The following is a 103,196-nucleotide window of genomic DNA, read 5'->3' on the forward strand; positions in this document are numbered from 1 at the left end:
AAGACTTAAGGCAGGATGGGATAACGACTATCTAATAAAAATCTTTAATCAAATTTAAATGCGTTGACCCTGTTCATTATCCTTAATAAGCTCATGAAACTCATTTTTTTGCTTATCTCTAGAAAATTTAGCCAACCATTATCTTTAACATCACCAATGTTGCTTTATCCTTACTCTCTAACCGTCTAGTTTCTTATGCGAAGCATAACATCGGATTAACAAATAGAAGAGAGTTTCCAAACGCTCTAATTTCACAAAACATTTACTATGCAAAACAATAAAAGCCAATTGTTATTTTATGTTAAAAACACAATTAAAACTGTTTTCTTACAATTACTAAAAAAGTAAATTTATATTTGTTAATACCTTTGAAATTAAAGTTTAAAATCTTCGTTCAAATTGTTTAACACGCATGGTGATAGTATATGTTTAGAGAAATACGCAATAAGTTAATAAGATACCCCTTAATAATCATCTACTTTATAATTATATTCCTTTGTGCCCTCGAATTAAACTTTTTGGGCTTATTTGGCTACTCTCCAATTAAAAAAGACATCAAATTTCCTTCTTTAAATATCTCTTCAGAAGTTTATACTGCTGATAGTGTGTTAATTGGCAAATATTATACAGAAAACAGAACCCCTGTAGATTTTAAAGAGATTGACAGCAATTTAATTAATGCTTTGGTTGCAACAGAAGATGTGAGGTTTTATAACCATAACGGGGTCGATTTTTATTCTTTAGCATCAGGAATCATATCTACCGCAACCGGCGATAAAAGAGGTGGCAGTACCATTACTCAACAATTAGCTAAAAACTTATACCGCACCAGATTAAATAAATCTCAGGGTTTTACCAGTAAAATACCTGTAGTGCGCACTTTGGTTTCTAAAATGAAAGAGTGGCTAACAGCTTATAAACTAGAAGCTAACTATAATAAAAACGAAATCATTACCATGTACTTAAACACAGTGCCTTTTGGTAATAATTCTTACGGCATAAACACAGCCTCAAAACGCTATTTTAACAAAACGGTTTCAAATATTAACCTGCAAGAATCTGCCATGTTGGTTGGGATGTTAAAAGCAACATCAACATACAACCCCATTAAAAATCCAGAAAATGCTTTAAAAAGACGTAATGTAGTGCTTTCGCAGATGCAGAAATATGATTTCATCACAGAAGCTCAATACAAAAAAAGCTCCATTGCCCCTATTAAACTGGTTTTAGGGAAAGATGTAGGCAAAAACGACGGTGACTCTTACTTAAGAACCGCTGTAGCTAAATGGTTAGAGAAATGGTGCGAAGAAAATGATTACAACCTTTACGAAGATGGCCTAAAAATTTACACCACTATTGATTCTAAACTGCAAAAATATGCCGAAGAAGCGGCTTATGAGCAAATGAAAACATTACAAAGAAGATTTAACAATGTTTGGGGCGATGAAGATCCTTGGAGAGATTCTGAAGGAAATGTAATTGAAGATTTTGTGCAAAAAAACTTAGAACGTTTGGCTTGGTACACGCCGCTTTACAGAAAATTTGAAGACCAGCCGGATTCTTTAACAGCTTTCTTTAACAAAAAGAAAAGCATGACCGTGTTTTCTTGGGATGGCGATAAGGAAGTAGAATTTTCTACCATCGACTCTATAAAATATTACGCAAAAATTTTAAATACGGGCATGATGACCTTAGAGCCTTCAACCGGGAAAATTAAAGTTTGGGTTGGCGGGGTAGATCATACTCATTTTAAATACGATCATGTAAATCAATCTAAACGTCAGGCGGGTTCTACATTTAAACCCTTTGCTTATTTAGCAGCATTAGAAAGTGGAATGAGTCCTTGCGATAAGTTTACTGATAAACCCGTATCTATATCTTACCAAAATGGAAGTAAAACGGAGGTTTGGGAACCAAAAAATTCAAGTTGGGACTTTAGCTACCGCGAAATGTCCTTACGCTGGGCAATGGCAAAATCAGTGAACTCTATAACTGCACAAATTACAGAGAAAGTAGGTTGGGATAAAGTGGTAGAATATGCACACAAATGTGGTATCGATAGTAAGCTTTTATCCGTACCGTCTGTAAGTTTAGGCTCAAATGATGTTTCTGTATTTGAAATGGTAAAAGCTTATGGCACTTTTTTAAACAAAGGTAGCAAGGTAGAACCTATTTTAGTTGATAGAATAACAGATCATGATGATAACCTCATCGAAGAATTTAAGCTGCAACAAACCGAAGTAATTAGTAAAGAAATTGCTTGGCTAATGCTTTACATGTTTAGAGGCGGTATGGAAGAACCAGGCGGTACTTCGCAGGCTTTATGGGAATGGGATTTATGGAAAAAAAACAACCAAATTGGAGGTAAAACAGGTACCTCTTCAGATTATGTAGATGGCTGGTACATGGGCATCACCAAAGATTTAGTGACAGGTATTTGGGTAGGTGCAGATGATAGAAGTGTGCATTTTAAAACTTCTGAAACAGGCGAAGGATCAAGAACCGCATTACCGATTTTTGGAAAGTTTATGGAAAAAGTTTACAAAGATGCGAGTACGGGATACACGCAAGGACCTTTTCCAAAACCCGAAGTAGAAATAACTCGTAAATACACCTGTACATCACCACGTATAGTAGTGGATACTTTAAGAAGCGATACTACAATGGTTGATTCTTTAAATCAATTAAATAACACTTCGGATCCTATTATTTACGAAGAAAATACGGATGTAAAACCAGAAAACACCGAACCCAAAAAAGAAAAGAAAAACAATACAGAAATACCCAAAGAAAACAATCCCAAAGCGATAAAAGAAGAAGAATTATCAAAAAAAGAATTGAGAAGGCTGAAAAGGGAAAAAGAAAATAATGAAAATTAATTTTAAAAATGGCTCGTTAAATTTGCTGAAATTAAACAACATGAAAATCAAAAATAAACGCAATTATATTCAAAAATATTTACTCTTATTATCAATCATATTTTGTTTTTCAATTACTTCACAAGCGCAATATTTTGGGCAAAATAAAGTAAGGTATAAAAACTTAAAGTTTAAGGTTTATGAAACACCACACTTTAACCTTTACTATTACACTAAAAATGATAGTTTAATAAAGCAATTTGCCAAAGAAAGTGAGGCTTGGTACGCTTTACATCAACAAGTTTTTAGAGATACTTTTAAAACACCAAACCCTATCATTTTATATGGTAATTCGCCAGAATTTCAACAAACAACTGCCATAAGTGGCGATATTGGCGTGGGTACAGGTGGGGTAACCGAGGGTTTTAAAAATAGGGTGGTAATGCCATTTCAAGAGATAAACTCGCAAACAAGACATGTTTTAGGTCATGAGTTGGTGCATGCTTTTCAATACCATTCTTTAATGGTAGGAGATTCTACCCAATTAGAAAATATAGGTAACTTACCTTTATGGATGGTGGAGGGTATGGCAGAGTACCTTTCTTTAGGTAAAACCGATGCCAATACTGCAATGTGGATGCGTGATGCGGTGCTCAATAAAGATATTCCAACTTTAGATGATTTAACAACAAGCGGAAAATATTTCCCATACAGGTACGGACAAGCCTTTTGGGCCTTTATAGGCTCAACTTATGGAGATAGTGTAATATTCCCCCTTTTTAAAAGATCAGCAAAATATGGTTATCAAATGGCTATCAGAAGAACCTTTGGTTACGATGAAAGAACATTATCAACCTTATGGCGAAGCGCTTTAGAAAATTCATACAAGCCTTATTTAAAAGATACCACGCAAACTCCAATAGGAACAAAAGTAATAGACAATACAAACGGAGGCAATAGTAATTTATCTCCAGCAATTAGTCCGGATGGGAAATACATCGCATACCTATCAGAACAAGGCTTGTTTTCCATTGATTTATATTTGGCAGATGCTAAAACAGGTACAGTCGTTCGGAAATTAACCTCCAAAATAAGCAATGGCCATATTGATGAATTTAACTTTATAGAATCAGCTGGCGCATGGTCGCCAGACAGCAAAAAATTTGCATTTAGTGTTTTTAGTGAAGGAAGAAACAAACTGATTATTGTAGATATCGCCAACGGAAAAACCTTGTTAGAAGAAGGGATGGATGAGGTAGAGCAGTTTGGGAATTTAACTTGGTCTCCAGATGGAGATCATATTGCATTTTCTGGTTTAAAACATGGTCAAAGTGATATTTTTAGTTTTAGCATTAGCGATAAAAAAGTGAGTCATTTAACCAACGATAGATTTACCGATTACCAACCCTCCTATTCTAGTGATGGTTTAAAGGTTGTTTTCTCTACAGATAGGGTAAGCCAAAAAAGTGATAACATGAGAGTAACTATACCAATGGGTATGGCTGTTTTAGAGATAGCAACCAAGAAAATAAAACCTATTGATGTATTTAAAGGCGCTAACAATTTTAATCCGCTTTTTGCAGATAATGATACAAAAATTTATTTCCTATCTAACAGAGATGGTTTTAGAAACATGTACCGTTATTCATTTATAACACAACAAACAGAGCAGCTTACAGACTACTTCACAGGTATTAGCGGTATAACAGAAAATTCGCCAGCATTAAGTATATCAAAAAGTAATGATGTTGTTTATTCCTATTATCGAGCGCAAAAATATACCATTTACAATGCCAATAGCACAGAATTTAAACCAACTATTGTAAATAATAATGCCGTTGATTTATCAGCTGCTATTTTGCCCCCTCCAACTTCTGTTGGGGTTGATATTGTAAATAAAAACTTAGATAACTTTTTAGCTTACGATGATTTACCTACAGATTCTGTAAAAACAATTCCATTTAAACCTCAGTTTAAATTAGATTATATTGCTAACAGTGGCGCTGGTGTTTCTGCTGGTAGGTTTGGGACAGGTATTGCCGGTGGAGTGCAAGCAATTTTTAGCGATATTTTAGGTAGAGATCAAATATTTGGTGCAGCATCTGTAAATGGTGAAATTTACGACGCAGGCGCTCAACTAGCATATTTTAACCAGCAAAGTAGATGGAATTGGGGTGGTGCCATTTCTCACATTCCTTTTCAATTTGGTACATTTGGTTTCAACCCTAACGGTGAATCGCCACGTTTTGGTCCTGCTTTTGAACAGTTTACAGATATAGTTAGGGTTTTTCAAGAATCTGCGCAAGCATTTACCTCTTACCCTTTTTCAAGAATTACCCGGGTAGAATTTGGTACAGGAATTTCATATACATCTTACAGAATTGACAGGTACAGTTATTATTTTAATGATTTTGGTCAATTGGTTGATCAAGACAGAAGAAAAATACCAACTTCAGAATATAATGGTTTTAACTTAAGATCATTCTCAGCTATTCAATTAAATACCGCTCTTGTTGGAGATAACGCAGTTTCAGGTATTGCATCACCGTTAGATGGGTTTAAATATAGAATTGGCATTGAACAAAATTTCGGAACTTTTCAATTTACAGCACCAACTATTGATTTAAGAAAATATGTACGTACCCAGCCAGTTACGTTTGCTGGTAGGCTATATGGTTACGGCAGAATTGGAAATACCAACAATCAATTGTTTCCGTTGTTTATAGGTTATCCTTTTTTAATAAGAGGTTTTGAAGCAAACAGTTTTTTCAATTCACAAAGTAGCGGCACATCTGGTTTTACCATAGATCAATTAATTGGAAACAGAATTGCAGTTGCTAATTTTGAAGTTCGTTTACCTTTCACAGGGCCAGAAAAATTATCAGTTGTAGAGTCTAAATTTCTTTTTTCTGAATTAAATTTATTTTTTGATGCAGGTTTAGCTTGGGATAAAGGAGATAAAGTGGATTTTTCAAAATTAGAACCTAATGTAATTACCAGTGATCCAAATACAGGGAAAACAACTTTTGATGTTAGGGTGCCCGCATTTAGTGCTGGTATTTCTGCAAGGGTTAATGTGTTTGGATATTTTGTATTAGAACCCTATTTAGCTTTTCCGTTCAATAGAAAAGATGTTGCTAAACCAGTATTTGGGTTGGCTTTTGCTCCGGGTTGGTAATAAATATTGTAGCTAAAATTTTAAAATAAATTAAAACCATGAAAAAATTAAAATTCATATTATTTAGTGTATTAGCCATAAGTACATTAGCTGCTTGCGGACAAACAAAAAAATCATCATCAGAAAATGCTGGGATTTTAGAAGATAAGAAAGGAAAGTTCCCGATAGAAAAAACAGAATCGGAATGGAGAACATTACTAGGTCCAGCTGCTTTTGAGGTAATGGTAAAAGAAGGTACAGAACCAGCTTTTAAAAATGAATACTATAACAATCATAAAAAAGGAATTTATGTAAGTGCTGCCACAGGCGAACCTTTATTTAGTTCTGAAGATAAATTTGATTCTGGCACAGGATGGCCAAGCTTTACCAAGCCAATAAATGAGAAAGCCATCATCTGGACAAAAGATACTTCTTACGGAATGACAAGAAACGAAATTATAGAAGCTAAAACTGGTTTGCATTTAGGCCATGTTTTTAACGATGGCCCCGGTCCTACTGGTTTAAGATATTGCATTAACTCCGCAGCTTTAAAGTTTATTGAGGCAAAGTAAAAAAAACAAAGCATCGATTTTATCGATGCTTTGTTAGTTTAGTAAAGTACTCAAGAGGACACCCTGAACAAACATTGTAAAAACCACAATTACAATGCTTTATAAAATGTTACTTTAAAAATTAGGAAACATTTACATTATATTATTTTATTTCGATTGCTTTTTCATCAATCCAAACAAGTTCTTTGCCTTTAAGAGAATAAATATTTTGCTCTGTATTATCTACGTGGTATCTTTCAAAAACTATATTCCCATCTATTAATTTAATATCTGTTGAACCTTTTGTTTCTGCAATTTTCTTAAAATCATTTCCATTAAAAACAATCACATTAGCTTCTATCAAGTCGATAGTGTAAGCAACAATTATTTCTTTTTCCCCATTATTACCTAAATCATATTCAACTAATTCTGCTGTTATAAGTGAATCTGCTTTTAAAAACACATGTCCTTTAAATTTTATAATCGAATCACTAGTCTTGTATTTTTTAGGAATATCATGAAAAATATTAATAGTTGTGGTATCAGAAGAATTTTCGGTTTTACTATAATTACAGGCGCAAAAAATAAAAAGTCCTATGGATAATATTTGTTTAGCTTTCATTTATTTAACTATTTCCTCCGAATTAAAAACCATCAAGGAGTAAGCTAACGTCATTAATGGTTCTGATCCTGTTAAAGTATTAAGTTTTTTAAATACATCTTTCCAAATTGAATCATCAGAATATTTTTGAGGTACGCATATATAAAAATCACCACTTCCTACTTTACTATATATTAGTAATAATGCCTTTGGATTTTTATAGCCCTTTTTGAAAAACTTATAAACTCTCACAGTTCTTGATGCATCGGAAAAATTAAGTGTACTTGAAGAAACTTCCGAAATCGAATAACCAGATTTCATATCAAGCCCATTGTCTATATATCCTTTAACTCCAGATGTAAGATATTTATATTCCTCTAAAGTCGTTCCTGTACTATCAATTGATTGTGCTATTCCTAAAATAGGTAAGCAAAAAAGTAATAATGTAAAAAGTTTTTTCATAGTGTTTATTTTAATCCAATTAATTCTAAAATTTCTTTTCCTTTTTTGGCATCATTCACATTAATCATTACACTTATTGAATAGCCACTTTCCTTTTTTATTATTTTATAATCTTCGCTAGGCTCTTCAAAAAAGTTTAAATCTAATTTATAGTGCGAGAAAAAATCATGATTTAGCACTGTAGAAATTTTTATAAGCAAATCAGTATCTAAAGAACTTCGTTTAAATATTCCATTTACATTCTGTCTAGAATAATTTATTTTATCGGCAAATGCTTGGACCTTCATCCCTGAATCGTCAAACACTTTTTTTATTTCACTACCTATATGTAAACTCATCTTTACAAACTTGTAAATTTTTTTATTCCTGATTATCAATCGCTTTAAAATCATTTTAAGCGGTTTTATATAAAGAATGTACTCAAGAGGAGATTCGAACTCCCACACCCATACAGGCGCCAGCCCCTCAAGCTGGTGCGTCTACCAATTTCGCCACCTGAGTAATTATTACAAATATAATTTTTAATTTGAAGCAACATAAAACCATTTGACATAAAACCAATTTATTTTTTAAACTAAAACCAGATTTATAAATACATCTTAATAATTGTGTAATTTTGCACCATGATTATAAAATCTGCAGAATTTACAGTAAGCAACACTAAAATAAGTAAACTCCCATTACCAGAACTTCCAGAATATGCTTTTATTGGCCGTTCTAACGTAGGTAAATCTTCGCTTATAAATATGTTGGTTGATGTAAAAGGCTTAGCAAAAACATCTCAAAAACCTGGAAAAACACAACTTATCAATCACTTTTTAATTAATAAAAGCTGGTATATTGTAGATTTACCCGGTTATGGCTACGCAAAAAGTTCAAAAAGTAACCGTTCTGATTGGGCAAAATTTATACGCCACTATTTAGAAAAAAGAGAAAGCCTTCAATGTGTTTTTGTATTGATAGATAGCAGATTAGAACCTCAAAAAATTGATATAGAGTTTTGCTGTTCTTTAGGCGAAAGAGGAATTCCTTTTATTTTGGCATTTACAAAAGCGGATAAACAAGGAGCCCCAAAATCACAACAAAACATGGCACAATTTAGAAAAGAGTTATTAACTCATTTCGAAGAAGTTCCACAAATGATTTTAACATCAGCCGAAAACCAATTAGGCAGAGATGATATTCTTACGTTAATAGACGGTATCAATCAAAATTTTGAAGTACCGGAATATAGAGTGCAAGAATAAGTATTTAAAAGCATGAAAAAGTATTTTTCTTTAGTTACATTTTCGCATACTATTTTTGCTATGCCCTTTGCATTTATTGGGTTTTTCTTGGCAATAAGCACCACTAATAGTCAGTTCTCTTTCTTAAAATTGGGCTTAATGGTTTTGTGTATGATATTTGCCCGCAACGCCGCAATGGCTTTTAACAGGTATTTAGATAGGGATATTGACGCTAAAAATCCAAGAACAAAAGTAAGAGATATTCCTGCTGGTAAAATCACTGCTAAAAATGCTTTAATCTTTACAATAGTTAATTGTTTACTTTTTATAACAGCAACTTGGTTTATCAATTTATTGTGCTTTTACCTTTCTCCTATTGCATTATTGGTGGTTTTAGGTTATAGCGTAACAAAAAGATTTACAGCCTTTTGCCATTTAGTATTAGGGTTAGGCTTATCCTTAGCTCCTATTGGTGCTTATTTAGTGGTTACGGGAGAGTTTGCACTGTTGCCAATATTGTTTTCTCTGGCTGTTTTGTGCTGGGTAAGTGGTTTTGATATTATTTACGCTTTACAAGACGAAGATTTTGACAGAGCAGAAAATCTACACTCCATCCCTTCTTATTTAGGAAAAAAGAACGCTTTATTGGTAAGTAATTTATTACATGTTTTAGCAGCAGTATTTGTTATTGCACCAATATTCTTTACAATTTTAGCTTGGCCTTATTATGTTGGTTTAGCTATTTTTATCGGAATGTTAATTTATCAGCATCAATTGGTGAAACCAAACGATTTAAGCAAAGTAAATTTTGCATTTATGACCACAAATGGCATAGCTTCTGTAGCATTTGCTGTATGTTTTTTATTTGATATTTATTACCGCACACAATTATGATTTTAGAGAAAGCAAAAAGGAATTATCTTCCAGAAAATTTGAATATTGATTGGGAAACGCTTGAACCAATTTTTAAAGAACTTTTAAGCAGGAATATTACTTCTGTTACTGAGTTAGAAAAATGGTTAAAAGATAAAAGCGAAATAGAAGCTGCTTTAGAAGAAGATTTTGCTTGGCGATATATAAAAATGAGTTGTGATACAGCAAATGAAGATTTGGTTAAATCTTTTCAGTACTTCGCCACAGAAATTGAACCTAAAATTGCGCCAATTGGTAATGATTTAAACATTAAATTAATGGCATCTGACTATGTAAATAAGTTAGACCAAGAAAAATATTTTGTTTATTTACGCAGTGTTAAAAAAGCTTTAGCATTGTTTAGGGAAGAAAATATTCCTTTACAAACGGAGCTACAAGTAGAGCAACAAAAATACCAAGGCATCACTGGCGCTATGTCCGTTACCTTAAACGGCCAAGAATATACATTAGAACAAGCTTCAAACTTTTTAAAAGATTTAAACAGAGAAGTAAGACAAGAAGCTTGGGAAAGTATTACTGCAAGAAGATTAGAAGATAAAGACAAATTGGATGGTTTGTTTAACAGGTTAAAATCTTTACGTCATGATGTTTCTGTAAACGCTGGTTTTGATAATTTTAGAGATTATATGTTTCAGGCTTTAGGCCGATTTGACTATAATGCACAAGACTGTTTTGATTTTCATGATGCAATTGAAAAAGAAGTTGTGCCATTATTAGCTTCACAAGCAGAAGAAAGAAAAAGTTTGTTAGGCTTAACTTCGCTTAAACCTTGGGATACCGAAGTAGATACCTTTGGTAAAGCAGCTTTAAAACCATTTAGCAATGGCGAAGAGTTGGTAGAAAAATCTATCAAATGTTTTAATAAGCTAGACGGCTATCTAGGTTCTCGTTTAGAAATTATGAAAGCAAATGGATTATTTGATGTAGAAAGCCGTAAAGGAAAAGCTCCAGGCGGATATAACTACCCTTTGGCAGAAACTGGCGCTCCATTTATATTCATGAATTCGGCTAATTCTTTTAGAGATTTAACCACCATGGTACATGAAGGCGGACATGCAGTACATACCTTTTTAACTGCCGATTTAGAATTAAATGATTTTAAACATTGCCCTTCCGAAGTTGCAGAATTAGCATCAATGAGTATGGAGTTAATCTCTATGGATCATTGGGATGAGTTTTTTAAGGATGAAGAGGAATTAAAAAGAGCCAAACGCTATCAACTAAGAGATATTTTAAAAACCTTGCCTTGGGTTGCCGTTGTAGATTCTTTTCAACATTGGATATATACAAATCCAGAACATAGTGCCGAACAAAGAGCTAAAGCTTGGTCAGAAATTTTTAACCGCTTTGGGGCAAATTTTGTAGATTGGACAGAACATGAAGAAGCATTAGAAAACCTTTGGCAAAAACAACTACATATTTTTGAAGTCCCTTTTTACTATATAGAATATGCTATTGCGCAATTAGGTGCTATTGCAGTTTGGAAAAACTATAAAGAAAACCCGACAGAAGGATTAAAGAATTATATAGCTGCGTTAAAATTAGGTTATACCAAAAACATGAAAGAAATTTATAGTACAGCAGGGATAGAATTTAATTTTAGTGCGCCTTACATTAAGCAATTAATGGATTTTGTAAAACAAGAATTACAAAAATTAGAAGATTAATTAAAATAAAACATCAAATAATGCGCAAAGCTTATTATTTTTGGGCATAAAAATAGAAATACTAAAATATTATATAAAACACGTGATTATGAAAAAGACTATCAAAGCATCATTATTGTTAATTGCATTGGTTTTAACACAAACATTAACATTTGCGGCAGAAGTTAAAACAACAGTTTACGCTTCTCAAGCTCCTTTAAGTGATTTAAGTAGTTCAGAATTACTCAACAGCACTTGGGTATGGGCATTAATAGTTATTGTAGGTATTGTTTTAATTTTAGCGTTTTTTGCTGCACAAGAAAAAAGTGCTAAAGACCCAAAACACGCAATATAACTGCTTTTAAAAAGGTTAAACAAGAATTTAAATGTTTAACCTTTTTTAAATGTGGAAAAGTTTAAAAAACAATTTATAATAGGGCTCCAAAATATCTAATTTACTATCCTCTTAATTCGTAAAATGAAAAGGCTATTTAATCTTCTTAAAAACAAGTTCTTTGTTACTGGAATAGCATTTATTGTATGGATGTTGTTTTTTGATAGAAATGATTTAGCTTCACAATACGATTACCACAATAAGGTTCAAAAATTAGAAGAAGAAAAAGAGTTTTATAACATCGAGATTGAAAAGGCGGACAAAGAATTAAAAGATTTGACTTCTAACATCCAAAGTTTAGAGAAGTTTGCTAGAGAACGTTATTTTATGAAACGTGAAAATGAAGACGTTTATGTAGTTGTTGAAGATAAAACGGTTATAGAATAATTAAATCCACAATTCTTAATAAATCCTCGGTAAAGTCAGTTTGTATTTTACAGCTATAATTCTGATTAAAAAAACTACTGATACCGATACCACTTTAACTATTGTTGCATCAACATTTAAATAACTTAACAGTAGATAAACCAAACCACCAATTATACAAGCTGTGGCATAAATTTCTTTTCTAAAAATTAGCGGGATATTGTTTAACAAAATATCTCTGGTTATTCCACCAAAACAACCTGTAACTGTTCCTAAAGCCACACAAATACCCGGACTTAAATCATAAGCTAAACCTTTTTGCAAACCTACAACTGTAAAAAAACCTAAGCCTAAGGAATCAAACAAAAATAATGTGATTTTTAAAGACTTTATTTTTTTCCAAAAAATCATAGCTACAATTGCTGTAACTAAAATAAGCAAGGAGTAATTGGCATTCTTTAACCAAAATACAGGCACATCTCCTAATAAAATATCACGTAAAGTACCACCACCAACAGATGTTGCAAAAGCAATAATTAATACCCCAAAAACATCCAAACGTTTTTGCATTGCTGCAAACGCACCAGAAACTGCAAAAGAAAATGTACCACAAATGGTAATAATATCACCTACCGTTAACTCAAATTGCCCCATTACGTTTTCTTAAAAACCACTCAAAGCTTAACAACAAAATAATTAATCCAAAAATCCACCAAATATTTATCAAAGGTTCATATAAATTTTCGGTAAAACTAACGGTCTTAACCTTGTCATTCTTTTTTATTAAATCCTCTAAAGCCAATAAATTATCCGGATAAACCATTTCACCATCTGTACTATTTGCCAAATTAAAAAGCAATTGATGGTTAGCCGTTGATATGGTTAATTCTACATTTACTTCTTCTACCAAAAAATTGCCATTAGCACTGTAATTTTGTTTCCCTAATGAAGTTTTTGCCGTAAAACTATATTCATCTGGAGGCAAAATACCAGCATTTAATTGGTAAGAATTTCCATTTTTAGAGAATAAATAGCTGTATTTCTTACCAGTTTTACTTTTCAAATCAATGCTAACATCTGGTGTATTTACTAACTCGTAACTATCATTATACAATTCTGCATTTAAAATAATGACTTCATTTTCTGAAAACCTGTTTTTCTGAGCATTTACCCTAAACTTTCGTTTATCATTTTTAGCACTTAGATACTGAACAGATTTGCTAATTACTTCATCAAAAGCCTCAAAGTTTTCATTTTTTTCAAAATTCTCTATTCGCCAACGCCAAATTCCTTCTCCGGTTAATACTGCAATTTTAGCTTGTTGCTCGGTTCCAAAAACTAGAAGCGGTGCTGTACTTACAACAATTCCAACTTGCTGATTAAATAAAGTTTGTGCATTACTTTTTAATGTATAATTACCGTAAGGAGCATTTAAAGGCGCTAAATTCTGTAAAAAGGTTTTTGTTTCTTCGCTTAAGCTAAAAGCATAAAAATCGGTGCTTAACTTTGCACTATATGTTTGAACTTGATTTGAAGCATTGATATTCAACAAGTTTTGGCAACTATTTAAGGTTTTGGTTTGTGTGTTAGCACCAATAATAAACCATCGGTTATTCTGTTTAGTTTGATTAATAAAATTAGTTATTGGATGTTCTTTGGAAGGTAAATCATGAAAAATAATTAAATCATTATCTTTGCTAATATTAGATAAATCATTGGCAAAAGCCAATTGAACCTCATAATTTTCTTTACTTTTTATGGCTTGTTTTATTGCTGTAATATCAGGATGTGGTGCATTTGCTACTATTAAAATTTTCTCTCTCCCATCTAAAACCTCTACAAAAATAGTTTGTACATTATTATTTACAGATAACTCGCCAGCCAAGGGAACCAACTGAATGGTTATTTTTTGTATTCCTTTTTTTAATGCTGCTAAATCAATTTGAATGGTTTTACTTTCCTCATCGTTAACAAAAGAAATATTTTGTTGTTTACGCTGCTCATCGTTAGTAGTAATATTTAAAACAGTACTTAAACCTTTTGCTTTGTAAGCGTTGATAGGAATTTCTATTTGGTGATTATTGCCTAAATAAACCAGTTGATTGTAATTTGGTGCAAGTAAAACCAAATCTTTTTTAGGGATAGTATCCCCTAAAGCAATAGTATAAACAGGAAATTTTGTATCTGCAACTTGGTTGATTGGATTTGCCCCTTTATTATAAATCCCATCTGAAGAAAGTACTAAAGCACCAATATTTCTGTTAGGATATTGCTGATTTACATAGTTAAAAATTGCTGATATATCGCTTTGCTTCGCTTTTTGAGAAAAGTCAAAATCTATTTTAACTTCACTACCAAAATTTAGGGTTTTAACTTCATAATCATTGGCCAAATCTTCGGCTAACTTTTTTAAGTTTTGATGGTAAATTGTTGTGTCAAATCCGTTATTTGGAAAAGTAAAAATAGATTGTGAAGCATCTTGAGCGATGATAACTAATGGTTTTTCTAAACGTTTGCTAATGGTTTTAAATAACGGCGATAACAGTAGGAGAACCAATATGCCTACACATATAAAACGGAAAGTAAATAAAATTTTCTTTAATAGCGGATTTTCTATTGAGGTTTTACTGTATAAAACAAACGCATACATTAAGCCAATTGCAAAGCAAACAATAAGCCACCATGCGCTTAAAGCATTAAAAACTAAAGAGAAAAGTAGCGGCATATTTAATGCAAAAATGCAATTTAGAATTGACTTACCCAACCCTAATTAGTTTATGTTTAACCAATGGGAAACTTGTAATTATTCGATTTCAAAATTAGCATTTACAACTGCTGTAATTTCTTTACGGATAGAACTTACATCGTTAATGCCATAATCTGATGTCATGTTTGAGTTTTCTGGTGTAATTTGTAAAACGCCCATTCTAGCATTGGTTAATGTGCCTAAACTTCGATTGGTAGCTTCTGCAACTTTTTCGCCTCTAATCATGGCATCTTTTGCTGCTTCTGCTTGTATATTTACTTTAACATCGCTTAATTTTGTGTAATAATACTCGGGTGGATTTACATTAAAATTTAATCCCTGCTCAAATAAAGAAGCAATTTGTATAGAGATATCTTTAATTTTATTCACATCTTTTGAGGTCACTTCTAAAGACTGATTGATGTTATAAGCCCTCACGCCCATTTGTTGTCCGCTGGCACTGTAATTATACTGTGGGTAAACATTAATGGTTTTCAAATCAATATCAGCATCTTTAAAACCTTTAGATTTTAAATAACTCACAACCAAAGGTCTTTGACGAGAAAGTTCTTTATAGGCTTCTTGTGCGCTAAACGCTTCAATATTAAAATTACCTTTTAAAATTCCTAAATCAGAAACGATCAATTGCTTGGCAGAACCAGTAACATTAATAGTTTGGTCAGATTTCATACTTTTTAGCCCTTTTGCTAATACGAATGCAAAAACAATTGCACAAATACCTAAAATTACAGCAGGCAAAATTAATCGGTTGTTTTTCATAATTTTTATGTTTGAATAAAGATATACATATAACAAAAAAGAGCAAAGAATATTCTCTCTGCTCTCCTATATTTTTTTATTAAGTAAATAAAGCTTTTAGCATACAGCTTTAAGCTTTAGGCATAATTAAAGCATTCCGCCACAAACACTTAATACTTGGCCAGTTACGTAGGCGCTCATATCGGAAGCTAAAAACACGCAAACGTTAGCAATGTCTTCAGTTTCTCCAGCCCTTTTTAACGGAATATCTTTTTCCCATCCTTCCACAACTTTAGGGTCTAAAACTTCTGTCATTTCTGTTTTAATAAAACCTGGTGCAACAACATTTGCTCTAATATTTCTTGAACCTAACTCTTTAGCTACAGATTTTGTAAAACCAATTATACCAGCTTTAGAAGCTGCGTAATTAGCCTGCCCCGCGTTTCCTTGTACACCAACAATAGAACTCATGTTAATAAAAACACCTTTACGGTTTTTCATCATTATTTTTGTTGCTGCTTTGGTAGTGTTAAACACAGATTTTAAGTTTACCTCAATAACGACATCAAAGTTTTCTTCGCTCATACGCATTAATAAGCCATCTTTTGTAATACCAGCATTATTAATTACAATATCTAAAGTTCCAAAATCTGTGACTATATCATTTATCAATTGTTCTGCTTCAGCAAATTTAGAAGCATCAGAACGGTAACCTTTTATTTGTGTTCCAAAAGATTTTAACTCTTCTTCTAAAGCTTGCCCTTTTTCTACTGATGATAAATAAGTAAAAGCTACATTGGCTCCATGTTCAGCAAATTTCTCTGCAATTTTTCGTCCTATTCCTTTAGAAGCTCCGGTAATTAGAGCAGTTTTTCCTTCTAATAATTTCATGCTTGTGTTTTAAAAATATGCCCTAAAATTAACAATTTCCATAAATATTTATTGAATTAAAATTACAGGCTTTTAGGTAGTGTTGTTTTTATTTATTTTGATGAATGAAAATATTAAAACATTAAATATTTAATAGAAACTAACATTTAAAACCGATTCAATAATCGAATAAAAGCTATAAACTACACTAAATCATGCTCATAAGCATATTTAATTAAACCAACTGTAGAGCTGCTGTTGGTTTTCCTAATCATATTTTTACGGTGAGTTTCTACTGTACGTTCAGATATAAAAAGTTCAGCTGCAATTTCTTTACTGCTTTTTTCTTGCATAATGAGTTTTAAAACCTCTACTTCTCTATCCGTTAAAATAAGTTCTTCGGCTTTTAAGCCTAAACCTCTTACCAATATATTACTTACTTCGTTACTCCAAAATTTACCACCATTACCAACAACAGACAATGCGGTAAGCAGCTCTTGTTGCGCATATTTTTTTAATATATAACCATCAATACCTAAAGCCATCATTTCTTGCACTTTGTGAGGCTCATCATGCATGGTTAAAACTATTATTTTTAAATCTGGTCTTATGCTTTTAGCTTCTTTTATCAATAAAAGTCCATCCATGTCCGGCATAGAATAATCTGCAACCATTAAATCAATTGCATCAGTTTTTAAATGGCAAATGGCATAATGTCCATTGGTACAACAAGCAACCACCTCATAATCTGGTACTTCTTGAAGTAAATTTTTTAGCCCATCTAATAAAATAGAATGATCATCAACCAAAATTATTTGCATGCTTTAAAAATACGTATTAATAGGTATAACCAAAAAGAAAATTTATTATAGATTGCTTTAAATTTTATTTATGAAATATTTACACACAATAATTTTATTGCTTTTTATAGTTTCTAATGTTTCTGCACAAACAATTTATATTAAAAAACCATCAAAAGAATTAGAAAAACTAACTGATAAAGTTAAAAACACAACTGCAGATTCTTTAATTTACTTTTTTAATAAAGGAGTTTTACTATCAAAAAAAGAGAAAAATATTGAAGCAGAAACCCAACTTAATACTTTATTAATACAAAGATTATATGTTGGTGGAGAACATGATAAAACTGTTAAATATTTTTTAACAGCAGTTAAACAATTTGAAAATCTTAAACCTTATGATGAAAGGATACTACTTTACTTTGAAGGTTCTGGTGTGTATTCTAAAAATAAAGAATTTGAAACAGCCCTAAAATTTATAAAAAAAGGATTAGAGGATGCTGAGAAATTAAATTTATCTGTTTTTATCGCTGATGGATATAATAGAAAAGGAGTTGTTTTAGAAAGACAAGGACATTTGGATGAGGCAATGACTTTGTTTCAAAACAGTTTAAAAATTAACGAAGCTATAAAAGATGAAAATGCTATTTCATATTCATTAGATAATATTTCTGGAATATATGGTGCTAAAAACCAGCCTTTAAAAGGGTTACCTTTCCAAAAAAGAAGTTTAGCCATCAGAAAAAAGTTGAATAATGAGTTTGCAATTTCTATTGCATTAATTAATATTTCAGAATCATATAATTTATTAAATCAATTAGATAGTGCAATTATCTATGCTAAACAATCTTTAGCAATATCTCATAAAATTCACTTTGTAGATTTAGAGCAATATACATTAAATCATTTATCAGAGATTTACAAAAAACAAGGCAAATACAACTTAGCTTTAAATTTCAAAGAACAAGGTATTACACTTAAGGACAGTATTTTCAATGAAAAGAAATCTCAACAAATAAAAGAATTAACTACCCAATACGAAACCGAGAAAAAGGAACAACAAATCAAAGACCTTAGTTTAAAAACGAAAATTAAAGATTTAGAAATTGAAAAAAAGAATACGCTTTTAATACTTGGCGTTGCATTATTGTTTTTAATATTAATGAGTGTTTGGTTTTACTTAAATCAACGAAAAATTAAAAACAAAATAGCTTTACAAAAAGCCATAATTAATCAGCAAGATATTGCTACCAAGGCAGTTTTAGATGCCGAGGAAAGAGAAAGAAGACGTATTGCTACCGATTTGCATGACGGCGTTGGGCAAATGCTATCCGCAACATTAATGAATTTAAACGGTTTTGCAGCAAACATAAATGACATCCCGGTTGATGATAGAAATAACTTAGAAAAAAGCTTGGCTTTACTAAACGAAAGCTATGATGAAATGAGGAGCATATCTCACCAAATGATGCCTAATGCTTTATTAAAAGCAGGCTTAACAACAGCAGTAAGAGAGTTTTTAAGTAAAATTGACGAAAGTCAAATTAAAATAAATTTAGATATTACTGGGTTTAAAAATAAGTTAAATGATAATTTGGAAACTGTACTTTACCGGGTAATTCAAGAATCTGTTAATAATGTAATTAAACATGCAAAAGCCACCAAATTAAGTTTACAACTTAATAAAGATGAAGAAGGTATTTCAATTACTATTGAAGATAATGGCGTTGGCTTTGATCCCAATAAAAATAAAGACGGAATTGGTTTAAGTAATATTAAATCGAGAATTAACTTTATTAATGGAACTGTGGAGTATGACAGCGCACCTGGAAAAGGCACTTTTGTAAATATTTTTATACCAGCTTAAACTATCAATTTCTAATGTGTTTTAATTAATCATAATTGAGCTACAAAAATAGCAGTTTATTAAAGAAAGCAACGTACATTTTCTTTTGAATGACATTTTTTTAACATTCTATCACACAAAACATCTTACATTTGTTGTTACAAGGTTATGGCAAAAGTTTCAATAAACCTGGCAACAGGTTCTTTACAAAAAGAAGATATAATAGTAGGGATAGATTTAGGTACAACTAATTCATTAGTGGCATTTATAGACCCTAAAGGACAACCAAAGGTAATTAACGATACGGGTAAAGGAGTTTTAGTACCATCTATCGTTCATTTTAACCAAAACCAAGAGGTTATTGTTGGTAATGAGGCCAAAGATTTCTTAATCTCTGATCCTCATAACACTATTTTTTCTGTAAAAAGATTACTAGGTCGTTCTTACAATGACGTTGCAAATCATCAAAATTATTTTTCATATAAAATTATAGACGATGCTAATGACGAAAGTTTAGTGAAAATTAAAGTCGGCGATTCGTTTTACACCCCAATAGATTTATCGGCACTTATTTTAAAAGAGTTAAAATCCAGAGCAGAACATGCCCTTAAAACCAATATTAACAGAGCTGTAATTACTGTACCAGCTTATTTTAACGATTCGCAACGACAAGCCACAAGAGATGCGGGCAAATTAGCAGGTTTAGATATTTTACGAATAGTAAACGAACCCACCGCGGCAGCTTTAGCTTATGGCATAGGTTTAAACCCAGAAGAAGAAAAAACAATTGCAGTTTACGATTTAGGCGGGGGAACTTTTGACGTTTCTATTTTAAAGATAGAAAACGGAATTTTTGAAGTTTTGGCTACCAACGGAAATACATTTTTAGGTGGCGATGATTTTGACAAAGCCATTGTTGATTATTGGATATCACAAAATAAGCTTGAAGGTGATATACCGATGCAAGAACTGCGTTTAAAGGCCGAAGAAGCTAAAAAAGCGCTATCTCATCAGAATTTGTTTAACGAGAAAATTGGCGATATTTTTTGTAGTATAGACAAACAAACTTTTGAGAGTTTAATAAATGATAAACTACAAGAAACCATTACTGCTTGCCAAAATGCTTTAAAAGATGCCCAATTAAATGTATCAGATATAGACGAAGTAATAATGGTTGGTGGTTCTACACGTACTGCATTGGTAAAACAAAAAGTAAGTGAGTTTTTTGAAAAGACTGTAAATGATACTATTAATCCTGATGAAGTAGTTGCTTTAGGTGCTGCCTTACAAGCAGATGTTTTGTCCGGAAACAGACAAGATATTTTATTGTTAGACGTAACCCCTCTTTCTTTAGGGATTGAAACAATGGGTGGTTTAATGGATACCATTATCCCACGAAACTCAAAAGTACCAACCAAAGCTGGTAGGCAATACACTACCTCTGTAGATGGGCAAGTAAATATGAAAATTGCAGTTTACCAAGGCGAGAGAGATTTGGTAAAAGAAAACAGGAAACTTGCCGAATTTGAACTTAAAGGAATACCATCAATGCCAGCAGGTTTACCTAAAATAGATATTAATTTTTTGCTAAATGCTGATGGTATTTTAAGAATACAGGCTGTAGAATTACGTTCGGGAGTTAAGCAAGAGGTTGATGTAAAACCAACTTACGGCTTAATGGATGAAGAAGTTGAACAAATGTTATTAGATGCTGTAACTTACGCAAAAGACGATGTTGCACAACGTATGATAGTGGAGGCAAAAACCGAAGGCGAACAAATGGTTTATACTGTTGAACGTTTTATTAATAAAAATGGCAATTATTTAAACGTTACCGAAACTGAAGAAACATTATTATTGCTGGCCAATTTAAAAGCCGCAATTACAAATAATGTAAAAGACGAAATTTTAGATGGTATTGATAAATTGAACGAATATACTCGTCCGTTTGCGGAGCGATTAATGGACGTTGCGGTAGCGCAAGCAATGAAAGGGAAAAATATTTAACTTAAATTACAGGATATATTTAAAAATTGTATATTGTAGCTACAAACTTTGAGTAGGATTTTGAATTGTTGATTTGGTTTGTTTAATTATTTGGGAATTAAAATATCAACATGAAGAAACCGGAAGAACAAAAGACGATAACTATTACACAACCAGAATTTGCATTTCAAAATCACGAAAGGCAAAAGCAATCGCTTGAATTAGCTATTGCCGACCAACAAATTCAATATCAAAAAAGAGAGAAAAAGAAAACCCAGTTAGAGTTGCTTATTGCCAACCAAGAGCTTTCATTCCAAAATGAAGAAAAAGAAAAAAGAGCTGCCGAATTAGTTATTGCAAATAAAGAATTAGCTTTTCAAAATAAAGAAAAGGAAAAAAGAGCAGCAGAATTAGTTATTGCTAATGAAGAGCTGGCTTTTCAAAATCAACAAAAAGAAAAAAAGGCTATAGAATTGTTAATTGCCAATGAGGAACTCGCTTTTCAAAATCAAGAAAAAGAAAAAAGAGCAATAGAATTAATTATCGCTAATAAAGAGCTTGCTTACCAAAATCAAGAAAAAGAAAAAAGAGCAGCAGAATTAATTATTGCAAATAAGGAATTAGCATTTCAAAACGAAGAAAAAGAGCAAAGAGCGGCAGAATTAGTTATAGCTAATAAAGAATTAGCATTTCAAAACGAAGAAAAAGAAAAAAGAGCGGCAGAATTAGTGTTGGCTAATAAAGAACTTGAAAAAGTTGAGAATTATTTAAGAGACCACATTAAGGATTTAGAAGAAGTTACTTTTATAACCTCTCATAAAGTGAGGCAACCTGTAGCTAATATTATAGGTTTAGCAATGATATTAGAAACACCTCAAACTAGTGAAGAAATCATTAAAATTGTTGGTTACATTACTAAATCAGTGACAGACTTAGATGCATTTACCAAAGAGCTCAGTAAATCTATAAGTGAATTAGAAAAAAAATGGAAAGAAAAATAATTTCTTTCCATTAAATCAATTATTTTAAATTATCTATTGCTTCTTGCTCTCTTAAGCCAGCAATATCATTTTTGCCTTCAAAAGTATTTTTTACTTCTTCAAAGTTTTCAAAAACGGTAGCAATAGAATCTAAAATTTCAGCAGCATTTTGATGCATAATGCCCAATTTATCCTCTAATTTTTTATTATTCAGCTCCATATTATCAACTTCAATTTTGCCTATTTTCTGGATTACAGCAGTTTGGCTATGTTTTAAATCCTCCAATTCTCTACCTATTTTCTCCATTAATTCAAACTTTTTTAGCTTATCCATTTTTTATTTTTTTTAGTTTATAGAATCATATATCCAGTAATAGTGCCAAAAAACAATTTGGTTTAAAATGTTTTTTTAGATGTTGAAATTTTAATTCTTGATAGTATTTGAATCTTAAGCATGAATATTTTTAAAGTTGGACTTACAATTACTTTATGCGTAATCTGTCTGCAAAACATACACAGTTAGTAATACATGGATAAGTTTAAAATTTTACTTAAAATAGTAATAAACAAAAATTATGAATAGATACTGAAACCGATCTATAGAAAGAGCAAAACTAAATCTCATTTTGTTAAACCCAACCCAACAAAATACGCTTAAAACTTAATTCCTAAAACAAACTCATGCGAGCCTGTGTTAATTGTTTTTATACTCGAAATACTACTATCATATGCATATCCAACATCAAACATTTTATTAACGGTAAAGCCAACTAAAAATGCTACTGCATCTTTTTTCCTGTAAGAACTTCCTATCCAAAAATTATTTCTAAAGGCAACTTTTAAATTCACATCTAATGCTTTTGGTAGCGGATCTACATACTTTAACATTAAAGATGGTATTACAGAAACATCTTCCCCAATAAAAAAACGATAACCCCCAGTTACAAAATAATGAGGCACACCAGCTCCTTGATCTGTTAAATCGTTAAAATTTAGCTTTGTTTTTAAAACCTGTTGCATAGAAGCGCCCACAAAAAACTGAGAACCATAAAGATAAATCCCTAAGTTAATATCAGGTGTCCAATTAATAATTTGTCCGGTGGTTACAACAGGGTCATTTGGGTCTTCAAACATTAAAACATCGGTATTTAGTCCTATTCTACTTACACCTGCTCCTAAACCAAAAGAAAGGTTTGCTAAATCGCCAAGCATTAAATGGTAAGCATAAGTTAAATTTAAGGTGGTTCTATTGATGGGGCCGGTTTCATCATTAAGTGCAGTAAAACCTATTCCATGATGATTATCCGAAGACATATAACTGTCTTTATCTGACCTAGTGTAAGGTTCTTCAATACCATAATCTGCAGAACCTGCTGTTAAAATACTCCCATCTAAATTTAAAGGTGTATGTACTGTAAGGTAACCAGTTTTTGGCGCATCTTTAACACCAAGCCATTGGTTTCTAAACCCCATTTTTACGTTTACGGCCCTATACATTCCGGTAACTGCTGGGTTTATAATGTCGTAATTTTGAAAATATTGAGAATAATGCGGCCTTTGTTGTGCAAAAACAAATGTGCTAAGTAGCATAAAAGCTATAAATAAAAATCTCTTCATACTACCTTAGCAAGGTTACAGAACCTGTGTACCTATTACGGCCGTTATTTGGTTCAATAATATAATAGTAAACACCTACTGGCACATCATTACTTTTAAATTTACCATCCCAAGGAGTGTTATACTGTTGTGCAAAAAATACTTGCTGCCCATACCTATTAAATATTTTGATGGTAGCATTTACAAATGTTTCCAAGTATTTAATAGACCACATATCGTTAATACCGTCGTTATTTGGCGAAAACACATTTGGAATAAAAGGATCCACATGAACTATAACATTTACCTCGTCTGCTACCATACAACCTTCTTTTGAAGTTAATGTTAAGGTATATTTAGTAGTTTCTTTAGGTGATGCAATTGGATTTGGGATGCTATCATTACTTAAACCAATTGAGGGCGTCCATTTATATTTCAATTGAGAACCAACAATTATTGGGTTTAATTGCTTCTCTCCAACCAGCAAAATATTCAAATCTTCTCCAATCTCAAGTTTAGGAATATCAACCACCGTTATGGTGCTTTTTATACTGTCTTGGCAGCCTTTATTAGATATAAATGTAAATGTGATTAAGTGACTACCTACACCAGCAATTTCTGGGTCAAAATAATTTCCACTTACTCCTTTTCCTTCAAATTTTGTTGTACCAGCAATACCATTTATTTCTTTTGCGGCTGTTAATAAAAATTTTGGTGCATTTAAACAAACATTTGGCACTTTAGTAAATTGCAATTGCGGGCTTCCATTTACTGTAATGGTAACCGGTGGAGATTCTTGAAAACAAAGTTGCCCAGAATAAGCCCTAAATACCATTTGATAATTTTTATCGACTGCTGAGGCTGGGTATTTATGGGAATAGATTTTACCAAACGTTGGCGCATTATCTGTAAACACAATTGGGCTTGTGCCTGTACTGTTTTCATAGATAATTTCTAATTTCACAATTTCTCCAAAAACAATAGTTGATGTGTTTCTGAAACTTACCTCAGTATTGCTACATAAATTATTTTTATCTAAAACATCAAAACTAACTTTTGGGTTTGAACCACTTATTTTTATGGTTTTAGTTAATGTGGTAACACATCCTTCTGTTGATGTAGCTTGTAGCTTCACATTATAAGTCCCTGTACTTAAATATCTATGTTGTGGGTTTTGCTTTACTTTTTCAATTATATCATTACTTCCATCTCCAAAATCCCAAAGCCAAGAACTTACAGTGCCTGATATTACCTCGGCGTTAAATTTCACCAAATCATTAATACAAGAACCAGGGTCAGCAAAGTTAATTTGCGCTGGGTCGTAAATTTTTATTGCTTTAGAAATTAAATCTGTACAACCAATATTTGAAGTAAGTAATAAACTCACATTATAAGTTCCACTTTTAGTAAATAAATGTGCTGGGTTTTGAAGTGTTGAAGTTGTGCCATCACCAAAATCCCATAACCATGATTTTGTACCATCTGTAGATGTAGATTTATCAACAAATGCAATATTAGTATTAGCACATAAAGAACTTAGTATTTCATAATTTGGAACAAAAGGCTTAATTACTTCAACTGATTTTTCGAATGCAAAAGAATTACAACCCAATTCACTTTGAAGCAAAAGTTTAACTTTATAAATACCTATAGCAGCGTAGGTATGAGAAGGATCTTTTAAAGTAGAAGTTTTGCCATCACCAAAGTCCCAAAGCCACGATTTAACAGTTGCACCTATGTTTTTTTCAACGTAATTAAACTGAATTGGCTTTGTAATACAAACCTTATCTACAGCTGTAAAATTTGCGTCAGGTAAATCAATCACTTCAAAACTGTAGTTGATAATTTCTTCATCAACAGTAGAACATACGCCAGAATTTACTGGTAACGAAACTGTAATTTTAATAGGTTTAACACCGCTGGTGGCAAATTGTAAATTTGCTAATAATTTAAACTCGTATAAAACTTTGTTATTAACTACTACTTCAGTATATGTTGGACTATTCTGTACAATATCTGGTTTGGCAGCATCTATTTTCCAAACCAATTTAGTTGGGATATATGGCAAAAGCAGCTTAAAATCAAACTTGCCATCAATACAAGCTGTAGAAATTGCATCACTTGTGCCTGTTTTTAAAGCGGTAACAATAGTAGTAGAGGCAAGACTTGTTCCCGCAGAATAAGCGTAAGATTCTACCTGACCAAAGCCGTAAGCAATTGCATTAAAACCTGTATCGGCGGCTAAACTAAAATTAGAACCCCCTAAATTATTTAACTGAATTTGTGCGTAAGAATAAGTAGGAGAATTTGGTATTGGATTAAAAGAACTGGCAAAACTATTATTGTTTATTGTAAAACTTGAAGCTTTAGAGGTAGGAATAGTTATATTTAAATACTGCTCTGTAATGTCTAATTTAGATGACGAATAAAGCGTTATTTTATCAATACTATACTCTAAGGGGTTAAGAATTACCATATCTGGGTCTCCTACAATGGGTTGTCCGTTAGGGATTAAGTTTCTACTATCAGAACAAACCTGCGACAAAGCGTATTGAGCAACAGATATTGGTTTATCTGATTTGATGATAGAAACAGCAGTAATAGGTGCTGTAGTATAAAACTGGCCAGAGTTTAAAACTACATTTACACCACCTACATTAACAGTAGTATTATTTTCTGATGCAATAATTCTAAAAATACTCCCAGTATTTCTGTTAAAAAATGGTACTAAAGAAAAAACATTACCCCAACTGTCAATTGGGTAAAGTTGTTGTAAAAGCGGGTCTAAAGTAATCTGTCCGGATGTTAAAACATCACAAGTTGGAGTGCCTAAAACTAATGCAGTACTTCCTGAAAAAGCTGCAATACGTTTACAACCAGAAGTTAATGAATCCACTTCTATCAATGAACCAGTTACGTCTTGTGGGTTTTGGTATTGATAAACATCGCCCTTTTTGGCCAGTGTTACAGAAAACTTTGCTTGCAAAGTTCCATTAATAACTGGAGTAATATTGATTTTCGTATTATCTTCAACAGCAATAACATTAAACTGCGAAAATGCGCCATTGCCACTAGGTTGTTGATCATAAGAAAAAGCAAAATGCTTTCTTCCTAAAGCTTCATAAGGCAAAACTAATGTAGCAGCCGATCTAAAACCTGCAAAAACATGGGCATAAACTACAACTTTAGGTTTTCCATCATCTACCTTCACTTTTATTCCTTTATTAATGGATGTTTTAGTGCCAGTGCCTAAAAATGAAAAATTACGAGGAACAAAAATTTCTTTTACAGTATTGGCTTGTACAGTAAAACTTTCTGAATAAGTACCACATGAAACAACACCGCTGGAATTACTTTTGGAAGTAATAAACAAAGACATAGTGGCTAAATTTCCATTTGACGGAACATGGTCTGGAAAACACACCCAAAATTCGGAACCCTCATTAGTTACATTTTGGGCATAAGTGAATTGAAAGGAAGTAAGGAGGCCTATAAAAAAGAGCAATAATTTAAAAGGCTTCATCTAAAAAGGTTTTTTCATTTTCTATATTATAATGCAAAGTAAACATATAGAAAATTTGAACCTAAATAAAAGATCAATTTTTAAGAAAAAAAATATTTTTTTATTAAGCTCTCAGCTAAATAATTAAGACAGATGCTAATAATTTAACAAAATAAAAATTATAATTAAGACGCAAAGCTTAAAACATGTTGTGATAAACGTACGTTTGGTATGATATGTTCATGCTTTAAAGCCATTGTTAAATCTGTCCAATCAGTATTAACTGCTCTTACAACCTTTTCTTTTTGGCGACGTGTAAAACTGTTAATTAAATTAAAACGGATAGATGCACTTGCTTCATCTTTTAATTCTTCAAAATAAACTAAACGAGTAAGCTGATTGCTATTATCAAAACAAAGGCTTGGCATTTTTTTATAAAAATCCATGGTTTTCAAAATATCCGCACTTAAGCCTACATGCAAGTTATTTCTGTTTCTATCTGTAACTATAAATATGTACTTTTTCATCTTTTGCTTTTCTTTTATTTGTTAATAACCTGCTCTTTTTCGCAACAATAAAAAATGATTTAAAAATCATTTCATTTAATTAAAAATATTTTACTAATTTTATGAGCATAAAAATACTAATAATTTTAGTAAAAACAAATAATTTTTTTGAAATGGGAAAAATATCCGAAAACATTAAATACTTAAGAAAGAAAAAAGGCTATACACAACAGCAATTTGCTGACGTAATGGAAATTAAAAGATCTTTAGTTGGCGCTTATGAAGAAGAGCGAGCGGACCCTAAGTATGAGCTTTTAAAGAAATTTGCCGATTTTTTTGAATTGAGTATAGATGATTTAATAAACGAAAAAATTGACGCCAACTGGAAACCTAAGCCAAAGGGCGATGCTTCTAACGTAAGAGTTTTAAGTATAACTGTTGATAAAGACGACAACGAGAATATAGAATTAGTACCGGTAAAAGCAAGTGCGGGTTATTTAAATGGTTATAGCGACCCAGAATTTGTAGCCGCTTTACCTAAATTTTCTTTACCTATGTTTAACCAAGGTACTTACAGGGCTTTTGAAATAAAAGGCGACTCTATGTTACCACTGCCTTCTGGTGCTATTATTATATCTGAGTATGTAGAAAATTGGAACGATTTAAAAGTTGGCGAAACAGCAATTGTAATTAGTAATAATGATGGCGTTGTATATAAAAGGATAGGTTCTAAAATTAAGCAGGATAAAGGACTAAAACTAGTTTCAGATAATCAAGTTTATGATCCTTATTATGTAAATGCTGATGAAATTTTGGAAATATGGAAAGCAAAAGCTTTTATTTCTACAGAATTACCACAACCAACACCAGAACCAACCATGGAAAGCTTAACTTCTATGATGGCGCAAATGCAAAGATCAATTAGCCAATTACAACACGATAAAAATTAATGTTTTTTTCATTAAACCTTTTAAATATTAATTAATCATAACGATATAAACTAAAAAATAAGATGAAAAAATATCTTTTATCAATTGCGCTATTAGTAGCTGTAAGTGCAACAAGTTTTGCGCAACAAAAATCAGCAGAAGACAGAGCTAAAAAAACTACAGAAACAATGGATACCAATCTTACGTTAACTGCTGAGCAAAAAACTAAAATTTATGACGCCAACGTAGAGAAAATTAAAGCTACAGATGCTTTAAAATTAGTTGCAGGTGAAGGAAACAAACCTGATGCTGAAAAAATGAAAGCTGTAAACAAAAAATTTAACGATGTTGTTAAAGCAACATTAACAGAAGAACAAAAAGCTAAAATGGCAGAGATGAAGGCTCAAAATGCTAAACCAAAAGAAAACTAATATTTCTTAAGGAATAAAAAATTGGGGTTGATTTTAAAAAATCAACCCCAATTTTTTTATGGATATTTAAATTTCTCTATTAATATCCCAAGCTTCTAAATAATCAGCTACTCTTTTAACAAAAGTACCACCTAAAGCACCGTCAACAACTCTATGGTCATAAGATAAAGAAAGGAACATCATGTGTCTAATCGCAATTACATCTCCAAGTTCTGTTTCTAATACTGCTACTTTCTTTTTTATAGCACCAACAGCCAAAACAGCAACCTGCGGTTGATTAATAATTGGTGTGCCCATTATATTGCCAAAAGTACCAACATTAGTTAAAGTAAAAGTACCACCTTGTATTTCATCTGGTTGTAACTTATTTATTCTGGCCCTGTTAGCTAAATCATTTACACTTTTTGTTAAACCAACTAAATTTAACTGGTCAGCACTTTTTATTACTGGTACAATTAAATTACCACTTGGTAAAGCTGCTGCCATACCAATATTTATATTTTTCTTTTTGATAATTTGTGTTCCGCTAACAGAAACATTAATCATTGGCATATCCTTAATTGCTTTAGCTACAGCCTCTACGAAAATTGGAGTAAAGGTGATTTTTTCTCCTTCTCTTTTTTCGAAAGCGTTTTTAACTTTATTACGCCATAAAACCATATTGGTAACATCGGCTTCAACAAAAGAAGTTACATGTGCTGCTGTATGCTTGCTATGAACCATGTGCTCGGCTATTAGCTTACGCATTCTGTCCATTTCAATAATCTCATCGGCACCGCTTGTGGTAATAGCTGGTTTTTTTATTGGTTCTGCCGCTATAATTGGTGCTGCTGGTGCTGATACTGTTTTTTCGGAATTTGGAGTTTGCTCAGTTGCTTTTGCTGAAGAATTTATTCCAGTTTTTGACGCTATGTAACCGAATAAATCATCTTTAGTTACTCGGCCTTCGCTCCCACTTCCAGTAATATTATCAAGTTCTGTTACACTTATACCTTCTTGTTGTGCAATGCTTTTAACCAAAGGCGAGTAAAATTTTTCGGAAGTACTAAAATCAGTTGATTTATTTTCAACTTTTTCAGTTTTTTCTTCTGGCACAAAAGGCACTTCATCTACTGCAATTTCTGGTTCGGTAACATCAGATGCAACTTCTTTAGCTTGTTCTTCGGCACCTTCAATTTCTATAATCGCTATTACATCGCCAACTTGCGCTACATCATTTTCTTGAAAAAGTTGTTTAACTAACTTACCTGTTACCGGAGAAGGAACTTCAGAATCTACCTTATCAGTAGCTATTTCTAAAATGGTATCATCAATATTAATGGTGTCTCCAATATTTTTTTCCCATCTTATAATTGTTGCTTCTGCAACACTTTCCCCCATTTTAGGTAATAATAGTTCGTATTGAGCCATAAATTTTTTTATGTGATTTAAACAAATTTAACAATATAATGCAGTTTACCTTAATAAACTGCTAACTGATGTTTGTAAAAATAATGATTAAAATTAGAGATTGTTTTACTAAAACATAAAGAAATTGATAAAGTAAAAAAAATAAATAGGTAAAAAAACCACCTAATTATGAAGCAGCTTCTGTATTTTCTTTCAATAATCTAAACAGCATGGTAAAAGCTGCCATTACAGATCTTTCTATGTTTTGAGTACGTTTATTACCAAAAGTAAATTTCTTAGCAACGGTTTTTTCTTTATTTGCAACTGCTATCCAAACTGTACCAACAGGTTTTTCTAAAGTGCCGCCACTTGGCCCAGCAATACCACTTACCGCAATACTATAATCTGTCTCAAAATTCTTAATTGCTCCCCTAGCCATTTCTTCAATCGTTGGTTCACTAACGGCACCAAAGTTTTCTAAAGTTTCAGGCTTTACGTCCAGTAGCTTTATTTTTAATCCATTAGAATAAACTACACCACCACCCATAAAAACTGATGAACTGCCCGTATGTTGCGTTAACATTTTAGCTACTGCACCACCAGTGCAACTCTCTGCAACAGATAGCGTTAAACCCTTACTTTCCATTAAATTTAAAATCACCTTTTCTATGGGTAAATCTTCTTTTGCCACCCAATGATTTGGAATGGTATCAATTATTTTTTGAGTATAAGCTTTAACTTCTTCAATAATTTGTGGTGATGCGTGTTCTAAAGTGCTTAATCTTAAACGCACTGAGCCTAATTTTGGTAAGTAAGCCAACTTTATATAAGCCGGTAAACTATCCTCTATAGCCTCTAATTTTTCAGCTAAAAAAGATTCGCCGACACCTGCTGTTAAAATAGTTTGATGATAAACAGCTGGTAAATTATATTTTTCTTGTATCAAAGGAATAACAGAACTCGACATGATATTCTTCATCTCATAAGGTACGCCTGGCATAGAAATAAAAATTTTATCGGCTTTTTTAAAAAGCATTGCTGGCGCAGTACCTTGCGGGTTTAGTATTACTTTGCAACAAGTAGGCACCATTGCTTGCTGTATATTCACAGCTAATAAAGGTGCATTGTACTTTGCAAAAATACCTTCTACAATTGCCAAAGTAGGTTTATGCATTACAAACTCATCGCAATTAAAATATTTAGCTAAAGTTTTTTTTGTAATATCATCTTTTGTTGGTCCTAAACCACCGGTAATTAAAATGATATCAGCTCTCTTTTCAGCTTCTTGCAAAGCTTCAACTATGTGGCTTACATCATCAGAAACAGAACTTATCTGTTTTATTTTTATGCCTATTTTATTGAGTTCGGCGGCCATCCAGGCCGAGTTGGTATCAACAATTTGACCTATTAAAATCTCATCGCCAATGGTAATTAATTCTGCTAACATGTTAAAACTGATTATAGAAATTTCTTCTTTTGCTTAATTTTAAATCTTGTAAAATAGAAGACTTCACTCTTAAATCTACACTGTAACTTTGAAATGGTCCAAAAGGTATCCAACTCACAGACATATCCCAGCAATGTAAATCTCTGTAAATAGAAAATGATGTTAAACTAATAGCTTTGTTGTTAAAATCATAACCTGTGTTAAACTGTACTTTCCATTTTGGTGTTAAATTAAAATCTCCGTTAGCACTTAACGTTTGAATGAGTGCTTTTGTTAGGCCAGAGTTAGAATAATTAAAATTATAGAAAAAACTTAAATTCCACGGAATACTAAAATCCACAAATGCGTTTGCATTTCTATTAATTTGTTGTAACTGTGCTGCCTGTTGGCTGTTTACTCTGTTAAACAAATCACTGTTATCATTCCCGGGTGGGTTGTTACTTTTATTGTTTTTACCTAAAGAGTTAGAATTTAAGCTATAATCAAAAGAAAAGTTGAAATTTGTTAGCGTTGGTAACTTACCATCCTGCCAGGTATATCTATCAATATTTCTTCCAATAACTCGTCCGCTTTCTATTTCAGTTAAAAAAACATAAGGATTTAATGACCCAGAAAAGCTAACTCCTAACTTTTCTGTAAAAAATGTTCGTCCTCCAAAACTTAGCTGAGACAGTTTTAAACTATCAGCAACAAAATTATAGGAACCATTTATAGATAAACCTTGAAGAATAGGAATTTTTTTAACACCGTTGTTTGTGGTGTCTTTAGAATCTCTAACCTTAATTTCTATGTTATTTTCTAAACCAAAATTAATGGCTGCACTTTTACCATTACCTGGCCCTCCGTACAAACTGTTTTCAAAAATAGAATAAGCCGTTCTTGCACCAAATTGATTGCTTTGCAAGCTGTCATAATACCCATATTTAGCCTGCCCAAAATCTGGACGATAAGAAAAACCAACATTTGGTGTTAGCACATGCCTTATAGCCATTAAGTTACCTTTCTTAAAATTAACAATACCGTAAATTTTGGTATTTAAGCTACCACCTACACTATATTCGGATGCTCTTCTAAAACCTGGAATGGTATCAATAGCGATAGAATCTATAGTACCAGTTGGTGTTGGCCTTGCTAAATAGCTTTTTCTAATGGTTTGAAAATACCATTTTTCGCTGTAGTTTATATTTTGGCTAAACTGAAAGTATTTCAAAACTTTTGACGACATAGAAATGGGAATATTATGTTGAACTCCACTTCTTACTTTGCTTAAACTTTCACTTCTAAAAAGCAAAGAATCTATTGTATTTAATTGATTATCTGCTTGCAAAGCATAACCTACTGCAATTCTTTGAAACCACTTTTGCTCTCCAATTCTATCTTTAGAGTCAAATGGGTTTAAAGTTGTCATGCTAAAATTTAAACTTGGTAAGTTTAATGATACTAAACCAGATGTTAAATCTTGACTATGGGTTAAAGCTGTACTTAAACTAAATGGAGAGTTTGCCCAGTTTTTACTGTAAGATATACTAGAGCTTAATTGATTTTGCACAATTTGCTGATAGCTAGAACCGGGTAAATTTCTAAAAGCTCCTCTTGTACTTGCATTTACAGAAGCACCAAAATTAGTACCTGGGCGGGCATTTGCATTTTGAGTATGTGACCATCTTATCTGGAAATCTTTTGTTGGATTTTCAAATTCTTCTGTGCCTTCTACCCCAAACTTACGTGATGAATAAGAAAAGAAAATATTTCCATTATACTTATACCTTTTAGTGTACCTACTGGCAACATTTGCTTCATAAGATCCTTTTGAAAAAACACCGCCCTTTAATGTTAAATCCCAAAAGTCGTTTAAACCGATGTAATAGCCGAAATCTCTTAAGAAAAACCCTAATGTTGGGTCTTCACCAACTTGTGGTAACAAAATACCCGATGCTCTTTTATTTGGTTTAGGGAAAAAGCCAAATGGAATTATAAATGGCAAAGGAACATCTTCAATAACCATATAAGCTGGCCCAGTTACTATCTGGTTTTCTGTTGCAATACCTTTTGTAATAATGATACCAAAATGTTGATGTGGAGATGGCAAATTACAAGTAGAATAAGTTACATCTTTTAAGTGAACCTCATTATTTACTTGCTTTTTTATTTTTCCACCGGTAATATAGCCACCGTCTTGTTCAGAGTACACTTGAAATATTTTACCTTTCGAGGTTTTAAAATTATAGAAAACAGAATCGGCGGTAAGTGCACCTTGTGATGGATCTTTAAAAATAGGTAAGCCAGAAAAACGACCTAAAGAATCTGTTATTCCTTTTGCAAATATGGTATTGTCTTTATAATTTATCTTTATATAACCTGCATCAATTTCTTTGTCTCCGTATGTAATTCTACCATTACCATACAAATACATCATATTGTTTTTTACATCGTAAAAAGAGGAATCAGAAGCTACTGCTTTAATTACGTCTGTTATTTCACCTTTCTTAGAATTTTTCTTTAAAGTATCCGTTTTAGGAGTAATTGTACTATCTGCAACTGCTATATTTTTTATTGTATCTTGCTGGTATAATACATTTGCTTTTGAAACAATGTTTACAAATAGTAAAGCACAAGTAAAAAATATATAGGTAAATTTCAAAATCAAAAAAGAATAATATTTTTGCAAGCAAGTTTATCAAAAACGTCCAAAATTAATGAAAATTACAACATCCAAAAGGTTTATTAAATGTTTAATACTAACAAGTTTTACTTTTTTTGTATTTAGCTCTTTAAAATCAGACATTAATGAGAATTATTTATCAACATCTACTAAAATAAAAACAATTGTTATAGATGCTGGACATGGAGGGGAAGATGGATCTACCCATGGTGCAATGTCTAAAGAAAAAAATGTTGCACTTGAAGTTGCTTTAAGATTAGGAAAAACAATTGAAGAAAGACTACCTGACGTAAGAGTTGTTTACACCAGAAAAACAGATGTTTTTGTTAAATTATATGAAAGGATTAATTTAGCAAACAAAGAAAAGGCAGATATTTTTATTTCTATACATTGTAATTCAATGCCTTTAATAAGACAGCGTTACGTTGTTAATGGTAAAGCTTATTATAGGAGCATACCTAACCCCGTTACAAGAGGAACTGAAACTTTTGTTGCTGGTTTTAACAGATTAGCTGAGCAAGATGCTGCGGTAAGAGAAAATGCGTCTGTTCTTTTAGAAAAGGATTATAAAAGTAATTATGACGGTTTTGACCCTAATGACCCAGAAAGTTATATTATTTTTTCTTTAATGAAAAATGCTTTCAGAGATCAAAGCATTAGATTGGCATCATTAGTGCAGGAAGAATACAAAAAATCTGGTAGAGTTGATAGAGGCGTTAAAGAACAAGGATTGGCCGTTTTACAAAGAGCTGGAATGCCTGCAATATTAACGGAAATTGGCTTTATCAGTAACCCAGAGGAAGAAAAATACATGAATTCTGAAGAGGGACAAAATGAAATTGTAGGTAACATTGTGAATGCAATTGTGAACTACAAAAAAATGGTTGAGAACTAAAAAAAATTAATTATTAAAATTTAAAGATTTGAAAATTTCTAACGAAACCAAAGTTGGCATATTAGCTTCAATTGCTATTGCTATTTTCATAATTGGTTATAACTTTTTAAAAGGAAACGATGTTTTCTCTAGTGAGAACGAGTTTTACGCCAAGTATGATAAAGTTGATGGTTTAGCCATCTCAAAACCTGTGTTGGTAAATGGTTACCAAATTGGCCGAGTGTCTTCATTAATATTACAAGCAAATGGTCAAATTTTAGTGCAATTTAAAGTTGACCCTAAGTATCAAATTCCAAGTAATACCATAGCAAGGCTTGAAAGTACTGATTTACTAGGAAGTAAGGCTGTAGTTTTTGATTTAGGTAATAGCTTAAAATATGCGATTGATGGTGACACATTAAATGCTAATGTACAAGCCAATATTATGGAACAAGTTGAACCTGTACAAAAAAAGGCTCAAATGATTGTTTCAAGATTAGATTCTGTTTTAACATCTGTAAATTTAATTTTAAACCCAGATTTTCAGAAAAATATAAATAGAAGCTTTACCAGCATTGCCCGTACTTTAGAAACTTTAGAATCTACATCTAAAACCGTAGATGGTGCTGTAGGTATTCAAGCAAGAAGAATTGATGTTATTTTAGCTAATGCAGAGTCAATTTCTAATAATTTAAAAAACAACAATGAAAAGATTACCTCAATGTTAAAAAACATGGATTCTTTTTCTACTCAGTTAGCTAACACAGATATTAAAACTACCATTGATAACGCCAATAAAGCAGTAATGGAATTACAAACTAGTGTTAACAAAATAAACAGCGGAACAGGTTCTATTGCTTTATTATTAAACGATCAGAAGCTTTATGACAACCTTAATAACTCTGCAAAGAATTTAGATAATTTAATGATTGACGTAAAATCAAACCCTCAACGTTATGTAAGTTTCTCTATTTTTGGTGGAAGAAAAGATTAATTAAAAATATTAACATAAATTTTAAACGGAAAAAGCAACCCTTTTTCCGTTTTTTTATTCTTAAGAAAATGAAATCTGAAAAAGAAAAAATGCTTGCTGGCGAGATGTATTTAGCAGCAGACGAGGAACTTTTAAAAGAAAGAAGACATGCAAAAAGATTGCTTAGACAAATTAATGTTACAGAATATTTAGTAACTAAAACTGCTAAAACTATTTTAAAAGAATTAATACCAAATACTGGTAAAAACTTTTACGTAGAGCCGCCTTTCCATTGTGATTATGGTTATAATATCAATTGTGGCGATAATGTATATTTTAATGTAAACTGCGTGGTTTTAGATACCATGAAAATAAATATTGGTTCGCATGTTTTATTTGGCCCAGGTGTTCAAATTTATGCTGCTTCGCACCCATTAGATGCTGAAACTCGTAAAACTTTAGAATTTTCTAAACCTGTAACTATTGGAGATAATTGTTGGATTGGGGGAAATTCAATTATTTTACCAGGTGTAAACATTGGAAACAATTGCGTTATTGGTGCCGGAAGTGTGGTTACCAAAGATGTTCCTGATAATAGTATGGCAGTTGGAAACCCAGCTAAAGTGATAAGAGAACTAAAATAAGTTAATATTAAAACATTAATTACCATATTACTAGCTTAATAACTTAAATAAAATTTAAAGTAAAAAAAGACTGCAATTTTAAAATAGAAATTGCAGTCTTTTAGTTTTAATTAGTTTTATTTAAACAGTTATAGAATAATCTGTTTCAAAAACATGCCCATGTTTTAACATTTGAATACCTTCTTTTTCTGAAATATCTTTTGCAGGTCCTTCTGTATCAGAACAACCCAACCAAGGTTCAATGCAAATAAAAGGTGCATCTCCCTTGGTCCAAATACCTAAAAATGTTAAATGCGGATAACTCACTTTCACTTGTTTACTATGCTTAGTACTTTTTAATATAACCTCACGAGATTTAATATTTTTAAATACCAATGCATCATCTTTAAACAAATCTCTGGTTAAAAAAAGTTTCTGGTTCGGTGTAGCAATTGCTAGAGTTTCTCCACTTAATAAGCCGTTTGTGGAAGATTTATGTGTTATCAATTTTTCCTCTTTATTAAATTCTAAATAATAATCTTCAAAATTATCATTTTCAGCTAAGGGAATATTAAATGCTGGGTGGGCACCAACAGAGAAGTAAATCGAGCCTTCATCCATATTAATTACTTTATAAGAAACTCTTAAGGTTCTTCCCTCTAAATGGTAAATGACCTGAAAATCAAATTTATATGGGTAAATTTTTAGAGTTTCCTCGTCATATCGTAATTCAAAAATGGCTTGGTGTGGTGCAGACTCAATTCTTCTAAAATTACTGGTGCGAGCGAAACCATGACGACCTAATGTATATTGTTTTTGATTAACATTTAAAGTATTGTCTTTTAAACCACCAACAACGGGAAATAAATTTGGTGCATGAAAAGGCCAAACAGCTGGGTTTGCTTGCCACATATATTCTGTGCCATCCAATTTTTCGTTGATAGAATGAATCTGTGCACCAAGACTACTTATAGCAACTTTTAAATGTTCATTTTCAAGAATTACCATCTTATATTTTTTTAAATTTATTAGCTAACATTTGCAGCATATCTCCATCAGCAGGTGATGTATCTTCTTCCTTTTTGGTATGAGTTTGTTGCTGAGGTTTTGGATTTGCAGCTTTCACAACTTCTTTTGGTTTTTGTGCCTGTTGTTTTACCTCATTTTTTTGCTCTTTAAAAGCTTTCCAATATTTTTCTAACCTGTTTTTAGTATAGAGGGGAAAATCACCATTCATCATCCAAGCATAATAGCTAGGCTCTTGCTCAAAAACATCAAAAACAGGTTTACCTTTGTGTTTTCCAAAATTAAAACAGGCTACATCATCATCATTAAAAACCATTCTTCCCGCAAAATCAACAGGTTTATTTAGGTTTGTAAAATTGTGTAGGCCTTCAACATCATTAACCACTGGCTGGCTAACATTGCCTTTTTTATCTTCAAAGTTTTTACCTTCATATTTTTGTATTTGAGCTAATAAAACTTCGTAAGTTGCTTTAATATCTGCTTCGGCAGAGTGTGCATTAATAATATCTTTTCCACAATAAAATTTGTACGCTGCTTTTAATGTACGTTGTTCCATTTGGTGGAAAATATTTTGTACATCAACAAATTTTCTATCGTCAATTTCAAAATTAACTCCAACACGTAAAAATTCTTCCATTAACATCGGGATATCAAACTTATTTGAATTGTATCCGGCCAAGTCTGCATCGGCTAAAAACTCAACTATATCTTGTGCTACTTCTTTAAATTTTGGAGCATCTTTAATATCCTCATCATAAATACCATGAATTAAAGATGTTTCTAAAGGAATTGGAATTGTTGGATTAATTTTAAGGGTTTTAACTTCCTCATCGCCATTAGGCATCGCTTTTAAAATAGAGATTTCGACAATTCTATCCGAAGCTACGTTAATACCCGTGGCTTCTAAATCGAAAAATGCTAATGGACGTTTTAAATTGAGTTTCATTTTTATGGGTTAAATAAATTGGATTTTGATTTTAAAACTAGCTAAATATGATAATGCCTAATATAATACCAACAATCATTATTACATATAACATAATTTCATTACCTGCAAACTGTTTATACTTACTCCAAAACGAATATTCGTTTTTGTTTTTAGACATTATTTTACTCTTTTAACTAAAAAAATGAAGGTCGTTATTTTTTATAGAGTATAAAAGAAGAAGTTTTTATTTTTTTGATTAGAAATTTTTGGGGCAAGTAACTTGGTAACGGTTGTTTAATGTTAAACCAATAACTATTTCATGCGAACCGTTTGATACTGTATTTAATGCTGATGTTGTAAAATCATAAGCGTAGCCCACATTTAAAAGCGAACCTAAATTAAAGCCTAACATCCCAGAAAAAGAATCGTTTTTGCGGTAGGCCCCTCCTATCCAAACTTTATTTCTGAATGCAATTTTTGTATTTAAATCTATTGATAAAGGCGTTGGATTCACATATTTTAACATTACAGAAGGGATAACTGTAATATCATCATTAAGCCAAAACCTGTAACCAGTGGTGACAAAATAATGAGGTACCGTTTTACCCGCATTAGCGTTAGCATTATAAATAAAAGATATGGTTTGAGGTAAAATTTGCTGAACAGATGTACCAAAAAAGAATTCTGCAGAATAAAGCCATATTCCTAAATTAACATCAGGTTTAAGTTTGTTGATTGTACCATTATTTATAATAGCCGCGTCGTTTGGGTCATCTAAGGTTATATCGGCAGTATTTAAACTGGTTCTGTTAATTCCTACACCAACTCCTACCGATAAATTTATTCTGGGTGCTAAACCCAAATGATAAGCGTAGGTTATATTTGCTGTTGTAGTACTAATTGGCCCTGTTTTATCTATAACCGCCATAATACCAATACCATGGTGAGGGTCAGAAGCTTTGTAATCTGTTTTATAGCTTATTCCCAAAGGGTTTTCTCCTACCATACCAGATGAAGTTGCACCACCCCATTCATTTGTATTTCCTAAAGGCATGTGAGCTGTAAAATAACTGGTTTCTGGGGCGTTTTGCAAACCAGTCCATTGTTGGCGAGTTGCTGCTTTTACGTCGATATAACTTTCAATACCCGTTAAAGCAGGATTTACAATGTAATTATTAAGAATATACTGCGTGTATTGGGGTTTTTGCTGCGCATCTAAACCAATAGTAAACGTAAAATAAATAGTTAAAAAAACAGCAATTATCTTCATTAAATTATATTCCTTTTTTATCCAATTTAACAGTTCAATTTATTTTACTATTGTTACAGAACCGCTATATTTTAATTCGCCATCTTTTGCTGTAATTACATAATAATATACGCCCTGTGGTAAAAACTCATTGTTTAATCTACCATCCCAAGGTGTTGTATAATCATTTGCCCTGAAAACTTCTTTACCATACCTATTAAAAATTTTAATAGATGCATTTGGATAACTACTTAAATATTTAATGTTCCAAGTATCATTTACACCATCCCCATTTGGAGTAAAAGTATTTGGGATTTCAGGGAATTTTAAAACTTGTACAAAAACTTCGTCAATAATGGTACAACCCTCATCACTTTTAAGTGTTAATGTGTAAGTAATATCTTCTACTGGGGATGCTATAGGGTTTAATACATCGTCTCTATTTAAACCAGTTGACGGTGTCCATTTATAACTCACATTTTTTCCAACGGCAATTGCATCTAAAAGAATTTCTCCACCTAACAAAATTACTTTGTCTGTTCCGGCATCAAGTTTTGGTGTTTCATAAACTTCAATGTCTTGCGTTTTTGCAGTTTGACAATTATTTTCTCCTGTAAAAGTATAAGTAATGGGATGTATCCCCACTCCTGCCATTGCCGGAGAAAACAAGCCATCGGCAGCAATGCCTTTACCGCTGTAAACTCCGTTACCAAGCATTCCGCTTGTTTCTGATGCTTGTGTAATTTTATAAGGTAAAACCTCGGCACATACATTAGTTAAAGTATTGAAAACAACATTTGGTACCGCTTTTAAAGTAATTGATTTAATAACTTCACTTACACAATTATCGCCAGAAGTGGTTCTCATTTTTACATTAATAATTCTTTCAAGCGGAGTGTTAAAAACAGGGTATTTAAAAATATAGGTTTTTTGAATTTCACTTCTTACAGGTGGATTATTATCTATGAGGTTATAAGCAGCATTATTAGGTTGATTATCGTTATCAAAAAACCACTCTACTTTATTTAATTGCCCAAAACTGATGTTGGTATTATCAACAAAAGTAACCTCAGTATCACTACACAAGCCATTGCTATTTAATACTGTAAAGTTTGTATTAGCAATGGCACCTTTAACAGTAAATGGCTTTATTATCGTTTCACTACAACCATTGGCAGCGGTAACGGTTAAGGTTACTTGATAAGTTCCTGCTGCCCTGTATTGATGAGTTGGATTTTCAATTTTTGATGTTTGATTGCTTCCTTCACCAAAATCCCATAAATAAGTTAAGCCCAGTTTAGCACCAACAAAGGTTGATAAATTAGTAAATAATGCTTCTCCATTTGGTAAGCAACCATCAGGTAAAGTAAAATCTGCTTTTGGAATTGCTTTTAAAATGATTGATTTAGGTTGAGTATTTAAACATTCAATACCAGAATATGCTGTCATGGTAACATTAACAGTTTTTTGCGCCGGACTGTAAAATGTTGGATAAGTATGTGTATATATTTTTTTTGCAGCTGAACTTCTTAAATTAGGATTGTTATCTATTTCTTTAACCGCAGGATTTGAGTTGTCATAAACCCATTCAATTTTAGTGATTTCTCCAAAATCTACCGTAGAGTTATCTGTAAAATTTACAGTTTGGTTGCTACATAAAGCACTTTCATTCTGAACTATAAAATCAGCCTTTGGTGTACTGCCATTAACTGTGAATTTTTTAGTTATTGTTGTTATACAGCCTTTGGCACTTGTTACGGTTAATGTAACATCATAATCTTTAGCCACTGAGTATTTATGTGTTGGGTTTGGTGAAGCTGAGGTGTTGTTAGCTCCAGAAGCTGGATCACCAAAATTCCAAAAATAAGTTAAAGCAGAGTTATCACTTATTGTGGTTTTATTGGTAAACAATGCAGAAGCATCACTTAAACAAATATCTGGGGTTTCAAAATCTACAATTGAAAGAGGGTTAATTGTTATTTGTTTGATTATGGTGTCTGCACAGCCTAAATCAGTGGTAACAATAAGTTTAATGTTATAAGTTCCAACAGCAACAAAAGTATGTGATGGATTTTCTAACAAAGAAATATTATCCGTTGAAGTTGGGTCGCCAAAATCCCAATCGTATTTCATAATACCATCTACTGTGGTAGATTGATTGGTGAAATTAATTTGATTATTTACGCAGGTTATCGCATTGTTAGAAAAGTTGGCAACCGGTAAAGGAACTATTTCAATATTCTTCACCACCAAATCAGACCAGCAACCTTCGGCAGATTTTACTGAAAGCTTTATGCTTTTAAGTCCAGATGTATTAAAAGCATATTGAGCATTTTTGTTAGTTGATGGTCGTCCTTCGCCATTAAAATCCCATAAATAATCTGTAATGGTTTGGGTTGGGATATCAATTGTAGAAAAATTAATTAAATTATTTAAACAAGCTTTGGCTGCTAAATTAAAATCTGCAACAGGCAAAGGGTTTATAATAAAATCAAATACAAATTCGTCTCCAGTTCCACACGCATCAGCGGTTGGTTTAGTTGTTCTAATTTTATAACTATAGGTATAATCTTTTGTAAAAGTTATGGAGGAAATTAGCGAGTAATTGTAAATTGTTACACCATCTTTAACTTCATTAGGTAAAATTGGTTGCAGAGTAATGTATTTCAAACCACTACCATCACCATTGTCAAATTGAATATCTGAGGCTTCATATGGAAGTTTCAAATTTAAACTATACTCAACACCCACACAACCAGTTTGAACACTTGAAGAAGTGTTGCCCTTTAAAACCGGGTCTATACCAAAAGCAGTTAAATTAGCCCCAGCGGCGTATCCATAAGAGTCGGCATTTCCGAAACCATAGGCGGTAGCATTAAAACCCTCATCAGATAAAAGGTTATGAGTACCTTCTGTAACAGATAATTGTGCATAAGAATAACTAGGATTATTTGGTACTAATAAAAATTGATTTGCAACATTAACTCCATCTAATTTGAAACTTGCAACACCAGTACTTTTTATCACCACATTTATAAAATGTTTAGTAATAGAAAAACGCGGGGTTGAGTACATTGTAATTTGAGTTAATGTTTGCTCCAACGGATTTAAGAAAATCATTTCTGGATCGCCAACATCGCCAGCATTATTTGTACATGTTATGCTTCTATTTTGAGTTACAGCATATTGAACCAATTGAATAGGTTTATCTGAACTAATTTCATCCACGCTTTGACTTGCAAACTGATAATAAAAACTATTAACAAAACTTGAATTTGGTATTATACTCCCATTTAAAGTAACCACAGCAGTAGGGTCGCTTTTAATTACTCTATAAATTACAAAATTTCTATCCTTATGTGGTACAGTAATAAAGCTTTTACCCCATGTTGAAGTTGGGTAAGCTTGCTGAAATAAATTGTCTGCTGAACCTGGATTTGCACCAGTAAAATTATAATTTAAACAATTAATAGAAATCTTACTGCTTCCAGAAAAAACAGCTATTTTTTTACAAGTACCATTACTACTAGATATTGATTTTATTCTAGACCCAGTTAAATCTCCACCACTAGAAGTACCACCAAAATTTGTAAATGTTCCCAAAACATTATAAATCTCTCCCTTCTTTAAAGAAATAATATTTTGGGAGTTTGCTGCCCAACCACCTTGTGTTGCAGCTGTGGGAGTAATTTCTACTTGAGTATCATCTTCTACAGCAACTACAAAAAACCAAGAAACAGAATTTGTTGAGTTAGATTCTTGTTTGTAATTGATAGAGTAATAATCTTTACCTAATGTATTTACAGGCAACACTAAAGTAGCGCCAGAAACAGAATTTTGATAAATATGTGCGTAAACAATTACTGGCTTAAGAGAGGTGACATGAATGGCATTTTGTGATCGACCATCATTATTTAAGTGAGCAGAAGTTGGAATATCTACAAATTGAACTTGGTTAGCAGTAATTGTTACTGTTTGGGTAAAACCTAAACCTGGAATAGTTACAGTTGCTGTAGTATTAACATCAGAAGTTATATATAGAACCATTTGACCAACACTGACATGCTTTCCATAGCCCAACCAAAATTCGGTGCCTTTATTTGAAGCGCCTTGCCCAAACGAATTCAAACTAGCTATTAAGCACAGCAATATTACTATGCATTTTACAAAATTTTTAAACATGGTGTGTTAACAGTCAGTTTTGACTATGAAAAATAGGTTTGGTTTATTTTGTAATTAAACAAATTCCCATAAATTAAAGATAGTATTTAAATTGAAATATCAAATAATTTAACAACAAAATAACTGATCAAATGGTATTTAAAAAACTCGGTAATTATTTATTCTATACCAAGCATAAACTTATAGTGATGTTTTTATAAAATATTGATATTTGTAACTCTGTTTTGGAGAAATTATTAGCGCTCAAAAGCATTCTATAAAATCAAAATAATGATAAATAAAGATATTTACGGTACCGTTTTAAAAGATTGTTTTAATGGTAAAAAGGATATAGCACTTTTATTGCATAACCATTATGGCGAAGCAGAAGACTATCCCATTGAAATGTTTTTTAGGGATGAATGTACCATGCCAGAAGCAGAAACCATTGCACTAAATTTATGCAAAGGCAGAGTTCTAGATTTAGGCGCAGGTACAGGAAATCATACATTAGCTTTACAAAATAAGGGTTTTGATGTTACCGCAATTGATGTTTCTGAAGGTGCTTGTGAAATTATGCGAATCAGAGGTGTTAAAAATGTAGTTGGTGCGGATGTTTTTAATTACAGAGAAGAAAAATTTGACACTTTACTTTTAATGATGAACGGAATTGGTTTTGTTGGATATATTGATGACTTAAAAATATTTTTAAATTTTGCTAAAACCATACTCCATCCTAATGGGCAAATACTTTTTGATTCGTCTGATGTTTCCTACCTATATGAAGATTTAGATAGATCTGCAGACCCTTATTATGGAGAAACTGATTACCAATATGAATATAATGGAGAAAAAGGCGAATGGTTTGCTTGGCTTTATATCGATGAGTTTGAAATGAGGAAAGTTGCTTTAGAATGCGGTTGGGAATTGCAAGTTGTTTATCAAAACCTAAATGATAATTATTTAGGCAGACTAACGCTAAAGTCATAAAAAAGGGCAACTGTTTCTTACAGCCGCCCAGTATAAATTTTATTGATTTAAAACTCTAATTTTCCTTCAACACTGTCATCCATACTTTTCCCAATTACCAAAGAGGTAACCATTTTTGCAAAAGCAATCGTATCACCATGTTTATTGTCCCAATAATAAACATTTGTTGGTACTACTTTTAATAAAAGTATTGTTGGGTCTTCTTTACCTTCAGTAAACCAAACTTTTAATAAAGGATTCCAAAGTTCATCTACTTTTTTTTGGTCCTCTACAAATTCTGTAATTCCGTAAATATTTAAAAATCCAGAATTTTTATTTTCTTGAAAGAAAAGATGCGTAAATGGGTCTGCTTCTATTTCTTCTTTTTTGTAAGTGTCTTTACCAGTCATAAACCATAAGTTACCTTCATCATCAACTTGTAAAATGGACATTGGCCTAACGGACATTGGTATTCCGGTTTTAATGCTGGTACAAAAGAAACAGTTTTCTGCACTGGTTGCAATATCTTTTAATTTATCGATTGCTTCTTTACCAAATAAATTCTTTTGATTTTCTTTTTTATTAGTTTCCATGATTTTTGTTTTTAACTAAAAAAGCAAAGACCAGACCAAAGCTAAATATGATTTTTTTTAAACCTTGTATAATTCAGAAAAATAAAACGCCAGCTGATGAAAATCAGTTGGCGTTTGTAAATAGACTATAGTCAATTATCTATTTCACCAATTCAAACCCCCAATTTTTTCCTTTTTCTGTTGCAGGTACTCCTTTAATCATCCAAACTGGCGCAGGTGCATCTTTTAGGTAGTGGTCAAAAAATTGTTGCTCCCTAATTGATATGTCTTTTCGGTTTTCTCGTTTTATTAAGTTATGCTCCTCGCCGTTATAATTAAGCATCCAAACTGGCTTACCTAATCTACGCAATGCCGTAAACATTTCAATCCCTTGGTACCAAGGCACAGCTCCGTCTCCATCATTTGCCATAATTACAACTGGTGTTTGCACATTTGGCATTTTAAACAAAGGCGAGTTTTCTACATACAACTCTGGCTTTTCCCAAATAGTTGCTCCAATCCTACTCTGTGTTTTTTCATACTGAAACTGCCTATTCATTCCGCTTTGCCAACGTATGCCACCATAAGCAGAAAACATATTTACCACTGGTGCACCAGACCATGCAGCAGCATATTTATTATTTACTGTAATTAAATGTGCAACTTGATAACCACCCCAACTTTGTCCTTGGATACCAATTTTAGCAGCATTAACCCATGTGTTTTTTGCTAAAAAATCAACTCCAGAATTAATAAACTCTTCTGCAGATTTTCCCGGATAACCAATTTCGTAACTAATATCTGGCGTAAACACCAAATAACCATTACTTACAAAATAGCTTATATTTAAACGAGAAGGTGTTGGTGCTGGTGCTTGATAGTTAAATAAATTATCAGAAACTTTCTCATAAAAATACACCAACATTGGGTACTTTTTATTTGGGTCAAAATCTTCTGGTTTATATAAAACTCCGGTTGCTTTGTATCCTTTTGGAGTTGTCCAGTTTACCAATTCTGCTGTTCCCCAATTGTAATTACTTTGTTGAAGATTGATGTCACTTAATTTCTCTTCAGACTTAAAATCTGATGAAAAATATACGTTTGCTGATTCTTTGTAGTTGTCTTTTTCGTAAATATATTGGTTAATATCTTTCGCTTTAATTGGGGTAGAAAAACTGTAATCATCCATTACAATTTTAATGGGATTACCAATTTTTGATAAAGAATGACTGTAAAAACCGTTTTGTTTGTTCACGTTATTAAAAGCAGTTAATAAAATATCTCCTTTTAATTTAATGGCCTTCTTTTCCTTATCTAAATGTATGTATCTAAAAGTTATTTGATTGGTACGTCCGTAGCCGTTCGTTAAATTTTTACCTAAACCTGTTTCTGGGTTGTATGCCCAAATATCATATCTATCGTAAATTAAAATTTGTTTTTCATCTTCGGTAAAACCGGCGTAGCTATAATCACTAGCATCATCAGGTACATCATTTTCTTCGTCTCCAAAACTAATCCCTTTTGCTTGTAAAAGTTTTACTTTTTTACTTGTTAAATTACTGTAAGTGTACCAATTTTGTTCTTTTCTATCAAACCAAGCAACATAATTACCTTTAGGCGAAAATCTATAATTTGCCCTAGCATCTTTATTAATTAATGTTTTATTTCCTGTTGCAAGATTATAAATATATGCACTTCTTAAAGTTGAACCTTCCCACTGCATAGATACTCTGTTCCCATAATCAGAAGAAATTAAAGCAAAATCTCCGTTAGCATCTTCTGGTAAATCAACGTTATTTAGTTCTTCGGTTGCTATTTGAGTAAATTTACCACTCTTTAAATCAACCATCGCTAAATAGCTCTCTTTCAGCTTTCTGCTTAAGTTTGCCAACTGCATAGGCTGCAAATAATCATCCTGATAATTCCATATATCCACTTTAGCAACTTCAAAATCTACTATGGTAGTATCTTTTGCAACAGGTATTGGTGCTGTACCAAAAAACAACCTATTCCCGTTTTTGCTAAAAAACACTTTGCCATTTTCACTTACAGTATTTTCTAATGGCATGCCAGCAGTGTTTTTTGTAACTACAACGTTAGCACTATCCGTTTTAAAGTTGTATAAATATAAATCAAATGGCTTTACTAAAGCTTTTTCTGCACTTTTATTACCTACAAAAGCCAATTGATTTGCTTCTTCATCAAAAACAAAATTTTTATAAATTCCTTTACCAGACGTAAGATTTGTTGTTTTTTTAGTAGCAATTTCAAATATAAAAACACCAGCTTTAGTAGCGGAATCTTTTTTTACTGCTGTGGCATTATATAATAGGTATGCTCCATTTTTGCTTAACAAATAATCTGTAACACCTTTAAAAGTTACATCGTTGTTACTTTTTAAATACTTTAAAACTAAAACAGTTCCCTCTTTTGAAGCCGCTGGTTTAGCTTCTTCATCAGCAAAGAAATAATCACTGTCAGTTTTTTTATTTGGCTTTTTTGCTTTTGTAGTATCTGCTAGTTCTTTATCCAGTAAATAAACTAAAACATTACTATTATTTTCTGGCAATGCAAAAGATTTTACATTAGCTATTTTCTGTAAATTTTTACTGCCAAAATTTAAAATCCCTAAAGAATCTTTGGGCATTTCATCAGGCTTTTTCTTTTTAATTTTTGCTTTTCTTACATCGGCATAACTTGGCTTAATTAAAAAAGCTAAAAACTCTTCGTCTTTTGTAAAAGAAAAATTTTCTACCCTTGGGTAGTTAAAAGCAATTGCAGTTGTTTTCGGGTTTTTTACAAATAAATTGGCATCACCAGCCTGTGGTGTAACACTATAACCAACCCACTTAGCTTGGATACTAATTTGTTTGTTAGCTACATTTTGCCATTCATCGTAAACAGAATGATTTAAGGGCGCTTTTTGCCCAAAAGTTAAAAGTGCGCAAAATGTGAATGAAGATAAAAGTATTATTTTTCGCATATCAGAAATTAAATATTTCTTAAATATGCTTAAAGTTCAATTTATAAGTAGATTAAGCACTAAAATATTACAATTGCACTATGATAGTTTTATAATGTACGTTCTTTTATTTTTAAGAGTTGTTTTTCTAAAAACTCATAAGGTAATTTTTTCTTTTTAGCCATGTCTATCGCTATTTGTTGATTATATTCTGATTCTTTATAGTAACCGGATAAATAAAGTAAATGTGCATACGTATCATAAAAACCATAAACATCCTGCAATTCTAAAGCTCTTTTACTCCAAGCTAAAGCTTTAGAAATATAAAATGGATTTTTTGTACCCGTTTGAATTACATAAGCTGCGGCATTATTAAGTTCGTAAGCAACAGGTTGAGGAAGGTTACTGTACGAAAAAAACATTTTTCCTTTAATACCAGAAGTATTTATTTTTTTTGAATCTTCAATCTTTCTTCTATCTGCAGAATCTTTACTTATATTCAAATAATATCTATCGTAAAAATAAGAGGCAGTTCTTAAAAAATTAGCAGTATCCTTAACTGCTTTATAATAAGAAATTAATTTGCTTGTAGCATTTAAATCTGCTTGGACATAGTTTTTACCCCAGCTTAGCCTAGTATAATTTGATGCTGCATTAGCCCAAGCAAAAGATTTATTTTTTACTGCTACATTCATAGTATTTGTAATAATTGTTTCGTCTATTTCTTTCAATACATTAATAGGTTCTGTTTTATAAATGCTATCAATTATTTTGCTGTTTACAGAAATTAAACGATGTGCTTTCCCTTGAGCTAAAGGCCCCGCTTTTAAAATAAACAGTACTTCATTATAATCACTTAACTCCGGAACTTCAAGAAAATCAATATATTTATCAATTAAAAAATAATTAGAAGTAATTCCTAAACTCATTCTTTTTTTAATATAATTTTTCAAGAAATACCTATCAAATTTCCCTGCTTTATATTCATCATCATAATCAATTATAGATTTTTCTTTATTTAAGACATTAACTTTTTTTATAGTTTCTAAAAATTCATTGGTTTGATTGTAAATCCCAAAATCAATAAAAATCAATCCTCCCTTAACATCAAAATAAAGTAAACATGGAAAAAAACTTATGTTAAAATTTCTAAGATACCTTGATAGCTCTATTTCTGAAGAGTTACCTCTGTAATTTATAAAATCTTTATTTAAAATTTTGATGATATCAGGATTAGAAATTTCTTTTTTTAAATTTTCATTAGAAAATTCACTATCAATTCTAATAAGTAAAATTTTACTTAAACTCTTTGATTTTTCTTGTGCTAATATTAAAGATTCCTCATAATTGATAGTTTGTGCGTTACAATAATTTGTTTCAATTACAAGGAATAGCAAAATTGCAGATAGTATATTTTTCATATTGGGTTAGGTAAAATAACTTATAAAGTTAAACACTAAAAGTAGTTTAAATTATTGATTAATATTTTAATATTTTTTACTTTGTTGCACCCTGTAAAGCGTCATTTCTTTTATGAACTTTAAAGGTAAGGGTTCATTTAAAGGAAATTGTTTAGCGCCTTTTGCACATTTATATCCACTAATTTCATCTTTAAAATAAACCAAAGCCTCAATCCAATATGATATTTATAGGCTGCAAAGTGAACCAAATTGCCATTCAATTTAAAAGTGGGAATACCATAACTGATGGTTTCCTTTGCCTCAGGTAAAACCTCTTTAATTGTCTGCCTAATTGTTTGTAAACATTGTTGAGTTTCTGTTGGGAAACCGGCAATATATTGGTCTATATTAATTATTTTATCACTTATCATTTTCAAATGGCATCAAATTATCAATTTTATAATTTAACTATTTGTAAATCAAATCCTGATTTTAGAGCATAATTAAAATAAAACTCTTAATTATATATCCCACAATAGTTAAATATTTAACAAATTAATAATAATTCTTTTTCTTTGACAATTTGTAGGTATTTAAATTATATTTGAAAATCACAACAAAACAAGCCTTTTGGTAAACTTTTAATTACAAAATGAATCTTATTTTAAACAATTTTGAACAGTACGAAGCTGTAATTGGTCTAGAAGTGCATGTTCAATTATCTACAGCATCTAAAGCATTTTGTTCAGATTCAGCAACCTTTGGTAATTTACCAAATCAAAATATAAGCGCAGTTTCTTTGGGCCTACCTGGCGCATTACCCATTGGTAATGAGAAAGCTATTAAATATGCTACCAAATTAGGTTTAGCAATTGATAGTAAAATAAATCAATACAATTTCTTTGATAGGAAGAATTATTTCTATGCAGATTTGCCTAAAGGTTACCAAATTACGCAAGATAATGAACCTATTTGTTTAGGTGGAAAATTAAAAATTAGGTTGGAGAATGGAACTGAAAAAGACATTATTCTTAACAGAATTCACATGGAAGAAGATGCTGGAAAAAGCATTCACGATGTTGACCTAAAATACTCTTACATTGATTTAAACAGAGCTGGTGTAGCACTTTTAGAGGTCGTTACTGAGCCCATGATTAGTTCTGGCGATGAGGCTGCTGCTTATTTAACAGAACTTAGAAAGTTAGTACGCTATTTAGAAATTTGCGATGGGAATATGGAAGAAGGTTCTATGCGTTGCGATGCAAACGTTTCTGTAAGATTAAAAGGAGAAACCAAGTTAGGCAACCGTTGTGAAGTTAAAAATCTTAATTCCATTAAAAACGTTCAAAGAGCAATTGAACATGAAATAGAGCGTCAAATTAATTTGATTAATAAAGGAGAATCTATTGCACAAAACACATTAAATTTTGATGCTGTAACTGGTAAAACTACTCCGCTAAGATCAAAAGAAATGGCAAATGATTATCGCTATTTCCCTGAACCAGATCTATTACCAATTGTAATTTCTGATGAATATTTAGCTCAAATAAAAGCTGATTTACCTGCATTACCAGAAGAACTTTATCAAAAGTTTACGCAAGAAATGAGTTTGCCAAGTTATGATGCTTTGGTGTTAACATCAGAAAAATATGTTGCAAATTATTTTCTAGAGGTTTGTAATTTTACAAAAAATTATAAAATGGCTTCTAATTGGGTAATGGGAGCTATAAAATCTTATGTGAATGAGAAACAAATTACCTTCAAACAATTAGACATTCCTGCCAAAGAAATTGCATCAATAATTAATTTAGTAGAAAGCGGTACCATTACAAATAACCAAGCAAAAGACAAGCTTTTTGTTGAGTTATGTAAAAATCCTGATGCTATAGTTTCCGATTTAGTTAAACAATTAAATTTAGGAGTTAGCCAAAATACCAACGAATTAGATGGTTTCATTTTACAAGCAATTGAGAAATTTCCAGATAAAGTAAAAGAATACCATAATGGTAAAAAAGGAGTTATAGGTTTGTTTATGGGCGAGGTAATGAAATTATCTCATGGAAAAGTTGATCCTAAAAAAACGAATCAACTTATTATTGATAAAATTGAGAGTTTAAAATGAGAAAACAGTTTTTTTTAGCATTATTTGGTCTAGTACTTATTTTTAATAATTGCACCAATAAAAAAGAATTTATAATTAACGGCAAACTATCAAATATTGGCGATGCTAAAAAAGTTTACCTTTTAGTTTTAGATAACTTGGGTCAAATGAAACCCGTTGACTCTACTTTTTTAGATGAAAACCATGAATTTACTTTAAAAGCTAAAAGTGAAAACCCCGAGTTTTACCAGGTAGCTATTGGGCAAAGAGGTTATTTTGTAATAGGAGAAATTGGTGATGAAATAGAGCTTATAGCTGATTTATCAAGTGCGGCATCAGTTTATCAATTAGAAGGTTCTGAAGAGGCTGAAAAAATAACAGAGTATAACAAAATAACTTCTTATTATTCTCAAAAAAATGGTGAATTAGCAGAAAAATACAGCAAATTGATCGCATCTGCACCAGGTAAAAAAGATGCTTTAATTGCAGCATACACAGAAAAATCAGAAGAAATTGCAGAACCCTTTTTAAAAAAATCTTTTGAATTTATTGATAAAAACTCAAAAAGTTTAACTGCTTTTTTTGCGGCAAATATTATAACAGGCGTTAAACACGATGCTTATGAAAACAAACTAATTGCATATAGTAAGCAAGCAAAAGAAAATTTCCCTAATAACCAATCTATACAAACATTTGCTAAACAAATGGAAATGGCAGAAAAGGTTGCTGTTGGACAAATTGCACCAGAAATTACCGCTCAAGGCACTGATGGCAAAATAATTAAGCTTTCCGATTTTAAAGGTAAATATGTATTAATTGATTTTTGGGCTTCTTGGTGTGCACCATGTAGGCAAGAGAATCCTAATTTAGTGGCATCATTCAATAAATTCAAATCTAAAAACTTCACAGTTTTAGGTTTTTCTTTAGATGAAGATAAAGCAGCATGGGAAAAAGCCATCAAATCTGATAAATTAGATTGGGCTCAGGTATCAGAATTAAAGCAATGGGACTCACCAACTGCCCTACTTTACAATGTTAGTGCAATTCCGTCATCTTTTTTGATAGATCCAAGCGGTAATATTATTGCAAAAAATTTAAGAGGAGAAAAATTGAATGATTTCCTAAACAAAACATTATAACAAATAAAAAATTGATATATAGAAGATTAACAAGCTAGTTTTATTAAATTATTAATCTTAACAATTCTAAATTGTAATAAATTGTTAAAGAATTGCAAACCTTAACAATTTATTAATATTATGTTAACCTTTTTAAACATAAAACGCTCTAAATTCGTAACAAATAAAATTTATGAATACAAGCAAGCCCAAAATACTTATAGTTGATGATGAACCAGATATTCTGGAGCTGATTGAATATAATTTAAAAAAAGAAGGTTACCAGGTTTTTACCGCAAGTAATGGTCAAGAAGCGGTACAAGAAGCTCGCAAATCTATACCGGATCTAATCATTTTAGACATAATGATGCCTAAAATGGATGGTATTGAAGCTTGTCGGATTTTGAGAGCAATGCCTGAATTCAAAAACACTTTCATGGTTTTCTTAACTGCAAGAAGTGAAGAGTATTCTGAAATTGCTGGTTTTAATGTTGGGGCAGATGATTATATCGCAAAACCTATAAAACCTAGAGCGTTAATAAGTAGAATTAACGCAATTTTAAGGCGCAACACTCAAAGCGAAGAAATTATTGAAAATAAAATTGAAATAGGCGATTTAGTTATTGATAGAGAAGCATTTTTGGTCTTTCAAAAAGGAGAAAAAGTTGTATTAGCTAAAAAAGAATTCGAATTGCTTTATTTATTAGCATCAAAACCTGGTAAAGTTTACACTCGTGAAGTTATCCTTAAAAATATTTGGGAAGATTCTGTTGTGGTAACTAATAGAACAATTGATGTGCACATCAGAAAATTAAGAGAAAAATTAGGCGATGATTATGTAACAACCGTTAAAGGTGTAGGTTACAAATTTGAACTAGCATAACATCTAATGTCCCTAATTAAAAATGTTAGGGACATTTTTTTTACAAAAAAACACCACTTTAATCCTTTCAACAGCATCATCCACACATTTTTTTCTTTAAATTTTTAATTGGTTTTAAAATACTATTCTAACCTATTATAATTTTAAAATCAAATTAATAAAATACACTGTATCAAATATTTTATTTTACCGAAAAACTGTATTTTTACAGCATGATTGAACTTCCTGTTATTTCAGCAAATCAAATACAACGCAAACCAGATTGGTTAAGGGTGAAACTGCCAGTTGGTAAAGAATATGCACATGTAAGAGGTTTGGTTGATGAACATAAATTGCATACGATTTGTGAAAGCGGAAATTGCCCAAATATGGGTGAGTGTTGGGGTGCCGGTACAGCCACTTTTATGATATTAGGTAATATTTGTACCCGTTCTTGCTCATTTTGTGCTGTTGCAACAGGTCGCCCTTTAGCTGTAGATTTAGACGAGCCTAATAGAGTTGCAAATTCTATTAAATTAATGAATGTAAAACATGCTGTTATAACTTCTGTTGATAGAGACGATTTAAAAGATGGAGGTTCAATTATTTGGGCAGAAACCATTAAAGCAATCCGCAGTGAAAGTCCTCAAACTACTATGGAAACCTTAATTCCAGATTTTAAGGGTGTTTGGGAGAATTTATATAGACTTTGCGAACAAAAACCCGAAGTGGTTTCTCATAATATTGAAACAGTAAGAAGATTAACCAAAGAAGTGAGGGTACAAGCTAAATACGATAGAAGTATGGAGTGTTTACAACGTATTTCTGAATTTGGTTTAAGAACTAAATCAGGCATAATGCTTGGTCTTGGAGAAACCGAAGCTGACGTTTTAGAAACCATGCAAGATTTGAAACAGGCTGGAGTGCATGTACTTACAATAGGACAATATTTGCAACCAACAAAAAACCATCATCCTGTTGTGGATTGGATTCATCCTGACCAGTTTGCATTTTACAAAGAAAAGGGAAGAGAAATTGGCTTTAAATATGTAGAAAGCGGTCCTTTGGTACGGTCTTCGTACCATGCAGAAAAACACTTATTTGATTTTCAATAAATCCTCTTTATCTTACACCAATTGTGATAAAAACGAAAAAAATATTTTTAGAAGAGCCCGAACTTGTAATTGCTTTACAGCAACAAAAAAAGATTGGTGCTGACGCCCTTTACGAAATGTATTCCTCATCTTTATTGGGTATTATTCAACGAGTAATTGTTGATAAAGAAATTGCCGAAGATGTTTTACAAGAAGCATTAGTAAAAATTTGGAACTCTATACATCAGTACGATGCATCTAAAGGCCGATTATTTACTTGGATGGTAAACGTTGCCCGTAATTTATCTATTGATAAAGTAAGGTCTAAAGATTATAGAAACCATTCTAAAAACCAAGACTTAGAAAACCACGTAAATTCAATCGACAGTCAGAGAAGCACTGAATTTAAGCCCGAATTAATGGGTGTTAAAGATCTTTTACAAAAGTTAAAACCTGATCAAAAAATTATAGTTGAATTAATTTACTTTCAGGGATTTACTCATGTAGAAGCCGCAGAAGAACTTTCTTTACCGCTTGGAACTGTTAAAACAAGATTGAGAATGGGAATTATTGAGTTGAGAAAATATTTTAAATAAAGTGGAAAATATTAAAACATATATCGAATCGGGCATTTTAGAACTTTATGTTTTAGGGGACCTAAACGCTGAAGAAAATTTGGCAGTTGAGGAAATGTCTAAGCTCCATCCTGAGGTAAAAGCCGAATTGGAGGAGATTGAAAAGGTGATGCAAAACGTAGCTACGGATTTAGCCATTGAGCCATCAGCTTCTGTAAAAGCAAATTTCTTTAATCAGATTTCTTTTTCTGATGAAGAAGAGTTTGTTAAACCAGAGCAAGTAATCGCTCCAATTGCAGAAGCAAAAGTTGTTAGTTTAAATAGCGGAAGATTAAATTTTTATAAATATTCTTTTGCAGCTTGTTTAGCATTATTGGTGGTAAGTATTGTTGCAATTATAAATTTATCAAGTAGCTTAAAAGACAGCAGACAGCAAATTGCTCAATTACAAAGTAGTAATCAAACTTTTGCAAATCAGGTAAATTATTTAGATAAAAAAGTAAATAGTAGTAACGAGTCTATTAGGGTTTTAACAAATCCCGACTTTAAAATGGTGGTATTAAAAGGAACAGATAATTCACCAAATTCAAATGTTACCATAGCGTTTAATGCAAAAGAAGAAAAAGTATTGATTGACTTTACCAGCATGAAAATGCCAATAAACGACCAAGAACACCAATACCAACTTTGGGCTTTAGTTGATGGTAAACCAGTTGATTTAGGTGTATTTGATGCACAAGACGGAATTATTGGATTAAAAGATATGAAGTCTATTGGAACGCTACAAACTTTTGCTGTAACCTTAGAACCACGTGGCGGTAGTGTTAACCCAACATTAGAAAAATTAATTGTAATTGGAAACATCTAATAAATATTGTAAATAATATAAAACCCAAAATCTGATTAAGATTTTGGGTTTTTTGTTTCAAAATAACTTGATTATCCCCATTAGCTTGTTATATTTGCGACATAAATAATATCTCTCCGTAGAAATATTAAAAAAGACATGAAAATAATTTTGACAAACATACATCATTTACATCATCGCTAAGGCGATGTTATATATTGTATGTTTTGTACGTCAAAACTTTTCCATTCTCCATTTGTTGGTCTTTTATTAATACTGTAAAATCTTGAAAACTTTAAAAATTGCTATCCAGAAATCTGGCAGATTAAATGACAAATCTGTTGAATTGTTAAAAAATTGTGGACTTTCTTTCGAAAACTATAAAAGCTCCTTAATTACCCAAGTATCTAATTTTCCTCTAGAAATTCTTTTCTTAAGAGACGATGATATTCCAGAATATGTACAAGATGGCATTGCCGATATTGGTATTGTTGGCGAAAACGGCATTGCAGAAACCGATGTTGATGTTAGCTATTTACAACGCTTAGGATTTGGGAAATGTAAATTAAAATTGGCTGTACCAAATGATAGTGAAATTCAAACAGTTGCAGATTTACATGGCAAATCTATAGCAACCTCCTACCCTGTTATTTTAGAAAAATTCTTAACCAAACAAGGTGTAAAATCAGAAATTAAAATGATTTCTGGTTCAGTAGAAATTTCTCCAGGTTTAGGTTTAGCCGATGCTATTTTCGATATCGTATCAACTGGTGGTACTTTACGTAGTAACGGATTAAAACCTTTTGCAGATGTAATGTCTTCAGAAGCAGTTTTAATAGGTCGCAAAGGAATTGAAACTGATGCTTTGGTAGCCGAACTGTTGCAACGCATACAATCTGTAATGCGAGCTAAAGAAACTAAATATGTGGTTTTGAATGTTGAAAAAGTAAATCTTAACAAAATTTTAGATTTATTACCTGGTGTAAAAAGTCCTTCGGTTTTACCTTTGGCAGAAGAAGGTTGGGTTGCAGTACACACGGTAATTCCAGAAATTGATTTTTGGAGCCATATTAACGAACTAAAAGCCGCTGGCGCACAAGGAATTGTAGTAATGCCAATTGAAAAGATTATAGTTTAGATTAGAGTATTGAGATGTGAGAATTGGGTATTGAGATACCTATATTTTGTATAAAATTTTAGTATCAAGTGCCTACAAAACATTTTAAACTTTATAAGAACCGAAGAAATGCAAAACTTTAATAACGAAAATACAAATCAAAAGTCCCTCTCCTTTGGAGAAGGATTTAGGATGAGGCAATATAACTTTTCAGATTTAAGCATATCTGATATTCAAAAACTGATTTCGCGTAATGCGGATTTGGGCAATGAGATTAGAGAAAAAGTGGAGCAAATTATTAGCGAAGTAAAAGTTAATGGCGATGCTGCTTTAAAAAACTATGCTTTACAATTCGATAAAATTGAATTGCCTTCTTTATTTATCGAAAAAGAAGAAATTAATCAATTAGCAAACACCATTTCAGAAGAAGTTAAACAAGCCATTAATGTGGCTTATACCAATATCAAAAAATTTCACGAGACTCAAATTTCTAATGAAAGCAAAATTGAAACCACTACTGGTGTAACTTGCTGGCGAGAAGTAAGAGCTATTGAAAGAGTTGGTTTATACATTCCAGGTGGAACGGCTGTTTTACCAAGTACTTTTTTAATGTTGGGTATTCCAGCAAAAATTGCGGGTTGCAAAGAAATTATAGTTTGCTCTCCTCCTCAAAAAACTGGAAGTATTAACGGCTACATTGCTTATGTTGCTCAACTTTTAGGTATTGATAAAGTTTATTTAGTTGGTGGTGCGCAAGCAGTTGCCGCTATGGCTTATGGCACAGAGAGTATCCCGAAAGTGGATAAAATTTTCGGCCCTGGAAATCAGTTTGTGACTATGGCAAAAACCTTAGTACAATCTACCACAAATACAGCTATTGATATGCCAGCTGGTCCTTCAGAGGTTTTAGTAATTGCAGACGAAACCGCAAATCCAGTTTTTGTAGCTGCCGATTTATTGGCACAAGCAGAACATGGAGTTGATAGTCAAGCGGTTTTAGTGAGTTCTTCTGCATCAATTATTGAGGAAACTTTAGTTGAATTAGAAAAGCAAATAAACGTTTTGCCAAGAAAAGAAATCGCTGCTAAAGCTATTGAAAATTCTTTTTCGGTATTGGTTACTGATTTGGGACAAGCTATGACTTTTAGTAATGAATACGCTCCTGAACATTTAATTTTAGCTACAGATTATTGGCAAAGTATCACTCCACTTATTGTAAATGCAGGTTCTGTTTTTGCGGGTAATTTAACGCCAGAAAGTGCTGGAGATTATGCTAGCGGAACAAACCATACTTTGCCTACAAGTGCTTATGCTCGTTCTTATTCTGGTGTTTCTTTAGATTCTTTTGTTAAGAAAATTACATTCCAACATATTAATGAAAGTGGCATTACAAATTTAGGACCGAGCATTGAAGTTTTAGCAGAAATTGAAGGTTTGCAAGCGCATAAAAATGCGGTAACTGTGAGACTTTTGGAGAGTAAAGGATAAAAGATTAAAGAGCAAAGACTTGTTTATCGAGTTAGACTAATGAACTATTTCAACAAATGAACTAATGAATAATTTTGATTTAGATAAAATCATCAGACCAAATATAAAAACCTTAAAACCTTACTCTTCGGCAAGAGACGAGTTTAAAGGTGAAGCTTCTGTTTATTTAGATGCTAATGAAAACGCATTTGGCTCTCCGCTTCCACAAGCTTATCATCGCTATCCAGACCCCATGCAATACGCTGTAAAAATGCGTTTAAGTGCAATAAAAGGAGTTCCGGCTAGAAACATTTTTTTAGGAAACGGTAGCGATGAAGCTATCGATATTTTATTCAGAAGTTTCTGTAATCCGGGTGTAGATAATGTGATTATCGTCCCTCCTACTTATGGCATGTACGAGGTTTCGGCAAACATCAATGATGTTGAAATTAAAAGGGTAAATCTGACCGAAGATTTCCAACTGAATTTAGAAGGAATTGCGGAAGCAATTGATAAAAATACTAAACTTATTTTTATTTGCTCGCCAAATAACCCAACTGGAAATTCTATCAATAGAGAAGATATTGAAACACTTTTAGCAAATTTCAACGGGATTGTGGTAGTTGATGAAGCTTATATCAATTTCTCTAGGCAAAAAACTTTTATTCAAGAATTAACGGAATATTCCAATTTGGTAGTTTTACAAACACTATCAAAAGCTTGGGGATTGGCTGCTTTAAGAGTTGGAATGGCTTTCGCTAGTGAAGAAATTATTGAGGTTTTTAACCGAGTTAAGCCTCCTTATAACATCAATGAAGCATCTCAGCAATTGGCTTTAGAAGCGCTGCAAAATGTAGATCAGGTAAATAGTTGGATCAAAGAAATTTTGAAAGAACGTGATGCTTTAGTCATTTCCCTAAAAAACTTTGATTTTGTTATCGTTATTTATCCATCAGATGCTAACTTTATTTTAGTTAAAACCGCTGATGCTGATGGCATTTATAACTATTTAACCGAACAAGGCATCATCGTAAGAAACCGAAATAAAGTAGAACTTTGTGAAGGTTGTTTAAGAATTACGATTGGTACAAATGAAGAAAATCAGGCAATTATCAATACTCTAAAAAATTTCAAGACTATATGAACATTGACTTTCTAAATATAGAGGAGGAAACAGCGGAAGAATTTAAAGCAATAGCAATAAAGCTATTAAATAACTATGCTATCCAAACTCATGATTCTTTATTTAGATTAACAGAAATAGAATTTTATTGGACTTCGCCTAAACATAAAGATGATAGTACTTATTTAAGAAAATATGTTGATCCTAAACATGGAGAATGGTTTTTTCATTATTCTGGAGTTGATATTGCGTTAGAAAATGAGAAACTTGGTGGCTTTGGAGGGATTCTAATTCGTAGTATCTACAATATTACTGAAAATAAGCTTTACAAGGGGCCAATGGTTTGCGCAATGAAACTATTTAGTGGAACAAGCGCTTTTTTCAATTCTATAAAGACAAAGATTATATCTTATGATTTTAATCAAAAAGAAATTTCTGAATCTAGTAGAATTGGCTTAGGTAATAATGCTATTAATAGTGGAACTGACAGGTTAAATTATAGATTTACTATTAAAATATGATAAGCGATTTCCAAACTAATACAGTCTATTTTTCTGATTTAATAAATACGCTACCTTCTTTTAAAGAGTCTTCTAAGCAGATTATTTCTACATTAAATTCATTTGAAGTTAAATTCAAATTCTTACCTGAAACAAAAGACATATGGGCTAGAGATTATATGCCTATCCAAATAAATTCTTCAGAATATATCGAATACAGGTATGACCCAGACTATTTACAGGGAAACTCCAAAGGCTACAGAGACTTAAAAAGTTATCCAGAAATTATTTGTGATTCAATCGGATTAAAAACAATAAAATCCAGTTTAATTATGGATGGTGGGAATTTTATAAAATCATCAAATTGTATAATATTTACTGATAAATTAATTAAGGAAAATTGTCATTCATATTCTAGAATAGAACTAATTAAAGAACTTCAAAAAACATTTAAAGTTGATAGAATTATATTTATTCCATGGGATAAAAATGAAGAATATGGTCATGCAGATGGAATGGTTCGCTTTGTTGATGATGAAACTGTTTTATTAAACTATTTATATAAGAATGATTCCGACATTATAAATCCATTGAAAAAAGCTGGTTTAAAATTAGAATATTTGGAATTTAGTAAAAAGACAAATAATAAATTTAATTGGGCTTACATAAACTTCCTTCAAACTGAGGACTTAATTATTATTCCGAAATTTGGAATAGACGAGGATTATCAGGCTTATGAACAAATAAATTCTTATTATCCCAATTATAAGGGGCGAATTAGCCAAGTTGACGTTACAGAATTTGTAAAAAAAGGAGGAGCACTAAACTGTATCTCTTGGACTACAAAAGAGTAACAATTGACTTCTTATTGATAAATAACATTATTATTAATTACTAAAAGACTAAAGGCGAACAATTAAAAGATGATTAAAATACTATTTATAGACCGCGACGGCACCCTAATTTTAGAGCCAGCCGATGAGCAAATAGATTCTTTTGAAAAACTGGTTTTCTATCCAAATACGATTAGTAATTTAGCGAAAATAGCGAAAGAAACTGATTTTGAATTGGTAATGGTTACCAATCAAGATGGTTTAGGCACAACTTCTCATCCTGAAGAGAATTTCTGGCCTGTTCAAAATTTCATCATCCAAACTTTAAAAAACGAAGGCATCAGCTTTAGCAAAATTATTATTGACCGTACTTTTGCTAAAGACAATGCGCCAACTCGTAAACCAGGAACAGCTTTATTAACTCATTTTTTTGATACAGAGAAATACGATTTAGCCAACTCATTTGTAATTGGAGACCGTTTAAACGATGTTGTTCTTGCAAAAAACCTAGGCGCAAAAGCCATTTGGTTAAATAATAATCCAGATTTGGGCGCATCAGAGGCTCAAAATAAAATTGATAATCTTGATGAAGTTTTAGCTATTGAAACTTCCGATTGGGATGAGATTTATCGCTTTTTAAAAATTGGAGATCGAAAAATTGAACACGTCCGTAAAACCAATGAAACTGACATTCTCATTAAAATTAATTTAGATGGAAAGGGAAATGCAGATATAAAAACAGGTTTGAATTTCTTCGATCACATGTTAGATCAAATTGCCCGTCACGGAGGAATTGATTTAACGGTACATACTAAAGGTGATTTGCATATAGACGAGCATCATACTATAGAAGATACTGGAATTGCCTTAGGTGAAGCTTTTGCCTTGGCTTTAGCCGATAAAAAAGGGATTGAAAGATATGGTTTTTGCTTACCAATGGACGATTGTTTAGCACAAGTAGCTATTGATTTTGGTGGAAGAAATTGGATAGTTTGGGATGCGGAATTTAAACGCGAAAAAGTTGGTGATATGCCAACAGAAATGTTTTACCACTTTTTTAAATCTTTCTCTGACGCTTCAAAATCTAACTTAAATATAAAGGTAGAAGGCGATAACGAACATCACAAAATTGAAGCTATTTTCAAAGCTTTCGCGAAGGCAATAAAAATGTCGGTAAAACGTGATATTAATAACATGAGGTTACCAAGTACAAAAGGACTTTTATAGTATCAAGATTTGAGTATCAAGTAGCAAGACCTCTATTAAGTCTGCAAACCATCTTGATACTTTATACTAGATACTTGATACTCAGAAAACAATGATAGGAATAGTTAATTACGGTGCTGGTAATATTTTCTCACTAACCGCTGCTTTAGAAAGGTTAGATTTGAAATATGGAATGATCAATTCGGAATCAGAATTTGATTTATACGATAGAATCATTATTCCAGGAGTTGGTCATGCTGGTACAGCGATGAAAAAACTGGTTGATAGTGGCTTAGTTCCAAAAATTAAAAGCTTAACCAAACCTGTTTTAGGCATTTGTGTGGGTATGCAGTTAATTACTGATTTCTCTGAAGAAGGAAATTCTGAGATGCTAAGTATCATTCCGGTAAATACTTTAAGGTTTAAAGAAGCGATATCTAAAAAAGTTCCGCACATGGGCTGGAACCAAATTTACAGTGAAAATAGCAGTTTACTTTTTAACGGAATAGACAACGAAACATATTTTTATTTTGTTCACTCCTATTTTATAGAATTTAATCCTAAATTTACCACTGCTTTCTGCAATTACGGAATAAAATTTTCCGCTAGTATTCAGAAAGATAACTTTTATGGAGTTCAGTTTCACCCAGAAAAATCTGGTGAAGCTGGCGAAAAGCTCCTTAAAAATTTTGCAAACTTATAAAAATCGTAAAATGTATATTATTCCAGCTGTTGATGTGTTAGACCAGAAAATTGTTCGCTTAGTAGAAGGTGACTACAATCAGGTAACACGTTATGAAGTTTCATTAGAAGAACAAATAGAAACTTACCAATCTAACGGAACTGAATTTGTTCATATTATAGATTTAAATGGAGCTAAAGGAGATTTTAGCAACCAAAAATATCTTTTTGATATTATCAGAAAAACCGACATGAAGGTACAATATGGTGGTGGCGTAAGAAGTATTGAAAAAGTAAAAGAATTATTAGACTCAGGAATTCATAGAGTTATAGTTGGAACACAAGCTATCACCAATCCAACTTTTTTAGAAGAATTAAGTAAAGAAGTTTGTGATAAAACTAATTCATCAGATCAAATAGTTGTAGCAATTGATGTTTTAGATGAAGTTATAAAATACTCTGGTTGGATGGAAAGTTCGCCAATTAAATTAATGGATTACGTTGATAAATGTTTACAATTGGGTTTCTTTAGATTTTTATGTACAGACATTAATAAAGACGGAAAACTAGGTGGCGCAGGTATTGATTTATATGAAAAATTGTTAAGTCATTCTCCATTTATTAAGTTAATAGCTTCTGGTGGAGTAAGTTCAATGACTGATATTGAAGCACTTAATAAGCTTAAAATTGAATCTTGCGTGGTTGGAAAAGCCATTTACGAAAACAGAATTTCAATAGAAGAAATTAAAGCTTGGAACTTGCAGATGTTGAGTACGATTTAACACCCCTAACCCCTCAAGGGGAATTAGCTGTGGCTACTTATTAAATCTAATAGTCAAATGAAAAAGCAAAATATGTTTTATGGTGCGGATAAAATCATTTTTCATAATGCTAGAGTATTAAGAGGTAGAGAAACGGAGGTAGAAAAATTTTTATGGCAACACTTAAATGGGAAGCAATTAGGTTGTAGATTTAGAAGACAACATCCAGTTTCTAATTATATAGCAGATTTTTATTGTCATCAACTTCAAATAATTATAGAATTGGATGGAAATATTCATTACCTGCCAGAGATATTACAAAATGATAATATAAGACAAACAGAATTGGAAAATTTGGGTATTAAAGTACTTAGATTTACAAATCAAGAAGTCTTTCACAATATAGAAAAAGTGGTAAACACCATAAAAGTAAACATGGAAGTCCCTCTTGGGGGATTTAGGGGTAATGGTCTTTCTAAACGCATCATCCCTTGTCTCGACGTTAAAGACGGACGAACGGTAAAAGGCATTAATTTTGTTGATCTACGCGATGCGGGCGATCCTGTAGAATTGGCTTGGCAATATTCGAATCAAGGTGCCGATGAATTGGTGTTTTTAGACATTACTGCCACCCACGAAAAGCGTAAAACTACCATAGAAATGGTAAAATCTGTTGCTCGCCAAATTAATATTCCATTTACCATTGGAGGCGGAATTAGTGAGTTAAAAGATGCCGAGGCTTTATTAAATGCTGGAGCAGATAAAATTTCTATTAATTCAGCAGCAGTAAGAAACCCAAAGTTAATAGATGAATTGGCAGCTGCTTTTGGAGTTCAATTTGTGGTTTTAGCTGTTGATACCAAACACTTACCTACTGGCGATTTTGTACACCTTAACGGAGGAAGAATTGCTACTGAACTACAAACACAACTTTGGATAAAAGAAGCTGAAGAACGTGGTGCAGGAGAAATTCTGTTGACGTCAATGGATAAAGACGGCACAAAATCTGGGTTCGATAATATTTTGTTAAAACAAATTAATGATATGGTTTCTATTCCTGTTATCGCATCTGGCGGAGCAGGATCTAGTCAAGATTTTATAGATGTTTTCCAACAAAGTAATGTTGATGCAGCTTTAGCAGCCTCTGTATTTCATTATGGCGAAATATTGATTCCAGAATTAAAACAACTATTGAAAAACAATCAAATAGAAATAAGGCTTTAATTTATTATCTTTAGGTATGGAATCATTAACTATTGAAATTATTAACCCAAAAGCCAAAAAGCTATTGCAAGATTTAGCGGATATGAATTTGATTAATATTTTTGAAAATCTTAGCACAGAAGAAGTTCATGAAGAACAATGGGATTCTCTAACTAAAGAACAACAAGATGGGATTCTTGAAGCTGTAGAGTCAATAAACGCTGGAAATGGGATACCTCATGAAGAAGTTATTACAAAAATGAGGAAGAAGTTATTAAATGACTAACGAAGTTATTTGGTCTCCTGAATCAGAGATAGACTTGTCCATTATTTTAGACTACTTAATTTCTGATTGGAATTTAGAAATTGCTACAAAATTTCTTAAAGAAATTGAATATCATATTAATACTATTTCTAAAAATCCCAAATTATATCCCATCATATATAAACCATTAAAATTTAGGCAATGTGTTATTACCAAACATAATAGCCTAATTTATTTTTATAAAGAAGAAAAACTTTATGTAGTTAGAGTTTTTGATACAAGACAAAATCCAAACAAATTAAAATTTAATAGGAAGTGAAAATAGATTTTACCAAAAGCGACGGATTAGTGCCTGTGATTATTCAGGATGAAAAAACTTTAGAAGTTTTGATGTTAGGTTACATGAATGAAGAAGCCTTCCAAAAAACAGAAAAAGAACAAAAAGTAACCTTTTTCTCTCGTACCAAAAACCGCTTATGGACTAAGGGCGAAGAAAGTGGCAACTTTTTGCATGTAAAATCTATCTCTATAGATTGTGATAACGATACGCTTTTGATTAAAGCAAAACCGGTTGGCCCAACTTGCCATACAGGCTCAAGAAGTTGTTTCAAAACAGATTATAACCAAAACTTCATTTTTGAGTTAGAAAACATCATTACCGATAGATACGAGAACCCAACTAAAAAGTCTTACGTTAACAGTTTAAGAGAAAAAGGATTAAATAAAATTGCACAAAAGGTTGGCGAAGAAGGTGTTGAAACCGTTATAGCCGCTTTAGCAGAAACCGAATCTGATTTAATCAACGAATCTTCTGATCTGGTTTTTCACCTTTTGGTATTGTTAAAAGAAAAAGGCTTGTCTTTAGCCGATATAGCTAAAAATTTAGAATCTCGTCATCAATAAAATATAAATTTGGGCGTCCGGGCGGGCTTTGCGTTACCATATTTATCAGCCCAAAAGCTGATAAAGGATTTACACTGCAATCTCTGACGCAAAATCACAGACAATGAGAGCCACTACTTTAACCGGACATAGCAATCCCATTTATAGCGTTATCAGTCATCCTAACGAAAACCTGTTTTATACAGCAGGCAATGACAAGGGAATTGTGGAATGGGATATTAACCTTAAAGTACCACAACGCATTTTTAAAGGGATTAAACACACGGTTTATGCCTTAGAAATTATCCCCAATGAAAACCTATTAATTGCGGGATGTAACGATGGTAGTATTTGCTTTTTCTCTTTGATAAATAGTAGCCTATTAAACACCATCAAAAGTAACTCAGCTGTATTCCATTTAAAATACAATGCACTTAAAAACGAATTAATAGCAAGTACTGATAAAGGTGAAATTTTAGTAATTGATCCTACAAACAAAAAGTTACTTCATCAATTTCAATCAGGTTATCAGAAGGTAAGAGCGTTCGACTTTCATCAAAATACTAACATTCTTGCAACTGTTTCTAACGATGAGATGATTCGTTTCTACCATCTAGACGATTACACAGCAATTAGTTCTATTAAAAGTCACGAGAATGGAGTTGGCTCAATTGCCTTCACTAGTGATGGAAATACTTTAATAACAGGAGGAAGAGATGCTCAGTTAAAAATTTGGGACACCTATACATGGAAACTTAGAAACAGCTTTCCAGCTCATTTATTTCAGATATATAAAATTGCAATTCATCCTTACCTTCCATATTTTGCAACAGCAAGCAGAGATAAATCGATAAAAATTTGGCGAACGGGAGATTATTCGCTTTTTAAAAATTTAAGTGTTGAAAAATCTAAAGAAGGACACATCTTATCTGTAAATGATATTTGCTGGACAAATGCTGGAAAAAATATCATTTCTGTTGGTGATGATAAATTGGTGAAAGTTTGGGATTTTGAGGTTTAAAAAATCAATTATCTTTTCAGAAAATCAGCATACCATTTTCCAGAATCCTTAACAGTTCTTTTTAGGGTATCGAAGTCAACGTGGATCAAGCCAAATCTTGGGTGATAACCTTCTGCCCATTCAAAATTATCGGTCAAAGTCCAAACAAAATAGCCATTCACTTCATAACCATCGTCTTTAGCTCTTAAAATTTGTTTTAAATTGTCTTGTATATACTTTTTGCGTTCCACATCATATACTTCACCGTTAACTAATTCATCAGGAAAAGCAGCACCATTTTCAGTAATCAGTAGTTTTTTTATTTGAGGATATACACTAAATTTTTTAATCATTTCATACATCGCTTCGGGGTAAACTTCCCAACCCATTGTAGTTAATGGTACCTTTCTTTTCTCTGCTTTAACTAAAGATGCACTCACATAAGGCATCAGCCAAGAGTTTTTAACAACCTCACGGGTGTAATTTTGAATCCCAATAAAATCGAAATCAAAAATCAAATTTTTATCATCTTCTGGCTGCATCATTTTTTTGATGCCTTTTAAAACTGGTAAATCCTTTTCCGGGAAACCTAAACCTAACAAAGGTTCTATGTATAACCGATTCAGCAATGCATCTATTCGTTTTACAGCCATAAAATCTCTTTCTATATTTCGGTATGGTTCAACATGCGAACAGGAGAAAGTTGTCCCAATATTCGCATCCTTAACATATTGTCTTAATACTCTTCCTCCGGCCGCAATTGCCAAAGTTGTGTGAAGTACAGCTGGCAAAAAATTCTTCATTCCACGCCTGCCTGGGGCATGTAATCCTAAAAAATACCCTGCCCCTGTAAAAACTACAGGTTCATTCATCACTATCCAGTTTTTTACCCTGTTTCCAAAATTTTTGGCACAAATACTTACGAATTCTTCAAACCACTTTATAATTTCACGGTTGGTCCAACCCCCTTTTAACTCCAAGGCATAAGGTAAATCCCAATGATATAAAGTTAACCAGGGTGTAATACCAGCAGCTAAACAACAATCAATTACACGGTTGTAATAATCAATTCCGGCTTGGTTTATTTCTCCGATTCCTTGAGGTAAAATCCGCGACCAAGCAATAGAAAATCTGAAATTAGGAATATTTAATTCTTTGATGAGTGATATATCGTTTTGATACTGATTGTAAAAATCACAGGCTATGTTACCATGGTGCCCATCTTTTGTTTTACCCTTTTGCTGCGTAAAAACATCCCAAATAGAGAAACCTTTACCGTCTGCATCATGGCCACCTTCAATTTGATAAGCAGCCACAGTAACTCCCCATTTAAAATGGGGACCAAAATCTTCTTTATTTAAAGTAAATGGAGAGGAGTGGATATTTATCATGTAAAAGCAAACTTATTGCGAATGCATGCAAAATACGCTGTATAAGGTGAAAATCAAAAAAATATAGTATTAATGTATAAACAACGACTTCATTCTACTTAAAAAATAAAGGTCTTTTACTTTTCTTATTAAACGAACTATAAACGATGAAATAATCATAATCTTAAATTTTAACTAAAGATACCTGCATTGTATAAAGCTAAGGTTTAGCGAATAATAATTTTTTGTTAAATATTAGAAGCTAGTTCTTTCATGATTAGTACAAAACCTGTTGAAAAAACACGACAAATTTTTAATTTAATTGGTTTAAAAAACTTTATAAATTGTTTTAGAAGTAAAAATATCTCCAGCTTTTAAAACTGTTGATGGAAAATTAGGTTGATTTGGAGAATCTGGATGATGTTGCGTTTCAAAACAAAAGCCAGTTCTTTCTGAATAAATATTTCCGCTTTTGCCAACATCTGTGCTTAAGTAATTACCTGTATAAAACTGCATACCCGGTTGGTTTGTGTAAACTTCTAAAGTCAAACCTGTTATATCTCCTTTTGCTGTAGCTGCTAAATTGAAAGCTTCTTTTTGGTTTAGTACAAAAGAATGGTCAAAACCATTTCCAATTTTAACTTGTGGATGATCAAAATCTAATTTTTTGGAAATAGCAGTAAATTCTCGAAAATCAAAAGGTGTAGCTTCAACAGTTGAAAAATTCCCTAAAGGTGTACAATTGTCATTAATAGGAACAAATTGTTGGGCCTCAATTTTAACATCATGGTCTAAAATAGTACCACTACCCTCTCCATTAAGGTTAAAATAAGCGTGATTAGTTAAATTAACTACTGTATCTTTATCAGTTGTTGCAGTATAGTTGATAGCTAATTCTCCATCATCGTTCAAATTAAACAGAATATCGCAAATTAGTTCTCCAGGAAATCCACCGTCACCATCTTGACTAATAATTTGCATTTTTATTTCAGTTTCAGAATGATAAAGCACTTCCCAAACACTATTATGAAAAGCTTTGGTTCCGCTATGTAAGCTATTAATTCCGTTATTTACTTCTAAATTATAGGTTTTATTGTTTAATATAAACTTGGCATCTTTTATTCTATTTGCAAACCTACCAACGGTTACACCATAATAAAATTCGCTATTATTAATGTATTCATCAATGCTGTTAAAACCTAAAACAATATCTATTTGATTTCCTTTTTGGGGAATTATAAAATGAGTTATTCTTGCACCGTAGTTGCATATATTTACTGTTATGCCTTTATTATTTTTTAGTGTGTAAAGTTTAACTGGTAATTTATCAATGGTTGTTTCGAAAGCTTTATAGTTTGTGTTTTTCATTATATAAATGGCTTATTTTAATGCTTTAAAATTACAATTCTTTAGGAAAAGAAACGCTATCAATGTTTTATTATATACTGAAAAGATGATATTTCAATTAAATTATTATCAATGTAAAACAAATTGCAAAAGTTGCCAAAACAAAAAAAGCCATCTAAAAAGATAGCTTTAATCTCAAAAACCTAATATTTCTAATTCACTTTTTGTACATCACTTGCACCGCTAGATGATATCCTTTTAACCGATGGATTTCCTTTGTAATTTACATCACTTGCTCCGCTTGCTGCAATCTTTAATACGTTTTTTGCATATACATTGCTATCTGAACCGCCACTAGTTTTTAAATCTATTTCATCAGCAATTAAACCAAAAGCATCCACATCACTCCCACCACTAGCCGCAATTCCTAAGTATTTAACAGTGCCTTTTAATACAACATCTGAACCGCCACTACTTGCAATTTTTAAAGCATTAGCATTCAAATTTAATTTTATGTCGCTACCCCCAGATGTTTTAACAGTTACATCACCCAAATTTAACATTCCCTCGCAATAAACATCTGAGCCACCGCTTACTGTTAAGCTTTCTAATTGTTTAATAGTAACATATACTTTTACATCGTCATCACTTCCCCAAATCCAATTTCCCCAACCAGATTTATCAATTTCTAAAACCAACGTACCGTCATTATTTTTAGTAACACTTATTTTATCTATCAAATCTTTTGAACCTTTAAAAAGAACTTTATCTTCATTTCCTTGGCTTAAGTATAAATTAATACCAGAAGAAACAATGATTTTATTGAAGTTTTTAAAATTTTTAGTGGTAGAAACTTCTTGTGCCAATAAAAAATTAGCGCAAAATACAACTGTAAAAACAGTAAAAAATGCTTTGATAATGTTTGGGTTTTTCATGTTTTTATTTAATGGAATGTGAATATTTTTATAAGCTATTTAATTTAAGACGCTTAAGATGTTAAAAGGTTACATTTTAGTTTAAAATTTATTCAATCTTTTTAAGCAAAAATTTATGGCTTCACTTTTAATAGTTATTTTAGAGGCATAATTTTAAAACATGAGCTCAAAAAAAATTTTAATCTTAGACCCTCATCAAATACAGCAAAAAATAAATAGAATTGCTTATCAAATTTTAGAAGATAATTTTGACGAAGATGAAATTATTTTGGCTGGTGTAATTGCAAGAGGTTATAGGTTAGCGCTGAGATTAGAAAAAGTACTTTGTCAAATTTCTAACTTAAAAGTTAGAATTGTAAAATTAGAACTTAATAAAGATAGTTCTAAGTTAGAATCTGCCATAGATATTCCTTTAAGCGATTGCGAAAATAAAGTAATAATTTTAGTTGACGATGTGCTAAACAGTGGTAGAACTATAGCTTATGGATTAGGTGTTTTCTTAAATATTAGGCTTAAAAAGCTACGCTCTGTTGTATTGATTGATAGAAGCCATAAAAATTTTCCGGTAGCTACAGATTTTGTTGGCTTAGAACTTTCTACAGTTTTAAAAGAACATGTAGATGTTGTGCTTGATGAAGATGGTAAAGAAGATGGCGTTTATTTGAGTTAGCGTTTAGGGCAATAATTGAATAGTGAATAGTGAATAGTGAATAGTGAAATTTATGATTTAAGGATATTTCATTTTAAAATCTATAGCAAAAAAAATCCCCGAAATTAATTTCGGGGATTTTTTTATTGAGTAAACTTTTAGTCTTTTTTACCAAAAAACGGTATATAAAGCAACTAAAATCCCTATAATTAAAACCGCACCAACTGTAAAGCCAGCGTTAGGTTTAAACATGCTTGCATCAACCTCTAAACCTTTTGGGTTTGGAGAATCTTTATATTCTAACTTGCTAATAAAGAACATTCCGATAATAGAGAATAAGAAAACAAAGCCCATTCTATCTAAGAAAGGAATTTCATAAACACCATTAACTGGTACTGCAAAACCTGTAGAATACAAGAAAGACAAATCCATAAATTCTGGCAAGAATTTTAAGATTACTGATAAAATAAAACCGCCAATTGTTGCAAATAAAGCGGCAGAAGAGGTGGTGCGTTTCCAGAAGAAACCTAAAATAAACATGGCAAATATACCTGGAGAAACAAAACCTGTATACTCTTGAATAAATTTGAAACCACCTTTTTCTATACCTAAAAACGGAGCAATTAAAACTGCAAGTAGCATAGAAACTACAACTGTTATTTTTCCGGTAACTACCAATTGTTTTTCAGAAGCATCTCTTTTAAATACCTTTTGATAAACATCTAAAGTGAAAATAGTTGCAATACTGTTTGCTTTACCAGCTAAAGAAGCAACTACTGCTGCTGTTAAAGCTGCAAAAGAAAGTCCTTTTAAACCACTTGGTAATAAGTTCAATAAAACTGGATAAGCTCTATCAGGCTGTAATTGCCCATCTACCATCATTTCTGTAGAAAAAACTTCTTGCTTGTATAATAGATAAGCAGCAATACCAGGTACAACTACAATTAAAGGCATTAATAATTTTAAAAATGCTGCAAATAAAAGACCACCACGAGCTGTTTTTAAATCAGCACCTAAAGCTCTTTGTGTAATGTATTGATTACAACCCCAATAGTTTAAGTTTACAATCCACATACCACCTAAAAGCACTGTTAAACCCGGAAGCTCAATGTAGTTTTCGTTGGTTTTATCAAAAATCATGTGAAAATGTGACGGAACTTGTGATGTAATATGTCCTAATCCTGCTATTGCGCCAGTATCTCCATAATGTTCTGACACTAAATTTAATGCTAAATAAGTAGTAGCTAAACCTCCCAATATCAAAAAGAAAACCTGAATAACATCTGTATATCCAATTACTTTCATTCCACCTAAAGTGATAATGATTGCAAATACAGCCATTGCTATAATACAAATTGTAAAGTTAATACCCGAAATACTACTTACTGCAATTGCTCCTAAAAACAAGATAGATGTTAGGTTAACCACTACATATAATAACAACCAGAATACAGCCATAATCATTGCAACAGTTTCATTGTAACGCTGACTTAAAAACTGAGGCATAGTAAATATCTTATTTTTAAGATATACAGGAATAAAAAAGACTGCAACAATAATTAAAGTTATAGCTGCCATCCACTCATAAGTTGCAATAGCCAACCCTAACTGGAAGCCAGAACCACTCATACCGATAAATTGCTCAGCAGAAATGTTTGAAGCAATTAAAGATGCGCCAATAGCCCACCATGTTAAAGAGCCCTCTGCTAAAAAATAGTCTTTTGAATCGTTTTTTGCGCTTTTTTTCTTTTGGTAAATCCAAATTCCGTAGCCTGCAACGATAATGAAATAGGTCAGAAATACAATAATATCTGCCAATGAAAGAGATTCTGTTTTCATTAATTTTTAAATTGGTTTAGGTTTTATAAAATTTCGTTAATCTGAAGTCGAAAATTCTATATAAAGTAAAATTTCCTGACTAATTTATGATGCTAATATGCAAATTAAATTTTATTCAAAGTGTATTTTATACAATAAGTATTAAGATTTGAACAAATGTTATAGCTTCTCCTTCAAAAGAGACTAAAATTTTCAATCAATATTTAGATTATTTTATTTCATAAATGGATTATTTTACTAAAAACAAAAAAGCTCACCTGATATTAATCAGCTGAGCTTTCAAGAACTAAAAAGAAATATTTAGTTTATAGATTTTAAGATGCCTAACTCTAACCCTCTAAGTTCTGCTAACCCTCTTAATCTACCAATACCAGAATAACCAGGATTGGTTTTTTTATTTAAATCATCTAACATTTGATGCCCATGATCTGGACGCATAGCAATGCTCAACTTACGTGATTTCATTACTGATATAATTTCTTTAACCACACCATACATATCTACATCACCTTCTAAATGGTTATCCTCATAAAAATCTCCAAATTCATTTCTTTTGGTACTTCTTAAATGGATAAAATTAATTCTATCGCCAAACTGTTTTACCATTTTAGGCAAATCGTTATCGGCTCTTACACCAAAAGAACCTGTGCAAAAACACAAGCCATTGCTTAAAGACGGTACTTCATTAATCAAGAAATTAATATCATCTGCAGTACTTACAACACGTGGTACACCCAAAATAGTATAAGGCGGATCATCTGGATGAATCACCATTTTAATTCCATTAGCTTCGGCTGTTGGTATAACCGCCTTTAAAAAAGAAACTAAATTTTGGCGTAATTGGTTTGCATCAATATTTGCATAAGGGTCTAAAGCTGCTTGAAACTTCTCTATTGTAAAACTTTCTTCACTTCCAGGCAATCCAGCAATGATATTTTTTTGTAGAACAGATTTTTCATTAGCAGACATTGCTTCAAAACGAGCTTTAGCTCTTCTTACTTCATCAGCGGTGTAATCTTTTTCAGCATTTTTTCTTTTCAGAATAAATAAATCAAAAGCTACAAAAGCTGCTTTTTCAAATTTTAAAGCCTTTGAACCATCTTCAACCGTAAATTCTAAATCAGTACGTGTCCAATCTAAAACAGGCATAAAATTATAAGTAACCGTATAGATACCACAAGCGGCAAGGTTAATTAAACTTTGTTTGTAATTCTTTAAGTGTAATTCAAAATCCCCAGTTCTGGTTTTAATAGCTTCTGATACAGGTACACTTTCTACAACATTCCAAATTAAGCCTGCTTCTTTTATAATTTGTTGCCTTTCTTTGATATCCTCAACCGTCCACACCTGCCCGTTAGGCACATGATGTAAAGCTGAAACCACACCTACACAACCTGCTTGTAATAAATCACTTAACTTAACTGGGTCTTTTGGTCCGTACCAACGCATGGTTGGTATCATTTGATAATCGCTCATCTAAGTAAATTAAACTCCACCAAAACTAGCAAAACCACCATCAACATTTATAATGCTACCAGTTACAAATTTTGAGGCATCGCTTAATAACCAAATTAAAGCCCCTTCTAATTCATCGGCAGTGCCAAAACGATTAAATGGTGTTTGTTTAATTACCAAGTTGCCACGCTCTTTATAAGAACCATCAGGGTTTGTTAATAAATTTCTGTTTTGTTCTGTTAAAAAGAACCCTGGTGCAATGGCATTCATACGTATTTTATCGCCATATCTATTTGCAAGCTCTACCGAAAACCATTTTGTATAACCATCAATAGCACTTTTTGCAATGCTATAGCCTAAAACTTTTGTAATTACCCTTTGCGATGCCATTGAAGAAATATTTACAATACTTCCACTGCCCGTTTTTGCAATCTCTGCTCCAAATATTTGAGTAGGCTTTATGGTTCCAAATAAGTTTAGATTCATCACTTTGGTTAAGCTATCCATATCTAATTCAAAAACAGAAGCTCCAGGCTCAATAACAGCGCCTGGCATATTACCACCTGCTCCGTTTACCAAACCATCTATTTTACCAAAAGCTTTTAAAATTTGTTCTTTGGCTGCTATTAAAGATGCTTCATCTAACACATCGGCTATTACAGCAAGTGCTTTGCCCTCATTATTATTAATTTCGGCAGCTCTTTCATTAGCTACATCTATATTTCTACCTAAGATTGCTACACTTGCACCAGCAGCTGAAATTGCTTTAACAAATGAAGAACCTAAAACACCCGTTCCTCCGGTTACAACAATAACTTTACCGGTTAAATCAAATAGATTTTTATTATCCATATTTTATATTTTGAAAATTTATATTGGCTATATTAAAGTCAAATTGCTTAAAATAATTGAATTTGATGTTAAACTATTTCGATAAACTACGCAAAGGTTACCAAAACGGTTAAAATTAATTATTCCATAAAAAAAGCTTGCACCTTTTTGTAGATGCAAGCTCATGAAAAAACGATTTAATATCTTAATTATTCGCACTCAAACTTTTCGACATACTTTCTGCCATTTTTAGAGCTTCAAAAGTATTAACTATCCCACCGCTTACACTTAAATCAGAAAACATCATTTTAACAGACTTATTATTAACCATTAATTTTATTTTCTGATTAACTTTTATGCTCGAATCCAAAATAATTTGTTTCACTTGTAATGCCGTAAATTTTGGATAGTAACTACGTATTAACGTTGCTAAACCACTTACTACAGGCGCTGCCATACTTGTGCCGCTTTCTTCTTTGTAATTTGAATTTGGAGTTGTTGAATTAATAGCAACACCTGGTGCAAAAACATCCACTGTAGTTTTACCGTAATTAGAAAAATCTGCTTTTAATGTTTCATCTTTAATAGCACCAGATGCACCAATTTCTATCCAAGCGTCGGCAAAACCAGTACTATCAGCGTAAAATTTATTTGGGTAATTTTTACTTACATCTAAGTTTGCGTTTTCATTACCTGCCGCATGAATTAATAAAACATCTTTAGATAGGGCATATTTAACAGCATCATCAACAATTTTTTTATTATCAGAATAGCCTTTACCAAAACTCATATTTATTATTTTAGCACCATTATCTACCGCGTAAATAATAGAATAAGCAACGTCAGTATCTCTTTCATCGCCGTTAGGCACTGTTCGTACTGTTAAAATTTTAACGTTATTGGCAACACCCTTTATACCTAAATTGTTATCTCTATTAGCAGCAATTATTCCAGCTACATGGCTACCATGTGAAGCATCCGGACCTGTAACATCAGTATTTCCGTAAAATTTATTTTCATCGTTTAAGCCAATAGCTAACCTCGGGTTATAATTAAGATTTAAATGATAATTTACTTTTTCATTATAATACTTATAAGCATCATCTATTTGTTCTTTCTTAAAACTAGCGTAATCAATAGTGTTATCTTTTAAAACATTTAGTAATACCTTTTTAATTTGTGCTTCGCCTTGTTCTGTTGGTTTAAAAGCTTCAAAACCTTCATAGTTCAAATTATCAATTCCAATTTTGCTTTCCATTTTATCTAAAACATATTTAAAACCACCAATACCGGCTAAATTACTATTTGCTTCTTTTAGTTTTTTATTCAAATCGGTTTCCATGGTTATTAGCAAATTGTAATCTTCCTTATCTTTTCCATAAAGACTATCCACATTGGTATTAATAAATTTTCTGTTCAATTTATTAATTTGCCTTACCAATTCTAAAGTTTCAAACTCGATATTTTTATTACCAGAACCTAAAAAATTCCATCCATATAAATCGTCCGCATAACCATTTTTATCATCGTCTTTACCGTTTAGTTTTTCTTTAGGATTCTTGTAAATAACACTTTTCAAATCTTCATGTTGTATATCAACTCCACCATCTATAACGGCTACAATAACTGTGGTAGATTTTTTGTTTTTTAAAAGCTCTTGGTATGCTTTTTCTGTACTGATACCAAAAACAGAATCGTTTGCTAAATCTAAATTTTGCCAGTTGGGTTTATAATCTACTTTTTGAGCAATTCCATATATAGGCGTAAGTATTAAGAAAGCAATTAAATAAATAAACTTTATTTTATAATTAATTATTCGCATTTTTTCTTGTAAAAATTGAGGTGAATTTAGAGGTTTTAATAATTTTTGATTTATATAAATTTGGAACGAAATTTTTGTGTTATAAGTTTCATCACAAATATAAACCACAAAATATTTACATTAAAACTATTTAGAAATAACCATAAACTCGATGTGAAACTATATTGTCTTACTTTAAACAAAAAACTCTCGAATAAATTTTGAAAGTTTTTTCTTACTGTTTGATTCTAATATTTATTTGAATCTATCTTTAATTGCTAAAATATACCTTGCCATTTCTTCTTTTACTTTTGGAGATAACAGCACCAAACCTATCATATTAGGAAAAACCATAGCTAAAATCATAGCATCTGAGAACTTAACAACAGAATCTAAAGTTGCTGCAGCACCAATGATGATAAATAATAAAAATATAATTTTATAAGCTGTATCCATCATTTTTGATTTACCAAAAAGATATTTCCAAGCTTGTAAACCATAGTAAGACCAAGACAGCATTGTACTAAAAGCGAATAACACAATTGCAACTGTTAAAACGTAAGAAAAATGAGGAATAACAGCATCAAAAGCTAAAGTTGTTAAATCAACCCCTCCTACTGATTGTCCGGTAGCTTTTAAAACCACATTACCTGCGGCATCTGTCATACCATAATCAAATAAGCCATCTCGGTTGTAAAATATAATCACTAATGCAGTCATTGTACAAATTACAACTGTATCAATAAAAGGTTCTAATAATGAAACCACACCTTCACTTGCTGGGTAACGTGTTTTTACAGCAGAGTGTGCAATAGATGCAGAACCTACTCCAGCTTCGTTAGAAAAAGCAGCTCTTCTAAAACCAGTAATTAACACACCTAAAAAGCCTCCTAAGCCAGCGGTGGGCGTAAAAGCTTCAGAAAATATTAAATAAAAAGCCTGGCCAATGTAGCTAAAGTGAGCACCAATTATAATTAAACAGGCAAGCATATACAGACCAGCCATAAATGGTACAATGCGTTCTGTCCAAACTGCAATTCTTTTAATACCTCCTAAAATTACTATGGCTACTATTGCAGCTATTATTAACCCTAATATTGTTTTGATAAAACTACCTTCTAAACCAAAAGTAGAAGTTAATTGTGCCACAGCTTGGTTAGCTTGAAAAGCATTTCCGCCTCCAAAAGATGCTCCAACACATAAAACTGCGAATGTTACGGCTAAAATTTTACCTAAAAAACTCATTTTAAGCTCTTTCAATCCTTTTGATAAATAATACATTGGCCCGCCATGTATGGTTCCGTCTTTATCAACATCTCGGTACTTAACACCTAAAGTGCACTCCACAAATTTTGAAGACATACCAAGCAAGCCTGCTACAATTAACCAAAAAGTTGCCCCGGGACCACCAACAGCTATAGCGACTGCTACACCTGCGATATTCCCTAAACCTACTGTGCCAGAAACTGCTGCAGTTAAAGCTTGAAAATGACTTACCTCACCATCCCTTTTTTCTTCTTCTACGGGTGTTGCGGTATTGCTAGATTTTAAATTATCATTTCCTTCAACAAAATCATATTTGCCTTGTACTACTTTAATAGCCATCGGAAACCTGCGGATATTAACAAAAGAGAAATACAAAGTGAAAAACATTGCACCACCAATTAATACTATTAATACGATGGGAACAGTTTGCGTACTTGTTATGGATACAGATGTAAAAACAAACGCTTCCCAAGAGTTGGCTATAGGTGCAAAAGATTTATTAATTTTTTCGTCAATGCCTTCGGTAGCATGGCTACTAAACGAAGCGGTTAGAAGCCCTAAAAAAGTAAATAACTGTAGTAATTTTAATTTCATACAATGTTTTAAATGTTTAAAGAGGCTTAAGGTATTGATAAAATCATTTATTCACAAGTATTGATCTCACATAAAATGTTTTCTTAACTCCTGTTTTTAACAGTAACAATATTATTTCATTGCAAAATAAATATTGTTGAAATGTCACATTTAACATTACTTTAGATTTTTATTTCAAACTAATTAAAAACAAAAAATATTTTATGAACTATAAAAAACCCTTAGACGTATTATTAAGGGAGGCTGCCGAAACAGGCGAAGGTAGCCTTAAAAGAACATTATCAAGCTTTAACTTGGTAGCATTAGGAATTGGAGCCATTATTGGTGCTGGCTTATTTTCGTTAACCGGAATTGCAGCTGCCGAAAACGCAGGACCTGCGGTTACACTATCTTTTGTTTTGGCAGCTGTTGCCTGTGCTTTTGCAGGTTTATGTTATGCCGAGTTTGCAAGCATGATTCCTGTTGCGGGATCGGCTTATACCTATTCTTACGCTACCATGGGCGAGTTTATGGCTTGGATTATTGGATGGGATTTAGTACTCGAATATGCCTTAGGTGCTGCTACTGTTTCAGTTTCGTGGTCGAGGTATTTACTTGAATTTTTACACAAATACAATCTCGACTTACCCCATCAACTCATAGTTTCGCCATTTGAAACCTTAAAGTTAGGTGACGGAACTGTTATTGAAGGCGGATTTATCAACCTACCCGCTATATTTATTGTTTGTATGTTATCATTGGTTTTAATGAGAGGAACCAAAGAATCTGCTACCATGAACAACGTTTTGGTAATTGTTAAAGTGGCTGTGGTTTTAATGTTTATTACCTTAGGTTGGTCGCACATTAATCCTGATAATTATACGCCGTACATTCCAGAAAACACAGGTATATACGAACAATTTGGTTTTACAGGTATAGCAACCGGAGCTGCTGTTGTATTTTTCGCTTTTATAGGTTTTGACGCAGTTTCTACTGCGGCACAAGAGGCAAAAAACCCTCAAAAAGGTATGCCTATTGGTATTTTAGGATCTTTGGTTGTATGTACTGTACTATACGTTCTATTTGCACATGTGATGACAGGGTTAGTAAATTATAAGGATTTTGCTGGTGATGCTAAACCAGCAGCAACTGCATTTGCTGTAACTGGTTATACTTTTTTACAAGATGCTTTAATTATAGCGATTTTAGCGGGTTACACATCTGTTATATTAGTGATGTTGATGGGACAATCAAGAGTGTTTTACACCATGTCTAAAGATGGATTATTACCTAAATTCTTTAGTTCAATCCATAAAAAATTTAATACCCCTTGGAAAACAAACCTATTCTTTATGGGATTTGTGAGCATATTTGCTGGATTTGTTCCAGTATCAGATTTAGGTCACATGGTATCAATCGGGACTTTATTTGCCTTTGTGCTTGTTTGTATTGGTGTAATGGTGATGAGAAAATTATCTCCAGATTTACCCCGTCCTTTCAAAACTCCATTTGTTCCGTTTGTTCCAATTGCGGGCATATTAGTATGTGTTTACTTAATGTATTCCCTTCCGGGCGAAAGCTGGATTAGACTTGCTATTTGGATGATTTTAGGTGTTATTATTTATTACGCTTATGGCAAAAAACATTCTGTAGTGAGGAAAAACCACGCTGATTCTTTAAAGAAATAGTTTTTTAAAAAAAAGCTTAAGGCTTAAGGTGAAATGCTGAAAGCTTGATTGTGAAATTTAAAGCCTCTAGATAAACTCTGGAGGCTTTTTTTGTGATGTTTGAAATCTATTTAAAAAATAAATCACCAAATAAACTTCCTTATTTTGATAGCTTATTTTCAATAAAAACGCTCTAATTCAAAAAATTATTGCTTCCTGTTTTTCTCAATAATAATTCTACAATTAAATATAAAGAAAGTACCTCGGGAACGATTGCACATTTTTTTATAGCAAAATCGCTAAAGCTAAATGATATAATGCATATTTTAGAAGTACCAAACTAAATTAAAATGCATCGTAGAACATTTATTCACCACACAGGCGCTGCTGTGGCCGCTTCTTTAATACCTGAAAGCTTATTAGGTGCTGCTTTATCAACACCAAAAAAGAAAATAGCTATGGTGGGTACTGGCCATAGAGGCACTGGAATGTGGGGTGTAGAAGTATTAAAAGAATATGCAGATAGTGTTGAGTTTGTAGGACTGTGCGATAAAAATTTAGGTAGAGTAAAAACAGCACAAAAAATGCTCAAACTTAGCTGCCCAACCTATACAAACATTGATCAAATGTTGAAAGCGGTTAAACCCGATATTCTGATTGTAACTACAATGGACAGTAATCATCATGAAATGATTGTTAAAGGTTTATATTACGGTGCAGACATCATCACAGAAAAACCGATGACTACGGATGAAAAAAAATGTCAACAAATTATAGATGCGGAGGCTAAATATGGTAAAAAAGTTTATGTTACTTTTAATTATAGATATTCTCCACATCGTCAGAAAATATATTCATTACTACATGATGGTGAAATTGGTAAGGTAACCTCTGTTGATTTTCATTGGTATTTAGATACTTCACATGGGGCAGACTATTTTAGAAGATGGCATAGAAAAAGAGAAAATAGTGGTTCTCTTTTGGTTCATAAATCTACTCACCATTTTGATTTATTAAATTGGTGGCTTAATTCTGACCCTCAAGAGGTTTTTGCTTACGGATCTTTAGAAGTGTACGGAAAAAACGGACCATTTAGATCAACAAATTGCCGTCCATGTCCGCATAAAGGAGAATGTAAATTTTATTTTGACATGACCAAAGATGCTAGATTAATGAAACTATATGCAGATAATGAAGCTTATGATGGTTACCAAAGAGATGGTTGTGTGTTTAAAGAAGATATAGATATTTTTGATAAAATGGCCGTTCAAATAAAGTATGCAAATAATGTACAGGTGAGTTATTCTTTAACTGCATATTCGCCTTATGAAGGTTATAGAATTTCTTTTAATGGCACTAAAGGAAAGTTAGATGCTTGGATACACGAAAAACAACCGTGGGAAATGGAAAAATTTGATGAAATACAATTGACAAAAAACTTTGGTAAAACAGAATATATTAGAATTGATAACACAGAGGCTGGCCATGGTGGAGGAGATTTAAGATTAAGAAAACAGCTTTTTAACCCAGGAGAAGATCCCTATAAACAAGGTGCTGGTAGTAGAGATGGTGTAATGTCTTGCTTAATAGGAATAGCTGCTAGAATCAGTATTGATATCGGAATGCCTGTGAAAATAAAAGATTTAACTTCAATTACACCTCACCCAACCAGAGGGAGTATTTGATATATTTATTAATATTAAAAAAAAAATTAAACAGCTTGATATTTTATTTTACGCCTAGTTAAAACCTTTTTTAAATGTTCCTAATACATTAATCTGACTACTGGACAAATTAAATTAATTCTGAGCAGCTATTAAATTTTAACCATGATTTAATTAGAAATCTAAAACTCAAAAATTATTCCTCCATGAGTTCTTTTAATAACATCAACTGGTATAATTAGCGGATTGTGGTGTAAATCAACAAATTTTAAGTTTTTTAAACCCTTAAATTGAACAGGAACTTCTTTAAATTTATTATCTCCTAAATAGATCCTCTCTAAGTTATTCAACTTTTTCACATTCTCTGGTAAACTAAAAAAACCGTTGTTTTCTAAGTGTAGAATACGTAAACTTTTCATCCTACTCAAAATTTCAAAATCTTCTTTTAGTTTCAGATTTTTGTCTTTATCTAAATAAAGCTCCTTTAAATTATTTAGGCTGTTAAAGTTTTTAGGAAGTAATGAAATGTCATTATCACCCAAATCTAACACCTCTAAATTTTTTAATGTTGTGATTTCAAACGGTACATCCTTTAAGTTGGTATGCCTTAAACTTAGATATTTTAAGTTCTTAAATTTCGATAATGACGCATAAGAGTTTTCTATGTTTTGATCATTCAAATTTAAGCGAGTAACTAATTCTGGATTTTTTAAAGCTTCTTCTAAAGATGTATATTCTTTTTCTACGGATTGTGCGTTTAAATTGTTAAACGACAACACCCAAAATACAATAAAAGTAAATTTGATAATTCTTAATATGTTCTTCATAATCTATATTTTTATAACTGCTAATACTGTTCTATAAAACTAATCAAAAAACTAATAAAATAAAAAAAAACAATGCATTTTATGTTAAACATAAACTAATTTTATACTTTAGAAGAGTTTAATTTCAACAAAATAAAACTCTTTTTGTTTTAGAAAAATGTTAATTGTTTTAGAAAATACTAATTCATATTTCTACCTTCTGAGTGTTAAATTAGCTTCTTATCATTTTTACTACACCTTACCCATAGCTTCTTAATAACGCTATAAAATGATAAGCTAAAATCAATCTTTAGGATTTTCAAGACATTTATTTCGCAATGATTCTTGTATATATTTTAAATTCATATATTTGGTTAACCAAACTGGTCAACCAATTAGTTATTTAATCGTTAAAATTGATTTAAAAAACACACTTAATTAGTTAGTGAAATTATTTTGTGGTTAAAACAAATACAAGCAATTCAAATTAAAAACTCATGAAAAAACACACCGTTCTGTTGTCCTTAACGCTTTTACTACTTTCTTTCCAATCCAAATCACAGTTTAATATACAAAAGGTTACTAACTCATTTGAATTACAGAATGCTATTTCTAAGGTTAAGGCTGGTGATGTAATTATTATGGCCAATGGTATTTGGAAAGATGTAAACATTAAATTTATTGGAAAAGGAACAAAAGAAAATCCGATTACATTAACGGGCGAAACAGCGGGTAAAGTTACCATTGAAGGTGCTTCTGACTTAAAATTAAGTGGCGAATATTTAATAATAAAAGATTTACATTTTAAAAATGGGTACACACCATCATCCACTGTAATACAATTTGGTATTGACAGTAAAACATTTGCTAACCACAGTAGGGTTACAAATTGTGTTATTGAGAACTTTACACAACCTAACAGAGAAGTAAGTGACCATTGGGTTGAGTTATGGGGCAGATACAACCAGCTAGACCACTGTAATTTAATAGGTAAATCTAATTTTGGGCCAACAGTGAGAGTGTTTTTAAAAGGTAATGAACATATTAACAACTACCATAAAATTGTTTATAATCATTTTGGGCCACGCCCACGTAAAGGCGGTCCGCATGGTGAAACGATTCAGATTGGTGATAGTGGAACTTCTATGGCCCCATCTTACACCAGTGTAGCCAATAACTTTTTTGATCGTTGTAATGGTGAAGTAGAAATTATATCAAATAAATCTAATTATAACGAATTCAGAAACAATATTTTCTTTGAAAGTGAAGGTTCATTGGTTTTACGCCACGGTAATTATTGTACCATTGATGGTAATATTTTTATCGGTAATGAAAAATCGGAATTTATGGGCGGTATTAGAGTTATCAATACTGGTCATTGGATTACTAATAACTATTTCTATAACATTAAAGGAAAAGGATTTAGAAGTGCTTTGGCTGTAATGAATGGCATTCCAAAATCTCCATTAAACCGCTATATGCAAGTTACCGATGTGGTGGTTGCTAACAATACTTTTATAGATTGTATTTCTCCATTTCAGTTTAGTGTAGGTGTAAATATTGATAAAAAAGATGTGCTCCCTCCTTCTGAAATTAGATCTGAAAGACCTGAGCGCATGATTATGGCTAACAATTTAATTTATAATCAAACACCAGATAATTACCCAATAGTGGCTTACGATAAAGTGGATGGTGTGTTGTTTAAAAACAATTTTACTAATGCTATTAACAAAACTGATATTGCAAACACTGGTTTAGTTACTACAGATTTCCAGATAAATAAAGCAGCTGATTATTTATATATTCCTACTAAAAACCAAGACGATGTTTATAAAGGTTTTGATTTTGATAAAATAGCTACAGATCTTTTTGGCACATCAAGAAAAACACAAAATAGTGTAGGTGCTATCAATTTACCAGTAAAACCAAACACAACATTAATTAATAAAACACTTTATGGCACCATTTGGTTTGTTAAAGAAGCACCGGTTTATGTTACAAAAACACATCATGTTACAAATAATAATGAACTAATTAAAAAGTTAAAAATTGCTCATTCTGGAGATATATTAATTTTAAAGGCTGGTGTTTATAAACTAGATGCCTCTTTAGTTATCAATAAAAACATCACTATTATTTCTAAAGATAAAAAGCGTAAAGCTGAGCTTCAGTTTGAAGGGGATAAAGCTGCTTTTGATATGCACCCAAAAGGTGTTTTATATTTGGAAAATATTGTACTAAAAGGAAATAAATCTCAGTGCGCATTTGCAAGTTTAGAGAAAAACATGTCTCAAGCATTCAATTTATTTGTAAAAAACACTGAAATATCTGATTTTAAAACAGTTTTAATGGTTTATAAAGCTTCTTTTGCTGATACTATTTCATTTGATAATTCAAATATTAAAAACTGCTCATCTGGAATTGTATTAAACACGGAAACTGATGCAGGTGGAGATTATAATGCAGAGTTTGTGTACATCACAAATTCAAAATTTGACAATATTGAATCAACAGTTTTAGATTATTATAGGGGTGGCTATGATGAATCTACCATTGGAGGAAATTTAATACTTAAAAACAACACTTTTACTAATTGCGGTAAAGCAGAAAAAAGTAAAATATTAATACAAAACCAAGGTATTGTAAACGTGGATTTTTCTAACAATACTTTTAAAAATAACCCTATTGATACAATTGCCATTTTATGGGGAGAAAAAGGTCAGAAACCTGTTAATAATACTGTGATTAATTCAGGCGAGATAAAGATTGAACAAAATTTAAAGCAAAAATTAATGTATTAATCATTCTTTATAAGTTACTTTAATTCGTTTTTAGCAACAATATTTTGTTGCCGTTATTAGTTTTTTCTCAAAACATCTGCTCAAAACAAGTTCTAGATATTTATAAAATTGCTAGTTATCTTAAATCAGAAATTTAAAGCATCACTTAGGGAAAATGCCACCACCACGAAAGCTATTTTGGCAAAATATATCAGTGATAAATTTGCAGAACGCTATTTTTATGATTGGCATAATTTTGAAGTTCGTTTTAAAAACTACAACCTATTTATAAAGACGTAAAAAAACACACACTGAAAACGCCCTAAATTATCTAACCAAACTTTCTGAAAATGCCATTACGGCAAATGATAGTTTAAAGGATAGTGTTTAAATAATTATGAATAGCAAGTTAAAGTTAACACCACTAAAACATTAACTAAAAATAATGAGACATTGTTCTTTTATGTGATAAGTTTAGCGTTAAATGATAAAAAGGTTGATTTTTCTGCTATCGCGGATGTTTTATCATTATAGAAGATAAAGCAATAATTATATAGTCAATTATTGATAAACAAACTCAAATATCTTTTAATATTAAAAAAATTAATACGCTAAATCTTAGAGAAAGCCTTAAGTGTTTGTTAAAATAATTTTTATTGAGATTCCAAAAGTCATGACTAAAAAACATTTTTTTATTAAATTTTAAACAAAATACGAAAAAAAAGAAGCCCAAAACCACACAAAATTTTGGGCTACACTAATTAAAAAGAAACACAAAAATCAGCCAATCTATAAAATAGTTTAACTCACATTTAAAGAAATTGATCTAGAAAACCTTCCAGTTGGTAAAATTAATTCTCCAAGCATTTCCGTACCTTGAAGAATAATTAATGAAGCTCTTTTTTCAAACAAAACACCATCAATTATTAATTCGTAATTTCCTGGCGAAAGAGAAAACTGCCTGCACCCTGGTTTATTTTGTAAATAAAAGGCGCTATAAAAAGGAGAAATTATAATACTTCCAAATCCGGCACCTTTAAAATCAAAACATACACTAACTTTTCCATTCATATCATCGAAATTAATTTTCAACTAACTATCTTTTCCTTTTAAAAATTAATTAGCTTTTTATTTCATTATCAACTTTGGGATTTAACAATAAACTCCGTTAAAAAATACTACTTCATTTTGTTTTACAGATAGGCATATATGTAGGGTCAACGAGTTTTGAGTTAGCGTAAATTTTGAACTAAGCTTTGCAACGTATTTGTTAAAAAAAAGACTCTTTAGGATTAGAATTTATAAAATGAGCGATTTTAAAATCGGCTAAGTACTTTATATGGTTTGTAGCAAAAAAGAAAACCTTATTGTGAAATTTGCTCATATTCTAATTTTTAATTTTTTATAAAAGTAGAAAAGAGCTAAGGTGAAAAGTAGGGTAAAACGGACTTAATTATAGGGCAAAAATACCCTACTACTATGTTTATAATTTAATCCATATTAGTAAAACTGTAAAAGAACTTTTTAATAATTATTTAACCAATAAAACATTTTTGTCTTTAATAATTTTATTCTGGTTTTAACTAAAAAAATATTAGCTTTTGCATTAGCGATTAATATTTCACATTTTCGAAAAAAAACTATAAACACATGAAGTTTGAAAAAAATATTTTATTCTTAATAATTATTATAATAGGATTAAATGCTTGCCAGCAAAACGGTAACAAAGAGGATAATTTGCTAACTACCGCAGATGATACACTTAGTTACGAATTAGCAAAGAGGTATGTGAAAAACTATGAAAAGAACGCCGGATATGTAGAAACTATTTCTAAAGATTCTACAGGAACAATTATATCTAAAGCGCCAGATACTCGCTCTGTATGGTTTGATATTGAAAGACTGGAAAGCATAGTTAAGCAGATTAAAGCAGAAGGTGGAGATGGAATAAGATTTTATTTAGGAACTTATGACCAAAATTATCCAGAACAGTTTAAAATGGGTCATATACCACCAACAGATTATTGGGGATACAATACTTTAATTATGGTATCTACAAAAGATAGTTTGAAAAAATACCATAGAGATTATTATTCTGAAACTACAAAAGCTGGAAAAAAAAGAAAAGGAGTGATTATGAGTGTAGGATCAGCACCAGAAAATAGAGGCGAAATATGCCCACCACCCAGTGATTGTTACGATATTGGAGCTACATTAATTGAAGAAAATTAATAATGTATTTTACTATTAATACCATTACAGAATTAAGCTGCCTGTTAATTGCTGTGTTTTGCCTATTTAGAGATAAAGACTCAACCTGGCGAATGTTAATTATATACCTATTTTTAACTGTTTTAACAGAGATGCTGGGTATTCATTATGCTAAGGTTCTTCATCAATCTAACGTTTGGATTTATAATATTTTTATTAGCATAGAATGCTTTACAATAAGTTATTTCTTTTATCAATTATTTAAGCCTTACGGCCTTCAATTAAAATGGTTAATTAATTGGTTAGTAGTGTTTTTTATGATTTTATCTTATGAATTATTGACTAAAAATTTTACTCGCTTTGCTTCAAATACCGCTACCATAATTTCTATTGTATTTGTTTTTGCGGCTTTAATTTACTTTTATAAAAAACTAACCGACGAGAAATTTGAGCAGTTAACTGTTTACGCACCTTTTTGGTGGGTAAGCGGCACTTTGTTTTTTTATTTTGGCAGCACATGCTGTAATTTATTGTTTGACTATTTGACTGTTCAAACAAGTAGAGTTTATGGGATATCTGTAAATTATCTAATTTTCAATATCTTAAATATCATTCTATATTTACTTTGGTCTTACGCTTTTATATGTCGCTATCTACGCCGGAAATCTTTATATACATCATCCTCACCTCGTTAATATTTCTAATTGCACCTGTTTTTGTAATTTTATTCATCTTATCGTATAATAAAAGAAAAAAGAGGCACCTACAAGAAAAATTGAACTTGCAAAAGGAATTTGAAACGGAGCTTTTAAAAACTCAAATTGAAGTGCAAGAGCAAACGCTTAAAACTGTTGCGCAAGATTTGCATGATAATATTGGCCAGTTATTAAGCTTAACAGCAGTAACTTTAAGCACTCTAAATTTAAGTGGTGATGACAAAGCAATGGAGAAGGTGAGTTATTTAGAAGAAATTAATGTAAGGTCTCTAAACGAAGTTAAAGCATTATCTAAACTTTTGCATAGCGAAGATATTTTAAGCAAGGGAATATCAGAAGCCATTTATTTTGAAATTGAATGGTTAAAGAAATCAGAAAAATTTGAGTTAGAATATGTTTCGGAAAATTCTGGAGATACAAATGATAATACTAAAAATCAGCTTATTTTATTTCGCCTTTTTCAAGAGTCTATCAATAATATTTTACAACATTCATTTGCTACTAAAATAAAAGTTGTACTTATCCAAACCGATGAATTTTTAACGTTAATAATAGAAGACAATGGCGTTGGGTTTAAAATGGATAATCAAAAAGAGCTAAAAGGAATAGGCTTAAACAATATGAAAAGGCGGGTCGAATTAATTAAAGGTACTCTTTCTATCCAATCTGAAATAGAAAAAGGTACAAAAATAAACATCACAATCCCAAATCATTCATAATGGAAGCCCAAATAATAAATATTGCTATTGTTGATGATCATACCCTTTTTAGGCAAGGTATGGTTAAACTGCTTAAAGAATCTGAAACATTAAATATATTATTTGAAGCTGAGAATGGTTTGGATATGATTAACGAAATTACTAAAAATGGTGCTCCAGATGTAATTTTAATGGATATTACAATGCCAAAGATGGATGGTTACGAAAGTTCTAAATGGATTAAAGCAAACTATCCTGAAGTAAAAATAATAGCATTAAGTATGTTTGACGATGAAAAAGCAATTCTTGGCATGTTGAGAAGTGGTGCCGGAGGTTATTTAATTAAACATACAAAAGCCACAGAACTTTTTCATGCAATTAATGAAATTAACGTAAACCATTTTTACTTTAACGAGCTTGTTTCTATAAAACTTTTACAAAGCTTACAAAACCAACCTACTACACCTAAAAATGAAAAATTGAATGCCAATGAACTTCAGTTTTTAAATCTTTGTGCCAGCGATTTAACTTACAAAGAAATTGCCAGTCAAATGAATTTAAGCCCGTTTACTATTAATAATTATCGCGAGGCCTTATTTGATAAATTTCAGGTGAAATCTAGAACAGCTTTGGTTATATATGGTCTTAAAAAAGGATATATTCACTTATAAATTTTAAACTGCAAAACGTAAATCCATTGTTTTCGCTAAAGTTTTATTACACTTGCACCTCTTTATTAATAACATAAGCAACCATTGTCTTTCTTATTTTAAATCCAAGTTTTTGGTATAATTTGATAGCTCCTACGTTGTTAACCACAACATGTAAAAAAGGGGTTTGTGCTTTTGCTAAAATCCGTTTTATTTGCTCTCTAATTAAAGCGTAAGCATATCCTCTACCTAAATAATCAGGATGTGTACAAACTGCAGAAATTTCAATATAATGATCTGGATTAAAACGATGCCCAGCCATGGCTACTAATTTGCCATTTTCAAAAACACCTGTATAATTGCTTAAATCAATGGTTCTTTCAAAAAACGGCCCTGGCTCTGTTAATTTAACTAAAGCAATCATTTCCTCAATGTTCGAGTCATCTAGATCATGATAAGTAAAATCCTCATTACCTTCTGGAACAAAATTATGCTCATAAACAAATTGAAAAAGCGCAATCTGTTTAATTAAATTCCATTTTTTAGGAATAATTAATTGTTGAGGATTAAATAGGATAAACAAATCATCATCCTTACTTAAATTGTAAAGTGTTTCAAAACTTTCTAAATCATAATTAACCATTCCAGCAAAACTTGCAATATCTCGGTTATAAAACCTCACCTTTTCATTTCCATCAGAAAAATTAATATGGTTGTTTGCTAAAGCTTGATATATGGGATTATCTAAAATATGATTCATGAAATTGGGTTTGAAGCTATAAATTTATAAAATCATTTTCCAGGAAAAATGATAAAAGTTTCAATATGACATTTGCAAAACTTCGAATCTTTTATTTTAAAAATAGTTTTATAAAAGTTTGATTTCCCAACTATAGTGAATCAAAAGCAGCCACATAGAGCGTAACTTATAAGGGAAATATCTGCTAATTCACTATAAAAATAAAAAGCCTAAAGAATAAATTCCTCGGGCTTTCTATTAATGTATAAATAATGACTTAGTGTTGGTGTCCACCTTCACCATGCACATGCCCATGGTCTAACTCTTCTTGAGTTGCAGGTCTTACTTCTTGAATAGTTCCATTAAAATGTAACTCATGACCAGCCATTGGGTGGTTTAAGTCAACTAAAACAGCATCTTCTGCAATAGATACAACTCTACCTTGAAACTGTCCGCCGTTATTGTCTTGTAAAGGCAATACAGAACCGATTTCTGGTAAAGGTTGGTCGCCAAACATATCTTTTGGAAGCGGAGCTACTGCTTTTTCGTCATATTCTCCATAACCATCTGCTGCTGATAAAGAGAAAGAATAATTATCTCCAACAGTTAAACCAGTTAAATGTTCTTCAAATTTTGGCAACATCATTCCTACTCCGTAAAGAAATACTAATGGTTGTTCTGTTGTTGCGCTTTCAACATGTTTTTTTTCACCTTCTTCGGTGACATACAAATCGTAAGTTAAACTTACTACGTGGTTAATATCAATTTTCATGCGTTGGTAATTACGAAACGATTTTCGTTTCTATTCAAAAATTTGTTTAATTGCTTCACTTACATCGCCCACCGGCAGCCTACAGCTTTTATCTTTACAAACAAAAATTCTGGTATCGCCAACAAACTTATCTGCCAGCAAAGGTAAATTTCCTTTCTTACCTCCCAAAATAATCTTGTTAGGAATATAAAGTTTTTCTAAATCTTTACGTTTTTCTGTAAAATCATCACCAGTAATGGCAATTTCAAAGCTTCCGCATACTTCTTGCAACAATAAAGATGCCCAGTTAGAATAACCAGAACCATAACTTTTGATTTGTGGCGCTATTGATTTTAATAAATGAAGGTATATTTTATGATATCTTTCTTGATCGTAAAACAAAGCCAACTTTTTAAGGTTTGATGCCATTACCGAGTTGGAAGCTGGAATTACATTATCCATAATTTCATGTTTACGGGCTATTAAAGCTTCGTCTTGATTAGATGTGTAGAAAAACAAACCTGTTTCATCATCTCTAAAATGATCTAATACATAATCTGTTAATTCTCTGGCATTCAACAAGTATTTTTCATCAAATGTTACCTGATAAACAGCTATTAAAGCTTCAATAAATAAGGCATAATCATCTAAAAATCCGTTGATATTAGCAGTACCATTTTTATAATTTCTGAATAAACTACCGTCTTGCTGCAATAAATTTTTCTGAATAAAATGAGTGTTTTGTAATGCTAAATCTAGAAATTGCTCATCACCAAAAGCTTGATAAGCATCACATAAACCGCTTATCATTAAAGCATTCCAAGATGTTAGTATTTTATCATCCAAACCAGGACGAATTCGTTTGTTTCTTACCAGCAACAATTTTTCTTTAGCCGCCTTTAGTTTTAAATCCAACTCATCCACAGAAATATCAAAACCTTCGGCAACATCTTCTTTTTCTTTCCTCACCCATAAATTATTAATATGCTCTTCTTCCCAATTGCCATCTTCGGTAACTTCATAAAAAGTATTAAATAGCAAAGCTTCATCACCTAAAATGATATCAATTTCCTTTTTATCCCAAGTATAAAATTTACCTTCCACGCCTTCACTATCAGCATCTAAAGCAGCGTAAAAACCTCCTTCTGGCGATGTCATTTCTGCTTTTAACCAACCCAATGTTTCATAAACAACTTCTTTATAACGGTCTTCTTTGCACCATTTATAAGCATTGGCATATAAACTCATTAACTGCCCATTATCATAAAGCATTTTTTCAAAATGCGGAATATGCCATTTACCATCAACAGAATAGCGGGCAAAACCACCTCTTAAATGATCATAAATACCACCAGCAGCCATTTTATCAAATGTTAAACGAGCAATTACATGTGCGGCTTCATCTTTTAATAAATGAGCAGCTTCCATTAAAAAATTCCAATTGTTAGGCATCGGGAATTTTGGGGCTCTATTATGTCCGCCTTCCGTAAAATCAAAAAGCATTTTCCAAGGCTCTAAAATTTCTGTTAAATCTTCGTAAGTAAAATCTTTATGCTCACCAACAAAAGTAATTTTTTCAGGCTGCTGAATACCTTCCGTAAGTTTTACTGCGTAAACTTCTGCTTCCTCAGGCTTAGTTTCATAAAAATGTGCCAAGTTGGTTAACAAATTCATCCAATCTTGTTTTGGGAAATATGTTCCTCCATAAATTGGTCTTTGGTCTGGCAAACAAAAACAATTTAAAGGCCAACCTCCCCTGCCGGTCATCAATTGTACGGCGGTCATGTATATTTGGTCAATGTCTGGGCGCTCTTCTCTATCAATTTTAACACACACAAAAAACTGGTTCATTAGTTTTGCAACTTCTTCATTTTCAAAACTTTCATGCTCCATTACATGGCACCAATGGCAGGCAGAATAACCAATACTTACCAATATCAATTTATTTTCTTTTTTAGCTTTATCTAATGCTTCTTTACCCCACGGGTACCAATTAACCGGATTATTGGCGTGTTGCAACAAATATGGAGAGGTGGCATTAATGAGTTGATTTGGCATAATTTTGATTTTTTACAAAGGTGTTATTTCTATCTTTTAATTTGCTCATTAAATAGTAATTTTAAAAAATGATAATTACCCATACAGAAATTTATAGGTTTAGCATCCCAATGGAGCCGTTTACTATAGCAACAGGCACTATGCACTTTGCACAAAATATTTTTATCAGGATTTATACCGATGCTGGTATTTATGGAGTTGGCGAAGGTTCTGCTTTTCCGATGATTGTTGGCGAAACACAAGAAACCATGATTAAAATTGCTCAAGATTTTGCTAAAATTTGGAAAGGAAAAAATCCTTTAGCAATTGATGAGCGCATGGCGGAATTAACTGCATATTCAGGTTCATTTAATGCCACATGCAAAAGTGCATTTGATATGGCTTTATATGATATTGCTGCTAAAGATGCGGGCTTACCTTTATATCAATTTTTAGGTGGCGAAAAAAGAGAAGTAATTACAGACATGACTTTAGGAATTGATACGCCAGAAGCAATGGCCGCAAAAGCTTTAGAGCATGTAAAAAACGGTTGTACTATTATAAAAATAAAATTAGGCAAAGGTGTTGATGCAGATATTGAACGCGTTAAACAAATTAGAGCAGCCGTTAGAAATACCATTAAAATTAGATTAGATGCCAACCAAGGCTGGAGTTTTGAAGAAGCTGTTTATGCTTTAACAGCATTAGAAAAATTTGACATAGAATTTTGCGAGCAACCCATGCGTACTTGGTATGATGATTTTTTACCCGAATTGCTTAAGCTATCGCCTATAAAAATAACTGCCGATGAAAGCTGTTTTAACCATCACGATGCAAGAAAACTGATTAAAAACAATGCTTGTGATTATATCAACATTAAATTTGCGAAATCTGGTGGGATAAATGAAGGTTTAAAAATTTACAATGAGGCAATTATGCACAATATCCCTTGCATGATTGGTAGCATGTTAGAAAGCCGAATTGCATTAAGCGCAAACTTACACTTTGCTTTAGCTTGTGATAAAATTAAATTCTTTGATTTAGACACTTGTTTATTAGGCCATTTGGTTGACCCCGTTATTGGAGGCTTAACTTATAAAGGTTTTGAACTTTTTGTGAGTGACGAAATAGGCATTGGTGCAGATGCCAATGATTCTTTTTTGAAGGACTGTGAAAAAATAGTTATTTAATTTAAAGCAAGGTTTTTATAAAAGTACTTCCAATTTTTTTGAGCTCTTCATCAGAAACAGACTCAACATCCGTTTGGTGTTTTTCTAAAACAGTTTCATTTATTTTGATAATTCCGTTAGTAAGTTTAACAATAATAATTTGGTCATTATAATAGAAATGCTCTATATAACCACCTAAATCTTTATGAAGTGTTTTTACTTTTTTAATTAATTCAGTCAAATCGTTTTTATAAATTGAGTTCTCTAAATCTGGTATTCGCATTTTACAAAAATAAGCCTAGCTATCAAATCTGCTTATTATCATATTCTTAAAACTAGGTTTCAAAGTGGCTTAATTTAACATTAAATTAACATCGAAACAAATTAAAGATTGTATAGCGTAAAAAGTATTATTTTATTATATTTAAATTAAGTTGAGAAAATATGACCAATATTATTAGTTAAATAAATTCTAGAACAACAACGGTTTCAATAACAATTTAGTTTCTGCATTAAATGAATATGACAAATTTAGGTGATACCATTTTTGATCAAAGTAGAGACCTTTTTTGGGTAGTTGATATTAACTACTTATTAGTTTATGCTAATAAGAGCTATCAAACCCTAATGTTACAAAGTACAGGAGCATATAAAAAGCTAAATGAAATTGTTTTTGTTGAGGGATTTGGTGAAGGATACAGTCAAAAATGGAAATCTTTTTATGATAGAGCCTTCAAAGGAGAATATTTTGAAATAGAAGAACATTTTTATCATCCGCAAAATAATGAAATTCAATACGGTCAAAACACATTTGAACCTTTATTTGATAATGATAATAAAGTATATGCTGTTTCTTGCCAATGGAAAAACATCACTAAAATAGTGAAACAAAGATCAGAGGCCAACCAAATGATGGATGCTTCTTTAGATGTTTTTTGTACGATAAGTGAGCAAGGTAAATTTGTTTTTGTAAGTGGATCTGCCAAGGTGCATTGGGGTTATACACCCGAAGAATTAGTGGGTGAAGCTTACCAAAATTTAATATTTGAACAAGATATAGCTAAAACCATTGTAGTAGCTGAGGCAATATTGAGCGGCCAAAATTTCACTAATTTTGAAAACAGATATAAGAAAAAGGATGGTGGAGTAGCTTATAATATATGGTCGGCCAGATGGGATGATAAGGCTAAATTAATGTATTGTGTTGCCCGAGATGGTAAAGAAAAGTTAGAAAAAGAAGCCCATATTCGTTTAAGCGAGCAACGCTTTAAAGCATTGGTTCAAGAAGGTTCTGATATGATTAGCATTATCAACGCCGAAGGAAAATATATTTATACTAGCCCAACAACCACAGCTATTCTTGGAATTACGCCTGAAGAATTTCAAGGAAAAAACATATTTGATTTCATACACCCAGAAGATGCAGAACGCTGTTTAGCTTGTTTAGAAAATATTGAAACTGAAAAAAAAATCATCGTTCCTCCTTTTCGCCTATTAAACAATAAAAATGAATGGCGCTGGATAGAGTCTGTATTAACTAACATGCTTAACAATCCTGTAATTAACGGGTTAGTAGCAAATTCAAGAGATATTACAGACACTATAAATGCTCAAAAACAAATTGAAATAAGCGAACTTTTTAATAGAACTGTATTAGAAAGTAGTCCCGATTGTTTTAAAGTAATAGATATTGATGGTAAAATTCAATACATCAACAATAATGGCCTTTGCCAAATGGAAATTGATGATTTTAATACTGTTAAACATCAAAACTGGTGGTCACTTTGGGGAAAGGAAAACGAAGAATTAATAAGAAAGAGTATTGAGAAGGCTATAAAAGGCGAAATAGTTGAATTTACAGCTTATTGCCCCACAGCAAAGGGTACTCCTAAATGGTGGGACGTTTTGGTATCTCCAGTTGGAAAACTTGGAGAAAAAATTGAACAAATAATTTCAGTATCAAGAGATATTACAAAACGTAAGAAAGAAGAACAAAATTTAAAATTATTAGAGAGTGTTGTAACACATACAAATGATGCTGTTTTAATTACAGAAGCAGAACCATTTGACGAATCGGGACCTAAAATAATTTATGTTAACGAAGTATTTACCAAAATGACCGGTTATACAGCTGATGAAGTTATTGGTAAAACTCCTAAAATTTTACAAGGACCTAACTCTGATAAAGATGAGTTAGCGAAGCTAGGAAAGGCCATCAGAAATTGGCAACCTTATGAAATAACCACCATTAACTACAAAAAAAACGGAGAAGAATTTTGGGTGAATTTTACAGTTACCCCTGTAGCAAACGATAAAGGTTGGTTTACCCATTGGATAGCTATAGAACGAGATGTTACCGTTCAAAAAAATAAAGAAATCGAAAAAGAATTGCTTTCACAAATAAGTACAAAATTTAATCTTGAAAACGATTATTTGAACGCCGTAAAAGAGCTTTGTAAAACAATTGCCTTATTTGGGAATTTTGACATGGTAGAACTCTGGGTTACTAATATAGAGAAGAATGCGATGACATTGCTTTCCTATCATCTGCAAAACCCTGATGATGAATTGTTTTACGAATTAAGCAAAGGACTTAACAAGTTTAATTATGCAGAAGGACTGGCAGGAAATGTTTGGGCAAAAAATAAGCAACTACTTTGGAATGATATTGACATATCTGAAAATTTTGCAAGGAAAGAAGCCGCTTTAAAAATTGGCTTAAAATCTATTTTAGGCATTCCTTTAACATTTAACAGCCAAATAATAGCAGTGTTACAAATTGGTACTAAACAAGAAGTTAGCTACATTAAAAAATACACCGAAATATTCACTCATTTACAAGGTTTTATCGGTTCTGAATTAAATAGAAAAAAACTGGAGAATGAGCTCAACATAATATTTGATGCCATACCCGACATTATTTGCACATCCGATTTTCAAGGTAGGTTTTTAAAGATAAATAAAGCTGGGTGTGAAATACTTGGTTATGAAGAGCATGAGCTACTTTACCATTCTTATGAAGAGTTTATTCACCCTGATGATAAAAATGTTGCTGCAAACGAGCATAGTAGCGTAATAAGTGGAAACAATATTTTAGAATTTGAGACAAGATATATTACTAAAAACAATGAAATAGTTTGGATAAGTTGGTTTACGCAACCATCAATAGTAGAGGGTGTTATATACTCTACAGGAAAAAATATCACAGAAGAAAAAAAGCTTAGAGAATTAAATCGTGAGGTTGGTGCATTAGCAAAAATTGGCAGTTGGGAAGTTGATGTAATCGCTGGAACACTTTATTGGTCAGATGAGGTACACAAATTACATGAAACTGACCCTAAAACTTTTGTGCCTCAAATTGAGGATTCCATTAATTTTTACAGAGAAGATTTTCGATCATTAATAAAGGAAAAATTAGATGATTGTATTAGCAATGGAAATCAATATGATATTGAAGCCATAATAATTAGCCAAAACAAACGAGAAATTTGGGTTAAGATTATTGGTAATTCTGAAATTAGAGATGGCATTTGCCACCGAATTTATGGAAGTTTTCAGGATATTAATGCCTTAAAAACTGCTGAAATTGACCGAAACAGGTCTCTACATACCTTAGAAAATAGTATAAATGAAATTTACACATTTGATAAAAAAACACTCCTTTTTAATCATGTAAATAAAAGTGCTTTAAATAATTTAGGATACTCCAAAGAAGAAATATTAAAATTAACCCCCCTTGATTTAAAACCTGATTATACAATAGAATCTTTCAATAATTTAATTGATCCTTTGTTGAGTGGTAAAAAAGAAAGAATTGTATTTTTCACTAATCATAAACGCAAAGACGGCACAATTTATCCTGTAGAAGTTCATTTGCAATTGGTTGTACAATATAATAATTCAAAATATGTAGCAACTATACTTGATATAACAGAGCGTAAAAAAGCAGAAGAAGATATTCGGGATAGTGAAGAAAAACAAAGACTAATTATGAGTGGTGCTTTGGATGCTATTATCTGCATAGACACCCAAGAGAATATTACATTCTGGAACCCTCAGGCAGAAGTTATTTTTGGATGGAAACAAGAGGAAGTAATTGGAGCGTTACTTTCAGAACTTATTATACCTCTACCCTTTCGTAAATACCATGTTGAAGGCATTAAACATTACCTTAAAACCGGTGAAGGTAAAGCACTTAATGTATTGTTAGAATTAAAAGCAATTAAGCGAAATGGAGAGGAGTTCCCGATAAAATTAACCGTAATTCCTATAAAACAAGCAGGAGAAGAAGTTTTCTTCTGTGCTTTTATAAGAGATATAACTGACCGTAAAAAAGCCGAGTCACAATTGCTCACTGCGTTTAAAGAAAAAATCAGCATTCTTGAACGTATTACTGAAGCTTTTGTATCGATTGACTCAAATTGGTGTTATACCTACATGAATAAAAAAGCCGGAGAAATTTTCAATCGAGACCCAGAAAAAATGATTGGCAAGCATATTTGGACAGAATTTCCCGAGGGTTTAAACCAACCGTTTCACCTTGCTTATGAAAAGGCTATGGAAACTCAGCAATATATTCATGTAGAAGAACATTATAAACCTTATGATTTATGGTTCGAAAATCATATATATCCATCTGTAGATGGACTGTCTATTTTCTTTAGAGATGTAACTGAAAGAAAAAGAGCAGAAGAAAATTTACGAAAATCAAACGAACGTTTTGAAAAAGCAACAGAAGCAACCAACGATTTAATTTGGGATTGGGACATTATTAATGACACTTATTATAGATCTCAAGCCATTGAACGTTTTTTTGGTTCAAATGCAAAAAAAATATTATCAATAAAGGATTTTTGGACAGATAGCTTTCATCCTGATGATATTATAAGAATTAAGGAAAGTATTCAATCAGCTATATCTAATCAAAAATGCTTTCATTGGGAGCAAGAATATAGAATATTACATTTAGACAATCCAATAATTTACGTAATAGACAGGGGCATTATAATACGCAATAATGAGGGTAAAGCTATAAGAATGGTTGGCGCCATGACAAACATTACCGAACAAAAAGAATTAAACATTCAATTAAGTGAACTTAACAGTTCCTTACAAAAACACGCGATAGAATTAGAAAAATCTAACGAAGAATTAGAACAATTTGCATTTGTTGCTTCGCATGATTTGCAAGAACCACTGCGAATGATAACAAGTTTTATGGACTTATTAAAGCGAAAATACGGTAATACAATTGATGATAAAGGACATGTATATATTGACTTTGCAATTGATGGAGCAAAAAAAATGAAACAAATAATTCTTGATTTATTAGATTATTCTAGATCAAATAAATCAATTGATTCTAAAGAAAACATAAATTTAAATGAAATAATTAATGATTATAAATTATTAAGAAGAAAGCTGATTTCAGAAAAAAAAGCAACTATATTAACTCATAATTTACCAACGATACTAAGTTATCATACTGCAATTACACAAATATTTCATTGTTTAATAGATAATGCTATAAAATACTCGGTAATAGAAAAACCACCTGTTATTGAAATAAAAGTATTAGAAAAAGATAAAGAGTGGGAATTTTCTGTAGAAGATAACGGAATTGGAATTGACCCCCAGTTTTTTTCTAAAATTTTTATCATTTTCCAAAGATTGCACAACAAAGATGTTTATCCAGGAACTGGTGTTGGGCTCTCTATTGCAAAAAGACATATTGAATTTTTAGGGGGTAAAATTTGGTTAGAATCTGTTGTAAACAAAGGATCTACCTTTTATTTCTCTTTACTGAAACAGTAAAAAAAGAAGTTTCCAAGAGTAGTTTATACTTTTTAAAGTAATAACATAAGAATTTATAGCGCACAATTGGAAAATGTTTTTTAATTTTCAGAACAATTCATATAAATAAACAAAAGAACTACATTGGTTTATCCGAACAAAAAAAATAAATTTACAAAAACAAAATTTGGATAGCATGTAAATTAAACAATAGAACATCAATATATTTATCAATACTTAACAGGTTAAACTAAAAAACTCAATCATGAAGCTTGCTCACATTTTGCTAGTTGAAGACAATGAAGGTGATATTATATTAACATTAGAAGCATTTGAAGAATGTAAAGTGAAAACAAAAATTAGTGTTGCTAGAAATGGAAAAGAAGCGTTAGATTTTCTGTACAAACGAGATGTTTATGCAAATGCTGCTTACCCCGATCTAATCCTTTTAGATATAAACTTACCTATATTTAACGGCCATGAAGTATTACAAAAAATTAAAACAGACCCGGAACTTAAAAAGATCCCTGTAATTATGCTCACTACCTCTTCCAATCAAAAGGATATTGATATAGCATATGAAAATCATAGTAACAGCTATGTTAAAAAACCAATTAATTTAGATGAGTTTTTAAAAGCGATATTGAAAATTGAAGAATTTTGGTTGCAATTATCTACACTAGCTAGCAAAGTATGACCAAAACAATAAAAAAAGATTCATTATCCATTATTGTTCTTGAAGATAATGAGGGCGATTATATTTTGATAGAAGATAATTTAATTGAAATATTTACAAATGTAAAAATTCAACGTTATAAATCTTACGAGTCATTTTCTAAGGATATATTTTGGAAGGATTTTAAATGGGACGCCATATTACTTGATTTAAACCTAATGGATATTAAAGGCATCGAGTTAGTTGAAAACATGGTTATTCAAAGCTCCATCCCAATAATCATTCTAACAGGATATGTTGATTTGCCACTTGCTAATAAAAGCTTAGAGTTAGGAGTTTATGATTTTCTTATAAAAGATGAAGTTAATCCAGCATTATTAAGTAAAAGTATTGAATTTGCAATAAGCAGAAGTAGTTATGTTAACCAGATTGAAAGTCAAAATGAAAAACTTAAAAATATAGCTTGGAAACAATCGCATAGTGTAAGAGCACCTTTAGCAAGAATATTGGGGATAATTAATATGATTGAAATTTCTGATGGTGAAAATAAAGACTTACTTTTTTGGATAGAGCAATTAAAAATATCTTCTAATGAAATGGACAGTATTATCCATCAAATTGTTAATGAAACCGAGGATTTTAACAAATAAAAGCATTAGAATATAATTTTCAAATTAGTTTCTTTTATCAGCTCATATCTGTCCGAACAATTTCCGATTTCGTAAAACGGAATTATTAACTAATTGATTTACAGTTAT

Annotated in this window: 85 protein-coding genes, 1 tRNA gene and 1 pseudogene; 49 read left to right on the forward strand and 38 right to left on the reverse strand. The window is 31.7% G+C overall.

What is annotated here, in order from left to right; genetic code table 11:
* Positions 1-425: 425 nt before the first annotated feature.
* The 3 genes from ACFSSE_RS11005 to msrB are packed head-to-tail and all read left to right on the forward strand — an operon-like array spanning position 426 to position 6,587.
* A complete protein-coding gene (locus ACFSSE_RS11005; RefSeq protein ID WP_379047846.1) occupies positions 426-2,879 on the forward strand; it encodes a penicillin-binding protein 1A in 2,454 nt (817 codons plus the stop codon).
* A 40-nt stretch (positions 2,880-2,919) separates the two neighbouring features.
* Positions 2,920-6,036 (forward strand): basic secretory protein-like protein, encoded by a 3,117-nt coding sequence (locus tag ACFSSE_RS11010; protein WP_379047844.1) that lies wholly within the window; start codon positions 2,920-2,922, stop codon positions 6,034-6,036.
* A 38-nt stretch (positions 6,037-6,074) separates the two neighbouring features.
* Positions 6,075-6,587, forward strand: a complete 513-nt coding sequence (gene msrB / locus ACFSSE_RS11015; RefSeq protein ID WP_379047841.1) for a peptide-methionine (R)-S-oxide reductase MsrB — start codon at positions 6,075-6,077, stop codon at positions 6,585-6,587.
* A 142-nt stretch (positions 6,588-6,729) separates the two neighbouring features.
* Here msrB and ACFSSE_RS11020 read toward each other — a convergent pair whose 3' ends face one another.
* The 4 genes from ACFSSE_RS11020 to ACFSSE_RS11035 all read right to left on the reverse strand — a co-directional run bounded on the left by ACFSSE_RS11020 (position 6,730) and on the right by ACFSSE_RS11035 (position 8,130).
* Positions 6,730-7,188 carry a hypothetical protein gene (locus ACFSSE_RS11020; protein ID WP_379047836.1) on the reverse strand — a complete coding sequence of 153 codons (459 nt, stop codon included), beginning with the start codon at positions 7,186-7,188 and terminating at the stop codon, positions 6,730-6,732.
* Positions 7,189-7,629 carry a hypothetical protein gene (locus ACFSSE_RS11025; RefSeq protein ID WP_379047833.1) on the reverse strand — a complete coding sequence of 147 codons (441 nt, stop codon included), beginning with the start codon at positions 7,627-7,629 and terminating at the stop codon, positions 7,189-7,191.
* A 5-nt stretch (positions 7,630-7,634) separates the two neighbouring features.
* On the reverse strand, positions 7,635-7,967 hold the full coding sequence (locus tag ACFSSE_RS11030; protein WP_379047830.1) for a hypothetical protein: 333 nt from the start codon (positions 7,965-7,967) through the stop codon (positions 7,635-7,637).
* 79 nt (positions 7,968-8,046) lie between these two features.
* Positions 8,047-8,130: transfer RNA gene (locus ACFSSE_RS11035), tRNA-Leu, on the reverse strand.
* Positions 8,131-8,252: 122 nt separating this feature from the next.
* Here ACFSSE_RS11035 and yihA point away from each other — a divergent pair.
* The 5 genes from yihA to ACFSSE_RS11060 all read left to right on the forward strand — a co-directional run bounded on the left by yihA (position 8,253) and on the right by ACFSSE_RS11060 (position 12,215).
* Entirely contained in the window at positions 8,253-8,876 is a 624-nt protein-coding gene (gene yihA, locus ACFSSE_RS11040) for a ribosome biogenesis GTP-binding protein YihA/YsxC (protein ID WP_379047827.1), read from the forward strand.
* A 12-nt stretch (positions 8,877-8,888) separates the two neighbouring features.
* A complete protein-coding gene (locus ACFSSE_RS11045; RefSeq protein ID WP_379047824.1) occupies positions 8,889-9,749 on the forward strand; it encodes a UbiA-like polyprenyltransferase in 861 nt (286 codons plus the stop codon).
* Positions 9,746-11,455: a M3 family oligoendopeptidase gene (locus ACFSSE_RS11050; protein ID WP_379047821.1), complete on the forward strand. Its 1,710-nt coding sequence runs from the start codon at positions 9,746-9,748 to the stop codon at positions 11,453-11,455. The genes ACFSSE_RS11045 and ACFSSE_RS11050 overlap by 4 nt, the downstream gene beginning before the upstream one ends.
* A gap of 88 nt (positions 11,456-11,543) precedes the next feature.
* Positions 11,544-11,789, forward strand: coding sequence for a hypothetical protein (locus tag ACFSSE_RS11055; protein WP_379047818.1), 246 nt, complete (start codon positions 11,544-11,546; stop codon positions 11,787-11,789).
* 123 nt (positions 11,790-11,912) lie between these two features.
* Entirely contained in the window at positions 11,913-12,215 is a 303-nt protein-coding gene (locus tag ACFSSE_RS11060; protein WP_379047815.1) for an FtsB family cell division protein, read from the forward strand.
* Positions 12,216-12,230: 15 nt separating this feature from the next.
* Here the strand turns inward: ACFSSE_RS11060 and ACFSSE_RS11065 are convergent, their stop codons facing one another.
* The 5 genes from ACFSSE_RS11065 to ACFSSE_RS11085 form a co-directional block, all read right to left on the reverse strand.
* Entirely contained in the window at positions 12,231-12,848 is a 618-nt protein-coding gene (locus tag ACFSSE_RS11065; protein ID WP_379047812.1) for a trimeric intracellular cation channel family protein, read from the reverse strand.
* Complete coding sequence (locus ACFSSE_RS11070) at positions 12,835-14,919, reverse strand: hypothetical protein (protein WP_379047810.1); 2,085 nt, start codon at positions 14,917-14,919, stop codon at positions 12,835-12,837. Before ACFSSE_RS11070 ends, ACFSSE_RS11065 begins: the two co-directional genes overlap by 14 nt.
* A 78-nt stretch (positions 14,920-14,997) precedes the next feature.
* Complete coding sequence (locus tag ACFSSE_RS11075; RefSeq protein ID WP_379047807.1) at positions 14,998-15,720, reverse strand: SIMPL domain-containing protein; 723 nt, start codon at positions 15,718-15,720, stop codon at positions 14,998-15,000.
* A gap of 126 nt (positions 15,721-15,846) precedes the next feature.
* Positions 15,847-16,590 (reverse strand): 3-oxoacyl-[acyl-carrier-protein] reductase, encoded by a 744-nt coding sequence (gene fabG / locus ACFSSE_RS11080; protein ID WP_379047804.1) that lies wholly within the window; start codon positions 16,588-16,590, stop codon positions 15,847-15,849.
* Positions 16,591-16,772: 182 nt separating this feature from the next.
* Positions 16,773-17,390 (reverse strand): response regulator, encoded by a 618-nt coding sequence (locus ACFSSE_RS11085; RefSeq protein ID WP_379047801.1) that lies wholly within the window; start codon positions 17,388-17,390, stop codon positions 16,773-16,775.
* Positions 17,391-17,460: 70 nt separating this feature from the next.
* Here ACFSSE_RS11085 and ACFSSE_RS11090 point away from each other — a divergent pair, with 70 nt between their 5' ends.
* The 3 genes from ACFSSE_RS11090 (at position 17,461) to ACFSSE_RS11100 (ending at position 22,202) form a co-directional block, all read left to right on the forward strand.
* A complete protein-coding gene (locus ACFSSE_RS11090) occupies positions 17,461-19,236 on the forward strand; it encodes a tetratricopeptide repeat-containing sensor histidine kinase (RefSeq protein ID WP_379047798.1) in 1,776 nt (591 codons plus the stop codon).
* A 147-nt stretch (positions 19,237-19,383) separates the two neighbouring features.
* Positions 19,384-21,222 carry a Fe-S protein assembly chaperone HscA gene (gene hscA / locus ACFSSE_RS11095; RefSeq protein WP_379047795.1) on the forward strand — a complete coding sequence of 613 codons (1,839 nt, stop codon included), beginning with the start codon at positions 19,384-19,386 and terminating at the stop codon, positions 21,220-21,222.
* 263 nt (positions 21,223-21,485) lie between these two features.
* Positions 21,486-22,202, forward strand: a complete 717-nt coding sequence (locus ACFSSE_RS11100) for a diguanylate cyclase (protein ID WP_379047792.1) — start codon at positions 21,486-21,488, stop codon at positions 22,200-22,202.
* A 19-nt stretch (positions 22,203-22,221) separates the two neighbouring features.
* Here the strand turns inward: ACFSSE_RS11100 and ACFSSE_RS11105 are convergent, their stop codons facing one another.
* The 4 genes from ACFSSE_RS11105 to ACFSSE_RS11120 form a co-directional block, all read right to left on the reverse strand.
* Positions 22,222-22,515 (reverse strand): hypothetical protein, encoded by a 294-nt coding sequence (locus tag ACFSSE_RS11105; RefSeq protein ID WP_379047789.1) that lies wholly within the window; start codon positions 22,513-22,515, stop codon positions 22,222-22,224.
* A gap of 320 nt (positions 22,516-22,835) precedes the next feature.
* Positions 22,836-23,798, reverse strand: a complete 963-nt coding sequence (locus tag ACFSSE_RS11110; RefSeq protein ID WP_379047786.1) for a PorP/SprF family type IX secretion system membrane protein — start codon at positions 23,796-23,798, stop codon at positions 22,836-22,838.
* A 1-nt stretch (position 23,799) separates the two neighbouring features.
* Positions 23,800-27,300, reverse strand: coding sequence for a PKD domain-containing protein (locus ACFSSE_RS11115; RefSeq protein ID WP_379047783.1), 3,501 nt, complete (start codon positions 27,298-27,300; stop codon positions 23,800-23,802).
* Positions 27,301-27,464: 164 nt separating this feature from the next.
* Positions 27,465-27,806: a GIY-YIG nuclease family protein gene (locus ACFSSE_RS11120; RefSeq protein WP_379047780.1), complete on the reverse strand. Its 342-nt coding sequence runs from the start codon at positions 27,804-27,806 to the stop codon at positions 27,465-27,467.
* A 152-nt stretch (positions 27,807-27,958) separates the two neighbouring features.
* Here ACFSSE_RS11120 and ACFSSE_RS11125 point away from each other — a divergent pair, with 152 nt between their 5' ends.
* Both ACFSSE_RS11125 and ACFSSE_RS11130 read left to right on the forward strand, forming a co-directional pair.
* Positions 27,959-28,735 (forward strand): helix-turn-helix domain-containing protein, encoded by a 777-nt coding sequence (locus tag ACFSSE_RS11125; RefSeq protein ID WP_379047777.1) that lies wholly within the window; start codon positions 27,959-27,961, stop codon positions 28,733-28,735.
* A gap of 62 nt (positions 28,736-28,797) precedes the next feature.
* The gene (locus ACFSSE_RS11130; protein ID WP_379047774.1) at positions 28,798-29,145 is read left to right on the forward strand and encodes a hypothetical protein; all 348 of its coding nucleotides are present in this window, start codon (positions 28,798-28,800) and stop codon (positions 29,143-29,145) included.
* Between the two features lie 66 nt (positions 29,146-29,211).
* On the opposite strand, the gene ACFSSE_RS11135 is transcribed toward ACFSSE_RS11130, so the two are convergent.
* From ACFSSE_RS11135 to ACFSSE_RS11145, 3 genes are all read right to left on the reverse strand, one after another.
* Complete coding sequence (locus ACFSSE_RS11135; RefSeq protein ID WP_379047771.1) at positions 29,212-30,555, reverse strand: dihydrolipoamide acetyltransferase family protein; 1,344 nt, start codon at positions 30,553-30,555, stop codon at positions 29,212-29,214.
* 166 nt (positions 30,556-30,721) lie between these two features.
* Positions 30,722-31,981: a competence/damage-inducible protein A gene (locus ACFSSE_RS11140; protein WP_379047768.1), complete on the reverse strand. Its 1,260-nt coding sequence runs from the start codon at positions 31,979-31,981 to the stop codon at positions 30,722-30,724.
* 1 nt (position 31,982) lies between these two features.
* Positions 31,983-34,622, reverse strand: a complete 2,640-nt coding sequence (locus tag ACFSSE_RS11145; protein ID WP_379047765.1) for a putative LPS assembly protein LptD — start codon at positions 34,620-34,622, stop codon at positions 31,983-31,985.
* Positions 34,623-34,677: 55 nt separating this feature from the next.
* Between ACFSSE_RS11145 and ACFSSE_RS11150 the strand changes: the two genes are divergently transcribed.
* From ACFSSE_RS11150 to ACFSSE_RS11160, 3 genes are all read left to right on the forward strand, one after another.
* Positions 34,678-35,538, forward strand: a complete 861-nt coding sequence (locus ACFSSE_RS11150; RefSeq protein ID WP_379047762.1) for an N-acetylmuramoyl-L-alanine amidase family protein — start codon at positions 34,678-34,680, stop codon at positions 35,536-35,538.
* Between the two features lie 28 nt (positions 35,539-35,566).
* Positions 35,567-36,511: an MlaD family protein gene (locus ACFSSE_RS11155; protein WP_379047759.1), complete on the forward strand. Its 945-nt coding sequence runs from the start codon at positions 35,567-35,569 to the stop codon at positions 36,509-36,511.
* Positions 36,512-36,579: 68 nt separating this feature from the next.
* Complete coding sequence (locus tag ACFSSE_RS11160) at positions 36,580-37,134, forward strand: sugar O-acetyltransferase (RefSeq protein WP_379047756.1); 555 nt, start codon at positions 36,580-36,582, stop codon at positions 37,132-37,134.
* 120 nt (positions 37,135-37,254) lie between these two features.
* Here the strand turns inward: ACFSSE_RS11160 and ACFSSE_RS11165 are convergent, their stop codons facing one another.
* From ACFSSE_RS11165 to ACFSSE_RS11180, 4 genes are all read right to left on the reverse strand, one after another.
* Positions 37,255-38,121 carry an aldose 1-epimerase family protein gene (locus tag ACFSSE_RS11165; protein ID WP_379047753.1) on the reverse strand — a complete coding sequence of 289 codons (867 nt, stop codon included), beginning with the start codon at positions 38,119-38,121 and terminating at the stop codon, positions 37,255-37,257.
* Between the two features lies 1 nt (position 38,122).
* A complete protein-coding gene (locus tag ACFSSE_RS11170) occupies positions 38,123-39,085 on the reverse strand; it encodes an exonuclease domain-containing protein (protein ID WP_379047750.1) in 963 nt (320 codons plus the stop codon).
* A gap of 238 nt (positions 39,086-39,323) precedes the next feature.
* Complete coding sequence (locus ACFSSE_RS11175; protein ID WP_379047747.1) at positions 39,324-40,337, reverse strand: PorP/SprF family type IX secretion system membrane protein; 1,014 nt, start codon at positions 40,335-40,337, stop codon at positions 39,324-39,326.
* A 39-nt stretch (positions 40,338-40,376) separates the two neighbouring features.
* Entirely contained in the window at positions 40,377-44,498 is a 4,122-nt protein-coding gene (locus ACFSSE_RS11180) for a PKD domain-containing protein (RefSeq protein ID WP_379100909.1), read from the reverse strand.
* Positions 44,499-44,768: 270 nt separating this feature from the next.
* Here ACFSSE_RS11180 and ACFSSE_RS11185 point away from each other — a divergent pair, with 270 nt between their 5' ends.
* On the forward strand, positions 44,769-45,467 hold the full coding sequence (locus ACFSSE_RS11185) for a class I SAM-dependent methyltransferase (protein WP_379047743.1): 699 nt from the start codon (positions 44,769-44,771) through the stop codon (positions 45,465-45,467).
* 47 nt (positions 45,468-45,514) lie between these two features.
* Here the strand turns inward: ACFSSE_RS11185 and ACFSSE_RS11190 are convergent, their stop codons facing one another.
* From ACFSSE_RS11190 to ACFSSE_RS11205, 4 genes are all read right to left on the reverse strand, one after another.
* The gene (locus ACFSSE_RS11190; protein ID WP_379047740.1) at positions 45,515-46,039 is read right to left on the reverse strand and encodes a pyridoxamine 5'-phosphate oxidase family protein; all 525 of its coding nucleotides are present in this window, start codon (positions 46,037-46,039) and stop codon (positions 45,515-45,517) included.
* A gap of 139 nt (positions 46,040-46,178) precedes the next feature.
* Positions 46,179-49,001: a S9 family peptidase gene (locus tag ACFSSE_RS11195; protein ID WP_379047737.1), complete on the reverse strand. Its 2,823-nt coding sequence runs from the start codon at positions 48,999-49,001 to the stop codon at positions 46,179-46,181.
* An 89-nt stretch (positions 49,002-49,090) separates the two neighbouring features.
* The gene (locus tag ACFSSE_RS11200; protein WP_379047734.1) at positions 49,091-50,401 is read right to left on the reverse strand and encodes a hypothetical protein; all 1,311 of its coding nucleotides are present in this window, start codon (positions 50,399-50,401) and stop codon (positions 49,091-49,093) included.
* A gap of 137 nt (positions 50,402-50,538) precedes the next feature.
* The gene (locus ACFSSE_RS11205) at positions 50,539-50,811 is read right to left on the reverse strand and encodes an iron chaperone (RefSeq protein WP_379047731.1); all 273 of its coding nucleotides are present in this window, start codon (positions 50,809-50,811) and stop codon (positions 50,539-50,541) included.
* A gap of 221 nt (positions 50,812-51,032) precedes the next feature.
* Here ACFSSE_RS11205 and gatB point away from each other — a divergent pair, with 221 nt between their 5' ends.
* From gatB to ACFSSE_RS11305, 20 genes and pseudogenes are all read left to right on the forward strand, one after another.
* A complete protein-coding gene (gene gatB / locus ACFSSE_RS11210) occupies positions 51,033-52,502 on the forward strand; it encodes an Asp-tRNA(Asn)/Glu-tRNA(Gln) amidotransferase subunit GatB (RefSeq protein WP_379047728.1) in 1,470 nt (489 codons plus the stop codon).
* Complete coding sequence (locus tag ACFSSE_RS11215) at positions 52,499-53,620, forward strand: redoxin domain-containing protein (RefSeq protein WP_379047725.1); 1,122 nt, start codon at positions 52,499-52,501, stop codon at positions 53,618-53,620. The genes gatB and ACFSSE_RS11215 overlap by 4 nt, the downstream gene beginning before the upstream one ends.
* 172 nt (positions 53,621-53,792) lie before the next feature.
* Complete coding sequence (locus ACFSSE_RS11220) at positions 53,793-54,482, forward strand: response regulator transcription factor (RefSeq protein WP_379047722.1); 690 nt, start codon at positions 53,793-53,795, stop codon at positions 54,480-54,482.
* A 212-nt stretch (positions 54,483-54,694) separates the two neighbouring features.
* A complete protein-coding gene (gene lipA / locus ACFSSE_RS11225) occupies positions 54,695-55,576 on the forward strand; it encodes a lipoyl synthase (RefSeq protein ID WP_379047719.1) in 882 nt (293 codons plus the stop codon).
* Positions 55,577-55,599: 23 nt separating this feature from the next.
* Entirely contained in the window at positions 55,600-56,151 is a 552-nt protein-coding gene (locus ACFSSE_RS11230; RefSeq protein ID WP_379047716.1) for an RNA polymerase sigma factor, read from the forward strand.
* A 1-nt stretch (position 56,152) separates the two neighbouring features.
* Positions 56,153-56,998 (forward strand): anti-sigma factor, encoded by an 846-nt coding sequence (locus ACFSSE_RS11235; protein WP_379047713.1) that lies wholly within the window; start codon positions 56,153-56,155, stop codon positions 56,996-56,998.
* 265 nt (positions 56,999-57,263) lie between these two features.
* Positions 57,264-58,115, forward strand: coding sequence for an ATP phosphoribosyltransferase (hisG, locus tag ACFSSE_RS11240; RefSeq protein ID WP_379047710.1), 852 nt, complete (start codon positions 57,264-57,266; stop codon positions 58,113-58,115).
* A gap of 171 nt (positions 58,116-58,286) precedes the next feature.
* Positions 58,287-59,582 carry a histidinol dehydrogenase gene (gene hisD / locus ACFSSE_RS11245; RefSeq protein ID WP_379047851.1) on the forward strand — a complete coding sequence of 432 codons (1,296 nt, stop codon included), beginning with the start codon at positions 58,287-58,289 and terminating at the stop codon, positions 59,580-59,582.
* 64 nt (positions 59,583-59,646) lie between these two features.
* The gene (hisC, locus tag ACFSSE_RS11250) at positions 59,647-60,705 is read left to right on the forward strand and encodes a histidinol-phosphate transaminase (RefSeq protein WP_379047707.1); all 1,059 of its coding nucleotides are present in this window, start codon (positions 59,647-59,649) and stop codon (positions 60,703-60,705) included.
* On the forward strand, positions 60,702-61,205 hold the full coding sequence (locus ACFSSE_RS11255) for a hypothetical protein (protein WP_379047704.1): 504 nt from the start codon (positions 60,702-60,704) through the stop codon (positions 61,203-61,205). The genes hisC and ACFSSE_RS11255 overlap by 4 nt, the downstream gene beginning before the upstream one ends.
* A complete protein-coding gene (locus tag ACFSSE_RS11260) occupies positions 61,202-62,038 on the forward strand; it encodes an agmatine deiminase family protein (RefSeq protein ID WP_379047701.1) in 837 nt (278 codons plus the stop codon). The genes ACFSSE_RS11255 and ACFSSE_RS11260 overlap by 4 nt, the downstream gene beginning before the upstream one ends.
* A 69-nt stretch (positions 62,039-62,107) precedes the next feature.
* Positions 62,108-63,244 carry a bifunctional histidinol-phosphatase/imidazoleglycerol-phosphate dehydratase HisB gene (hisB, locus tag ACFSSE_RS11265; protein ID WP_379047698.1) on the forward strand — a complete coding sequence of 379 codons (1,137 nt, stop codon included), beginning with the start codon at positions 62,108-62,110 and terminating at the stop codon, positions 63,242-63,244.
* Positions 63,245-63,335: 91 nt separating this feature from the next.
* Positions 63,336-63,926 (forward strand): imidazole glycerol phosphate synthase subunit HisH, encoded by a 591-nt coding sequence (hisH, locus tag ACFSSE_RS11270; RefSeq protein WP_379047695.1) that lies wholly within the window; start codon positions 63,336-63,338, stop codon positions 63,924-63,926.
* 10 nt (positions 63,927-63,936) lie between these two features.
* Positions 63,937-64,686, forward strand: coding sequence for a 1-(5-phosphoribosyl)-5-[(5-phosphoribosylamino)methylideneamino]imidazole-4-carboxamide isomerase (locus tag ACFSSE_RS11275; RefSeq protein WP_379047692.1), 750 nt, complete (start codon positions 63,937-63,939; stop codon positions 64,684-64,686).
* A 72-nt stretch (positions 64,687-64,758) separates the two neighbouring features.
* A pseudogene (locus tag ACFSSE_RS11280) lies at positions 64,759-65,043 on the forward strand (endonuclease domain-containing protein); the annotation flags it as partial.
* Between the two features lie 57 nt (positions 65,044-65,100).
* Entirely contained in the window at positions 65,101-65,889 is a 789-nt protein-coding gene (gene hisF / locus ACFSSE_RS11285; RefSeq protein ID WP_379047848.1) for an imidazole glycerol phosphate synthase subunit HisF, read from the forward strand.
* A gap of 16 nt (positions 65,890-65,905) precedes the next feature.
* On the forward strand, positions 65,906-66,154 hold the full coding sequence (locus ACFSSE_RS11290) for a hypothetical protein (protein ID WP_379047689.1): 249 nt from the start codon (positions 65,906-65,908) through the stop codon (positions 66,152-66,154).
* Positions 66,147-66,452 carry a type II toxin-antitoxin system RelE/ParE family toxin gene (locus ACFSSE_RS11295; RefSeq protein ID WP_379047686.1) on the forward strand — a complete coding sequence of 102 codons (306 nt, stop codon included), beginning with the start codon at positions 66,147-66,149 and terminating at the stop codon, positions 66,450-66,452. The genes ACFSSE_RS11290 and ACFSSE_RS11295 overlap by 8 nt, the downstream gene beginning before the upstream one ends.
* Positions 66,449-67,036, forward strand: a complete 588-nt coding sequence (hisIE, locus tag ACFSSE_RS11300; RefSeq protein WP_379047683.1) for a bifunctional phosphoribosyl-AMP cyclohydrolase/phosphoribosyl-ATP diphosphatase HisIE — start codon at positions 66,449-66,451, stop codon at positions 67,034-67,036. Before ACFSSE_RS11295 ends, hisIE begins: the two co-directional genes overlap by 4 nt.
* Positions 67,037-67,139: 103 nt before the next feature.
* On the forward strand, positions 67,140-68,036 hold the full coding sequence (locus ACFSSE_RS11305) for a WD40 repeat domain-containing protein (protein ID WP_379047680.1): 897 nt from the start codon (positions 67,140-67,142) through the stop codon (positions 68,034-68,036).
* A gap of 8 nt (positions 68,037-68,044) precedes the next feature.
* On the opposite strand, the gene ACFSSE_RS11310 is transcribed toward ACFSSE_RS11305, so the two are convergent.
* The 3 genes from ACFSSE_RS11310 to ACFSSE_RS11320 form a co-directional block, all read right to left on the reverse strand.
* Complete coding sequence (locus ACFSSE_RS11310; protein ID WP_379047677.1) at positions 68,045-69,406, reverse strand: GH1 family beta-glucosidase; 1,362 nt, start codon at positions 69,404-69,406, stop codon at positions 68,045-68,047.
* Positions 69,407-69,712: 306 nt separating this feature from the next.
* Complete coding sequence (locus ACFSSE_RS11315) at positions 69,713-70,753, reverse strand: aldose epimerase family protein (protein ID WP_379047674.1); 1,041 nt, start codon at positions 70,751-70,753, stop codon at positions 69,713-69,715.
* Positions 70,754-70,944: 191 nt separating this feature from the next.
* A complete protein-coding gene (locus tag ACFSSE_RS11320; RefSeq protein ID WP_379047671.1) occupies positions 70,945-71,667 on the reverse strand; it encodes a head GIN domain-containing protein in 723 nt (240 codons plus the stop codon).
* A 160-nt stretch (positions 71,668-71,827) separates the two neighbouring features.
* Here ACFSSE_RS11320 and ACFSSE_RS11325 point away from each other — a divergent pair, with 160 nt between their 5' ends.
* Positions 71,828-72,337 carry a phosphoribosyltransferase family protein gene (locus ACFSSE_RS11325; protein ID WP_379047668.1) on the forward strand — a complete coding sequence of 170 codons (510 nt, stop codon included), beginning with the start codon at positions 71,828-71,830 and terminating at the stop codon, positions 72,335-72,337.
* Between the two features lie 147 nt (positions 72,338-72,484).
* On the opposite strand, the gene ACFSSE_RS11330 is transcribed toward ACFSSE_RS11325, so the two are convergent.
* From ACFSSE_RS11330 to ACFSSE_RS11350, 5 genes are all read right to left on the reverse strand, one after another.
* Entirely contained in the window at positions 72,485-74,155 is a 1,671-nt protein-coding gene (locus ACFSSE_RS11330) for a sodium/sugar symporter (RefSeq protein WP_379047665.1), read from the reverse strand.
* Between the two features lie 300 nt (positions 74,156-74,455).
* Positions 74,456-75,631, reverse strand: coding sequence for a mannonate dehydratase (gene uxuA, locus ACFSSE_RS11335; protein ID WP_379047662.1), 1,176 nt, complete (start codon positions 75,629-75,631; stop codon positions 74,456-74,458).
* 9 nt (positions 75,632-75,640) lie between these two features.
* A complete protein-coding gene (locus ACFSSE_RS11340; RefSeq protein WP_379047659.1) occupies positions 75,641-76,462 on the reverse strand; it encodes an SDR family oxidoreductase in 822 nt (273 codons plus the stop codon).
* A gap of 184 nt (positions 76,463-76,646) precedes the next feature.
* Positions 76,647-78,263, reverse strand: a complete 1,617-nt coding sequence (locus ACFSSE_RS11345) for a S8 family serine peptidase (RefSeq protein WP_379047655.1) — start codon at positions 78,261-78,263, stop codon at positions 76,647-76,649.
* A gap of 234 nt (positions 78,264-78,497) precedes the next feature.
* Positions 78,498-80,102 (reverse strand): alanine/glycine:cation symporter family protein, encoded by a 1,605-nt coding sequence (locus ACFSSE_RS11350; protein WP_379047652.1) that lies wholly within the window; start codon positions 80,100-80,102, stop codon positions 78,498-78,500.
* Positions 80,103-80,305: 203 nt separating this feature from the next.
* Between ACFSSE_RS11350 and ACFSSE_RS11355 the strand changes: the two genes are divergently transcribed.
* Positions 80,306-81,769 (forward strand): amino acid permease, encoded by a 1,464-nt coding sequence (locus tag ACFSSE_RS11355; protein ID WP_379047649.1) that lies wholly within the window; start codon positions 80,306-80,308, stop codon positions 81,767-81,769.
* A 329-nt stretch (positions 81,770-82,098) separates the two neighbouring features.
* On the forward strand, positions 82,099-83,433 hold the full coding sequence (locus ACFSSE_RS11360; RefSeq protein WP_379047646.1) for a Gfo/Idh/MocA family protein: 1,335 nt from the start codon (positions 82,099-82,101) through the stop codon (positions 83,431-83,433).
* Positions 83,434-83,594: 161 nt separating this feature from the next.
* Here the strand turns inward: ACFSSE_RS11360 and ACFSSE_RS11365 are convergent, their stop codons facing one another.
* Positions 83,595-84,239: a leucine-rich repeat domain-containing protein gene (locus ACFSSE_RS11365; RefSeq protein ID WP_379047643.1), complete on the reverse strand. Its 645-nt coding sequence runs from the start codon at positions 84,237-84,239 to the stop codon at positions 83,595-83,597.
* A gap of 476 nt (positions 84,240-84,715) precedes the next feature.
* Between ACFSSE_RS11365 and ACFSSE_RS11370 the strand changes: the two genes are divergently transcribed.
* A complete protein-coding gene (locus ACFSSE_RS11370; RefSeq protein WP_379047640.1) occupies positions 84,716-87,019 on the forward strand; it encodes a chondroitinase-B domain-containing protein in 2,304 nt (767 codons plus the stop codon).
* Between the two features lie 780 nt (positions 87,020-87,799).
* Here the strand turns inward: ACFSSE_RS11370 and ACFSSE_RS11375 are convergent.
* Entirely contained in the window at positions 87,800-88,069 is a 270-nt protein-coding gene (locus tag ACFSSE_RS11375) for a hypothetical protein (protein ID WP_379100912.1), read from the reverse strand.
* 579 nt (positions 88,070-88,648) lie between these two features.
* Between ACFSSE_RS11375 and ACFSSE_RS11380 the strand changes: the two genes are divergently transcribed.
* From ACFSSE_RS11380 to ACFSSE_RS11395, 4 genes are all read left to right on the forward strand, one after another.
* Positions 88,649-89,230, forward strand: coding sequence for a hypothetical protein (locus ACFSSE_RS11380; protein WP_379047635.1), 582 nt, complete (start codon positions 88,649-88,651; stop codon positions 89,228-89,230).
* Between the two features lie 2 nt (positions 89,231-89,232).
* Positions 89,233-89,904, forward strand: a complete 672-nt coding sequence (locus tag ACFSSE_RS11385; RefSeq protein WP_379047632.1) for a hypothetical protein — start codon at positions 89,233-89,235, stop codon at positions 89,902-89,904.
* A gap of 86 nt (positions 89,905-89,990) precedes the next feature.
* Positions 89,991-90,644, forward strand: coding sequence for a sensor histidine kinase (locus tag ACFSSE_RS11390; RefSeq protein ID WP_379047629.1), 654 nt, complete (start codon positions 89,991-89,993; stop codon positions 90,642-90,644).
* Positions 90,644-91,294 carry a response regulator transcription factor gene (locus ACFSSE_RS11395; RefSeq protein ID WP_379047626.1) on the forward strand — a complete coding sequence of 217 codons (651 nt, stop codon included), beginning with the start codon at positions 90,644-90,646 and terminating at the stop codon, positions 91,292-91,294. Before ACFSSE_RS11390 ends, ACFSSE_RS11395 begins: the two co-directional genes overlap by 1 nt.
* A gap of 46 nt (positions 91,295-91,340) precedes the next feature.
* On the opposite strand, the gene ACFSSE_RS11400 is transcribed toward ACFSSE_RS11395, so the two are convergent.
* From ACFSSE_RS11400 to ACFSSE_RS11410, 3 genes are all read right to left on the reverse strand, one after another.
* The gene (locus tag ACFSSE_RS11400; protein WP_379047623.1) at positions 91,341-92,033 is read right to left on the reverse strand and encodes a GNAT family N-acetyltransferase; all 693 of its coding nucleotides are present in this window, start codon (positions 92,031-92,033) and stop codon (positions 91,341-91,343) included.
* Positions 92,034-92,289: 256 nt separating this feature from the next.
* Positions 92,290-92,784: an FKBP-type peptidyl-prolyl cis-trans isomerase gene (locus tag ACFSSE_RS11405; protein ID WP_379047620.1), complete on the reverse strand. Its 495-nt coding sequence runs from the start codon at positions 92,782-92,784 to the stop codon at positions 92,290-92,292.
* A 30-nt stretch (positions 92,785-92,814) separates the two neighbouring features.
* A complete protein-coding gene (locus ACFSSE_RS11410; RefSeq protein WP_379047618.1) occupies positions 92,815-94,821 on the reverse strand; it encodes a thioredoxin domain-containing protein in 2,007 nt (668 codons plus the stop codon).
* A 68-nt stretch (positions 94,822-94,889) separates the two neighbouring features.
* Between ACFSSE_RS11410 and ACFSSE_RS11415 the strand changes: the two genes are divergently transcribed.
* Positions 94,890-95,990: a mandelate racemase/muconate lactonizing enzyme family protein gene (locus ACFSSE_RS11415; RefSeq protein WP_379047615.1), complete on the forward strand. Its 1,101-nt coding sequence runs from the start codon at positions 94,890-94,892 to the stop codon at positions 95,988-95,990.
* 1 nt (position 95,991) lies between these two features.
* Here the strand turns inward: ACFSSE_RS11415 and ACFSSE_RS11420 are convergent, their stop codons facing one another.
* Positions 95,992-96,252, reverse strand: coding sequence for a hypothetical protein (locus ACFSSE_RS11420; RefSeq protein WP_379047612.1), 261 nt, complete (start codon positions 96,250-96,252; stop codon positions 95,992-95,994).
* Positions 96,253-96,491: 239 nt separating this feature from the next.
* Here ACFSSE_RS11420 and ACFSSE_RS11425 point away from each other — a divergent pair, with 239 nt between their 5' ends.
* The 3 genes from ACFSSE_RS11425 to ACFSSE_RS11435 all read left to right on the forward strand — a co-directional run bounded on the left by ACFSSE_RS11425 (position 96,492) and on the right by ACFSSE_RS11435 (position 103,088).
* Positions 96,492-101,783, forward strand: coding sequence for a PAS domain S-box protein (locus ACFSSE_RS11425; RefSeq protein WP_379047609.1), 5,292 nt, complete (start codon positions 96,492-96,494; stop codon positions 101,781-101,783).
* Between the two features lie 244 nt (positions 101,784-102,027).
* Positions 102,028-102,459 (forward strand): response regulator, encoded by a 432-nt coding sequence (locus tag ACFSSE_RS11430; RefSeq protein WP_379047606.1) that lies wholly within the window; start codon positions 102,028-102,030, stop codon positions 102,457-102,459.
* Entirely contained in the window at positions 102,456-103,088 is a 633-nt protein-coding gene (locus ACFSSE_RS11435) for a response regulator (protein WP_379047603.1), read from the forward strand. Before ACFSSE_RS11430 ends, ACFSSE_RS11435 begins: the two co-directional genes overlap by 4 nt.
* Positions 103,089-103,196 lie beyond the last annotated feature (108 nt).

Origin of the sequence: Pedobacter alpinus (genome assembly GCF_042684645.1) — a bacterium.
GTDB lineage: Bacteria > Bacteroidota > Bacteroidia > Sphingobacteriales > Sphingobacteriaceae > Pseudopedobacter > Pseudopedobacter alpinus.

Excerpts from the sequence above, each read along its gene's own strand:
- ACFSSE_RS11430 (WP_379047606.1), top strand. The coding sequence starts at position 102,028 with ATGAAGCTTGCTCACATTTTGCTAGTTGAAGACAATGAAGGTGATATT.
- ACFSSE_RS11435 (WP_379047603.1), top strand. The coding sequence starts at position 102,456 with ATGACCAAAACAATAAAAAAAGATTCATTATCCATTATTGTTCTTGAA.
- ACFSSE_RS11165 (WP_379047753.1), bottom strand. The coding sequence starts at position 38,121 with ATGGTAATTCTTGAAAATGAACATTTAAAAGTTGCTATAAGTAGTCTT.
- ACFSSE_RS11120 (WP_379047780.1), bottom strand. The coding sequence starts at position 27,806 with ATGAAAAAGTACATATTTATAGTTACAGATAGAAACAGAAATAACTTG.
- gatB (WP_379047728.1), top strand. The coding sequence starts at position 51,033 with ATGAATCTTATTTTAAACAATTTTGAACAGTACGAAGCTGTAATTGGT.
- ACFSSE_RS11355 (WP_379047649.1), top strand. The coding sequence starts at position 80,306 with ATGAACTATAAAAAACCCTTAGACGTATTATTAAGGGAGGCTGCCGAA.
- ACFSSE_RS11010 (WP_379047844.1), top strand. The coding sequence starts at position 2,920 with ATGAAAATCAAAAATAAACGCAATTATATTCAAAAATATTTACTCTTA.
- hscA (WP_379047795.1), top strand. The coding sequence starts at position 19,384 with ATGGCAAAAGTTTCAATAAACCTGGCAACAGGTTCTTTACAAAAAGAA.
- ACFSSE_RS11395 (WP_379047626.1), top strand. The coding sequence starts at position 90,644 with ATGGAAGCCCAAATAATAAATATTGCTATTGTTGATGATCATACCCTT.
- ACFSSE_RS11205 (WP_379047731.1), bottom strand. The coding sequence starts at position 50,811 with ATGATAAGTGATAAAATAATTAATATAGACCAATATATTGCCGGTTTC.
- msrB (WP_379047841.1), top strand. The coding sequence starts at position 6,075 with ATGAAAAAATTAAAATTCATATTATTTAGTGTATTAGCCATAAGTACA.
- ACFSSE_RS11005 (WP_379047846.1), top strand. The coding sequence starts at position 426 with ATGTTTAGAGAAATACGCAATAAGTTAATAAGATACCCCTTAATAATC.
- ACFSSE_RS11290 (WP_379047689.1), top strand. The coding sequence starts at position 65,906 with ATGGAATCATTAACTATTGAAATTATTAACCCAAAAGCCAAAAAGCTA.
- lipA (WP_379047719.1), top strand. The coding sequence starts at position 54,695 with ATGATTGAACTTCCTGTTATTTCAGCAAATCAAATACAACGCAAACCA.
- ACFSSE_RS11425 (WP_379047609.1), top strand. The coding sequence starts at position 96,492 with ATGACAAATTTAGGTGATACCATTTTTGATCAAAGTAGAGACCTTTTT.
- yihA (WP_379047827.1), top strand. The coding sequence starts at position 8,253 with ATGATTATAAAATCTGCAGAATTTACAGTAAGCAACACTAAAATAAGT.
- ACFSSE_RS11110 (WP_379047786.1), bottom strand. The coding sequence starts at position 23,798 with ATGAAGAGATTTTTATTTATAGCTTTTATGCTACTTAGCACATTTGTT.
- ACFSSE_RS11360 (WP_379047646.1), top strand. The coding sequence starts at position 82,099 with ATGCATCGTAGAACATTTATTCACCACACAGGCGCTGCTGTGGCCGCT.
- ACFSSE_RS11090 (WP_379047798.1), top strand. The coding sequence starts at position 17,461 with ATGAAATATTTACACACAATAATTTTATTGCTTTTTATAGTTTCTAAT.
- ACFSSE_RS11385 (WP_379047632.1), top strand. The coding sequence starts at position 89,233 with ATGTATTTTACTATTAATACCATTACAGAATTAAGCTGCCTGTTAATT.
- ACFSSE_RS11175 (WP_379047747.1), bottom strand. The coding sequence starts at position 40,337 with ATGAAGATAATTGCTGTTTTTTTAACTATTTATTTTACGTTTACTATT.
- uxuA (WP_379047662.1), bottom strand. The coding sequence starts at position 75,631 with ATGAGCGATTATCAAATGATACCAACCATGCGTTGGTACGGACCAAAA.
- ACFSSE_RS11055 (WP_379047818.1), top strand. The coding sequence starts at position 11,544 with ATGAAAAAGACTATCAAAGCATCATTATTGTTAATTGCATTGGTTTTA.
- ACFSSE_RS11350 (WP_379047652.1), bottom strand. The coding sequence starts at position 80,102 with ATGAAATTAAAATTACTACAGTTATTTACTTTTTTAGGGCTTCTAACC.
- ACFSSE_RS11180 (WP_379100909.1), bottom strand. The coding sequence starts at position 44,498 with ATGTTTAAAAATTTTGTAAAATGCATAGTAATATTGCTGTGCTTAATA.
- ACFSSE_RS11305 (WP_379047680.1), top strand. The coding sequence starts at position 67,140 with ATGAGAGCCACTACTTTAACCGGACATAGCAATCCCATTTATAGCGTT.
- hisC (WP_379047707.1), top strand. The coding sequence starts at position 59,647 with ATGAATAATTTTGATTTAGATAAAATCATCAGACCAAATATAAAAACC.
- ACFSSE_RS11170 (WP_379047750.1), bottom strand. The coding sequence starts at position 39,085 with ATGAAACTCAATTTAAAACGTCCATTAGCATTTTTCGATTTAGAAGCC.
- ACFSSE_RS11345 (WP_379047655.1), bottom strand. The coding sequence starts at position 78,263 with ATGCGAATAATTAATTATAAAATAAAGTTTATTTATTTAATTGCTTTC.
- ACFSSE_RS11030 (WP_379047830.1), bottom strand. The coding sequence starts at position 7,967 with ATGAGTTTACATATAGGTAGTGAAATAAAAAAAGTGTTTGACGATTCA.
- ACFSSE_RS11140 (WP_379047768.1), bottom strand. The coding sequence starts at position 31,981 with ATGTTAGCAGAATTAATTACCATTGGCGATGAGATTTTAATAGGTCAA.
- ACFSSE_RS11190 (WP_379047740.1), bottom strand. The coding sequence starts at position 46,039 with ATGGAAACTAATAAAAAAGAAAATCAAAAGAATTTATTTGGTAAAGAA.
- ACFSSE_RS11380 (WP_379047635.1), top strand. The coding sequence starts at position 88,649 with ATGAAGTTTGAAAAAAATATTTTATTCTTAATAATTATTATAATAGGA.
- hisD (WP_379047851.1), top strand. The coding sequence starts at position 58,287 with ATGAGGCAATATAACTTTTCAGATTTAAGCATATCTGATATTCAAAAA.
- hisF (WP_379047848.1), top strand. The coding sequence starts at position 65,101 with ATGGAAGTCCCTCTTGGGGGATTTAGGGGTAATGGTCTTTCTAAACGC.
- ACFSSE_RS11150 (WP_379047762.1), top strand. The coding sequence starts at position 34,678 with ATGAAAATTACAACATCCAAAAGGTTTATTAAATGTTTAATACTAACA.
- ACFSSE_RS11020 (WP_379047836.1), bottom strand. The coding sequence starts at position 7,188 with ATGAAAGCTAAACAAATATTATCCATAGGACTTTTTATTTTTTGCGCC.
- ACFSSE_RS11405 (WP_379047620.1), bottom strand. The coding sequence starts at position 92,784 with ATGAAAATTGATATTAACCACGTAGTAAGTTTAACTTACGATTTGTAT.
- ACFSSE_RS11370 (WP_379047640.1), top strand. The coding sequence starts at position 84,716 with ATGAAAAAACACACCGTTCTGTTGTCCTTAACGCTTTTACTACTTTCT.
- ACFSSE_RS11185 (WP_379047743.1), top strand. The coding sequence starts at position 44,769 with ATGATAAATAAAGATATTTACGGTACCGTTTTAAAAGATTGTTTTAAT.
- ACFSSE_RS11215 (WP_379047725.1), top strand. The coding sequence starts at position 52,499 with ATGAGAAAACAGTTTTTTTTAGCATTATTTGGTCTAGTACTTATTTTT.
- ACFSSE_RS11325 (WP_379047668.1), top strand. The coding sequence starts at position 71,828 with ATGAGCTCAAAAAAAATTTTAATCTTAGACCCTCATCAAATACAGCAA.
- ACFSSE_RS11115 (WP_379047783.1), bottom strand. The coding sequence starts at position 27,300 with ATGAAGCCTTTTAAATTATTGCTCTTTTTTATAGGCCTCCTTACTTCC.
- ACFSSE_RS11075 (WP_379047807.1), bottom strand. The coding sequence starts at position 15,720 with ATGAAAAACAACCGATTAATTTTGCCTGCTGTAATTTTAGGTATTTGT.
- ACFSSE_RS11415 (WP_379047615.1), top strand. The coding sequence starts at position 94,890 with ATGATAATTACCCATACAGAAATTTATAGGTTTAGCATCCCAATGGAG.
- ACFSSE_RS11050 (WP_379047821.1), top strand. The coding sequence starts at position 9,746 with ATGATTTTAGAGAAAGCAAAAAGGAATTATCTTCCAGAAAATTTGAAT.
- ACFSSE_RS11365 (WP_379047643.1), bottom strand. The coding sequence starts at position 84,239 with ATGAAGAACATATTAAGAATTATCAAATTTACTTTTATTGTATTTTGG.
- ACFSSE_RS11045 (WP_379047824.1), top strand. The coding sequence starts at position 8,889 with ATGAAAAAGTATTTTTCTTTAGTTACATTTTCGCATACTATTTTTGCT.
- ACFSSE_RS11375 (WP_379100912.1), bottom strand. The coding sequence starts at position 88,069 with ATGAATGGAAAAGTTAGTGTATGTTTTGATTTTAAAGGTGCCGGATTT.
- ACFSSE_RS11340 (WP_379047659.1), bottom strand. The coding sequence starts at position 76,462 with ATGGATAATAAAAATCTATTTGATTTAACCGGTAAAGTTATTGTTGTA.
- ACFSSE_RS11160 (WP_379047756.1), top strand. The coding sequence starts at position 36,580 with ATGAAATCTGAAAAAGAAAAAATGCTTGCTGGCGAGATGTATTTAGCA.
- ACFSSE_RS11295 (WP_379047686.1), top strand. The coding sequence starts at position 66,147 with ATGACTAACGAAGTTATTTGGTCTCCTGAATCAGAGATAGACTTGTCC.
- ACFSSE_RS11060 (WP_379047815.1), top strand. The coding sequence starts at position 11,913 with ATGAAAAGGCTATTTAATCTTCTTAAAAACAAGTTCTTTGTTACTGGA.
- ACFSSE_RS11330 (WP_379047665.1), bottom strand. The coding sequence starts at position 74,155 with ATGAAAACAGAATCTCTTTCATTGGCAGATATTATTGTATTTCTGACC.
- hisB (WP_379047698.1), top strand. The coding sequence starts at position 62,108 with ATGATTAAAATACTATTTATAGACCGCGACGGCACCCTAATTTTAGAG.
- ACFSSE_RS11200 (WP_379047734.1), bottom strand. The coding sequence starts at position 50,401 with ATGAAAAATATACTATCTGCAATTTTGCTATTCCTTGTAATTGAAACA.
- ACFSSE_RS11220 (WP_379047722.1), top strand. The coding sequence starts at position 53,793 with ATGAATACAAGCAAGCCCAAAATACTTATAGTTGATGATGAACCAGAT.
- ACFSSE_RS11260 (WP_379047701.1), top strand. The coding sequence starts at position 61,202 with ATGATAAGCGATTTCCAAACTAATACAGTCTATTTTTCTGATTTAATA.
- hisH (WP_379047695.1), top strand. The coding sequence starts at position 63,336 with ATGATAGGAATAGTTAATTACGGTGCTGGTAATATTTTCTCACTAACC.
- ACFSSE_RS11070 (WP_379047810.1), bottom strand. The coding sequence starts at position 14,919 with ATGCCGCTACTTTTCTCTTTAGTTTTTAATGCTTTAAGCGCATGGTGG.
- ACFSSE_RS11255 (WP_379047704.1), top strand. The coding sequence starts at position 60,702 with ATGAACATTGACTTTCTAAATATAGAGGAGGAAACAGCGGAAGAATTT.
- ACFSSE_RS11275 (WP_379047692.1), top strand. The coding sequence starts at position 63,937 with ATGTATATTATTCCAGCTGTTGATGTGTTAGACCAGAAAATTGTTCGC.
- ACFSSE_RS11135 (WP_379047771.1), bottom strand. The coding sequence starts at position 30,555 with ATGGCTCAATACGAACTATTATTACCTAAAATGGGGGAAAGTGTTGCA.
- ACFSSE_RS11320 (WP_379047671.1), bottom strand. The coding sequence starts at position 71,667 with ATGAAAAACCCAAACATTATCAAAGCATTTTTTACTGTTTTTACAGTT.
- ACFSSE_RS11085 (WP_379047801.1), bottom strand. The coding sequence starts at position 17,390 with ATGCAAATAATTTTGGTTGATGATCATTCTATTTTATTAGATGGGCTA.
- ACFSSE_RS11130 (WP_379047774.1), top strand. The coding sequence starts at position 28,798 with ATGAAAAAATATCTTTTATCAATTGCGCTATTAGTAGCTGTAAGTGCA.
- ACFSSE_RS11025 (WP_379047833.1), bottom strand. The coding sequence starts at position 7,629 with ATGAAAAAACTTTTTACATTATTACTTTTTTGCTTACCTATTTTAGGA.
- ACFSSE_RS11400 (WP_379047623.1), bottom strand. The coding sequence starts at position 92,033 with ATGAATCATATTTTAGATAATCCCATATATCAAGCTTTAGCAAACAAC.
- ACFSSE_RS11195 (WP_379047737.1), bottom strand. The coding sequence starts at position 49,001 with ATGCGAAAAATAATACTTTTATCTTCATTCACATTTTGCGCACTTTTA.
- fabG (WP_379047804.1), bottom strand. The coding sequence starts at position 16,590 with ATGAAATTATTAGAAGGAAAAACTGCTCTAATTACCGGAGCTTCTAAA.
- ACFSSE_RS11125 (WP_379047777.1), top strand. The coding sequence starts at position 27,959 with ATGGGAAAAATATCCGAAAACATTAAATACTTAAGAAAGAAAAAAGGC.
- ACFSSE_RS11315 (WP_379047674.1), bottom strand. The coding sequence starts at position 70,753 with ATGAAAAACACAAACTATAAAGCTTTCGAAACAACCATTGATAAATTA.
- ACFSSE_RS11065 (WP_379047812.1), bottom strand. The coding sequence starts at position 12,848 with ATGGGGCAATTTGAGTTAACGGTAGGTGATATTATTACCATTTGTGGT.
- ACFSSE_RS11410 (WP_379047618.1), bottom strand. The coding sequence starts at position 94,821 with ATGCCAAATCAACTCATTAATGCCACCTCTCCATATTTGTTGCAACAC.
- ACFSSE_RS11420 (WP_379047612.1), bottom strand. The coding sequence starts at position 96,252 with ATGCGAATACCAGATTTAGAGAACTCAATTTATAAAAACGATTTGACT.
- ACFSSE_RS11105 (WP_379047789.1), bottom strand. The coding sequence starts at position 22,515 with ATGGATAAGCTAAAAAAGTTTGAATTAATGGAGAAAATAGGTAGAGAA.
- ACFSSE_RS11310 (WP_379047677.1), bottom strand. The coding sequence starts at position 69,406 with ATGATAAATATCCACTCCTCTCCATTTACTTTAAATAAAGAAGATTTT.